The following is an 83,791-nucleotide window of genomic DNA, read 5'->3' on the forward strand; positions in this document are numbered from 1 at the left end:
CTTCATAGAAACTGGGCTTGTTAAACGCTTCAGATCTATATTTTTCATCAAGCTGCTCACTAATCCATAGTAGAATTGGATCTGAAATATTCCATTGTTCTTCAAAATAATATAGTACTAATAAAATTTGCTTTAATCTTTCCTCCTCAATGGAATCTTCAAATGTTATTTCGTCCATTTGTTAAGCCCACCTGTTAAGAGAGTCTGTCAAAGCACTTACCATTTGTCCTATACCAGAACCAGCAATAAATAATGGTGATAATTTCTCTAGTTTTTGAATTGCTAATTTAACGAATGTTTTTTTGGGTTGACCTTGTTGTGATTCTAATTTAACCTGATTTAATAAATCTGTTATTTCTTGTTTATCTTCTTCCAATATATCTTTTTCCTGTGAGAGCATAGAGAAAAATTGATCTGCAACTTGTGAGAATGATTCTGAGTTTACAGTCATATTTGCATTTAGAGTAGAATTGTCTTTTGAAATATTCACTTGCCCACCGTAGTTGTAAATTTGTTCATTATTTTTCATGGAGATACCCTGCTTTCTTCAATACATTTAAAATAGCGTTAACCACTTTTCCAATTATACAACTAAATCAAATTTTTGGACTATCAAAACATATTTTCCAAATGTGGAGGTGTGAAAGTTGAAAATTGGATTGATACAAATGGATGTTATCCAAGGTGAAACAAACCATAATGAACACCATGCACAGGCAATGATAGCAGAAGCTGCTAAAGCAGGAGCAGGTATAGTTGTTCTACCTGAAATGTGGAAGTCAGGTTATGATTTTGGTAATCTTGCCAAGCACATGGAGCCAGTTGATGGCAATACTGCTACTTTTTTAGCATCGCAAGCAAAACAGTATGGTGTTTTCCTTGTAGGTGGGTCGTTTACAATGCGAAATCAAGGGAAGGTTTACAATACATCTCTGACTTTCGATCCAAATGGTGAATTGATCAATCAATACTCCAAACTACATTTAATTGGTTTAATGCAAGAAGATAAGTACTTATCTGCTGGAGAACGTTACCAGACATTTTCTATAGGTGATGCTCTTGCTAGTGTCATTATTTGTTATGATCTTCGATTTCCAGAGTTGATACGCTCGTATGCGGTTGAAGGAGCGTCTATTTTGTTTGTCCCTGCTCAATGGCCTATTCAACGGGAAGCTCACTGGTTAGCATTGCTTCGTGCTAGAGCAATCGAGAACCAGATGTATGTAGTGGGAACGAATGTAGTTGGTGAAAACGAGAATGACAAATTTAATGGAAAGTCGATTATTTTTGATCCATGGGGGAATACGGTAACCGAAGCTGGAAATCAAGAGCAAATTTTATATGGTGAGATTGATGTAGAGCAAGTAGCTGAGATTCGTCGAGATATACCTGTTTTTCAAGATCGGGTTCCCCATCTTTACCGCGTGTCTCGATAATATGAATGATATATTTTTCTTTTTGAGAAGAACCTGCATGGTATAATGAAACAGGACAAAAGCAAACACAAAACCTTTGGCAACTGGTACATAGGTTTTGTGTTTTGTCAGGTTATATTGATGTTTGTTTTTGTAGCATTTTTTGGCAAGCATAGTCGAAAATAGTTTGTTTTTCTTCTGTAGATAGCTCAGCAGATGTATGGATAAGGACAGCGGGGTGGATGTAGATACTTTCGGCTTCTTGTTCGATTTGCTGGAGTACATTTTTTATGTTTTTTACAGGATCGTAAGAGGAACCGAGATAGAATAGTTCTGCGAGCTTTCGCATAAGTTCATTTTGAGATATTTGAGGGAATTGTAACTTGCCAGATGTGAGCACTATCTGTTTTTGATAGTTTTTCTTTTCATAAATGACGTTCCAATTCGGCCACATTTGTAGTATTTTTTGGTGCATGTCTTCCGAATGAAAATCATGAAAAAGTGACCAATAATGAATTGTTTTTTGATGAACATCAATATGAAAACCACTTTCTGGAAAAATAGCACTCCAATCCGCATAAACAAAATGTTCCAATGCTTCTTCGGTTTCTGCTACTTGTAAGAGGTGTTCTCCATGAATCAAGTAATAATTTACAAACTGAGTTAGAGGGAAAATGCGGGTTTCTCCGTCTTTGGTGATGATACTACCAGCCGATTCAATCTGAGATTTGTTCGTAGGGGCTTTTAAGGATAGAGGTTCTGTTTTTGCTGGGATGTTCGATTCAGATTCGAGAAGTGTTCGGGGAAATCCGACATAGTCAGCTATCTCTAGTATGCCATTGTAAGCCCAACGAACTTCCCAACCTTCCCATACTTCTTGGATTAAACTTAAGTAAGTGTCTAGCAATAACATATCTTGATCCAAAGATTCGCCACCAAAAAGCATCATAACTTTTTGCTGAGGGTCGACAAGTGCTCCTCCTTCTGCCCAGACATCATCTAACCAATGATCATTTTCTCGCCTTTCGTGCTCTCGAATATAACGAATAGCATAGTCAGGGCCCCAAAACATATCTACAGGTAAGGAAAGCGACCAATGACTATAGTATAGTTCGTAACTCGATTCTGTTACGATGATGAGATTGGCGCGATGACCCATATTATCACCATTTCTGTTGGTTTATTCTGTTTTATATGAGATTTCTATATAGAAGTATAGCAAAAGATAAAATAAAGAAAAGGAATAGAAAGGTATCATAGGTGAAAGTGATATTTTTCCATGAATGAGGTGTAAAAATGGAAGGGAAGGGTAATAAATACCGCTTAAATTTGATGAAATTTATTGGGGAACATCGGCAAATGATGATCCTCAGTATGTCAGTAATGTTGATTACCACGGGTCTTAGCGTTATAACACCTTGGTTGATGCAGTATTTGGTGGACAAAGCATTACCACAAAAAGATGTCAATTTGTTGGTGCTCTGTGTAGCAGGAATCGCGATTATTCCCATTATCAATATGCTTATCACTGCACTAGAAAATGTATATAAGAGTGATGTGCAAACAAGAATCACTGTGAAATTAAGGTTTCAATTGTTAGATAAATTATTAAAGCTTTCTCCAACGACATTAAGCAAGTATCAGCAAGGGGATATTACAGGTCGATTGGTGAGGACTTGCGATGATATATCTGGATTTGTTACAAAGCTTTTAAATGGATTTAACAACGTGATAACCTTTGTTTTTATTGGAATCGTTATGCTGACGATGAATTGGAAGTTATCAGGTATTGTTTTATTTTTTGCCCCCCTCATGGTTTATTTTTATTATCGTCGCATTCGCTTTTGGAGAACAACTTATAAAGATATTAGTCAGGCGCAAAAAGAATACGACGTTTTTATAACCGAAGTAGTTCCAGGTCTAAAGACGATCCAAACGTTTGGCCAAGAGCAACATGAGATTGCTAACGGCCAAGAACTAAATCGGAAATACCGTAATCTCCAAAATCAATTACAGAAACAGCGAAGTTTTCAAGGGCGTCTTTTTTGGGAATTGCAAGATTCGCTAAGTACCAGTTTGGTATATGCAGCAGGAATCTATTTTATTTTCCATCAGCAAATGACCATTGGACAATTACTCGCTTTTACTGTTTATGTACCGCGTTTTTATGGTGCGATTAATTCCTTATTTGTCCTATATATGGATCGTGATCAACTCAAACCGGAAATCGAACGTTATGAAGAGATGATGGATTTTCCTGATGAGAATGTGGATGAATCCAATGCGATCTCCATGAAAGAAGTAAAAGGGCAGATTGAATTTGAGCATGTTTCTTTTGGGTATTCGGATGAACGAGAAATTTTGCAAGATGTATCATTCGCAATTAAGCCTGGTGAATTTATTGGTATTGTTGGTGCTACAGGTGGAGGTAAATCTACGATCATTGATTTGTTATTGCGATTTGGGCAGCCTCGTACCGGTCAAATTTTATTAGATGGACAGCCACTAAACGCGTATCAATTAAAAGATTATCGAAAACAAATCGGACTTGTGCCGCAAGATATCTTTTTATGGAATCGTACGATTCGAGAAAATCTCCTGTATGTGAATCCTTCTGCTACAGAAGAAGAATTACGAAAAGCAGCCGACCAAGCACAAATGAAACAATTGATTGAAAACTTGCCAGAGGGATGGAATACGTTGATAGGGGACAGAGGTGTTCGTTTATCTGGCGGGGAAAAACAGCGGCTTGCGATTGCACGAACACTGCTTCGTAAACCATCTATTTTGTTGTTAGACGAGCCGACATCTGCATTAGATGCCAAAACAGAATTTTTGCTCCAAGCCTGTTTGGAAGAAGTATACCAAGAGAAGACGATTATTGTCGTTGCTCACCGACTAGCTACCATTCGTAATGCAGATCGTATTCTTGTTGTGAACCAAGGTCGGATTGAAGAATCAGGTTCTCATGAGGAGTTAATGGAGAAAAAAGGTTATTACTATGAGTTAGCAAAACAACAATATCAAGTATCTACTTTAGTAGGTTGAATATTAGTAGCAAAGCCACCTTTTGGATGGCTTTTTTGGTCTGGATTCCATAGTCTGATTTTTTCGAAACCTACTGGATTGGATCAGTTCAATACTTTTTGTCCCTTGTTCATGTCCCTCTTATTTTTAAATAAAGGAACTTATCATAGAAAAACAGCCCTGTTAAGAGGGCTGTTTTTCGCTTGTTTTATTTGAAACGGTGTCTAATTGTGAGGCAGGACCAAAAAATTCATAATGTATATTTTCTTGTTTTATCCCCATTTCCTTAAGAATTTGCTTGATGGAACGCATAAAGGGAATAGGCCCACAGAAATAAATCTCTGCTTCTTGTTTGGACAATATTTGGCTTAACCAAGGTAGATCAAGAAATCCTTCTTTGTCGAAGTTTCTTTGTTCCAGATCTGCTTTTGTCGGTTTTTCATAACAGGTATAAGAAGTGACGTGAGGATAATTTTTCGTTAATTTTTGTACATATTCCCGCATTGCATGGTATTCGCTATTCATCGTAGCATGAATGGTTGTAATCGATCGTTTCGTATTTTCTTCTATTAATGTGTTTAGCATACTCATTAATGGAGTAAATCCAACTCCACCACTTATAAATACAACAGGTGTATCTTTCGATTTATTAAGATAAAAATCACCAGCAGGGGCACTTATCATTACCTTGTCTCCTTCTTGCATTTGATGATGCAAGTAAGAAGATACATATCCTGCTGGATATGTGCCATGTGCATCTTCTCGTTTTACAGAGATACGATAATAATCTTCTCTTGGTGCATCTGATAAACTATATTGACGGATTTGTTCCACATTGAGCTCCTCAATAGGAACTTTTAAACTAATGTATTGTCCAGGTTTAAATGAAGCTAATGAATTTCCATCTGTTGGGTATAAGTAAAAAGAGGTAACTACTTTGCTTTCTGGAACCTTTCTCTTGATGACAAATTCTCTCCAACCTTCCCATCCTCCATTTTGGGTTTGAGCTTGTTGGTAAAGATTTTCTTCTTGAGAGATAAAAATAGAAGCTAAAACGCCATATGCATCTTCCCAAGCTTTCATAATCTCGTCTGATGCAAGATCGCCCAATACATCTTTTATTGCTATAAGTAAATATTTTCCTACTACAGGATAGTGCTCTGCTTTTACTCCGAGACTGCGATGTTTTTGAAAAACGCGCTGCAAGGCAGGTAATAAAGAAGGAAGTTGATCAATATGAGCAGCAGCTTGATAAACGGCATTTGCCAGTGCTCTCTGTTGTTCTTTCTTATGTTGATGTACGATATTAAAAATATGATATAGTTCTGGATGATCATGAAATAGGAGTTCATAAAATCGGCTCGTGATTTGTTCACCATATTGTTCTAAAACAGGTACAGTTGATTGAATGACCTTTATTGTTTTTTTGTCTAACATGAGGACTCCTCCTGATCGATTTGATAACTGTATAGTTGTTTCACTTGAAATACTACTCTTATTTAAAATAGCAGTCTGTGATTTTTATCACATAAAATATGTCGAGAAGGTGAACTATTCTTGTTGATAAATAAAGGGGAAACCCTCTTTTTACAGGGTGATATGGGTGATTTATATCATTTGAAAACCGGATTATTAAAAGTGATCCGCACCCAATCTAATGGAGATTGTGTGCTTCTGAACTTGCTAGTGCCAGGTGAAATATTCCCTCATCACTCCTTGATCAGCCCAAAAGAATACCATGGAACAGTCATAGCTCTATTACCTAGTGAAGTAGAGAGAATCCCTATTCATGACTGGTATCAGTCACTAATAGATAAACCAGAAAAAAACAAAGAAGTAGCAGCTATTCTACAAGATAATTTAAGAAAAATGCAGAAAAGAATTGAAATGACAACACTGCCTTCGAAAAAACGAATTCCATTTTTTCGTGATTGGATATCCATGTATGGTAAAAATTACGAAATGGAAGAAATTCTAACACAAGAAGAGATTGGACAATTTTTGGGTATGAGTAGAGAAACAGTAAATAGGCATATGCGTAGAGAATCGTAGAGAAAGGTGCAGAATGTATATTTCTATCCTGTTTTAGACTTGTTTAGGGATGACAGCATGGATTTCCTATGATATAGTGAATTTCTTTAAGATTGATCGTACGTTTGAAATCCGATGACTACCACAACCATGAACCTAATCAGGAATAATGGTTGTGTTTTTTGTGTTGTAGATGGAGTAAACCGCAAATGAAAGGATGGGGCTATTTGTGGAACCGATGCTATACGAAAGTGAAAAATTGAAAAGCATATTAGCAAAAATGGAAAACATTCGAGATGCACTTCTAAAAATACCTCGATACTATGGAAAAGATTTGGTTGAACAGTTATTGGATGATCAGCGGCAGCAACAGCTTAAAAACATTCAACTTGCTCATTTTGAACCGTATTTTGGACGTCTGGACTTTGAGGAACAAGGAGGGAAACCTATTACTCCTTTCTATATTGGCAAAGCGGGAATTCAAGATGAGGATACCAATGAATTGATCGTAATTGACTGGCGTGCCCCTGTTTCCAGTATGTTCTATTCTTTTACGGGGTCAGATGATTCGATCTCCTATCAGTCTCCAGATGGTGAAGTTACTGGCAAGATACACCTGAAACGAAATATAGCAATACGCAATCAAGTTTTACAACGCGTGGTAGATAGTTATGTTCGTGGTAATGAGAATATGGGGGTAACGGATGAATTTCTTCTGTATCGCCTGAGTGATAGTAAAGATAGTCGTTTACGGGATATCGTCTCTACGATTCAGCAAGAACAAGATTTGATTATCCGTGCAGATTATAATCAAGCACTTCTCATTCAGGGTGTGCCAGGTAGTGGAAAAACAACGGTTGCTCTTCACCGACTAGCATATTTGTTGTATCAATACCAAAATAAAATCAATCCAGAGAAAATCATCATTTTTGCACCAAATCGGATGTTTTTGGATTACATTTCGGATGTACTGCCAGAGCTAGGTGTAGGAGATATTCAGCAGACTACTTTTGAAGACTGGGCACTATCGCTATTAAAAGAGAATGTCCAGCTAAAAGATCGAAAACAGCAATTGGTGAAGTGGTTTGATCCAAAAAGTGATCATACTGTATCTAATCCAAAAGGGAACATTACGTTTTTAGAAGCAATAGAGGCAGCTTTGCGTACTTATGAGACGAATTTTTTTCCACATAAAGGTTTTACTGCATGGGAAAACAAGCATCTTACAGCTAAGGAAATTGCTCACTGGTTTCACCAAGAGTATAAGCATTATCCGCTGATGAAACGTAAAGAGCGGGTAATGGCGAGAATCAAGCGCTGGATCGAGACGGAACACAAAGATATTCGATCTCGTGATCCGAAAGGATTGTTGAAAAAACAGGCTAATAAACAATTTACAGCCTATAAAAAAACTTGGCCAAATGATTCTGAATTGGATTGGTATCGTTCTTTTACCCAAACGACAGATTTATTAGAAAAAGAGCAACAACTCAAAGGAAAAAATCGAGAAGTATCTTATGAAGATTTAGCTCCATTGGTCTATATCCATGATCGTTGGTATGGAATAGAGGGTTCCGAGAAATATGATCATGTTGTTATAGATGAAGCACAAGATTTTTCTCCTTTTCAAGTAGCAGTGCTGCAAAAACATTGCCCAAGCAGGTCGTTTACGATTTTGGGAGATATTCTACAAAACATTTACTCCTTCCAAGGGATTGGACATTGGGATGATTTTTCAGTTTTATTTGAGGAACAAAAACTACGTTTTCATCAATTGGAACAAAGTTATCGCTCGACGATGGAGATCATTCATTTTGCTAATGGTGTATTAGGCTCTTATGCGGACGAAGTGAAACCAGCAGTTCCCGTTTTTCGCAGTGGGGAACCTGTCCAACTCGTGAGGGTGGGAAAAGAGAGAAAGATCGAATGGATCAAAGAGAAAATAGAACAGTTACAAGCAGACGATATATCTACTATTGCAGTAGTTACAAGAGATGAGGACTCCTGTACTTATCTTTATGAATCACTTAGAATCGCTGGAATCAAAGTGAATCGAATTGAGTATGATCAAAAGGAGTATGTAGGTGGAATTTCTATCGTTCCGATTTATCTAACCAAAGGAATGGAGTTTGATGCGGTTTTTTTACTTGATGTAGAGGAACAGAACTATTTAGATGATCAACACCATGCAAAGTTACTATATGTTGGGTGTACACGTTCTCTTCATCAATTATTTCTCACTTATGAAGCGGAGCTATCTTCGTTGGTAAAGCGAGTACAACCTACTTTGTACGAAGCAAAAACATATACAAGATAAAGATAGACTTTATAGAAATGACTGCGCCCTAGAAAGGATTCCTCTCTAGGACGCAGTGATTCAGCGAGTGATCCACACATCTCGTTTACATGTGAGAAGTGCCCAAAGCCAAATCAACCCATTAATACCAACAAAACATGCAGATTTAAACGCAAAAGAGAGGGACACCATACCTCTGGATTTAGCAGCAAACCCCCATGTCATGGCTGTATCGATCAAGACCATGATTAGGAGTGGAAGTACATAAATCAATGTTAGAAAACCAGCCCCTGTGACCAAGTGCCAGACGCAACTTGTTGCTACGAAAAGCAGTAGCATAGGAGTGAAGAGTTCTACTGTCATATCGAACAGCAGATATCCCTTTTTTCTGCTAGACAAAAGACGGTAGTTTTTGAGCGTGTAAAGGCAGTCTGATCGGAGCCAGCGAACCTGTTGGATGATCAGATCCCGAAATGTTTCTGGAACTTCGGTATTCGCAATCGTCGGTACCATGATGGTATGATACCCATCCTTGAGAACTTCCCAAGTCAACGTATTTTCATCACCGGTTGCAGGACCTTGCAGATAGCGATCGTAGACCTTTTGGATCGTGGACCACTTCCACATGCCACAAGCACCATTGATGACCTTTACCATATCATGCTGACTCTCAGCCGCTTTACTCTTGAGGAAAGTCTGTCTGTATTCCTCACCCAGATATTTCGTGATCCAAGAAGCATGGAGGTTGGCTACGCCGAGTTGTGCAGAAACGGCACCTACATGGTCATCACTATGAGCATCAGCGAGTCGCTGTACCAAGAAAGGATCATCAAGGTAGGTGTCAGCGTCAAGAAAAAGAATGAGATCATCCTCTTTCCAATTCTGATGCTGTTCCAACGCGGTTTGCTGTGCTTTCTTTTTTCCATTGGTGCCAGCAACTCGTTTTTTCGGGATCAACTTCCAGTTGGGTCGATCTACGATTTTCTGGTAGTATTTTTCCTCGAGTTCTTCGAAGTTAGGTGACCCATCGTCTACCACATATACAGTCAATTTTCCTGCGTATACTTGGCTTACGATGGATTGCAGACACTTTAGATGAACTCTCTTGTAGCAGCAAACAATCACTACCACATTTTTCTTTGTCTTGTGAGAGTTCATCGTGGCAAGATTATCTAGCCACCTATTGGCGTAAGAAACGCGCAACAGACTTCTGACTGCTCTGGGCAACACATAGAGCAGGGAGATGATTATCCCTAGCGCATGTATTTCAAACACAAAAACCCCAAACTCTTCATCCCAAAACCGCATGGGATTATGTTGGAAATGGACAATATACTATATCATATGCAGGGGAGAAAAACCTACTGATAGGAAATTTTTCTTTCTATTTTTGAAATGAAATGGTTTGTGGGAATACGAGGGAAAAGTGTAGTGTAAGGAGGATATGGTGATCTGCGAGACTGATGACTCAACCCCGCAGACTTTCTCACCCACAAAACTATAAATGATGAAAAGTTATTTACCCCGTAAACAACTGAGTCCAATAATTTCCATAACTACCGCCCGATACATAGCCGACCCCGATTTTACTATAAGCTGGATTTAATATATTTTTTCGGTGTCCTTCGCTATTCATCCAGCCATTGACCACTGCCGATGCAGAAGGATAACCAGCAGCTAAATTTTCTCCCGCTGTTCGATAGGAAACCCCAAAATGTTTCAACATATCAAAAGGAGATCCATATGTAGGAGATTGGTGTGAAAAATAGTTTTTATCTTTCATATCTTGCGATTTGGTGCGTGCTATTTTACATAGTTTGTCATCTATTACCAGTGGTTGTAATCCTTTTTTGGAGCGTTCTATGTTGACCAATCGGACGACTTCTCGTTCCATTGCTAATATATCAGAGTTACTAGAGGCTGACTCAGAGGAATGGTTAGGTGCCGCAGGGCTTTGAGTTGGTTTTGATTCAATTGATTCTTCTTGTTTTTGCGCAATTGGTTTGGATTTCTGCGTTTGTTTACTAGTTGTATTCTTTTTAGAGGTATTTGAATTTTTTGTAGAAGGAGTAGTCTTTTTAGTAACCTTTACTTTTTTTGATAGATTGGTTACGGAGATCTTTGTAGTAATGGCTGTAACGGTAGCTTTTCTACCTTGAGTTGCTTCTGTCGCATGCTCTCCAGTTGGTTTCACAAAACCAAAAAGAAGAAGTGGGAGTATTACAAAATACACTATTCGCATGAAATCCCTCTTTTCGATATATAGTGTTTTCTATTATAAATGATTTTCTTTCATTTGAATTTGCTAATAATAGGAAAAAGTCTTTATGGATGGTACATAACAAAAAAAGAGCATATATATAATCGCTCTTTTTTATAAAAAAATATAGTTACCGTTTGATCTTATATAATAGAAAACTAAGTACAAGAGAAATAAGTGAAAATAATACTGACAAACTAGAAAAAGCTAATAAATAAGCGTTAAAATCTAAAAAATGCTTGATCATTTGATTTGTATCCACATTGACTAGACCAGCTACTAGATTATAGAGGATAAGAACATAAAAAATCGTTAATAGCCCCTGATACGAACTTTCTATGTCGGGTTTGCTAAGTGCAATATGGGACGAAATACTGATAGCTAGGATTACAAATATCCAAAAAGTAGGTTCAGCAAAGTTTCCCGATGTAAAAAGACTCTTGCTCATAGCAAGCACAGCTTCTGCAAGTGTTTGCAGCATATGCATATCTAACTTTTGCCCAGTAGAAGTACTTTGCTGAATTTGTGCTTGCAAAGTAGAAAAAGATTGAGGTACAAGCAAATACATTGCCAAAATAATGGAACCTATTCCACTAATAATCGGGCCAATTCCAATGAAGAAATTCCCGATTCGTTGGTAGAGGCTGTTTGGATTATATTGATGCTCTACATATCCCAAAACTCCATTTTTATCGTCTGTTTGCAAAAGCTTTACTGATTTAACCTTATGCCTCCAAATAATGCATTGGATCAAGTGTCCAATCTCGTGGATAGGAGTACCAATCCATGCAGTTATCAATATTCCTTTTTTCCCAAATGTACGAGTGAGGTAAATTTGGGATTGTTTTTCCATGATTCCCAATAACATTCCAATCACAATGATTATTCCAACCATGTAAACCAATTGGACCATACTGATAACAAAAGCATCCCAAATATATGTGATGAAAGCCATTTATAAAGGTGTCCTCTCTTGTTATTTGTAATAAACGTTGTTGAGTTGATTTTACCTCATTTGAAATGGACAATCGCGTCAACAACCCACCACCTACGCTGACGCTAAGAGGTGGGGGCTTGTATCTGTCCAGTCATGCGAGCGATTCTGAGAATCTCTGACCTTAGCGTGACGATACATCCGGGCAGGCTGACAGCTACCCATCCAACATCAGTCATGCTGATGTTGTCACTGCAACAAGGTACTCCATTCCCTTTCGATGCAGATTCATCGCTCCGATCCGATCATCATTGGAGATATACCCACAAGTTTTGCAGTGGAAGATATGTTTTTTCTTGTTTCTGTTCGCCTTTTCTGTGTGTCCACACTTTGGACAGGTCTGAGAGGTATAGGCAGGGTCCACAGCAATCACGGTAGATTGATTCCTTTTCGCTTTATACTCGATCATCTGGCGAAGTTGGTAGAACGCCCAACCCACGGTGTACCAGCGATCACGCTTACGAACCTTCTCTGTAGCAGATCGAATGCCCTCTAATTCTTCCAGCACGATCAAACTATTTTTACCTGCGTGCTCCACGAGTGCCTTAGAGACTTGATGATTGACATCTGTCATCCAACGGTTTTCTCGTGAGCCAATAGCCCTTAATCGTCTTCGCGCAGAAGGCGTTTGTTTTTGTTGAAGTGACTTTCTCACTCGTTTGTATTGTCCACGTTTGTCCTTTCTATGACGACCCTTAAAGAAAGTGGTCGTATCTTGGGAGTTAAAAGTAACAGCCAAGAAATTAAGACCTACGTCTACTCCGAGGATATTTTTCACTTCCTTCAGATCGGCATCAGGGATCTCTTTGGTCATGGGAATATGTAAGAAGTATTTCTGTTTCTTATATACTAGCTTAGCTGTTCCGAATCTCCATGTTCCGTCAAAAAAATGTTCCATTCCTTTCGTCTCGTAAGGGATTTGAACTCGACCTTCTAATGTATTAACAGAAAAGATTTTATTGGGTCGAATGGAATAATCTCGATTAAATACGAGATCGTATTCCGGTTTTTTAAACCGGACTAGTGACCAGTTATGATCGTTGGATTTAGCTGATTTGTATTTCGCAATGACAGCAATCGCAATACTTTGGGACATTTGAGAGCGAAGAGAATAGTGAGAGCGAAGCGTTTCGTATGTCATGTTGATCAGTTTGGCTCTCGTTAGAACTTTACTTTGATACACTTGTTCCGATACAAAGTTACATCCTACTTTGACAGCTTGTAATGTTTCTAACAAAAGTTTCTTTTGCTCCTCATTTGGAGAAATTTTCACTTTTGCTGTAATCGTCAGTTCCACTTTTTCACCTCCATTTCTTCAGTAATTTTCATTATATTATAGTTTTGATGAAATATACTGTCAATAATAATCTGAATATAAGAGGTATCAAGAAGACAGAGGAAAAGAGTGTTGCTTTGAGCATCCCATAAGGAGATACCGAACAATGCCACCATTCCTCCCCGACCTATAGAGGATCGGGGTATCCTGTCGGTCAAAGTGATGAAATTCAACCAAGTAGGATGGATGCAAAACAAAAGCCTAGATGATTCAAGTATGCTATACAAAAAAAGTCGACCGTATATTTTGGTCGACTTTTCATATGGCTATCGGATTCTAGTACAGTTTTTGATATACATAAGAATCTTTTAGCGCAGGAACCCTCTTATATTGTTCGATTTTCAATCCTGGAACTTCCCCTGTCTCCCGTTTCTTCATCTCGAATGTACCATCGATTTGATACCATTGATCTTTTTGAAATACTTTTGGTCGCTTTGTCTCCACAAAGAATCCGACGACTCCGGCATCAGCTACACAGCAAGCCATGGATAATCGGGCAATGACAAACTGATTCTCTTCAAAACCTTCTTCCCGATAAACAAAACCGACCATACGAACTTTCTTCCCTTTGAAATCTTCGGGGTACATTGCCAATACATTTGTAACGTCGATAAAGTTTTCCTTTGTCAAAATAATCGTAGGCAGTTTTTTAAATTCAGCGGCTTGTTTTTTATATGGAGCTTCCCAATCCTCTTCTTGCAATTGTGTAGCATCCATGTCTTTTTTTGTCTTTTTGTCTACCTGAGCAGGAGGGATATACGTATATACTTTTTGATCAGCTAAGTTGGCATCTGATGGTTTGCTTGGGAAAAGAACAAAGAAAAAAATAGGTAAACTGATCATAATATAACCCCAGATGCCAATGGGATGCATCGCTTTATGGCGTATATTTTTCATTTGAATGATCCCTAGTATGATGAGAGCTGCAAAACCAAAAATACTAAAATATTGGATACGTGGATGAATAAAGTAATTTAGTTGTCTTGATAGAATCAGATAAGTTAATAAGATGGCTAAGGAAAACAAGATACATACACGTAATATTGCTGCCATAAATAACTCCTTTCTTATAGAACCAAGGCAATCGAAACGATCGTCAATAAAGTTGTTGCTCCCCAAAAAAACCAAATGATTGAAGCTCGAAAACTACCAACCATCATTAATATGTTTTTTAAGTCCATCATCGGCCCATACACAAGAAAAGCAAAAAGCGGTGCTGTCCCGACTACATTTCGGAAGGAGGCAGCAATGAATGCATCAGATGAAGAGCAAATCGAGAGTCCAAATGCAAATGCCATCATCAATAGTATGGCAACCCATTCATGCGAAGAAAGGGATTGTATGATTGAAAATCCTATGAATGTTTGAAAGCAGGCCGCTAAAAAAGCCCCTAGCACAAAAAATTTGCCCATGTTGATAAATTCAAAAATTGAATGGTACAAAGCATGATTCGTTTTTTCTTTCCAACTAGGAGAATGATGATGATTTTCATCAGTACATTCGCAGCAGTTTGAGCTGGTGTGATTACTGGTGAGGACATTGTCATGTAAGATCTGGCTCTTTCGAAAGAAGAGATAAAATAAGATCCCCATGGTGATGGCAATGCCAGCTCCAAATAAGATGCGGGTACTTGTTATTTTCCAGTCACCGCCAAAGGCAAGATAGGTGGAAAGAATGGTTACTGGATTAATGATAGGAGCAGCTAATAAAAAAGTAAAAGCGGTGTAAACAGGTAACTTTTTTTCGATCAATCGTTTGGTGATTGGAACAATTCCACATTCACAAATCGGTAATGCAAACCCAAGTAAAATAGCGGCAGGAATGGACAGAATAGGATTACGCGGAACCCATTTCCAAATCCAATTTTCATTGATAAATGCGTGGATAAAACTAGAAATAAAAACACCAATTAAGATAAAAGGCAGTCCTTCTAAAAAAATACTTAGGAAAATGGTAGAAAGGATCTGCAGCTTTCCATTTTCTGTGAAAGTAAATAAAAATCGAAGGTCGAAATCGGACGACAAGTAAGTACTAGAATTAAAGAAAAGAAGAATACTCATAAAAACGAACAAAAGCAAAATCTCTACATAAAAACTTCTTAAAAAACGAAGCATGTTTTTCCTCCACTTATCTTTTGACCATAATCATGTTATTTGGTATAAGTTTTGAATCGTTCTCATCTTGTTACTTATTATATTCTTATATCGTAATTATTCTATTTTGTCTATAGAAAATTGGACATTTTTACATATTCGACATTCTATTTACTAATATTTGAAATAATAACTTTCTATCGTAACTCGCGTTATATATCGGATAAAATATATAATAATATATTATAAAGAAATAAAAATAGACAAAAAATATACACAACGCTATAATGAAAAAAAGAAATGTAAATAATAATAATTACGATTTGTAGAAAGGTGCGTTCCCATTTTGAAAAAATCGTTTCTATTTAGTTTTATTGTTACCCTTCTTATCGCTATGACAGGATGTTCTACTACAAACTCTGCACCATCCCATAAGTCAAATGTATCTAATTCGGAGAATCTAGTTGTATATGCTAGTTTTTATCCATTGGCTTTTTTTGCTCATGAAATAGGTGGCAACAAAGTAGAGGTGCATACAATTACACCAGTTGGGGCAGAGACTCATGATTATGAACCTACTCCAAAAGAAATGGTACAAATCAATCAGGCTGATTTGCTTATTTATAATGGAGCAGGTTTGGAAGGTTGGGTAGAAAAGATAAAAAATAATGTAGATCCACAAAAAACAGGTGTTATCGAAACAACAAAAAATCTTACTCTACATTCTAAGAAGCAAGAGAAGGAAAATCACCATGATCATGAAGAAGATCATACACATGAAACAGATCCTCATGTATGGTTGGATCCACTATTGGCAAAGAAACAAGCAGAAAATATAAAAAATGCCCTTGTTCAAAAAGATCCTTCTCATAAATCGATTTATGAAAACAATTTCGATCAATTAGCAAAACGATTTGATCAGTTGGACCAATCTTACAAAAAGGAGCTTTCTCAACTAAAGAAAAGAGATGTGATCACTTCGCATGCTGCTTATGGATACCTCACAACTAGATATGGACTCAATCAAGTCGCAATTTCTGGGCTTTCAGCAGATCAACAACCAAGTCCCAAAAAACTAAAAGAGATTATACAACTCGCTCGTCAAAAACATATTTCTTATATCTTTTTTGAAAAACTAGTACAACCGAAAGTAGCCTCTATTGTGACAGATGAAATTCACGCGGTACCGCTAGTTCTTGATCCACTCGAAGGATTGACACCTGAAGAGATAAAAAAGGGAGAAGATTACTTTACGATTTCGATGCGTAACCTGCAAAATTTAAAGACTGCTTTAAAATAGATGTTTCATTCACAAATAGAAAAGAGAACCCTCATTTGAAGATGGTTCTCTTTTCTATTCCTTTTCGGATACATATCCGTTTTTGAAATTTATTTTGATGGACTTTTTGCTATAGAAAAAGGAACCGATTTGTAGTAGATAATGGTTCATTTTCTATAGCAAAAAGGAGGATTAATCATCTTTTCGTATTTCAAATGTTTTCGTATAATGGAGTTAACAACAATCCTATGAGGGGTAGACATGTCTGGAATTCACTTCAACGGTCCGATCGAGATCGAGGGTCGCAATCGCGGCGAGATCCATGGCGAGGTCGTCATCGGTCGCCGGATCGACTATGGTGGCAAGATCCATGGCGAACCGATCGAGATCAAGGGTCCCAAGGATGACCAGATCCATGGCGAACCGATCGAGATCAAGGGTCTCAAGGATGACCAGATCCATGGCGAACTGATCGTTCTCGACCGCTGAGTCAAGTGATAAGGTCAATGGCGAATCCGTCGAGCGACGCGTTATCGATGACGACTACGCCACGGGCGCTTCTTCTACGATGGCGTTGTCATCAAGGAAGGACATTGCTTCTGGCGCTGGCGCCGATGCTGCTGAACGTTGCCGAGGACACCTATGACTGCCATGATGTAGTCGCTTGCATTGTTGTTGGGCTTCTTGACAGTTACACCGTCAAGTAAGTCCACAGAATATCAATTATCATAATATTAAAATAAATATAATTGTTGGGTTATAAGAAGTTCAAAAGTGTACATATACAAAAAAACGAATTTATTTATTTAATAAAAAAATAAGAAATAAGAAAAGAACTATTAAAATTAATAATTAGATTGATATATTAATTATTTATATTTAAAATATATATCAATTAACACTTTTCATTCTACTAACTGATAAAAAGGAGAGAGTGATTTGCGCCAACGTTTACTGATCTTCGTAACTTGTTTTGCATTGTTAGTAACAGGATTTCTATCAGGTCTATTTTTGAATCAAGAAGGAAATGCTGGATCTTATCTCAATCCCGAAAAGTCCCGGTTGGATTTGATTGTCAAACAAGGTAAAATTCGTGTCGGTACAACAGGAGACTATAAGCCATTTACCTACTGGAATCCTGAAACGAAGCAATACGAGGGTTATGATATTGATGCAGCAAAACAATTAGCCAAAGATTTAGGGGTGGAAGTAGAATTTGTAAAAACTACTTGGCCTACCCTAATGGCAGATTTAGAAAGTAATAAATTTGATATTGCCATGGGTGGAATAACAAGAACATTGGTACGCCAAAAAACCGCTCATCTCTCTGCTCCTTATATCAAAGATGGAAAATCCCCACTAATCCGTAAAGCAGATAAAGATCGATTCAAAAGTTTAGCAGATATTGATCAACCTGGTGTAAAAATCGGAGTTAATCCTGGTGGTACAAATGAAAAGTTTGTACGCGCGAATATCAAAAAAGCAGAGATTATACTTATTCAGAATAATTTAGAAATTCCTAAAAAGGTAGCCGCAGGTGAAGTAGATGTAATGATTACAGACTCTACGGAAGCTCGTTATTACGCAGCACAAGACGAGCGGTTACTTAGTATCATGACTGAGAACCCATTTGATCTACATGAAAAAGGATATTTGTTAAATCAAGGAGACCTAGATTTTCAAAACTGGATTGATTTCTGGATGGATGATATGAAATTGCATGGGAAGTTTCAAGAATTAGAGAAAAAGTGGATCTCTTAAAACATCTATCAACCAGCTGTAGAGGAAATAACTAAGAAAAAAAGAGTACTCCAATGCAACTAGGAGTACTCTTTTATTTGGAAATTGGAGTGATCTAATGAAATTTGATAAAGCTGATCAAATCCTTCCGTATAACAAGGACCTTCCCATCTTTTACTTGTACTTTTGATCGCGATAAGAGGAACCTGTTCGGACTTTTCTCTTGCTAGATTTCGTGTTACAGCTCCTTCAAAATCGGGTGAAAAGAAGTAACCGATCACTTGGAAATCATGTTGTTTTAATTTTGGTATGTATCTCATCCGATCTTCTTTAGTGGGATTGGTATTATCCACAACAAAAGGCTGTTTGGTTTGAAGACAGGCTTCGATGAGAAAGTTTTCTCGGTGCCTTGTTTTTAGCATATCGAGATTGATGCGGATATGGGTTCGGAAAAAATGTTCTTTGTAGAAGGTGGATTTTCCAGATCCTTGTATCCCCATGAAAATAATCCCTTGCATGTGAACACCTACTTATTGCTTGTGCGCAGATATTGTTCGATATAGTTGCGATCATCAGAGAATATAGGAATCTCTTTATCCACGATCCATCGATTCCTTTTCACATTATCTTTGAGATAAGATTGTTTTGTTATACATACTCCTCGTTTTTGCCATGTTGGTAGGTTATTCCAATCGATATTTTTTTCTACAACTAATTTTTCTTCCATTTCTTTTACGCTAAGTCGGTGCAATTGCTTTGCCGAAAAGTGACTTTGAGCAACCATCGATACGCTGTTTTTACTTGCATCCATTTGTCTCCATAAAAAATAATTTGCTACTTCTTCAGGAGGTAAAATCCATGCTCGACAATCAAAGATGGCAAGTTTTTGCTCTGGCAACTCTTTGTGGAATACTTCATTAAACTTAGCTGTTGTGAGTGAAGCAGCGACAGAAACTATTTTTTGTAAATTATTATCAAACCAAGCTTCTGTGGTTAGTTTGTCATTATTGGTGAGTAAAATGGACAGCTCGTCACTTTGATGGTAGATAAGCTTACATCCCATCAGTTCACTTGCTAGATATTTTGCAGTTTCCCAAAAAGCTTGTACAAGTCGTTCATCAAATGGTTTGTGAAGATTTCTAGTATAACTATGAAAATGACAACCGTCGATGCGCAACAAAACAGGTAAGCGTTTTGGCAAATAACTCCTGTATGCAAATTCATATGTCTTCATTCTAGTCCCAAACTCGTCGCTTTTTTTCATATCTTATTCACTTTCTGTATTTTTTAATTTATTAAAAATAGTATATTGGAAAACAAATTTAAATGAAACGATACATTATTTCTTTGATCAAAGTGATAAAAAAATGGAAATGATGACGATGGATGTATTTCCATTGTTAGAAAAGCTAGAAAGTCCTGATAGAGAAGTACAGTACGAATCTGGAGGTAGAGGAAGATGGGCTGGTCTTTTGAGATTGGACCTATCAAAGGTTCTCTTGTTTTTTCCTTCTGTTGAAAGAAAATTTTCACTGCACAATGGATAAGAGGTGGAATTATTCTCCTTGGCATATACTGCAATATTTACATTGATTTTCTTCCAGTAGTTCCTAATTTTAAACTTTTTTTTTATTTTGTTCGCTTTTCGTATACCTTTAGTGAGCTACCACTAATGCCGTATGCTTCTGATGTATGAGTCCAGTCATATTTTTCGTAATAACCTTCTAGATCAGTAGTTAAATAAAATTTTCTGTATCCTTTTTTGTAAGCCTCTTGTGTAGCATGTTCAAGAAGGTGGGAACCAATTTTTTTTCCTCTATGTTCTGGACTAACATATAAACAAGCAAGCCAAGGGAACAGATCTTGACGACTGTTGAGATCGTTTCTGATTAATGCATATGTACCAATGATTGTTTGGTTTAACAGGGCAATATAAAATCTAGGAATTTCTTCTGTAGTTTGGCACGAATGTAGCATACAATCTTGATAAAATTTGTAGTTTTGTTCGTTTCCCCATTGTTTCCAGAATGCATGAACAGCTTCGTTAAATAAATCTTTTCTTTGACTCAATTCCATTATCTCCAGCATTTTCTTCCTCCTTATCTTTGTCCTGTAATTTTTCAATTGTAATGTTCATCATCAATACCACCTGTTCAATTGATCTTGGATTAAAGTAGTGGTGTTCGTATATTCATTCTATAGATGTTGTCGAGGAGGGACAAGACCAGTTCAAATAACCTACAGTGGTATAGAGACAAGAAAATATTAGAATATATATTCGTAGAAAATGCTTCAAGCTGATAAAATACAATTGTTAGTTCTTATATCAGTGTAATAGAGGAGATAAAATATGAAGTTAGTATCGTGGAATGTAAATGGATTTCGTGCGGTATGCAATAAAGGGAATTTTCAAAATTATTTTCATGAGGTAGATGCAGATATTTTTTGTCTGCAAGAAACAAAACTCCAAGAGGGACAAATGGATTTTGATTTAGAAGGGTATCATTCATACTGGAATTTTGCAGAAAAGAAAGGATACTCTGGTACTGCTATTTTTACGAAAGAAGAGCCGATTGCAGTTACATATGGATTAGATATCGAAAAATATGACCAAGAAGGTAGAGTCATCACCATGGTATTTGAAAACTTTAATTTGGTAACGGTATATACGCCAAATTCCAAGCGAGTCTTGACGAGATTGGATTATCGCATGGAATGGGAAGATGCCTTTTTGGATTATATTAAAAGGCTAGATGTACATAAACCTGTGATCTTTTGTGGGGATCTCAATGTTGCCCATCAGGAAATTGATTTGAAAAATCCAAAGACCAATCGAAAAAGCGCAGGGTTTTCGGATCAAGAAAGAGAGAAGTTTAGTGCTCTGTTAGAGGAAGGATTTGTGGATACCTATCGTTATCTCTATCCTGATCAAGAAGATGCTTATTCTTGGTGGTCCTATCTAGGGAAGGCACGAGAGAAAAATTCAGGTTGGCGCCTTGATTATTTTGTTGTGTCCGAACGTCTCCAAAATCAAATCAAAGAAGCGAAAATCTCCAATCATATCATGGGATCTGATCATTGTCCGATTGAATTGGAGATAAATATTTGACACTCCACATGGCTGAAGCCATGGGATTCTTGGGACGGTAGTCTAATGACTACTTTTTTACCAAGCTAGCCCCGTGAGCCCTACGGTTGAAAAAAGTTTTTGTTGCTACGTCATAGATTAGACATACTGCTTGGTTTTCGCATTTCAGTCTAGCCATTTTTTGGTACGCATAGCATTTTACGTGCAAAACGATTGGTTTGCTGGGCCCTATATCCTATCCAGTTTTGAAAGAGCAACTAACGGATAGTTTAACAGGGGAATATACGTTTGTAAAGATGTTTTCTGAAAAATTTGTCAGACTTGTGGGAGGAAAAAACCTCCCTCGTCTAACGCTCGCTATCATCCCACGATTAAAACCGTGTTTTCCCACTCGCGAGACTATAATGAAGTACATTTTGATTCATTTTAGATAAAATCACATTCTTGGGAATGGTAGGATATGGGTAAATAATTGCCATTAGCAACAAATGTAGATGAGAAAAAAGAAGCTTAGCTTTGGGCCGATTGATCCAAATGATGGAGAAAGTAAACTAAAATCAAAGGGGGGTTTTATAGTGAATGATTCAAAAGGAATACATCCTTTATCTTTACTTTGTTATAATCAAATCAGGAACAAAAATAATTGGCGATTGGAGAGATGATGAGCACGAGCACGAGTCGTCCCTACTGGTGGATCAGCAAGTACACGCTGATTGCGCTTCACAATCTTGAGGCCGCATATCTTCAGCCGAAGCTTGCTCATTCGTTTCAGCAGGCGTTGCGAGAAGTCCAGGGCAAGCTTCACGTCCATGAGCGATCCGAGCACCTTCCGGGTCCGGATCAGATCGAGTTCTTCGATCGTCTTCGGAAGCTGGTAGAGGCTGCTGAAGCTGGCAATGTTCGTGCTGCACAGCATTGGATCAACGCACTTCGCCTCCGCTTCCAAGCGGATGCAATGATCAAGAACGTGCTGGACGAACGAGAAGCTTATAGTCGGCCTGTTGGTGAAGCGAAGCGGTTGGCGGACCTGATCTATCAGGAGTTTGGGACATCAGCAGAGCGTGTCGATCTCCTGGAAATTGCCGGAATCTTCGAGCGAAAGGCGACGGAGATTTCAAGCTGAACCTGAGGTTCGGCAATGTGGGGCGGTTTACTTCAAAAGAGTAGACCGCCCCGCGTGTGTTTCTTATCCTTTTTATTCTAATAGTTCATCGTAAAAACGGAATAATACTCATACACAAAAAAGAGGAATGGCGGTGAGTAAAACGAAAGAAAAAAACGAACACCGACTTTTTGTTGCGATCCGTCTGCCTCGGCATTTAAAAGCGCAACTAGGTCGATGGATCCAATTCAAACGGAGTAAATGGGCTTTCAAAAAATGGATACATCCACAAGATATTCATATCACCCTTCATTTTCTTGGGAGTACGTCAGAAGAGAAGCAGGAAGAGATCGTTTCTGTTTTGACAGAGCAATGTAAAAATCAAGATGTTTTTTCTTTGTCGTTAGAGGGGCTTGGCGTATTTGGCAGGGAGATTCAACCCAATATTTTGTGGGCGGGAGTTCGTGGCGAAAAGCAGAAGCTTCATCAACTTCAAGGTAAGGTGACTGCTTCACTAGAAACGGTTGGTTTCTCATTAGAAAGCCGTCCTTATCATCCGCATGTAACATTGGCACGAAAATATAAAGAAAATGGATTTATACTTCCGGTTGATGAGAATCCTTGGGAAGCGATGAATCATACATGGAGCGTAAAGGATATGGTGTTATATAAATCTATCCTAGGTAATGAACCGATGTATCATGAGGTTGCTGTTTTTCCATTTTTTAATGAAAAGCCCTGCTAAGTAAAGACAGGGCTTTTGTTTATACGACTTTTGCACTCTCATTGCTGTGGAGTACCTCTTGAAGGAAGGAACCTACTTGTTCTTCATATTGTTCTCTATTGCGCCTGTAGGCATCGCTATGTCCAGCTCCTTCCACAATCCAAAGTCGTTTCAAACCTTTTTGTTTTGCTTCATATAATTTCTGACTCATATAAGTGGGAATAAATCGATCGCGGTTGCCGTGTATAAATAAGATGGGAAGGTCACTTTGTGCTACTGCTGCGATCGGACGGACATCAGATAAGTTGAATCGAGCAAATAGTTTAACAAAAAAATTGATGGTATAGAAAAAAATAAAAGTTGGGGCTTTATAAAGATATTTGATTTGATATCGAATCAATTCACCTAGATCAGAATAAGGACAGTCTGCAATGACAAATTTGGCATGTTGGTTGATGTGCAAGTACTCTAATGCTGTACCTCCTCCTAAGGAGATGCCATGAAGACCGATAAGAGCATCTGCCCCTAATCGTTCTCGTATCCATTCTATCCAACTGTCTACATCGTATTTTTCATAATAGCCATAACTCGTATATTTTCCTTCACTTTCTCCATGTGCCCGTTGGTCTATTGCTAGTAGGTTGAAGCCTTGTTTGATATATAGGTCGGTAAATTGCATAGACATAGGGTAAGCCCTAGTGTAACCATGGAGTAAGATCATTACTTTTTTAGAGTGTGGATTGGTTTCAATATAGTAGCTGTGTAGTTTGAGTCCATCCTTATTGTTTATCACTATCTCTTCTTTGTGTAACTCATCAAATTTTGTACGTGTATATAGTCCCCTTTTTTCTACTACTTGAAAACATTCTTCTGTTGTTAGTTTCTTTTTTTGAGTGATATTTCGGTAGCCCCATACCGATATACTGTAAATGGACAAGGAGATAATCAAAAACAAGGTAACAAGTACCCACAACCAAACCATCTATTTGCCTCCCCTATATCAGAACATTCAAAACCGTATTAAAAAATGCTTTTATACTAATATTAAATATATAATTACAATAAATATCAAGGTTGAATTCGTTATAATTATAAAAAATTTAGGATAAGTCATTGTAAAGTGAATAATATGTATTTGTTGTTTCTTTACATTTCATGTTATCAACTTCTGGCGGATGATAATTGGTAAAAATTATATTAATTCCAAAATAATTGTATGGGCGATATTTTTTATTCTTTAATAGATATAAATAAATGTTTACATGATAGAAATGAATCGAGGATAAAGAAAAGGGAAGTTGCAAAAGCTGAAACAAATAAATAAAGACGCAAAGGAAAATGTGTATGAAGCGCTTTACGAATTTGTCACTAGCTGTTGCTCTGCTTTTTGTAGTCTGCGTGGGGAGTAAAACCCAAGTGAACGCTGAGATTCCAAAACGAGTAAGCATTATTATTGATGATATGGGGAATGGATTGAAAGGTACAGAAGAAATCTTTTCTATACATGCGCCGTTGACTGTAGCGATCATGCCTTTGCTGCGCACTTCAAAACAAGATGCACTTCGGGCGGAAAAAGCTGGTTTCGAAGTCCTGCTCCATTTGCCTATGGAGTTCTTTCATGGAAAAAAAGAGTGGTTGGGACCTGGAGCAATAACGACAGATATGTCAACAGAGGAGATTAAAAAACAAGTACGAATGGACCTCGACAGTGTACCGGGTGCAAAAGGAATAAACAACCATATGGGATCGAAAGCTACATCAGATGAAAAGGTAATGAGGGCAGTGATGGAGGTGGTAAAAGAGAGGCATCTTTTTTTTGTAGACAGTGCAACGAGTTCAGATTCCAAAGTTAGTAAAGTTGCGAAAGAAATGGGTGTACCGTTTACCAAACGAGATATTTTTCTAGACAACCAAAATAGCAGAAAAGCAATAGAAAGACAGTTAAATCGTTTGCTTAATGAAGGGATAGGGAAAGGAAAGAGTATAGGAATTGGTCATGTTGGTTTACAAGGGATGAATACTTCACAAGCGATTATTTCCTTTCTTCCAAAAATAAAAAAAGCAGGGGTAGAGGTTGTACCAGTATCAAGGATGGTTGTCAAAAAAGAAAAAAGAGATTAAAATCAAACCGATCTCTTTTGATGAGAAATTATTTGATTTTATTATTATTTTATTAGTGATAAAGTATCTAGTAACAGGTGAGATAATATTCGCGAAAATATTTTCTGCTTTTGATTATTTTTTAAAGCGCTTTCATTGGCTTGATTGGATCAATTAGAATGAGGGTCATACAAGAATGTATTAGTTTCCCAAAAGATTACAGTTTACAGAAGTATTATCTTTATTTTAAAATAACAACTAGGGTTTTAATATATTTATGAATGACCATTCATTCAGAATATTTTAGGGTTTAAGGCCATTTGGTCTAGACTATATATTCCAGCAGTATTAATTTCGAGGAGGATAAAGGATGAGCAGGAAAAAATGGTCTATTTTTACAGCCATTATTTTGGTTCTTAGTTTGGTTATATCCGCTTGTGGATTTGGCGGTGGTACAGAGGATGCTTCCAAAGATACATTGGTGCTAACGGATAAAAACGAACCACCGAACTTAGATAGTGCTAAGTCAACCGACCAAGTATCTTTTCAAATTTTGACCAATGCTCTAGAAGGATTAATGAGACTTGATAAAGATCAAAAACCAGTACCAGGAATCGCAGCAAGCTATGAATTGAGTGCAGATAAATTAACTTATACTTTTAAACTACGTGACGCAAAATGGAGCGATGGAAAAGCTGTTACTGCTCATGATTTTGAGTATGGTTGGAAACGTGCACTAGATCCAAAGACCGCTTCTGAGTACGCTTACATCCTTGAACCTGTTAAAAATGCAATGGAATATAATGCAGGTAAAGCAAAGCCAGAAGATGTTGGTATAAAAGCGCTAGATGAGAAAACACTTCAAGTTACATTAAAAGCGCCTTCACCCTATTTCTTGCAATTGACAGCATTTTCAACCTTTATGCCTCAACGTAAAGATATTGTAGAAAAGTTCGGCGCTAAATTTGCATTAGAAGCACAAAACATGGTATACAATGGTCCGTTTTCGATCGATAAGTGGGAGCACGGAGTAAGCATCCACATGGTCAAAAACGATAATTATTGGGATAACAAAAATGTAAAACTAACAAAAGCAGAAGTTAAGTTCTTAAAAGAAGAATCTACTAAAGTAAACTTATATAAAACAAACAAAATTGATTTCACAGAGATTACGAAGGATTTTGCAGATGCATTTAAATCCAGCTCAGAAAGATTTGTTTTAAAAGAATCTTCTGCTTGGTACTTAGAGTTTAACCAAAGAGAAGGTATCTTCAAAAACAAAAAACTTCGTCAGGCTATCGAATTGGCAATTGATAAGAAAACACTAACAGATCAAGTAATAAAAACTGGATCTGTTCCAGCAGGATCTCTTGTGCCACTTGATATTCAAGCCAACACGAATCAGAAATTCCGTGAGGTTTCAAAAGACGAAGTAAAATATGATCCTACTCAAGCGAAGAAACTTTGGCTAGATGGATTAAAAGAAGAGGGGATCAGCCCCTCTGAAAAGATTGATCTGCTTGGAGATGACACCACGAGTGCAAAAGACCAAATGCAGTTTATCGCAGATCAATTGCATAAAAATCTTGGTGTTCAAGTAACCGTTTCTCCAGTTACCTTTAAAGAACGCCTCCAACGTGGGAAAGATGGCAACTTCCAAATCCTCTTTTCTGGCTGGGGAGCAGACTACAATGATGCAATGTCTCACCTAGATATCTTTACCACCGGTCAAAGTTATAACCGTGGTAAATGGAGTAATACAGAGTATGATGCTTTGATTAAAAAATCGAAAGACAATCCAAACTTCGAAGAGCGTGTACAAGACCTAATCAAAGCTGAGAAGATTTTGATCGATGAACAAGGGATTGCTCCACTTTACTACCGTACTCGATTAAGCCTCTTAAAACCTTATGTGAAAGGCGCAATTTGGAACACAACTTGGGGCTTCTGGGACTTTAAAGATGCATATCTTGACGGTAAGTAAAAGCTGACCTAATAAGGTATATGTCATTAGGCATATACCTTATATTTTTATGACTGTGGGAGAGGAGTGATTTTTCTTGTTACGATATACATTAAAACGATTCGGTCTTATGCTTCTTACTCTGTTTATCATTGTTACAGTGACTTTTTTTCTTGTTCGAATGTTACCAGGTACACCTCTTGCGAATGAAGAAAAGTTGCCGGCAGAGATTCGAGAACAAATTTTGGAACAGTATGGGCTTAAGGAGCCTTTATCTATACAATACGTCAAATTTATGGGGAACTTAGTTCAAGGCGATCTGGGGATGTCCTTAAGTCAGAATGGACGATCCGTAAATGAATTGCTTAGCGATCGAATTGGCCCATCAGCATTTATTGGTTTCCAAGGGATTATCTTTGGTCTTGTTGTTGGGTTGTTGTTGGGAATTATCGCTGCATTAAGAAGAGGTACATGGATAGATAATGTAGCATCTGCGACAGCTGTGTTTGGGGTTTCCATTCCAAATTTTGTTCTTGCAGGCTTACTATCGTATTGGATTGGTGTTAAGTTTGAATTATTGCCTCCAGCGCTTTGGGGAGGATACGAATACACGATTTTGCCATCTTTAGCTTTATCTGTTTATGTTATTGCACAGGTTTCTCGATATATTCGTACAGAAATGGTAGAGGTACTAGAGCAAGACTATATTCGGACTGCAAAAGCGAAGGGATTATCTTGGAGTAAGATAATCACTGGCCATGCTTTGCGAAATGCAATGATACCAGCCGTTACCATATTGGGGCCGTTAACCGTCAATATTTTGACAGGTTCTCTCGTGGTGGAAAATATTTTTGGTATTCCTGGTATTGGAAATCTATTTGTAGACTCCATTATGGTGAATGATTATACAACTGTTTTAGGTACAACAATTTTCTACAGTGTATTGTTTTTATCCGTTACCTTTATTGTCGATGTATTATATGGCGTTATTGATCCCCGCATTCGGGTTTCAGGTGCAAAGGAGTGATTGGGATATGAATACACCAAAAAAATGGGAAAAAAACTGGTTTGAACCCCTTGCCCTTTCCGAAAAAAATAGCGAAGTCTTAGCGCCACAAAAGGGTTATTGGAAAGATGCTTGGATACGATTTAAAAGCAATAAGGGAGCCCTTATTGGGTTAATACTGATTGTCTTATTGTTGTTAATTGCTTTTATAGGGCCTTTATTTAATGAGCATAACTATCACTCTCAAAATTTAACGATAACGAACCAAGAGAGTTCAGGAGATCATTATTTGGGTACGGATAGTTTGGGTCGAGATCTGTGGCAACGAGTTTGGTATGGGGCCAAAGTTTCGTTATTAATTGCTTTCATTGCTGCTTTTCTTGATGTCGTTATTGGAGTTACATTTGGTGGGATTTCTGGTTATTTTGGAGGTCGAGTGGATGCGATCATGCAACGCATTTTAGAGATTATGTATTCGATTCCAAATTTAGTAATTATCATTTTGTTAATGATGTACTTAGAACCAGGGGTTCTTCCTATCGCTGTCGCTCTATCTTTTACAGGTTGGGTACCAATGGCAAGGATAGTAAGGGCACAGATTTTAAAATTAAAAACGCAAGAATACGTATTAGCAGCCCGTACAATGGGTGCTAGTCATTATCGTATACTCTTTAAACATTTGATTCCCAATGTTATGGGCCCAATTATTATTGCAGTGACATTTTCGATTCCATCTGCCATTTTCTTTGAAGCTTTTCTAAGTTTTATTGGACTTGGACTTCGCCCGCCATCAGCAAGTTTGGGGATTTTGGTGAGTGATGGATACCGAACGCTGCAACTGTTCCCGTTTCAATTGTTTTGGCCTGCTTTAGTGTTATGTATTATCATGTTGTCCTTTAACTTGATTGGAGATGGCATGAGAGATGCGCTAGATCCAAAAATGAAAAAGTAAGGAGGGAGTAAGGATGAAACCAATATTGGAAGTGTCTGACCTTCATGTTTCCTTTCGTTCTCAAGATACAGAAGTAAAAGCGATACGTGGTGTTGATTTTACAGTTGGAGAAGGGGAAGTAGTTGCATTTGTTGGGGAGTCAGGTAGCGGAAAGAGTGTTACCTTTCAAACAGTTATGCGTCTTATTCCACAACCGCCAGCAAAGATAGATAAAGGTAAAGTTCTTTATGGTGGCCGTGATTTAACAAAGTTATCAGAAATAGAGATGCAAAAAATTCGTGGAAAAGAAATTGCAATGATATTCCAAGATCCAATGACTTCTTTAAATCCAACCATTCGCATAGGGAATCAAATTTCAGAGAGTTTGATCAAGCACCAAAAGTTATCGGCTAAAGAAGCGAAGGAACGAGCAATTGAATTACTAAAAATTGTTGGTATTCCTAGCCCTTCTGAACGTGTAGAACAGTTTCCTCATCAATTTAGTGGTGGGATGCGACAACGAGCAATGATTGCAATGGCTCTTGCATGTTCACCTAAACTCTTGATCGCGGATGAGCCTACAACTGCTTTGGATGTTACGATTCAAGCGCAGATCATTGATCTGTTAAAAAATCTTCAAACCAAAACAGGATCTTCGATTGTATTTATTACCCACGATTTAGGAGTAGTGGCAGAAATTGCAGATCGAGTTGCTGTCATGTATGCGGGGAAAATAGTAGAGTCTGGGACATTGGATGAAATTTTCTACAATCCACAGCATCCGTATACGTGGGGATTACTGCAATCTATGCCAAAATTGGATCAGAATAGAGATCAAGAATTGGCTTCGATTCCTGGTTCATGCCCTAGTCTAGTAAATCCGCCTGCTGGTTGTCCGTTTACAGGTAGATGTCCGCATGCGATGAAAATTTGCCAAGAAGAAATGCCAGAAGTGACTAAATCGTCCAGTTCGCACCAAGTTGCTTGTTGGTTACAGCATCCAAATGCACCAGAAGTGAAAAGTCCGATAGAGCCTGAGAGGAGGTGGGTAGATTGACTGAGCCAATTTTAAAGGTAAAAGGGTTAGAAAAACATTTTCAATTGGATCGAAACAGAGTTTTAAAAGCGGTTGATGGTATTTCGTTTGAAGTGATGCCAGGAGAAACCTTTGGATTAGTGGGAGAATCCGGTTGTGGAAAATCTACCGCTGGGCGAACCATTATTAATCTTTATGATGCAACGAATGGGGAAGTTCTCTTTGAAGGCAAAAATATTCATAAGTTGCGAGGGAAAAATCAAAAGAAATTTCGCCGTGATATGCAAATGATTTTCCAAGATCCCTATGCATCTCTAAATCCTCGCAAAACAGTGATGGATATTATTGCAGAAGGACTGGATATTCATGAGCTTTCTAATGGTAAATCAAGACAAGAAATTGTCTGTGAATTGCTGGAGACGGTTGGATTAAACAAAAGTCATGCTACTCGTTACCCACACGAATTTAGCGGTGGTCAGAGACAAAGGATTGGAATCGCGCGAGCACTTGCGATGGAACCGAAGTTCATTATTGCCGATGAACCCATTTCAGCCCTTGACGTTTCTGTTCAAGCTCAAGTGGTCAATTTGATGAGAAAGTTGCAAAAAGAAAAAGGGTTAACCTATCTTTTTATTGCTCATGATCTTTCCATGGTTAAATATATCAGTGATCGAGTTGGTGTGATGTATTTGGGGAAAATGGCGGAATTAGCAGACAGTGATGCTCTGTATAGTGAGCCGCTTCATCCCTATACACAAGGGTTATTGTCTACTGCGCCGATCCCTGATCCGATACAGGCGAAAGAAAGAGAGAAGATCCGGATCAAAGGGGAAATCCCTTCTCCTTTAAATCCACCTAGTGGATGTCGTTTTCGGACACGTTGTCCACATGCCATGTCCGTTTGTGCACAAGTGGAACCGATTTGGCAAGAAGCAAAACCAAATCACTGGGTGGCATGCCACTTATATTCTAATTCAAATCCTCAGTAACTGAGGATTTTTTCTTGCATGTATGGTTTCTATTTGCGCTAAACTTGATATCATAGAGAAGGATTTGGATGGAAATCAAGTGAGAAGGCGATAAAGTTGCAATTTGTAGTGAATGCTTCCGAAAGTGGAAAAATGTTAAAGCAAATTTTACAAAATAGATTTCACTTTTCTCGAAGAATGTTTCGTCGATTGCGTGAAGAACAACGAGTTATGGTAAATCAAAATATTATTTACTATACCGCTAGATTGATAGAAGGAGATATAGTGGAAGTTTGTTTGGAGGAATCGTCAGAAGATACATGGATTGAACCTCAGTTCATCTCTTTTTCCGTTGTTTACGAGGATAGTGATTTATTAGTTGTCCATAAACCAGCAGGGATTGTTGTACATCCTACCATGGGATATAAAGATGGCACGCTAGCTAATGGGATAGCTTATTATGCCAAAAAAAGAGGGGAATCGTATCCTTTTCGTCCCGTAACGCGATTAGATAAAGATACCTCTGGTATGATGGTGATCGCAAAACATGCATATGCACATGCGATGTTGTCAAAACAAATGAAACAAAAACGTTACCAACGTAAATATATAGCTATTTGTTATGGCCATGTTGAACCACAGAAAGGGACAATTGATTTGCCCATTGCAATCTCCCCGACGAGTATCATTGAACGAGTAATCGATCCATTAAATGGGAAACAAGCAGTCACACATTATGAGACGGTCAAACAGCTAAAAGGTGCAACGGTGCTGAGTTTGACATTAGAAACAGGTCGAACTCATCAGATACGCCTTCACCTCGCTTCAATAGAACACCCTATAATGGGAGATACTTTGTATGGGAAAGTAGATCCAGATCCTTTGATCTCTAGACAAGCGCTACATGCCAAGGGAATTTCGATCTTTCATCCTACTCATAAGAAATGGATGACGTGGGATACTCCCCTTCCTGAAGATATGCAGCAATTGATGGATAGACTTACGTAAACAATTTTTTTGTAAAAGTTGACATTTGTGTTTGTAATGGAATGTTTTCTATTCTATAATTTTATTACTGTTTCGTATATAAATAGTTTTAAGGGGAGTATTATGGACAAACACCAGCCCATTCTGCCAGAAACTGTGAATGAAATTGAATTTTTCTTGCGTGAAATTAGCGTGATCATGAAACATAAAGGCCGTGATATTCTCGCAGATTTCCCAATTACCCCACCACAGTTTTCCGCTTTAATATGGCTCTATAAGGATGGAGATATGACTATAGGTGAACTAAGTCAAAAGATGTATATAGCTTGTAGCACCATGACAGATTTGATAGATCGTATGGAAAAGAATAATCTGGTAGCGCGAGTTCGGGATGATCGTGACCGTCGAGTGGTACGTATTCATATGTTGGAATACGGACAAGGTATCATCCAAGAAGTATTAGCTGCAAGGCGTGCTTACCTTAATCGGATACTTGAAAAGTTTACACAAGAGCAAGCCCAACAAACAGAACAAGTCCTGCAATTAATTTATAAACAAATGTTAACAACGAATTAGCTGAAGACCCCTTTGTCACTAAAGGGGTTGCTTTTTTATATAATAGTAATATCCTATTGTAGAAGTGGTACTGGTACTTGGAGGGAGCAAACGACATATATGAATAACCACGCAATTGGTGTTTTTGACTCAGGAGTAGGCGGAATAACAGTTGTTAAAGAAATGATGAGACAGCTTCCCCATGAGACGATTTATTACTTTGGTGATACAAAACGTTTACCTTATGGACCACGTACAACGGAAGAAGTCAAACAATTCACCTTAGAAGTCATTCAATTTCTTTTGCAATTTCCATTAAAAGCGATAGTCATTGCTTGCAATACGGCGACAGCGGCAGCTTTAAATGATGTGAGGGAACTCGTTTCTATCCCTGTTTTGGGTGTTATTGAACCAGGAGCAAGAGCCGCCATTAAGGGTACCATCAATGGTGAAGTTGGAATCATTGGTACAATCGGGACCATGAAAAGTGGAGCATATGAACGTACCCTTAGACGTATTCACCCAGAAATTATTACCCACTCTTTAGCATGTCCAAGTTTTGTTCCTTTGGTAGAAGACGGATTACGTCATTCTTCTTATGCAGATGAATTGGTTGCAGAAACTTTGCAACCTTTACAAGGATTGGGTATGGATACGTTGATTTTAGGATGTACTCATTATCCTTTGCTCGCTTCTTCTATTCAAAAAGCAATGGGTGAGCGTGTGAAGCTCATTAGTTCAGCAGAAGAGACCGCTTCTGAATTGAGTACCATTTTACAGTATCGCAGGATGCTTGCTACAAAACATCAAAAGCATCGTTTTTTTACTACAGGTGAAGTGGAGCAATTTTCAAAGTTGGCTGGAGACTGGCTTGGATTAAATATAGCGACAGAGCAAGTGACATTGAGTTATGCGAATAAAAGCTGAAAGCCTAAACCATGTTGAGAATTTGATCAACATGGTTTTTTTATGGAAAAAGTTGTCCTATTTTTCGCAAAGGACTCGTATACATGAGATAAATAACAAGTCCATGGGAGGACCATTATGCGAAACAAAGCAAGAGCTATGGTTTGTATGTTACTTTTTCCGGTTGCACTAACAGGTTGTTTTTCTGGTCCAAATGTAAAAGCTTCTAATCCAATTGATCCGCCTCAAGGTGATGCTCGTGTCGTACAAGCCCCTGCAACTTCGAAAAAGGAAGATAGAGGACATATAACGGAATTATATGTGATGAATCACGATGGTTACGTAATGCCCTTTTCCGCTAAACTGCAAGGTAAATCATTAGCGAAAAGCTCACTGGAGTGTCTGGTAGAAGGGTCTGTTGCAGCTAAAGTCCTTCCTAAAGGCACAAAGAGCGTGCTTCCAAAAGGTACAAAAGTATTAGGAGTAAAGATAAAAAAGGAAGTTGCTACTGTAAACTTTTCTCGTGAATTTCGAAATTATACTGCACAAAATGAGACGAAAATTTTAAATGCCATTACTTGGACCCTTACTGGATTTCGTAATATTAAATCGGTGAATATCCAAATGGAAGGAAAAGATCTAAGTGTAATGCCAAAAGGTAAGTCTGTCACCCAAGGTTTGACGCGGGCTGATGGAATCAACGTAGAAGTAGCTAATGGGGTCGATATTAGTGCAAGTATGCCTGTCACTCTCTATTTCATAAGTCAATCCGAAGATAATTCTATTCATTATGTTCCAGTCACTCGACTCGTAAACCGATCTACAAATGTGGGAGAAACAGTAGTAAAAGAATTAGTGAGAGGACCTTTGGAAAACAGTCATCTCATTGGACCACTCGATACAGCTACTACCATTAAAGAAGTGAAACTCAGCGGAAAACAAATAACTGCCAATTTCGGTAAAGAAATACTGCAATACAACGATCAAACTGCTGCTTCAAAAAGTGCACTTGATTCCATCGTTTTATCCTTAACCCAAAATATGAATGCGAACAAAGTGAAAATCATAGTAGATGGGAAGACAACAATTGGTGTGTTAAACAATCAAGGTAAAAATGTGGATCTGCCAGTAACTCGACCAAAACACATAAATCCGAGTGGATTGTAGATATCCGGTCAACATTACTTCTATTATCACATGATTTAAACCCGTGAATTTCTCACTTGTAAGATTATAAAGAGTAGAGGAAATGCAAAAACCTCTGCTTTTTTGTTATTATGGCTTTTTGTATGGGGTTACGAGTATAATTTGTTGGTTAATTTAAATATTAGAAGCTTCGTATGTTATACTGAGTTATCTACAATCTGGGGGGAAGACGCTTGCGAACGGACGGAAGAAAATATGACCAATTACGTAGAGTTGAGATCATTCGAGATTATATAAAACCAGCTGAGGGCTCCGTTCTTATATCGATAGGCGACACGCGAGTTATTTGTACAGCTACTGTAGAGGAAAAAGTTCCTCCTTTTTTACGCAACTCGGGCAAAGGTTGGATTACCGCAGAGTATTCGATGTTACCTCGTGCAACAGGAGTAAGAACAATAAGGGAATCGAGCAAGGGCAAAGTAACTGGTCGTACAATGGAAATTCAAAGACTAATCGGCAGAGCACTGCGTTCTGTTGTTGATCTAAAAGCATTAGGCGAGCGTACAATCTGGATTGATTGTGATGTTATTCAAGCAGATGGCGGTACAAGAACTACTTCCATTACAGGAGCTTTTGTTGCGATGGTAGATGCATTGATCCCTCTTTATCAAAAACAAGTTTTTAAGCGGTTTCCGGTCAAAGATTTTCTTTCTGCTACTAGTGTGGGAGTGGTAGGAGAGATGACCTGCTTGGATCTGTGTTATGAGGAAGACTCTTCTGCTGTAGTGGATATGAATGTAATCATGACAGGTAAAGGGAAATTTGTAGAAATACAAGGTACAGGGGAGGAAAACCCATTCTCACCTGAACAATTACAAGAAATGTTGATTCTCGCTAAAAAAGGGACAGGTGAATTGACTGTTATTCAAAAACAACTACTTGGAGAGAATGCAGACTTTATTGGAGGAAAAAATGGGTAAACAGACTTGGCCTTTTTCTTCTATTATTATTGCTACCGCAAACAAACACAAACATAAACAATTTGTCGATTTATTTTCTCCATTTGGTCTACAAGTGAAAGGATTACATGACTTAAATGGAGTACCAGAAATAATAGAAGATCAACCTACTTTTGAAGGGAACGCCGCGAAGAAGGCAGAAATTATTTCTGATTGGTTGGGTGGTCCCGTTATTTCAGATGATTCAGGAGTGGTAGTGCCTGATCTTGGTGGAGAACCGGGTGTATACTCTGCACGGTATGCCGGAGTAGATGCGACGGATGAAGCGAACAACGAAAAATTGTTACAGGAAATAAATCATTTGGAGTTGCACCATCCTCCTGCTTACTATGTCTGCGTAATGGCAGTTGCTATCCCTAATCAACCAACGCAGTTTTTCCGTGGAGAATGTCATGGGAAGATTATTACCACCCCTCTCGGGGAAAATGGATTTGGATATGATCCAATATTCTATCTCCCCAATGAAAAAATGACCATGGCACAGCTTCCAAGTGAACGAAAGTATGAAATCAGTCATCGGGCCATCGCAACTCAAAAACTAGTGAATTGGTTGAAGACGACTTATTCATTTTAGAGTATCTATTGTCCTTTGGGAAAGGTGTGTAAAAGGTGAAAGTACTTGTGACAAGTGATTCACATGGGAAAGCGTCTTTACTAGCAAAAATAGTAGAACAAGAAAAAGCTGATTATGTGATTCACTGTGGTGATTTTTGTACAGAAAAGAAGCAATTGCCTTCTGTTGCTATGACAGTTGTTAGAGGAAATTGTGACTTTGAAGAAGTTGCCAATGAGGCAGAGGTAAACCTTGCAGGCTATCGTTTTTATGTTACTCATGGTCACCGATACCAAGTGAAAAACAGTCTTTTACCCCTTTCGTTGCTAGCGCAGGAAAAAGAGGCAGATATTGTTTGTTTTGGACACTCTCATTTTCCGCTATGTGAGCAAGAAGGAAGAAAAGTATTTTTGAACCCAGGCAGTATTCAAAGTCCTCGTGGTTATACTGTACCTACATACGCAATTGTTCACTTGAATAAGGATCGTCATATCAAAGTGAATTATTTTGAACCAAATGGAAATGGAGTACCCAACCTTGGAGGCTCGTTTCTTTTATAGTGGATTAGCTCACAGCCCATTCTTATTTCATTTATTGACAATACACCTCCCAAGAAGGGAGGTTTTCATTTCTGTCTGAGGAATGCTGCTGAAAGAAGATTGCTCCGCACAAACTCCCAGCTTTGAACGGGCGTTCTCCTGATTCGCCTCCAGTAAAGGTTTTGGAGTTAGCGAAAACGGCTACTCCCACTGGGAAGTTCGAGTAGGGAGCGTAGGCCATGTTCCTTGCTTGCCTTGCATTTTCCAGCAGGTTTTGAAATTTTGGATTCATGGTATCTCTCTGTTTTTGGCACCAACCCATTGTTCGTGCTCTTATCGGTATAGGATGATTCTCAAATAAGTCATCAACATAATAGTCAAATTTTTTATTGACAAATAGGATCGATTGCGTTATCATAAATTTTGTTATGTCTCTGTAGCTCAGCTGGATAGAGCAACAGCCTTCAATTAGGAGCCTCTATGAGGAAACAGAAACTTATAGAGTGGATGACACTGTATCGGTGAAACCTTAACAGATAATGCTGATGGCAATACCGAGGAAACTTACGATCTCCTTATGAGGTGATGAATATGTATCATCATACAAAACATAAAGGAGATTTAGGGGTTTTAAAGGCTCAAGTCGATTCACTTGAGGGTAAAAGCCCCGAAAAATAATCAATTGGTAAATGTCAAATTTGCTGCTGATTATCGTGAGGTTCCGTAGAGACTATACGTGTCACACCTGAAATGGTGAAGATATAGTCCAGACCACAAACAATATCTTTGGTGATGAAAGTCATAGTGGTATGCTAAGCTGTGGGTCGGGGGTTCGAATCCCTCCGGGGACGCCAAATAAAAACCTTTCTCTTGAAAAAGAGAAAGGTTTTTTGCCATTGAGAAAGGATTTTTTAATTCTTCCTCTTTTGTTGAATGATAAAGATGAAAGACAAAGAAATTAGTTTTGGAGATTAGTACTAGCGAGTTAAACGATCCACTGACCAAAATAATGTATCTGAGTATGCATTTTTTGTCCGAAGTGAGACGAATTACTCTTGAATCTTTCCTATTTTTTTATATTTTTTGTAATAATGACTTAATGTTATCAATGGCCAGACATAAGGATAACTATGATAATAAACATAAAACTCTCCTGCTAACCCACTGCCAACAGGATACTTCCATTCCTCTCCACGTTCTTCTAATAATTGGAGCAAACGAGTTATTCCTGTTTCCATTTCTGCTGTTGGCGTATCATAAAAAGAAATCAGTGCGTCCAAAGCCCAAGCTGTTTGGACTGGGGTTGAAAAAGGTAGTTTGATATAGGTCATGCGTTGATCGCTATAACATGATTCTCCCCATCCACCATCTTTATGTTGAACAGATTTCAACCATTTGATTCCTTTTTTAATCGTTGGGTCTTCCCTCGGCACTTTTATTGCTGCTAATCCAGTAAGAGCTGCCCATGTACCATAGATATAAGAAACTCCCCATCTTCCAAACCAAGAGCCATCCTTCTTTTGGTTTTTTTCTAGCCATTTCCTTGCTTTATCAATGGAAGCTTGTTGATGGTTAAAAGTCGTGTATTTTCCCAAAAATTCTAATGACCTTCCAGTTAAATCTGCCATAGAAGGGTCTCCCCAAACTTTACTGCCTAAGTTAGGAAGGAAGGATTGCCAATCCTTTCCTGTATCTTTTTCAAATGCAGGCCAACCTCCATCTTTATTTTGCATGGATAATAACCAAGTGGCACCTCGATTCCAAGCCAATTGGACAGCTTTATCACGATAGAAAGGTGTTAGTACCCGCAATGCGACAGTTGTATCATCGATGTCTGGATTTATTGTATTTTGATCAGAAAACCCCCATCCACCAGGTGCAACACCTGGATTGTGAAGAGACCAATCTCCAAGTAAATATTGTTGTTTAGAAAGAAGATACTTTTTCCCGCTTTGTATGGTTGGATGATTTGGATCTATACCTGCTTCTAATAATGAATGAAGGGTTAAACCGCTGTCCCAAACATTAGAGTTGGACTCTTGTATGTGTCCTTCATTTTTTAGGTTGCATAAGTAATCTTGGAGCAAACAGCGATAAGCTTTTTCAATGATAGGATGATTTTTTTTGTAACCGAGAGCAAGTAAAGCGAAAATGAGAAGAAAAGTGGTGGTCATACAGTTATACAACGTTCCATCTGGTTCCATTCGATCGAGTAAAAATTTTTCTCCCCAACGAGTAGCCTGCTGACGAATATTTTTTAAGAGATGTTTGTGAGGAAGAAAAGGATATATCTTCTCTTTCAATCGATTTGAAACTCTCTTATGAGAAGAGCTTTGTGGCATCCATTTTAGAACTCTTTCATAGTTGGGTAACGTGATAACAAATTTCCGATCTTGAATTAACATAATTGGAGCTAAATGGGTACGAGCATAACCAACAAAATCAAAAAAATGGATGGGTCCCCACGTAGGAAGGAGAAAAAATTCAATGGGTAATTTGGATAAGTTATTCCATGGATAATGTCCAAATATTGCTAGTACAGTTCGAGTTAGAGGATTTGCTTGATCCAAACGATTCTGTGTAGAAAGATATTGTTTTGCTTTTTCAAGTTGGGGGGTGGCGTTGCATTTATCGCTATATAAAAGCGCTAAGGTAGCTTCTACTGTTGCAGAGGGATTCCCTTGTTTTTCATCCGGAAAGGAAGTCCATGTTCCCTGCTGTGTTTGTTTGGCGAGTATTCGGTCAATAAGCATTTGTTCTATGTGATCTGGTCTTTTCCCTAAAGCTTTCATCAACAGCAACATATATGCATCAGTCATGATTCCACTTTCAAAACAAAATGACCATTTACCATCTGGATCTTGTTTTTTAATTAATTCGCTTGATAGGTGATCCATCATCGTTTCTATCCGCTTCATGGAAGAAATATCTGCTACTAAAAACATAGAAAAACATCCCTATGCTAGAGTTTTCCTGCTTCTGCGTGTCCTGTCTCGCCACAAAACTCGCTACTACAGTTTGCTATAACACTCCACAGGCGTAAATTCCCGTGTAGCCCACGGTACAAATGCGTTCTCTCGTTAGGTGAGAAGAACATATTCTTTTGCTTGCATCAAATTAATTGCAGCATTGTGATCCCGATCGATGCTTCGTCCACAATGTTCACAGGAAAACACTCGTTCCGAGAGGGATAATTTCACTTTTTTTAAGCCGCAATGAGAACACAATTTACTAGAGGGATAGAACATTGTTACTTCCCTTCGTTCGATTCCCATTTTGCGACATGCATTTCCCAACTTTTGTTTGAAATCATAAAATCCCTGATCGGAAATCGACTTTGCTAGATGCCGATTTTTCTTCATTCCTTGGACATTGAGTTTCTCAATGGTGATAAATGCGGGCTTGGTTTTCGCTATCACACTCACCACCCATGCACGATGCATCTCTCATGCGAGCAAGTCGTAGATAAATCTTTTGGATTCGGAGGATGTTTTTTGCTATGCTGCTTCCGTTTTTTGTAGCAGGTTTTCCACCTCGCTTTTTTTGAAATTCGTACTGTCGAGATAACGCTCGCTACACTCGTCTCAAGCGTTTCTCTGTACGTTTGATGCCGGAAGTCTTATTGATGTTCCTGAAAACTTGCCCCTGACTGGTAATCGCAAAATCTTTGATTCCCAGATCGATTCCTACTCCATCTGAAACCCATTTCGCTTTCCCTTTTTTTGTTTTTTTCCCGTACAAGGAGGAAAATAGAACCGAAACATAGAAACGATTGGCTTTTTGTTCGATGGTACAACTAGAAGCCGATCCATGGATGGAGAGATAGCCTTTTTCTTTCAGTCGAACCCAACCCAAAGTGGGAAGTTTGATACGATAACGCTCTATTTCCAGATCCCTTGGATTGTTTTTTGGAAAGTAGAGTTTCACGGTTTGGGCATGTTTCTTTTTGAACCGTGGTTTTCCTGCTTTTTGCTGGAAGTAACGTTGAAAGGCTGTTTCTGCATTCACTAAGCTTTTCTTTCTCGCTTTGCTTCCACATTCTTTGATCCAAGGATAAATGAGAGACAGCACATGGTTCACTTTTTTATCAAATTGATTCGCCGAAAGGATTCGTTGTTTTTGTTGGAGCAATTCTAGATTATGCCCCACATATTGGTTGTACAAAAAACGACAAACTCCGATGGAGGATACGATTTTCTTGATTTGCTCGGAATTCGGATGTATTTCGGTTTTGTATGCAATCGTCATAGATTCACTGTTTTCGAACGTATATTCCGGACATATATGTTCGGGAGAATCCGCGAATATCCTTCTTCCTCTGATAAAAGAGTTAGAAAAAAGACATCTGTCTACTTATTTCTACTTTTATCTATATTTTCAGGAACAGTTGATACCTCCTTTGTTTTTTATAAAAAATATTCATACAGAAGGAGAATAAGTCGAAAATACCCCACATGCATGAAAGCAGATGGGGTCCATTATTGTAGCGTGTATTCGTTTTACCAACCAGAGGTGATGGAGGATGTTTGATCGTTCCAATTTGTACCGTTTGGCATGTTGTAGCTGGTTAAATTTCGAAACCAGTAATTACTTCCATTGTTTACAAGAGTGAGATAATACCCTTCGTAATGCCAATGTTGATAAAAAGTTACGGATGAAGAAGGATATACATCAACAGAAGAGATCCGATCATTCCAACTATCTCCGACATAGTAGTAATTACTGCCTACAGGCAAAGAGATGTATGCTCCTAAACCTCGACTATCGAAGGATGTATGTTCATAAAAATACGAAGAGGCTGCTGCTTTAACCACATTCGTATTTGGTTTTAGGTGTTGTTGTTTGTAAGCTTGATACTTTTGGAAAGTAGAAAATCCAAGAACCTGTTTACCATTGACAGCATTGCGGTATACGATAAATGCAACGATATTTTTATGTTTTGCTGGGTTATAGGTTTGACCATCTACTGTAGCTATTTTCAAGTTGCTGAATGGAGTTACAGGGCTTGCTGAGGCTTGTTGTGTGAGTAAACCTAAAGTTAAGGCAAAGAACAAAACAAACGCAAAAATGGGACAGACTCGGATAGAAAACTTTCTTGACATTCAAATCCCCCTTAGAAAACTTCATGACATGCAATTTTATTTATATTGGATATATTTGAAAATATTCATGTCATAAAAATGAAAAAGGAATCCCTAGTGTAGATCTTGGAAGGTGATTATTTATGTCCGGAATTTTTTAGCTATTCAAATTGGCTGTTCATACTTATTAGCATAAAGTTCAGTTCTATTCGAAATCTGGTCTTTATTGATGGAGTAAAACATGTTGGGATTATTTTGCCAGTTCTTTCTTGCCCTCTATCATATAATTGTCTATGACAATGTTAATTTCATATTTGACAGATACATTTGTAAATTGTTTATTCCAATCCTTTTTGAGAAAATTCCATTCTTGTGGATAATGAATGCGTAGTTGTTCTCCAAAACCAGCCACATCCACTTGATATTCCTTTTGTAGCTTGTTCATGGTTTGACGAATAAGTCGTTCTATTTCCTCCTTGATGGCGTTCTCTGATCTTTTTAGAAATTTATTGGAAAAGGCATTACCAGCCATCACCCAATCTTCATTTAGATTTCCAGTAGACTTGATATTTACATCAAAAGTAATCTGATTTCCATTTAGATGTGGGGTAATTGTGCTTGTTGCAGATGAAATATTATAAACGATGAGATTTTTTGTTTTTGGATCTTTCCCTTTCACTAGCCCTCCTTTTATGTTTCCTGTAATCCAGTTTAATCCTGTTGCTTCTTCTTCATTAAGAAAACCAATCAGTTTATTTGTTTCCCCTTTGAAGATGGCTCCACCATTAAATATAACTTTCTTATTTTTAGTATGGACACTTTGAATGATATAATTACTATGTTCATCCATTTTGCTTTCCGTTTTACCAAGAGTAAGAGTAGGTAACAGTTTAGCTGTTTTGTATTTATTATTCTCGATTCCAATCAGCTGAAGGGATGGAACATCACCAGATATTTTTAATGTGTCTGCTGCGGATCCATGAGCGATTAGTATAATGCAACTATCTCTCACTTCAGATGTACGGGAATGTTGGTTAAGTAATAGTTGTAAACTCATTTCGCGAGCCAGTTCTTCTCCTATGACGATTACTTTTAGATGTTGACCAAATGAAGGATGATCGTTTTCAGAAGAAAATCCCCGGACTATTTCTATGATCGAATCTCCTGTACCAGTCATATTTTCATATTTGTTTTGTGGTTGCCCGCCTTGATCTGACTGCCCGCTTTTCTGCTCGTGAGCAATATTTTGTGTGGTTAGTTTGATGATATTTTTTTTTCGGTATCCATCTTTTGAATCATCTGTTGAAGGAGCTTTATCAAGTGCGGTTCCTAAGTGAATATTTAACCTTTCTATATCTAGGCTATCCCAACAGCCTGTTAGAATCAGGAAAAAACAAATAATGAAGATACAAGGGATTTTACAGAAATTGTACATGTTGTTTCTCCTTACCCCACCAAGACTGATAAAAATCTATTCAATAAAACAAGTTCGAATAAGCGAAATTAAATTTACAAGCTTGTAAAAGATAGGTTGAACTTGCTTGATGCATCAACTTATTTCTTTTTTCCATCCAGCATATAATCTTTGACGGTAACGTTAATCTCATATTTGATAGGTATGTTTTTAAAACGTTTATTCCAATTTGGCTTGATTTGTTCCCATTCTTTTGGGTAGTGAATCCGTAGTTGTTCATCAAAACCAGCCACATCTACTTGATATTCTTTTTGAAGCTTATGAAGTGTTTGGTTAAGGAGTCGTTTTATTTCTTCTTTCATAGCGATTTCCACTCGTTGGAGAAATTTATTCGAAAAGGAATTTCCAGCAAGAACCCAATCTTCATTTAAGCGAACCGAGGATTCAATAGAGACATTAAAGGAGATATGATTTCCTTTGATATGAGGGATTACCTTGCTTTTTACGGACAATATATCCGAAACAATCATTTGATTCGTTTTTGGATCTTTCCCTTTAAGTGCTCCTCCATTTATGTTTCCAGTTATAAAGTTTAGTCCTACCACTTCTTCTTCACTAAGAAATCCAATTAGCTTATTTGTTTTTCCTTTGAAGACAGCCCCGCCTTTAAATTTTACTTTCCCGTTTTTGGTGCTCACACTTTGGATGATAAAATTATTTTTAGAAGCCATCAAGCTTCCCGCTTTGCCAATGGTGGTAGCAGGTAACAATCGGGCTGTTTTGTATTTATTTGTATCGATCCCAAATAGGATAAAAGCAGGAACATCACCCTTTATTTTCAAGGTGTTAGCAGCAGATCCATGGGCGATTAACAAGTTGCAACTATCTCTGACTTCAAAAGTTCGTAAATATAGGTTAAGCAAAAGCTGTAAATTCCTTTCTTTTGCTAAATTTTCGCCGATGACAAGAACTTTGAGATGGGCTCCATATGGGACATTATCTTGTTTTAACGAAAATTCACGAAATATTTCTACTATGGAATCCCCTGTACCAGATATATTTTCATATTTTTTTTGCTTGTCTCCTTCCTTTTGTTTGGAATCAATTTTCTGTACTGTTAGTTTTATGATATTTTGCTTGCGATATCCTTCATCAGAAGGTGTAGGAGGAGCTTTGTCAAGCGCTGCTCCAACTTCCATACCTAATTGCTCGATATCTTTACTATCCCAACAGCCAGTTAAAAGTAGGGATAAACATAAGATAAGAGAAATGTTACGAAACTGGAACATGCTTTTTTCTCCTTACTATCGCAATAATCAACAATATGGATGAAACAGCCACAATAATAGTTACCCCGCAATAACCAAGGAAATTTCCAAAATGAAATACATCATTAATATTTCTTGGAGCCATTGCGGTTAAATACATAATGGGTGCTAATCCAAAAATAAAGGGATTCATTTTTTTGTGAGTCAACTGAGCAAATCCCAAAGAAGCCATATAATAACCGGACACAAATGTAGTGAATATCTGTAATATCCAAACAGCAATCATGAAAGATTCAAATCGTTCAAATACAATCCCTGTCAATTCGAATTGCCGAAATAAACTGATAACAGGCCATGTTTTGGTTGTAACCCCTGCTACTCCTAAGCTTCCTACTGTAAAAATGAAAATGATTACATAAAAAGATAAAGGGATGGAAATGCCGATGGTGGCTGCTTTGATTGCTTTACGAGGCTCTCTCATAAAGGAACTGAGAACGAGTAATGACTCAATACCAGTCAATGATAAAGAGGTAGAATTCAAACCTTTGATAACAGGCCAGATTCCTAGTCCCAATACAGGACGTATATTATTTAATTCAAAAGTTTTTAGACTCAATAAGCTAACTAAAAGAAAAACAATAATCGTAGGAGGTAATAAAATCTCGAACAAACGAACAATCGAGTTAATTCCACTTATAATTAAATAGAGCCCTAAACAAATAAAGGGAACAATGGTAGCAATGAAAGGTGTTCGAGGTAACAAATACAATTTGGTTACCTCCGCCATTCCTCTGATTTCAAACCCAGTTAACAATATGAAATAAATAATCAATACATAACTGAGTGACTGACCAAGCCATTTGCCAAGAATCACTTGACTGAACTCAAAAACAGTTTGTTGAGGGAACCGCTGACAAAGTTTGACCAAAATGATACTAAAACCAATCAGTAGTAAGCCTGCGAGCAAAATGGATAACCAACCATCAGGAGTTTTTATAACTTCTGTAATCGCTCTTGGAAGTGTTAAGATGCCTAAGGAGGTCATATGAGAAGATATGGCTACAATTGTTTGTGATGTTGTAATAAAATCTTTTTGCTTTGTCAATGGATTTCATCCCATCTATTCATTGATCATCTTCTATGTTATCTAGTGTATGTAACATTTGAGGGCGTTTCTTTAAAGTTGACAATGGTACGCGAATGATAAAATCTTTCCAATCACCTAGACGATACGGCGTGGCAGGGGAGATGTAAGGGACACCAAAGCTTTTTAATTTACAAAGATGAATAGAGAGTAAGAGTGTGAAGAGGAGAACCCCATATAACCCCCATATAGCAGCACAAAACATGGATATAAAACGCAACATTCGAAGTGCAATCCCTGCTCCATATTGAGGTATCGCAAAAGAAGAGATGGCAGTGATTGCTACAATAATTACCATGATAGGACTAACAATACCAGCTTTTACAGCAGCCTCGCCAACTACTAATCCTCCAACTAACCCAACTGTTTGACCAACAGGCCTTGGCAATCGTAACCCAGCTTCCCGTAGTATTTCTATAGAAACTTCCATGATTAGTGCTTCGATAAAAGAAGGGAAGGGAACACCTTCTCTTGTAGCTGCAATGGAAATAGCTAGTTTTGTCGGAATTAATCCTTGATGAAAGGAAATAAAAGAGATATAGATAGATGGTAAAAAAATCGTAATGTAAGCAGAGATAAAACGAAGTATGCGAATAAGTGTCCCTGGAATCCAACGTTCATAGTAATCTTCTGGTGATTGGAGAAGCATGGGAAAAGTAACTGGGACAATTAAAGCAAATGGTGTGCCATCTAAAAGGATTGCTATCCTACCTTGTGATAAAGCACTAATAACACGGTCTGGACGTTCTGTACTTTGTATTTGTGGGAACGGAGAATAATGATTATCTTCGATTAATTGCTCAATATAGCCTGATTCAAGTACAATATCGATATCGATTTTCTCTATTCTTTTTTTTGTTATGGTAATTAAATCAGGGTTCGTAATACCATCAAGATAAAAAATCAATAATTTTTTTTTCGATTGTTTTCCTATTTCGTATTCATCTATTGTCAAAGCTGGATCAGGGAGTCCTCTCCTTATTAGTATTTTGTTATCTATTATATTTTCATTAAATCCTTCTCTAGGACCTCGTACTAATGCTTCCGTAATTGGTTCTTCGTTAGGTCGGGATTTTATGGACTTTGTTCCAAGAATAAAAACGGAGTTGCTTCCGTTAATGAATAAAATTGTTGAACCTGTCAATATGGCGTTAATGGTGTTCTCTAAGCTGCTTTCTTCTTTTATTTCACTGATAGATAAAATATTATTTTGAATCCATTGTATTAGATCTTGATTTGTAGGTAGATTTTCTTCTGTATAGCTCTTAGGTAACTCTTGCATCATTTGTTTTAATATCGTGTTTTGAATAAGGTCTTTGTCTATCATGCCATCAATGTAGACGATAGTTGCTTGTAATTTGGTAAAGCCTAATTCAAATGAACGAAAGATCACGTCCGAGTTGTGGCCAATAACTTGTTTCACTTGCTTCAGATTGGAAGTTATTTGGTCCGAAAAGTGACCTGATTTGTTGTTGTTTTTGCTATTATTCATTTTTTTAGCTGTTTTTTCCTTTGGTTTATCTGACTGCCACTTTTTATTCCTCATTTTCAGAGTGTCCCTTCATTGTGAGAAAAGTTAACTTGTTTCCTATGATTTTTTTTCCTTAGACTGCAAGAAATCAAATATTTTTTTTATCCCAAAAGGAATAATAAAAGTAACAAAGGCTCCTATCCAAACATCCATGTGGAACAGATTAGAAAAATAACTTTGGTACATTTTTTTTTCCTCTCATCTTGCATAAGTATGGAAAATGCTTTCGTTGTTAGTTTGTACAAAAAAAGCTGGAATGATGTAAAAATAAATATAAATGGCTTTTGTTATCCTATTCGATTAGGAAGATCAGCTTATCAGTAGATGTTTTTTATTACATCGAACAACAGTAAATGTCATAAATGACGCTTTTTAAAATATAAAATAGGTTGATTCAATAAATTGTTCCATCTTCTCACATCAGCCTATTTGTTGTAGAATAGGTGTTATCTGGCCATATACATATTGCTAAAAATGCCCAAATGATTAATTTAATTGCGCTTAAACAACAACGTGTTTATAATAAAGTGGTTGTAAGTGCTGATACGGCAAAGATTTTATGGACTTGTAGGAGGTTCTTTAGATGACAGCTAGTTTTGAAAAGAAAGATAATAACCAAGTGGTTTTAACTGTAGAAGCGGCAGAAGAACAAGTATCTGCGGCGCTTGACCAAGCATTTAAGAAAGTTGCTAAAAAAGTAAATGTACCTGGTTTCCGTAAAGGGAAAATCCCGCGTCAAATATTCGAAAAACGTTTTGGAGTTGAATCTTTGTACCAAGATGCATTAGATATTCTTTTGCCTAAAGCGTATGAAGATGCTATTAGCGAAACAGGAATTGAACCAGTGGATCGTCCAGAAGTAGACGTAGAGCAACTGGAAAAAGGAAAATCCCTTATATTCACTGCTACTGTAACAGTAAAACCTGAAGTTACGCTAGGTGAGTACAAAGGTGTAGAGATTGAAGAAAAAGATTTCTCTGTAACGGAAGAAGCTGTAAATGAAGAACTTTTAAAGATGCAAAAGCAACAAGGAACTTTAGAACCAGTTGAATCTGGGACTATCGAAAACGGTGATAACGTTGTAATTGACTTTGAAGGTTTTGTAGATGGTGTAGCTTTTGAAGGCGGTAAGGGAGATAATTATTCGTTGGAAATCGGTTCAAACACCTTTATTCCAGGTTTTGAAGAACAACTTATTGGAATGGAGCTAGGAGAGGAAAGAGATGTAGATGTTACTTTCCCTGAAGACTACCGGGCAACGGACCTAGCTGGTAAACCTGCAACATTCCGAGTGAAATTGCATGAAATCAAGCGACTAAGCCTACCTGAACTTGATGATGAGTTTGCTCAAGATGTTAGCGAAGAGGAAACTTTAGCTGATCTAAAAAAAGATTTGGAGCATAAACTAGAAGAGCGACTCAAAAAAGAAGAAGAAGATTATATTCGCAATCAAGTTGTTGAAGTTGCAGCAAAGAATGCTCAAGTAGATATTCCAGAGGCAATGATCAACCATGAAGTGGATCACATGTTTGGCCATTTTGTACAAAATTTGAGCTATCAAGGTTTGAGCATTGAGTTGTATACACAGCTAACTGGTCAATCTGAAAGTGATATCAAAGCACAAATGAAAGAAGATGCAAGTAAAAAAGTACGTGCTGATCTTGTAATTGAGGCAATTACTATTGCAGAAAACGTAGAAGTTACAGAAGAAGAAGTAGAAGCAGAAATCGTGCAAACAGCAGAAGAAATGAAACGTGACGTGGAAGAAGTAAAAGATCTTATCAAAAAGCAAGGTAACATTGAATCCTTACGTGATTCTCTAAAGCGGAAGAAAACTATCGATCTACTTGTATTGAACCGTAAAAATACGGCATAATGGAATAAGGAGATTGTTCAGTTCAAGGCACGTTCTCACGTGCCTTGTTCTGTAGCATTGTCGTATTTCTTAAAAATGAGGTGTTAATCTGTGCCCTTGGTCCCAATGGTGGTAGAACAGTCCAACCGTGGTGAACGAGCTTATGACATCTATTCCCGGTTGCTCAAAGACAGGATTATTTTTATTGGTAGTCCTATTGATGACGACATAGCTAACTTAGTAGTGGCGCAATTATTGTTTCTTGCAGCGGAAGATCCAGAAAAAGATATTCACATGTACATAAACTCTCCTGGCGGAAGTGTAACCGCAGGGATGGCAATTTTTGATACCATGCAGTTTATTGGACCAGCAGTATCTACGATGTGTATTGGTCTTGCGGCTAGTATGGGAGCATTTTTACTCGCGGCTGGTGAAAAAGGGAAACGATTTGCATTGCCTAATAGTGAGATCATGATCCATCAGCCGCTTGGTGGTGCGAGAGGACAGGCGTCAGACATCAAGATTCATGCAGATTGGATTTTACGTACAAAAGACCAACTAAATCGTATTTTAGCAGAACGTACAGGACAATCGCTTGAACAGATTGCCAAAGACACAGATCGTGATAATTTTATGAGTGCCGAAGAAGCGAAAAAATATGGACTAGTAGATGACGTACTAGTACGTATCTAACATCGAAAGGGGTGAAAGATCTTGTTCAAGTTTAATGAAGAAAAAGGTCAATTAAAGTGCTCTTTTTGTGGGAAGTCCCAAGATCAAGTACGTAAATTAGTTGCTGGACCTGGCGTTTACATTTGTGATGAGTGTATCGAACTATGCAATGAGATTGTGGAAGAAGAATTGGGCAGTGAAGAAGAATTAGATCTTAAAAATTTACCTAAACCACAAGAGATTAGAGATATTCTTGATCAGTATGTAATCGGTCAAGATTTAGCGAAAAAATCGCTCTCTGTTGCTGTATATAATCACTACAAGCGAGTTAATTCTACACCAAAAACAGATGATGTTGAGTTGTCCAAAAGTAATATTTTGTTACTAGGTCCAACTGGTAGTGGGAAAACTTTGTTGGCTCAAACGATGGCTCGTATTTTAAATGTACCATTTGCGATCGCTGATGCTACCTCACTCACGGAAGCAGGATATGTAGGGGAAGATGTGGAGAATATTCTCCTTAAATTGATCCAAGCTGCTGACTTCGATGTCGAAAAAGCAGAACGTGGAATTATTTACATTGATGAGATCGATAAAGTAGCTAGAAAATCAGAGAATCCTTCGATTACACGTGATGTTTCTGGTGAAGGTGTTCAACAAGCACTGCTCAAAATTTTAGAAGGTACGGTTGCTAGTGTGCCACCACAAGGTGGACGTAAGCATCCACATCAAGAATTTATCCAGATCGATACCAGCAATATTTTGTTTATTTGTGGTGGCGCATTTGATGGATTGGAAACATTGATCAAACGCCGTAACGGTAAAAAAGTGATCGGGTTTGGATCGGATATGCAAAATGTAACGATGAAGCCCGGTGAATATCTCAAATTGGTTCTACCAGAAGATCTTTTGAAATTTGGGTTGATTCCTGAGTTTGTAGGTCGTCTTCCCGTGGTATCTACATTGGAACCACTAGATGAAAATGCCTTGATCCAGATCTTGACAGAACCAAAGAACGCACTAGTCAAGCAGTATACCAAATTGCTTGAGATGGATAGTGTCGAGCTGCAATTTGAAGAAGAAGCACTTGAAGCAATTGCAGCTGAAGCTATCAAACGAAAAACCGGAGCTCGAGGGCTGCGTTCGATTATTGAGTCTATTATGCTCGATGTCATGTTCGATTTACCTTCTCGTGATGATGTAACGAAATGTTCTATTACGAAAGATGCAGTGGTTAACAAAGAATCACCAAAATTGACAACACGTGAAGGTCGAGTAGTCAATAATAAAAAAGAAGAATCAGCTTAAGTCTAAAGACCCTTTCAGGGTCTCTTTTTTTATTTTTTCTTCGGATTTTTTTGACTTTAAGGTGATAGAAGATTACAATAAAGCCCAGTATAAGAGGAGTTGAGCCTAGAATGGATAAGCAGAGAATGGCAGAGATAAGGTTACAAATTGATCTTTTGGATGAACAAATAGTCAAACTTTTAGCTAAAAGAAGGTTATTCGTAGGAGAAGCTGCAAAATATAAGCAAAATAAAGCAGAAGTTTCGGCTCCAGATAGAGTAGAAGAAGTAATCTATAGGGTGAAGAAGCTAGCAGAGGAATATGGCATAGAAGCTTTCATTGTAGAGAAAGTATATCAAACCATGATAAATTGTTTTATTCAGAAAGAAGGGGAAATTCATCAATCCATTTTTTTAGGAGCAAATGAGAAAAGTTCCGATATTGGTTAAATCTAACAAAAAAAGATGTTTTTCAAGGAAAAATAGCTAATTTCAGGAAATATGAAAATATTAATGTCAGATCTGATTTGCGAGTGAAATAGAAGGGTATTCGCCAGTATATAGCTAAAATTTGTACGATGTATATAGGATGTTGTCCGATTTTTGTGTCCAATTTGTGTATGATGTGCTAAAATGAAATAGCTATTTACAGACAAGTACAAATAGCAGTTCTACCTATTATCGGGTGAACTGTTTTTTAATGGTATTAGAGGCATAGAAGTAACAGCATAGAGAAAGGCGTGAAAATAGTTGTTAAAATTAGTGGTGGTCGACCGAAAGGGTTATATGAATTTCGTAGAAAATCACCCATTACGTAATTTTTTTCAGTATCCTTCGTGGTCTGATTTAAAAGCTGAATGGAAGTGGTCAAGCGAGTTTTTGGGTTGGATGAACAATGAAGGTAAAATGGTTGGCGGAACCAATGTATTATATCGTAAAGTACCTGGCTTAAATAAATTTTTAGCATACATACCACGTGGTCCCTTAATTGATTGGTTCTCAACCGAATACAGCTTGAAAGACTGGTTTCATATTTTGTTTCGTCATTTAAAACAACGAAATGTTTTCAGTGTTAAAATCGATCCCCCCCTCGTTAGAAAAAAATGGTCTAGTGATAGTATTACCAATGGCATGCTTCAATTTCAGACACATGGTCTAAAGAATAAACAAATAACAGATCTTCCGCCTAATCAAGTGTATCGAGAAGTAGAATTTATCCAACAAGAACTATCTGAAATGGGTTGGCGCCAAAAGATAGCATCGGATAGTTTTGATACTGTTCAACCAAACTTTGTGTACCGCCTGGACTTGGCTAATAAAGGTTTGGATCAAGTGTTTGCATCTTTTCATCCCATCTGGCAAAAGAAGATCAATCAAGCAGAATGGGAAGGGGTGGAGGTTAGTGTAGGGAGTTTGCAGGATATTCATGAATTTCATGCTCTTCTGGCACAAGAAGCAAAACAAGAACAAAAAGAGTCAAGGGATATTGAGTATTTTCAAAAAATGGTAGATAAACTCTCCCAAGAAGATCCTACACGTATTCGAATTTATTATGCACGCCAAAATGATCAATTGGTAAGCGCTTCTTTAGCCATTCGAGTAAATGGTCAAGTTTGGGATTTATATAGTGCTCAACTGCGTAAAACAGACCATGCTGCAAGTTACTTGCTTCGGTGGAAGATGATTCAAGATGCACATGCAAAAGGAGATCATACTTTTGATTTTCGCGGTGTGAGTATCTCATTAGATGAAAAACATCATCAGTTTGAACTACTGAAATTCAAAGTGGGTTTCGCTGGAGATGTTTGTGAACTTATAGGTGAGTGGGATTATCCTGTTATACCCATGTTGCATTGGGCATTTGATATGTATATGAAAAAACGTTAAGGCTTTAATTAACAATCCTATGTTTAGAGGAAATATTCTTCCCCTTTTCGGTGATACTAAAAAGGTAGATGGACTTTTAGGGGAAAGGATGTCCTATATGAACTGGACTACCATAGTTATGATTTTACAAGTATTTTTTTCGATTGTGATTGGATTGTATTTTTTTAATCTCTTAAAAACACAACAATCTAGCAAAAGTGCAGTTGACAAAGAATCAAAAAAAGAAGTGGAAAAGCTGACGAAAATGCGTAATATTTCGTTGACAGAACCGCTCGCTGAGAAAACAAGGCCTATTGCCTTGACGGATATAGTAGGACAAGAGGAAGGGATTCGTGCATTAAAAGCTGCCCTTTGTGGTCCTAATCCTCAACATGTTATTATTTATGGACCGCCTGGTGTCGGTAAAACTGCTGCTGCGCGAGTTATTTTGGCGGAAGCGAAAAAGAATGCCTATTCTCCTTTTAATGATCATTCACGATTCGTAGAGCTGGATGCTACAACTGCCAGATTTGATGAACGAGGAATTGCAGATCCTTTGATTGGTTCTGTGCATGATCCTATTTATCAAGGTGCTGGAGCGATGGGAATGGCTGGAATTCCTCAACCTAAACCAGGTGCAGTTACCAAGGCTCATGGTGGTATCTTATTTATTGATGAAATTGGCGAACTGCATTCCATCCAGATGAATAAGCTTTTAAAAGTATTAGAGGATCGCAAGGTGTTTTTGGAAAGTGCTTATTACAGTAGCGAAGATAAAAACACACCTCACCATATTCATGATATTTTTCAAAATGGTCTGCCGGCTGACTTTCGGTTGATAGGAGCAACTACTCGTACTCCAGATGAAATTCCAGCAGCTATTCGATCAAGATGTATGGAGATTTACTTTCGTCCACTTTTAGCGAGTGAAATACGCCAAGTAGCAGAACAAGCATTACAACGAATTTCATTTGCTTATGCTCCTGATGCTATAACTGTTTTAGAGCGTTATGCCAGTAGTGGTCGTGATGCAGTGAATATGGTGCAAACAGCAGTTGGTTTGGCAATGACAGATGGACGCAATCGAGTAGAATGCTCTGATTTAGAATGGGTAGTACATGTTAGCCAATTGAGCCCGCGTCCTGATCTGAAAATGCCAGTAACAGCTCATGTGGGACTTGCTACTGGGCTTGGGGTTTATGGTCATCACATGGGTATGATTCTCGAAGTCGAAGTAACAGCAACCAAAGCAAAAGGTAATGGTTCGATTCAAATAACAGGTGTAGTAGATGAAGAAGAACTTGGCAGTAATCGCAGAACGTTAAGGCGTAAAAGTATGGCTCGTGGATCAATTGAAAACGTGATTACCGTTTTGCGAAAAACAGATATTGATCCAGAAGCTTATCATTTACATGTCAATTTCCCAGGTGGAATACCGCTAGATGGTCCCTCAGCAGGTATCACGATTGCAACAGCGATTTATTCCGCAATTAAGGGGATACCTGTAGATAATTCCTTAGCTATGACTGGAGAATTAAGCATTCATGGAAATGTAAAACCAGTAGGTGGAGTTATCGCCAAAGTAGATGCTGCAAGGCAAGCTGGTGCAAAGCGTGTTTTTATTCCTTATGATAACATGCAGTCACTCTTTAAAGAGTTGAAAGACATAGAGGTTATACCTGTAAAAAGATTAGAGCAAGTGATTGATCTGGCTTTTGCATCTTCGAAAGAAGAAGCCGTAGATGTCACTTCTATAGGGAATGCATGGGCAACGGATGGAATCGTTCCTTCGATGGAATCATCATTTGATTGGACAAACAAAAACGAATAAGATAAAATTTTTCAAGATAAAGCTGGCAGCATGGAGGTGCAGAAATGGCTCAACAAGAACATGAAAAGACCTATCCACTTCTCCCATTACGTGGACTTTTGGTTTTTCCCAGTATGGTACTCCACCTAGATGTAGGTAGAGAAAAGTCAATTAAAGCGCTGGACCAAGCTATGGTAGAGGAGAACCACATCTTGTTAGTAACCCAGCAAGATGCCCAGATAGAAGAGCCAGGTCAAGAAGATTTGTTTGCTGTCGGGACAATTGCAAAAGTAAGACAGATGTTAAAATTGCCTAATGGCACTGTACGAGTCTTAGTAGAAGGATTAACAAGAGCTTCTATTCAGTCTCTATACAATAACGAATCTTTTCACGAAGCAAGTGTGGTAGAACTCTCTGATGAAGTAGAAGTAGATCAGGATATGGAAGCTTTGATGCGTTCTGTTCTTGATCACTTTGACCAGTATTTGCGTTATTCGAAAAAACTTTCCGCAGATACTTATCAAACAGTCGAAGAAATTGAAGAACCTGGAAGATTAGCAGATACGATTGCTTCTCATCTTCCACTTAAATTGACAGATAAGCAAGCGATTTTAGAATTACCAACAGTGAAAGAACGTTTGGAGAAATTGCTTAGTCTGCTTCACAATGAAAAGGAAATCTTGCAACTTGAACGTAAAATACATGCACAAGTAAAGAAACAAATGGAACAAGCGCAAAAAGAATACTATCTGCGTGAACAAATGAAAGCTATTCAGAAAGAATTAGGTGACCGAGAAGGTCGTACTGGAGAAATAGAAGAATTAAGAGAACAACTATCCAAATTGATGGCACCAGATACAGTAAAGGAAAAACTAGAGAAAGAGATTGATCGTTTAGAAAAAACTCCTACCACCTCAGCAGAGGGGGGTGTAATTCGTAACTATATTGATTGGTTATTGGATTTACCTTGGGAGTACCAGACAGAAGATCGACTTGATATTAATGAAGCAGAAAAGATATTAGATGAGGATCATTTTGGTTTGGAAAAACCGAAAGAGAGAATATTGGAATATTTAGCTGTTCAGCAAATGGTGAAAAAGCTAAAAGGTCCGATTCTTTGTTTGGTAGGTCCGCCAGGAGTTGGGAAAACCTCTTTGGCTAAATCTATTGCTCGTTCTCTTAACAGGGAATTTGTCCGTATTTCTTTAGGTGGTGTCCATGATGAAGCTGAGATTCGTGGGCATCGACGTACCTATATTGGCTCTTTACCTGGAAGAATTATTCAAGGAATGAAAACGGCAGGTTCTGCTAATCCTGTATTTTTATTAGATGAAATTGATAAAATGTCAAATGACTTCCGTGGAGATCCTGCTTCTGCATTACTAGAGGTGTTGGACCCCAACCAGAATTCAACCTATAGTGACCACTATATTGAAATGCCTTATGATTTATCCAAAGTCATGTTTATTACTACAGCAAATACGATGTATAGCATTCCTCGTCCTTTGTTAGATCGTATGGAAGTGATCAATCTTTCTGGGTATACTGAATTGGAGAAAGAGATGATCGCCAAAAAGTATCTTGTTTCGAAACAGTTAGAAGAACATGGTTTAACAGAAGAAATGCTGTCCATTCAAGACGATGCAATTGTTGGTATCATTCGATACTATACTCGCGAAGCTGGTGTGCGTAGTTTAGAGCGTGTTATAGGGACTTTGTGCCGCAAAGCTGCAAAGGATATCGTGGCTGGGAAAACGAGTCAAATTGTAGTAGATGAAGAAAAGTTAAAAGATATGCTAGGTCCACATAAATTCCGCTATGGTCGCAAGGAATCAAGAGATCAAGTGGGATTAGCGACTGGTTTAGCATGGACAGAAGTTGGCGGGGTTACCCTTTCTATTGAAGTTACTTTGCTACCTGGTAAAGGAAAGCTAACATTGACAGGGCAGCTAGGGGATGTCATGAAAGAATCAGCACAAGCTGCATTTAGTTATATACGTTCTCGTGCAAAGGAGCTGGATATTCCAGAAAACTTCCACGAAGAAAACGATATTCATATTCATATACCAGAAGGTGCGATTCCAAAAGATGGCCCTTCGGCTGGGATCACGATGGCAACTGCGCTAGTTTCTGCTCTTACAAACACCCCTGTTTCTAGTAAAGTAGCCATGACAGGTGAAATTACATTGCGTGGGCGGGTACTACCTATTGGTGGTCTCAAAGAGAAGTCTTTGGCAGCGCATCGAGCAGGAATTGAACATGTTATTTTCCCAGAGGAAAATCAAAAAGATTTAGTGGATATTCCAGAGAGTGTACAAAAAGAGCTTGTATTTACTCCAGTTTCTCATTTAGATGAAGTATTAAAGATTGCGCTAACGAGGGAATCCGATGAAAATCACACAGGTTGAATTTATGACCAGTGCAGTAGTACCAGATCAATATCCAACGGAGAATCGGCCGGAGATTGCACTCTCTGGCCGTTCCAATGTTGGGAAGTCATCCTTGATCAACTGCTTGGTCAATCGAAAAAATATAGCTAGAACTAGTTCCAGACCAGGGAAAACGCAAACGATTAACTTTTTTCTAGTAAATGAAGATATCGTATTTGCTGATGTTCCTGGGTACGGTTTTGCCAAAGTATCGAAAAAGATACGTGAATCATGGGGAAAGATGATGGATGCCTATTTTACGACTCGAGAAAATCTCGTCAGTGTAGTCCAGATTGTAGATTTGCGCCATCCCCCTTCAAAAGATGATCAAAATATGTATCAGTTTCTAAAGGATTATCGGATCCCAGTGATTGTAGCCGCTACCAAAGCGGATAAATTGCCACGTAGCAAGTGGCATAAGCATTTAAAACAAGTAAAAGAAGTCTTGCAAATGGATTCGTCAGATACTTTAATCCTCTTTTCATCTGAGACTAGAATGGGTAAAGATGAACTATTAGCCGAAATACAAAAGCGAATAGTTGGATCATCAGAAGAATAACATTAAATATTTGTAGGAGAAGGCTGGGGAAACCATGAGCAGAAAAAAATGTGTAGCAATTGTTTTTGGTGGTAAATCAGGTGAGCATGATGTGAGTTTGTTATCTGCTTCTTCTGTTATTCAAGCAATAGATCAAACCAAATACACCCCACTGCCTGTAGGAATTAGCCAGACAGGCGAATGGCTTACTGGAGAAGAGGCATTTCGCTATCTAAGTGAACATTTAGATTCTTCCTTTACAGAACGGTTAAAACAAGATATTCCAGTAGTAGAAGATTATCGAGGCTCCATGTTTCCTTCTGCCGTTTTCGCATCTGTTGATGTAGTTTTTCCTGTTCTCCATGGCACATATGGAGAAGATGGAACCATACAAGGTATGCTAGAGATGCTAAACATGCCGTATGTTGGTGCAGGTGTACTTGCGTCCTCTGTCGGAATGGATAAAGCAGTGAGCAAAATTTTGTTCCAAGATGCTGGTCTTCCTCAAGCGAAGTATCTGGTTTTTCCTTATTTGGAAACATCCCAAACGATTATTCAACAAGTTGAAAATCAATTAGGCTATCCTTGTTTTGTCAAACCAGCCAATCTTGGGTCTAGCGTAGGGATATCCAAAGCCGAAGATAGGAGTACATTGGAAAAAGCGATTGCTGTTGCGCGTGAGTATGATCGGAAAATCGTGATTGAAGAATTTGTTCCAGCCCGAGAGATAGAGGTGGCAGTACTTGGTAACGAAAGCCCGAAAGCATCCAATCCTGGGGAAATAATTTCATCCAATGACTACTATGATTATGAAGCTAAATACATAAGCGGCACTTCAAAGATGCAAATCCCAGCTGTTTTACCTGAGGATACTTTGGAGCAAATTCGTCAAATGGCTATTACTGCCTATCTAGCAATAGATGGTAGTGGTTTAGCACGTGTTGATTTTTTTGTACATCGTGACAATGGTGAGATTTATATTAATGAGATTAATACCATGCCTGGATTTACTGCTTTTAGTATGTATCCAAAAATGTGGGAGCAGGCTGGACTATCTTATACGGATCTCATTTCCGAATTGATCCAGTTAGGGGAACAACGATATCAATTAAAAGCATCATTGAATACACATAGATAATCATTGCGGTATTTATTTTGTTTTATGTTGGTTTCCGGATGGAAACCTTTTTTTGTAGAATAAAATGGATGTGTATTATGTCCAAAACAAGAGAATGAAAACAAAGGAGTTTCATGATGTCTAAGCAACCAGTTGTACAGTTAGAGGGAATCAGCAAATCAATAGGAAATAAGACGATAATTGATCAATTATCTTTTGAATTATACTCTGGGGAAGTAGTAGGTTTTTTGGGACCGAATGGAGCAGGAAAAACTACAACAATTAGGATGATAGTAGGCTTAATGGCACCAACATCAGGAAGAATTTTAATTCAAGGTGTAGATATAGAACAAGATTTTGAATCGGCAATCCAGCATATAGGAGCAATAGTCGAAAATCCAGAATTATATAAATATATGTCTGGTTACAAAAATTTGGTTCACTATGCAAGAATGGTGGAGGGTGTTACAGAAGAAAGAATTAACGAAGTAGTAGAGTTGGTAGGATTAACAAATCGGATCGAGCAAAAAGTAAAAACGTATTCCCTTGGGATGCGTCAGCGTCTCGGACTAGCACAAGCACTTTTGCATCAACCTCGATTGCTTATCTTGGATGAACCGACCAATGGACTGGATCCAGCAGGTATTCGTGAATTTCGTGATTATTTGCGTCATGTAGCAGAGAAAGAAGATGTTTGTGTACTTGTTTCAAGCCATCTTTTATCTGAAATTGAACTGATGTGTGATCGAACGCTGATCATTCAATCTGGAAAATTAATTGGTCAAAAACAGATTCAACTGGAAGAAGAGTCAAAAACAGAGCAACAGCTTGTTCAGTTTGAAGTCTCTCCGGTTGAAAAAGCAATTGGTTTATTACCTTCACCATACAATACGAATCACCAACCTACTACTGATGGATTTGTCATTGAAATGGAACGGGATGCTATACCGAAACTGGTACAAAAGTTAGTAGAAAAAGAGATTGAGATTTTCGGCGTAGAAACAAGAGTAAAATCGTTGGAAGAAGAATTTTTAGAGATTACAGGAGGTAGATCTGTTGATTAAATTTATCCGTCTTATACAAAATGAAAACATGAAAATCTTCAGTCAAACTAGTAATTGGATCATGTTTGGGTTCTTTTTGCTTGCCATTTTATTTAATGTTGCCATGACNCCATCAGATATACAAAATGTATCGATAGAAGATCAATTCTCGTATTATTTATCTACTTCGGATACGCCTTTGCTCGTCATCACTACCTTTTCTATTATTTGGGCAGCAGGAATCATGGCAGCAGAGTTTTCCTCTGGAACGATCAAATTGTTGCTGATCCGTCCCGTGACACGTGCGAAAATCTTATGGGCTAAATACACTTTGGTCGTGCTATATGCATTGGTTTTAACCATTATTTACTTTCTCCTTACGGTATTATTTGGATACATCCTTTATCCAGATGCATCCTTCCCAAATGAAGGGATAGCTGTATTAGCCAAAAAGTCCGGACTGTCTTTGCTTGAATCCCTCTTTATGATAACGCTGACCTATTTTATAGCAGTTATCTCTTATAATCGTTCTTTGGCTTTGGGGTTATCTTTGTTTCTATATCTCATGAGTTCTGTCTTTACTTTTATGCTTCAAACCAAGCCTTGGTCCAAATTTATCTTTATTACACAATTGAATCTCACAAAATACGCTTCGTTTGATGGCGGTATATCTGCTATGAACACCTTATCGTTTGCTTTATGTGTGTTAGGTATATATCTTCTATTGTTTATCGTCGCCACATGGATTACCTTCTCAAGCAGGGATGTAGCTAGTTAATATGTAACCAAACGAAAGTCCCAATGAAATTTCATTGGGACTTTCGTTTATTGCTCAGTTAAAATTACAGGTCCATCTTTGGTGATAGCAATGGTATGCTCATACTGTGCGGATAAGCTATCATCCACTGTCACTGCTGTCCATCCATCACTTAAAACACGAACATGATGTTTGCCAAGATTGAGCATTGGTTCAATCGTGAAAACCATGCCTTCTGTGATGAGTGCTCCCAAATGAGGAGGTCCATAGTGTGGTACTTCAGGCGGTTCATGCATTTTCTTACCAATACCATGACCAATAAAGGGGCGAACCACAGAAAGTCCGTTGGACTCAGCAAATGATTGGATAGCATGTGAGATATCCCCAATGCGGTTTCCGATTTGTGCTTGTTCAATTCCTCTATATAAGGATTCTTTGGTAAGCCGCAACAGACGATCTGCTTCGGGACTAATCTCTCCCACGGCATAGCTCCAAGCAGAATCTGCTAACCAGCCATCTACATTGACGACCATGTCGATCGTGACAATATCCCCATTTTGCAGCGTCTCTTTCCGTGGAAACCCATGACATACTTCGTGATTGATAGAGGCACAAGTTGAGTAAGGAAAGCCTAAGTATCCTTTTTGCTCAGGAGTAGCACCATGTTGCTCTAAGTAATCTTCTACAAACTGATCAATTTCCCATGTTGTAATGCCAGGGACTAGGCGCTTGGCAATTTCGCGATGGCAGGAAGCAAGCACTTTCCCCGCTTTTTTCATTTTTTGTATTTCTCTTGTAGACTTAATCCCCATTATACTCCTCCTATTTTCTTACAATAAAAATGGCTCCAAGACCTACAATGAAAATGGGCCAATAAACGTTTGTGAAGGTAGCAATTGGAGCTAAGTAAGAAATTTCTTTTAAACCAGGCCAAGCAAATACACCGCTCAATAACAAAACAATACCTATCACTAAGGTTATGTTATTCTGATTTAGGATATATTGTAACATCAATGTTGCGCCAATCATAATGACAATAATACTCCAGTGTTTGGGCCAAGATGCGACATATTGAAATCCCCAAACCGTTATCCCGATCGTTGCAAAAATGCCTCCAAGTAAGGTAAGGTGACTTTGTTTTTGTAAAAAAGAAAAGAAAATGAGAAAAATACCCACAACAAATAATAAAAAAGACCAGCTGAGGAATGAAGTTAACTTCGCCCAGTCAGCCTCTACAATTAATAGGATGGCACCCATTATGACCAGAAAAAAACCAATCACACGGTTTTGCATAATTCTGTCGCTCCTCATTTGAAAACAATTATGAAAGTTCCTTTCTTTCATCATAACATACATGCTTCAAGAGGTGTTCACACTTGTGTCTGGAGATTGTCTAATACTGTGCTATAATGGTGAATGGTTTTATGTGCGGTTTTTATGTTAATCCATAGAAATTGAGGTGAGAAAAGATGCATACCCTTGTTGTTGGTCTTAGTCATCAAACTGCGCCGGTTGAACTTCGCGAGAAATTTTCTTTTGATCCAGATCGAATAATGATGCCTTTGCGGGCTTTGCGAGATACAAAGAGTATGTTGGAGTGTGTGATTGTAAGTACATGTAATCGGACTGAGCTATACATCGTTGCTGACCAGCTTCATACTGGGGAGTATTATGCCAAGGCTTTTCTCGAGGGTTGGTTTCGTGTAGCACGAGAGGAATTTGTTCCTCATTTATATGTAAAAACAAACAAAGACGCTGTAGAGCATCTGTTTCGTGTTGTTTGTGGTTTAGAGTCTTTGGTCATTGGCGAAACGCAGATATTAGGGCAAGTGAAACAGGCTTTTCAAGTAGCCTTGCAAGCTGGAACAACTGGCACTCTCTTTAATCATTTATTTAAACAAGCAATTTCTTTAGGAAAGAAAGTACACACACAGACAGAAATCGGACAAAATGCAGTTTCTGTTAGTTATGCAGCAGTAGAATTAGGAAAAAAACTATTTACTTCATTTGCCAAGAAAACCGTACTTTTAGTTGGTGCTGGTAAGATGAGCGAATTAACTGCTAAACATTTTCAAGCTTCTGGTGTAAAAGAAGTACTTGTTGCCAATCGTACATTTTCTAAAGCTGAGGAATTAGCAGCTATTTTTCAAGGAACAGCCTATCGATGGGAGCATTTGACAAAGGCTCTCTTAGAGGCAGACGTAGTAGTGAGTTCTACTGGAGCAAAACAATTTGTTATCACTCATGACATGGTGAAGAATGTTCTTTTAGAACGGAAAAAAGCCTTGTTTTTTATTGATATTGCGGTGCCCCGAGATATAGATCCTTCCATTAATGAACTAGATAATGCATTTCTTTACAATATGGATGACTTAGAAGAAATGGTAGCTTCTAATATTCATTTGCGTGAGCAAGAGGCAGAACGTGTAGAGGTATGGATCAAAGAAGAACAAACCGCATTTCGCGAGTGGCTTGATACACTTGGTGTTGTACCTGTAATTACTGCACTTCGTAATAAATCATTGCAGATTCAAGCAGATGCAATGACTAAAATGGAACGAAAACTGCCTGATCTTACAGAGCAACAAAGACGTGTCATTAATAAACAGACAAAAAGCATAGTGAATCAAATGATGCATGACCCGATCATGAGGATGAAAGAATTAGCTAGTACAGAGGAAAAAGAAGCAGCTTTGCGTTTATTTAAACACTTATTTGCACTTGAACTAGATGATGCACAAGCAGATCAACCGCAAGAGAAAATGATGCCATCAGGTCTGCCACTTCCGACAAACTAGGGGACATGTTATGTTTACAGAGCGATGGGTTTTTGATTTTGTCCTTTATGCATATGTGTTAAGTTTACTTTTTTCTTATGCAACCCTGCTCCGTCCAAACCGAGAAGCAAGGATCTTATCAAGCTCCTTGCTTATTGTCGTATGGTTCATTATGACAACGGATATCATAATGCGATTGATGGATAAACAGCACATATATGGACAAATAGAACCACTGCTGTTGTACACATGGGCTTTAATTAGTATCACCTTATGCGTTTCGCTCTTTTTTCAACTGGATTTATTTGTTTTTTGTGCGAGTTTAATTGGTATTACGGCTTTAGCTATCCACCTGTTTGTGTCAAGAAATGTAGCATTGAATGCTCCGCCGGGAGTAATTTCTGAATTGGTATTTATACACATTACCCTTGCTGTATCTGCCTATGCAACTTTTTCTTTGGCTAGTATCTGTGCTATGTTATACCTATTAAGTAGACGACAATTAAAACGAAAAAAATGGAATTTACTCTTGCGTCGATTACCAAGCCTAGACCAACTGGAGCAATTTATGCTGGGCTTTGTAGGGATAGGAGTCTTGCTTTTATTTATATCCATCATCTTAGGCACCATTTGGGCATATCAAGTTTATGGACAACTTTATTGGACAGATATAAAAGTTGTTGGATCTTTTCTTTTATTTCTTATTTATGTGGTTCTTTTTGGTGCAGCTTGGACAAGATGGATAGCAACACAAAAAGTTGCATGGTGTCTTCTCGTTTCCATGCTTTTCGTAATAACCAACTATTTCTTATCTAAAGTTCATTTTTCCTTTCATCACTGGATTTCCTAAAAAGAAGGGGTACTTATGGCACATTCTTACCCAATGATGGTTAATCTTCATAAACGTAATGTATTAGTGGTAGGCGGAGGAAAAGTAGCAGAACGAAAAGTTCTTTCTTTACTCTCAACAGGAGCTAAAATAAACATCGTAAGTCCCACGATTACAGATGGAATTCGCCTTTATGCCAAACAAAGACGAATTCATTTGCAGTTACGTGATTATCAATCGATAGATGGAGAAGGATGTTTTTTGGTTATTGCAGCTACGAATCAACCCTTCGTTAATTTGCAGGTTTATGAAGATGCATTGAAACGCAATCAATGGGTTAATGTTGTCGATCAACCATCCCTATGTAATTTCACTGTGCCTTCCGTGTTCAAACGAGGAAAACTGATGATTACTGTATCCACAGAAGGGGCAAGCCCTTCTTTGTCCAAACAAATAAGGCGTGAATTGGAGTCTCGATATGGGGACGAATATGAGTTGTTATTGGAAATCACACAAGAGCTGAGATCACGACTTCAATGGGAGATTCCCGATCCAAAAATACGCTATCATCTCATGAAAGAGTTGGTAGACGAACATTGGATTGAAATATGTCGTCTACGACCTCAAACAGCAAGAATAGAGATGACAAATTGGCTGGAAGAGCAAATGAAAATGAGAGGAGGAGTAACAAAATGCGAGAGTTAGTAATCGGAACGAGAAAAAGCCATTTAGCGATGACCCAATCCAACTGGGTACGATCTCAATTACTGGAACACCACCCATATTTATCTATTGAACTAGAGAAGATCATAACCAAAGGGGATAAAGTACTTGACGTCACCCTCTCTAAAGTCGGAGGGAAAGGGTTGTTTGTAAAAGAAATCGAACAAGCACTTTTAGACGAGCAAATTGATTTAGCTGTACATAGTTTAAAAGATATGCCTGCCGAGTTACCAACCGGTTTGATCATCGGATGTGTTCCCATAAGGGAAGATGTTCGAGACTGTTTTTTATCACGTGATGGACTTACGCTAGAAGAATTGCCAACAGGTTCTGTTGTTGGTACAAGTAGTCTTCGTCGTCAAGCGCAAATTTTAGCGATACGCCCAGACTTGGTAGTCGAGCCAATTCGTGGAAACATCGATACTCGTATTGCCAAATTACGTGATGGTAAATTTGATGCAATCATTCTTGCTGTCTCAGGCTTAAAACGATTAAATTTATGCGATGAGATAAGCGAATATTTGTCTACTGCTTCGATGCTACCTGCGGTAGGACAAGGAGCTTTGGCAATTGAGTGTCGGGAAGAAGATCATGAAATTCGAAAACTATTAAGTGCGATACATGACCATGCGACAGGTAATGCTGTGAGAGCGGAACGTGCTTTCTTACAAGCAATAGAAGGAAGTTGTCATTTACCAGTAGCTGGCTTCGGAGTTTGGGAAAATAATAAGGTTCAATTGACAGGATTGGTCGCATCTCCTACTGGGAAGTCTGTCATCAAAGGAATAGAGATAGGAACGGATCCAGTGGCAGTTGGAAAGAAATTAGCACAAAAGCTAATGGAACAAGGTGCGAAAGAGATACTGGCAATGGTATAGAGGAGTGCTTAATGATGAGTGCGATGGTTTATCTGGTAGGTGCAGGTCCAGGGGACCCAAATCTAATCACAGTAAAAGGCAGAGATGCCATAAAAAAAGCAGATGTGATCGTGTATGACCGATTGGCTAGCCCACAACTTTTGCAAAATGCTCGTGCAGATGCAGAGCGTATCTATGTGGGGAAATTGCCTGATCGTCATACATTGACCCAAGATGAGATCAATGAACTGTTAGTAGAAAAAGCAAAAGCAGGCAATATTGTAACGCGTTTAAAGGGTGGGGACCCTTTTATTTTTGGTCGAGGCGGAGAAGAAGCAGAGAGATTAGTAGATGAGGGTATTCCATTTGAGGTGGTTCCTGGTATCACTTCAGCAATTGCAGTACCAGCATATGCTGGTATTCCAGTTACCCATCGTGATTTTAATTCCTCGTTCTCGATTGTTACAGGACATGAACGCCCTGAGAAGACAGAGTCCTCCATTAACTGGGAAAAACTAGCTACTGCAACCGAAACGCTTATTTTTTTGATGGGAGTTTCCAATTTATCGTTTATTGTGAAACAACTCACGAAATTTGGTCGCGATGAACAAACTCCTATTGCGCTCATTCGTTGGGGAACAAGAATAGAGCAAGAGACATTGGTAGGTACACTTTCGGATATCGTTGAAAAAGTAGAAGAGGTTAATTTCAGTTCTCCTGCCATTATTATTGTTGGGGAAGTAGTCAAACTGAGAGAAAAACTGTCTTGGTTTGAGAAGAAACCATTGTTTGGAAAACGTATCTTGGTAACGCGTGCTAGAAGTCAAAGTAGTGAATTGACGACACTTATTGACTCACTAGGTGGAGAGTCAATTGAATTTCCCGTTATTCGCCTCGTCGAACCTAGACACGGAGATGTATTTGATGAAGCACTAAGCAAAATTGCGGATTATCATTGGGTTATTTTCACAAGTGTAAACGGCGTGAAGTTTTTCTTTGATCGTATTCGTAAGCAAAAAATAGATATTCGGCAGATGGCAAATGCCCGCCTAGCAGCCATCGGTCCCAAAACTGCTGCTGCATTAGAAGAAAAAGGTCTGTTGGTAGAGGCATTGCCAGAAGAGTATAAAGCAGAAGCATTAGTCGAACATCTTCGTCCTCTTATGAAGGAAAACGAGAAAGTATTGCTGCCACGAGCAGATATTGCTCGAGATGTATTGACAGTGGAACTCAGGGAAATGGGTTGTGAAGTTACCGAAGTAGACGCTTATGATACGAAGATCGATGCTACAAATGCGCAAGGTATCGTGAAAATGTTGAAACAGCAACAAATTAATGTGATTACCTTTACGAGCTCTTCGACCGTGCGAAATTTCATACATGCTCTACGATTAGCTACTACAGATATCGAAACCGTAATGCAACACACTCAAATCGCCTGTATTGGTCCGATTACTGCCAAAACAGCAGAAGATTTGGGCTTAAAGGTGGATGTTGTGGCTAGAGAATATACCATTGATGGATTAGTCAAAGCGATACAGACATTATAATGGGGGAGGACTTCCAATGCAGTTTCATCGCCATCGTCGCCTACGGCGCAACCAAGCAATTCGCAGCATGCTGAAAGAGAATCATGTGCATGTGGAAGATTTTATTTATCCGATTTTTGTCGTAGAAGGGGAAAACAAAAAAGAAGAAATCGCTTCTATGCCAGGTGTATATCATTTTTCTTTGGATCGTCTGAATGAAGAAGTGGATGAATTGGTTTCGCTAGGGATCGTATCAATCATGATCTTTGGTGTTCCTCATGACAAAGATGAGTGTGGCTCTTCTGCTGATGATGCACATGGTATTGTGCAAAAAGCTATTTCTCAAGTGAAAGAAAATTTTCCGTCTCTATACGTCATGGCAGATACTTGTCTGTGTCAATACACTTCTCATGGACACTGTGGAGTAGTGGAAGATGGAGAAATCATCAATGATGCTTCTCTTGAACGTTTGGCTGCAACTGCTGTTTCACAAGCAAAAGCAGGAGCAGATATGATCGCCCCGTCCAACATGATGGATGGATTTGTCGCTGCGATTCGCAAAGGTCTAGATGAAGCGGGTTTTGAAGATGTTCCTATTCTTTCTTATGCAGTGAAATATGCTTCCGGATTTTATGGTCCATTTCGCGATGCAGTACACAGTACTCCTCAGTTCGGTGATCGTCGAACCTATCAAATGGATCCAGCGAATGCGAGAGAAGCTTTGCGAGAAGCCGCGTCTGATATTGCAGAAGGTGCAGATCTGTTGATGGTAAAACCGGGACTAGCTTATCTTGATATCATTCATCGGGTATACCAAGAATTTAATTTACCGGTAGTAGCCTATAATGTTAGTGGCGAATATGCCATGGTCAAAGCCGCAGCTATAAACGGATGGATCGATGAAAAAAAAGTAGTTTTGGAGACACTGACTAGTTTTAAACGTGCTGGAGCAGAACTAATTCTTACATACCACGCTAAAGATTTCGCCAAATGGCTCAAAGAAGGGAGTATTTAAACATGGATCAGATCGATCAAGAGTTATTGAATATACTCCAAGCAGGATTGGAACTCGTTCCTCAACCTTTTCAAGTGATAGCAGAGAAACTAGGAATCGAAGAAGCAGAAGTACTAGAAAGAACTCAAAAATTAAAAGGGGACTCTATCCGTCAGTTATCCGCAATTTTTGATACACGGACCCTTGGTTATAAATCCAGTCTCGTTGCTGCAAAAATTCCAGAGGAACGTCTGGATCAAGCAGCACAAATCATTAATCAACATCCAGGTGTAACACACAATTATAAACGAAATCACGATTTTAACCTTTGGTTTACAATCGCGGTGCCCCCAAACAGCAAGTTAGGATTAGAAAAGACGGTTGACTTACTTGGAAAACTTGCTGAAGTAGATGTGATTCGTCTAATGCCTACATTGAAACTCTATAAAATTGGCGTGCAGCTCGATATGACTGGTAAAGAGGATGCTACCAAAGCAAAAGCGAAACCACAATATACAGAAGCAGATCGTCAAAATGCAGTCAAAGAGATCACGGACTTTGATATTGCTGTGATTCGCCAATTGCAAAAAGATTTGCCGATCGTTTCTCGTCCTTTTGATGGATGGGCTGAGGAACTTGGAGTTTCAGCAGAGGAGTTGCTCACAGCAGGAAAGAAGATGATCGAACGAAAACAAATGCGTAGATTTTCTGCGGTTCTTAACCATAGAAAAGCAGGTTTCCGCTTTAATGGTATGGGGGTTTGGGCAGTTCCAGAAGATAAAACAGATGAAGTAGGTTATGAGATGGCAGCTTTTAAAGCAGTAAGCCATTGCTATTTACGTCCAACCTACCCGGATTGGCCTTATACCATATTTACCATGGTTCATGGTCGTACGCATGAAGAGTGTGAAGAAATTTTACAGGCAATCGAAGAGGAAACAGGTATCAAAGAAAGAGCAACTTTGTATTCTACCAAAGAATATAAGAAAACAAGAGTTTCCTACTTTACTCCAGAAATGGAAGTATGGGAAGGAAAGATTATCGAAGAAGGTTTGCATGTTTAATACTATCAACCACCTTTTCTATTGAAGTAGAAGGTGGTTTTTTATGTTTTACATCGACTATCAGTTATCTTTTGAAAACTTGTCATCCATCATTTGTTCAAATGAATGTTACAAGGGAGAGCGTAAAATAGAAGTAGTATCTAGGGGGGAAAGTGCCTAAAACGGGCGGCGGACTTCACCCTCCACATGGTGTGTGGTGGTGAAGTCCGTCGTGGCGTCCGCTACTGGAGCGTCTTGCCGGGGGTGTCCCCGTCACGCTCGGTGCCGGCTGCCTTCGGGTTCATGAGCTCCTTGAGCTCCTCGATCTCCCTTGCGAGGTGATCGATCTCCTCTCCGTGGCGATTGATCTTCTCCCGCTCGTTCACGCTCCTGCAGCGGCGCTCCGTCTTGAAGGCGTTGAACGCAGCCTGCTGGGCGTCGAGCAGCTGCTCCAGGAGGTCGTTATGCCGCTCCATGAAGCGTTCCACCGTCTGCTGGTTGCGGTCCTGTCGCTTCTCCTTGGACTTCGACCTCTCGCGGCACATCACCACGATCGCGGCGATGGCCGCGAGTCCGATGATCGCCAGCATGAAGTTGGTCGAGCCGTCGAGGAACGCTTCGACGCGGACGTGGGGGTTGTCGTCGTAACCCATGGGTGAGACCTTTCTCTCGGAATTCAGTGAACCTTGTATTTATATTATAACGGATAAGTTTCGGAAAAGTCCATTCAAAACAGAAAATACAGTTAACGAATTGTCATACTTTAGATGTGGAGAGATGGGGGCTTTTTTTCTTTTTTAAAACACTACTTAGGTTAACAAATGAAACTTTGTCCCTTTAACTCTTGTTTCATTTGAATGAACATTCGCGTGCCTAACAAGAAGACAAATTTGCTTATTACTTTTAAATACATTGGTTGATGAAAATAAAGATGATTCGGCTAATCTCATACATGCTATTGAAGATGAAAACAGGTATCTCAGAAAGAGCTACTCTTCTACTTTCTAAAAGAGTTAAGAAAATAAGATTGTCCTACTTCACTCTAGAAATGAAAGTATAGGAAGGATAGATTATGGAATGAGGTTTGCGTGTGTAACCATAAGTAGCCACCGAGAAGGTGGTTTTTTTGAAGGATAGAATAGCTATTTTTCCTTTCAAAGGATTATTTTGTTATTTATTCGATGGAATTGGCTTTCGTACAAAAAAACGAAAAAAAATTAACATAAAAAATTCTTTTATATTTCATTCATTGCAAAATTATATTAAAATATGCCTAGTTGGATAAAATTATAGTAATGGAGGAGTTTATTTGGAGCGCAATGCATTTAATCCTTATCCATGGTATAAAAAATTGTCTGAAAGAAATCCAGTGGTTTACGATGAAAACTTCATGCAATTTTATGGTACAAAAGGCGGATGGCATGTCCTTCGTTATGATGATGTACAAACGATTTTGAGCGATTATGAGACCTTTTCTTCTCAGGTTATGCCTCAAATAGACGAAAATCCATTAACCAGAGGAATTCAATCCAGTGATCCTCCTTTCCACCGTCAACTCCGTATGTTAGTAGCGAAAGCGTTTACACCAAAAGCCATTAACGATATGAAACCTTGGATTGAACAAATTACAAATGAATTAATCGATAAAATCATTGATCGCGGGGAAATGGATGTAACGAGTGATATAGCCATTCCAGTTCCTATTCAAGTGATAGCAAAAATGATAGGCGTCCCATTTGAGGATCAAGCAAAATTCAAAGAATGGTCCGTGACGATATTAAAGCAACCTACTGATGAAGAGGGAGTCGCCGTATTCCTTCAATGTCAAAAGGAAATGGGTGCGTATTTCTTTCATCTCATTGAACAACGCAAACAACAACCCAAAGATGATTTAGTAACACATCTGATTCAAGCAGAGGTGGATGGGCAAAAACTATCTGCCAACGATTTATTAGCTTTTCTTATGACTTTGCTGGTTGCAGGGAATGAAACAACCACCAACTTTATCAATAATGCCATTTTGACCTTTATGGAATTCCCAGAAGTTCAAGAACATCTTACCTCTCATCCGGAAGATATTCCAAAGGCTTTGGAAGAAGTTTTGCGATACCGGTCACCAGTACAATATGTAAACCGAGTCGCAGCGAAAGATGTCATCCTAAGAGGTCAGCAGATCAAAAAAGGAGATCATATTAATCTCTGGATTGGAGCAGCGAACCGAGATGAGTCCGTATTTCCAAATGCAGATCAGTTTGATTTTAACCGAACCAACTTGAAGCATATCGCATTTGGACACGGTATTCATTTTTGTATAGGTGCTCCATTAGCCCGTTTGCAAGCAAGCATTGCTCTAAAAATTATGTTGGAGCGAATGGGGCAATTCAAACTAAAGGATAATAAAGAACCAGTTATGAATCCTACCGTTGTCGTCTACTCTATCAAAGAACTACCTGTTACTTTCCAAAAGAGGAAGTAAAACAATCTTCATAGCATAGAAAAACCCTGAGTTCTCGACTTGAAATTATGGAGTCCTCGGGGTTTTTCGTTTTTTATCCGATTAATGTATTAGTTCAAAAAACCTAGCCAATCCAAATGACGCGATTCAGATGAACGGACATAATGCCGCCATTCCTCCTGACTATCCTTACAGAGAACGACACCTCCAAACTGTCCTTCTTCCGACACTCCGCCATAGACCTCTCGCCGTGTACATTTTTGACACATTTCTGTAATGGGGAGCTGAAGCGCTTCCTTCAATTCAGGATACAACATGTATTGTACAGACTCAAAACTGCGTTCCATTTCTGCCGGAGAGTTGGAGGCTGCATCGTTGCGGTACCAAAGCTTGACATGGTTTCGAGCAGCTCGAACAACCGCACTCGTCTCTGGTTTACCAATAGTAAGCCCATCTTCTACAAAACGATAGCGACGCATGGACATGTGAATGAGTGGGAGGTTCTTGAGTAGATTAATTGCAGATCTTCCTTGAACCGTCTTGCACCACATCGTCTCTAGTGCCCAAAGCGTGGAGCGCGCAGTCTGGTAGACTTCCTGACGAAATTCTAAATCTTGTCCGCAATAAGCATATAGGTTGGATACTTCCGCCTCAGCCCTATGCTTATAGAAAGCAACGGCATCATACAGTGTAATTCCGATCTCTGCCATTGCCTGATATTCCATTTCTGTAAAGTCTGGGTCTAAATCATTACAAGCTACGGCTGCAGCGATAAATAGTCTAACTTGGGCATCACAATCACGAAGCCTGTAATATCTAGAAGGAGAGGAGGCAATGGCCTCTATATACTTTTTGCAGAGATCAGATTGATGATCACGTGTCTTTTCCGCCATAAAAAGTAGACACGACGCATACTCTTGTAACATTGCCTCATATACGGAAGTTCCGGCGAATAACGTATCTAGTAACTCGCGAACGGGATAACCTAGTACATATTCACCAGGAGTAAGAAGTCGATCGATGTCTACCAGCTTTCCCCTATACTCTGCAACAGTTGTCAGCGCTGTCAGGCGAACAAATGCGATGTACTTTTCCCAGTTTGTAAACTCAGGGACACCGCAACGAACATATTCCCAAGCAGTAGCTAAAATTTCAACTCGTTCCTTCTCTGTGAGGCCGCAATTCATTAGGTCGTTTTCAATCTCTTTTGGATAGTGGAGTTGATCTTGATCAGAGATGCGTGCAGTTATACTTTTCTGTTCATTATTGAGATCAAAGTTCATTCGTTATCCCCTATTCTTGTTGTAGTGAATGGAATGAAATACTGTATAGATAATTATAAACGATTATAATTGTAAATCTAAATAAAATAATATTATTTTTTAAAATGATGATAGTTAAATCATAAATAAATAAAAATGATTCTCGCGAATAGGCAATAAAGCGACTGGAAGGGTATGCCAAAGACTAAGGTATCCATCCACGCTTTGATGTGATGCAACATGATACAATTGTTTCATCCTATATGGAATGTGAGAGGAAAGTCATCAAAGATGGTTTGCATGTGCAATAGAAACCTTTTATATCAAAAGGTTTCTATTGCAAGAATTTAACAGCAATAAAGTAGAAATATACTCATTTTTTTGATAAAATAATATTGTTCGATGAAGATTGGAGACTGTGATGCAGAAGCGAAGGATCAGTGTTGCCATCGAGGGATTCGTTCTCGATAAGTGCAAGTTCACTGGAGTGGGCGATCAGATGATCGTCACCTTCCGAAAGGACAAGATCGGACGTGACAGTCAGGCTCGATCAACGAACCGCTCGAAGAAGAGCGGGCGTTGATTGGCTAATTCTGCATTGCCGGGTTTGTGTGAACTTTCCATGCAAATCCGGTCGGAGAAAATATGAGTTCTTTTAAATAAATTATAGAACAGCAAAAAATCCGCATGTAGAGAGGAAGAAATATTCCATCTGTCATGCGGACTTATTTATGTGAAATGTTGACGTTTTTTATAAATGTGCTAAAACGGCGGCGGACTGCGACCTCCCACTTGTGTGGAGAGATCACAGCCCGCTCTGGCGCCCGAGTTGACTAGCACGTCTCGTCGGCGGATGCCTCCGTCTCGGAGGTGTCCACGCCGTGACCCGTGGCCTTGTCGTTCGCCGTCTTCTGGTTCTTCTGGTACTCGGTCTTCACCAGAAGCATCGGCAGGTAACCGAAGTGAGTGTCGACCCGACCCATGAGCCTGTGGACGAGCACCTGCAGATAGGCGATCTCGCGGAAGTTCAAGGTGGACCACACCTCGCGCGTGAAGAGCCGCTTGTCGTGGTCGTCGATCCCCTTCTCGAGGTCCTTGATCCTGTTCCTGTGGGAGTTGATCTCCCACAGGAAGGAGCCCTTCTCGCCGGAGATGGTCCTCTTCCACAGGTAGTCGATCGACGTCTTGTCCTGTCGACGCTTCGAGATCACCCACGCGGCCAGGCCGGCCAGCAGGAGGATGAGCACGATGCCGACGATGCCGTACGTGCTGACACGGTCGTTGATCTCGGCGATGCAGTCCGCCGGGATGTACGGGTTCCCGTCGACGTAGACGTCTGCGTTGGTACCGGTGCAGTTCATGAGAAGACCTCATTCAGTCGAATCCAGCAGTGTTATAAATATAATAGCACTGCTGGATAAAAAAGTCGAAAGAAAAAATGCAAATAAATTGAACATTATTTCATTTTAATTTTTTAATACTTATTTTATAAGGCTGAAATGGAATGGTGGGTTTGTAATGAACCCAAATAATAAAATGAAGTTTTCGCCAAGAAGCAAAAGGAAACAAGTTTTGATGTATATTACAAACTCTTGATATACAATCTTTCTCTAGATTTTCCTATACAAATCAAAAAAAAGATCTATGCCATTGCATCAGATCTTTTTTTTATATTCGTTATTTGGGAGAGGTATGTTTCTAAAGAAATTCAATTGGTATAGGTCATACATAATTAAGTAAGAGCAAAATTGGTACTTTAAAAATTGTACTTATTGATTACTCATCTATAAGTATTTTCTTCTTGTTCCAATGTCACCCACTTCATCCCGATTATCAAGTTCCACTGAGCATCTGGTATTTCCAGATGGTCTTTATCATGTAAAGTTAGGGTAGTTTTAATTTCGTCCTCTTTTCCTTCTAACACTTTCTTAACCCAATCAGGTTCAAGTAACAGTTCACGTCCGATAGCTACCAGAGAAACGCCTGTCTCCAATGCTCTTAAGGCATCTTCAGGATTGTATACTCCTTCTACTCCAATAAGTGGCATATGCTGTCCAACTCGTTCTTGAATGATTTCCAAGCGTGATCTTTTATCTTCTAAACCATTGCGAGGTGGAGTCCAAAAATGATTCAAAGAAACATGAAGGTAGTCGAGTTGTTTGGTGGCTAGTACATCAATAAATGCAAGGGAATTAGCCATAGTAATGCCAGGTGTTGTTGTTTCTTCCGGTGAAAGTCGATAACCTACAAGAAAAGGTTTCTTAGCATGTGCTTCGACTGTTTGTTTTACTTCGTCGAGGATTGCTAATCCAAACCTCATTCTATTTTCTAATGTTCCTCCCCATTCATCAGTGCGCTTATTCGCATGTGGAGAGAAAAATTGTTGGATAAGGCCGCCGTTTGCTCCGTGTATCTCTACGCCATCAAATCCAGCTTCGATCGCTCGTCTAGCTGCTTGGCCAAATGCATGGATAACTTCTTTTATTTCCTTTTGGGTAAGTTCGCGAGGTACAGGAGCACCCTCTCTTTCCTCAGGAATGTTACTTGCACTTATCACTTCTCCGTCTTCAATAGCCGTATTTTGTCGACCTCCATGAAAGATTTGAAGAATAGCTTTTGCTCCTTTGTCCTTAATAACAGTAGAGAGTTTTTGTAAACTTGGAATCAGTTCATCTCTGTCCACTGCTGGTCTGTTAGGTAATCCGCCATTTTTCATCACATAGGTTCCAGCAGTGATAACGGCACTTACCCCACCAGCTCGACGAGCATAGTATTGTAATTCTTTTTCTGAAATAGACCCATCTGTATTGGAACCCAGGTGTGTCATTGGAGCCATGATGATTCTATTGAATAGATTATTATCAAATTAACATTTAAAACAATGGATAACATGCGTAATGACATTCATGGTGTCTTCTAATGATTTTGTTTGATTGGATTGTTGAGCAATCCACAGGGCGGATTCATTTAAGGAGCCAGAGAGAAAATGAGTTAAAGCTTCCACTGACAATGGTTGCATATTTCCTTGTTGTTCGATTAATTGTAGTTGTTCTTTCAATAGACGCATCGAGTTTTGTTCATCCATGGCACGCCATACTTCCCATCCAAAGACAGCCGGACCATCAATGAGCATAATCCGTTTGTTTCGTTCTTCGATTGCAGCACATACAAACCCGCGGCAGCCAAGTAAAAGTTGTTCCCATACATCATCCGATTTTGCAGCTTCTGATTGTACTCTTTCTGCTATTTCTTGTTGGACGGTTTCCAACACTGCCCGGAAAAGCCCTTGCTTGTTAGCAAAATGATGATACAATGCACCACGAGTTACTCCAGCCTCGCGAACTACATCTTCCAAATTTACTTTCGAGTAGCCTTTGTTTGTGAATTGATTTCGAGCTAACTCAAGGAGTCTCTCAATTGTGAGAGCCGTATCTTCTTTATTTTTTCTCATCAGACCACAAATCCTCGTTATATTGGTTTGCAAAATCTGCGGAGGGAGGGATGATCTTTATGACATCAATCAAGACCCCATTTGGATCACTCGTAATAAAATGACGCTGCCCAAAATCTTCATCACGAATGTCCAAGTGTAAAGGTAAGTTGTCTTTGCCGATTAATTGTTTATATTCAACATCTACATCCTTTACTTCAAAGTTGAGGATTAATCCTCCCTGTATGGGGCGTTGAAAAGAGTCAGGTACTGTTGAGTGTGAAGCATCTAGTATCGCTAATTCATATGATCCGTTTTTCAAACTCACATACCAATCATCCTCAAAAACTTTTTCAAATCCAAAGTACTGTGTATAAAATTCAGTAGTAGTTGTTACGTTTTGGGTCATAATGACTGGGTAAAAACTGTTCATTAACATAGTGATCTCCCCTTTTTTATTCTGTACTCAGATTAACATACATACAGAATGTATGTAAATAACATTCTTTAAAAATCATTTTTTAGCATGGCGATTGGGAGAAAGAAATAAGCTTATTGGTCAGCTTGCAGTTTGTACATGATTTTTTATGGTATATAGGAAAAAGATCAATAATCTCTCTTTTCATTTTCCAAACACAACATGATACAATTGTTTCATCATGTATGGATTGTGAGAGGAAGTGTCGATTTGGCTAGACAGTATGAAAAGTCAAAAGTAGAATTTGAAAAAGTATTACCCCTTATCCCTGGTGGAGTGAACTCTCCTGTTCGGGCGTTTCGTTCTGTGATGGAACATCCGATTTTTGCCGAGAGTGGACAGGGGTCAAAGTTAACTGATATTGATGGAAATACATACATAGACTATATCTGTTCATGGGGACCGCTTATTCTAGGCCATTCTCACCCGAATGTAGTTCGTGCATTGCAAGAAGCAGTGGTGAAAGGAACAAGTTTTGGCGTACCTACTGTGTTAGAAACGGAAATGGCAGAGCTTGTGAAAGAGAGAATCCCATCCGTAGAAGTAGTTCGTATGGTGAATTCCGGGACAGAAGCGACAATGAGTGCTCTTCGCTTAGCACGAGCTTATACAGGAAGAAAGAAAATCCTAAAATTTGAAGGCAGTTATCATGGTCATTCTGACAGCTTGTTGATTAAAGCTGGTTCAGGTGTTGCTACACTAGGTTTACCAGATAGCCCAGGTGTTTTAGAACACACTGCACAGCATACACTAACGGTTGCTTATAACGATTTGGCTAGTGTTCAACATGTCTGCGAACAAATGGGAGAAGATATTGCAGCAATCATTGTGGAGCCAATTGCGGGAAATATGGGTGTCGTGCCACCTCAGCCCGGATTTTTAGAAGGTCTTCGCAGTCTAACCGAACAATATGGGATTGTGCTTATTTTTGATGAAGTAATGACTGGTTTTCGCGTAGATTATCATTCTGCTCAAGGTAGATATGATATTATTCCTGATCTAACAACAATGGGTAAAGTGATAGGAGGGGGACTGCCTGTTGGTGCTTATGGTGGGAAAAGAGAACTAATGCAAATGATCGCTCCTGCTGGTACCGTGTATCAGGCAGGTACACTCTCTGGAAATCCGCTTGCGATGGCTGGTGGTATTGCTACATTGCGAGAACTATCCCCAGAATCCTATGTACAGTTAGAACAAAAGGGAGAACGATTGGAACAGGGACTAAGAAAAAATGCGGCAGAAGCAGGAGTCCCGCATTATATCAATCGTGTTGGTTCCATGGTGTGCCTCTTCTTTACCGATGCAGAAGTGATAAGTTATGACCAAGCAAAAACAGCAGATACAGATCTTTTCGCCAAGTATTATCGAAATATGTTAGCTGAGGGAATTTTGCTGCCTCCTTCGCAGTTTGAAGGTATGTTTGTTTCTTTAGCTCACAGCGAAGAAGATATAGAACGAACACTTGAGGCAAATCGGAAGGCTTTAACTAATTTGTAAACATAGGAAGCGGCTGTTATTTACGAAAACAGCCGCTTCATTTTTTTTTGTTCTCTATGGAATATGAAAATAAACAGAACCACGACTTGATTAACAGAAGAGGAAAAATGGGTGAGCGATTCTTATAATCGGTATAAGGGGAAGGAATTTCATGATTTTCTTCAGCTTTTGGATGATCATTTAAAATAATCTCTTTGTGAAAACGTTTAAAAAGAAGATTACAACAAAAAAGGGTTGATTGCATTGTTTTTATCGAGCGAGAGGAAGTTACCGGAGATTCTAATCGATTTTGAAAGGCTTATGGATGAATGTGCAATGACACATAGTGATTTTCTGTCATTTAAAGTTGAATTGTAAGGAGTTCTTCTCTTGTAGGAAGATGCTTGATTGACTCTTTCACGCCCTGTACTTCTTCTAAGAGTAATCGCATCATCTGTTTTAAATTATCGTTTTCGTTCATCCGTATCACCTCTGATGAGTCTATTATACAAGTATTCGGACTCATCAAGGGATTTCCCTTTATCCAATAAAAAAGCCCCTCATTGGAGCTGGTTTCTAGTCTGTTGGATCGCCATAGTTTGGCTTTGGTAGCATTGGAAGGCCAGTTACAGGTCAGTAGCTACGATAACCAGGACGGCCGCAAGGTCTGGACTACAGAGGTTGTAGCAGATACCGTGCGTTTCTTGGATTCGAAGAAGAAGGAGTAGGAGGATTTGCCGTTTTGAAAATGGGAGGGTAACTCCTCCCTAATCTTTCTTAGATTGCAAAGCCTTAAGAATCTCAGTAAGTAATTCTTTCTGGCGATCTTGTCCGGTTTTCAATCCTTCGAGATTTCTATTAATGCTGTTTAGGGCATTTAACAAATTTCTTAATTCATGGTAGTAGAGGTTGCTCATGTAATCAACCTTTCATTGTTGAGTATCTATCTCTCAGTAATTCTACCACAAAATGGGAGGTTACCCCTCCCGAATTACATAGAAATTTACTCATGGAGTTGAGGGTTGTCTGTTCTTCCTACTAGATAATCTATCGACACATGAAAATGATCGGCTAATTTGATTAGATCACGATAATCCATACCACGTTCATCAGCTTCAACATACTGAATAGCCCTAGTAGATTTGAAACCTAAAAGAGAAGAAACATCTTTTTGAGTAAGGGAATTTTTTTTCCGTAATTCTTTTATTCTTTGTCCCAAAGTCGCCATATTTAACACCCCAAAACATTGACACGAACAAATTGTTCGTAAAAGGTGGTGAAAGAAATGACAAAATTAAAAGCTGTTCGTTTATCTAAAGGATTGACGCAAACGGCTGTAGCAAAGGCATTAGGAGTTTCAGCAAGGATGTACCAATACCTTGAAGCCTCTGAACGTCAGCCGAGTTGGAAAGTGGCAAACAAGTTGGAAGACTTGTTCCAGATTCCAGCACACGAACTCCTAGAAAAGGAGGCAGTTTAGATCAAACGAGATAAAAACAAGTTACCTACCATCAATAACAAAGTAGTGAGTTTACCAAAAGAACCAGCAATGAAAGAGGTTCGATTCAAAGGTGAAGATTTCACAGGAAATATCCTCTCCTCCAGTGAGAAGAAGGTCTGCACAGCTCGTGGGGGTTTTCTATTATCGAAACACGGTCATTTGATCGTGTTTTTTGTTGTTATCGATTATACAGGTGTATAGGTGGCAATAACGCTATTTTAAATATTAGATACCTATATATTATTCTTTACCTTTTGTCAATTTAAATCTAATATATAAGTATATATCTCCACTGGGGAGATTTTGTTTGACTGGAGTATTCATGATTCCCAAGAAGTCTCTCGGCCTTGGCTCGGTTGCGCTGGTCGCCGTTCTCGTCACCACAGGCTGCTCGCTGTCCACCTATGGTCCTGTTCCACCGGAGCAGGGACAGGGTGTGATCGCCGCCTGGGACAACAAGGCGGCGACCGTCAAGTGCTCGAAGGACGAGTACGCGGTCTTCTCGGACAAGGAACGCGACAAGGACCAGGAGTGCAGCAGTCCTCCCTGGACGAATAGGGAGCAGAAGCCGGTGTACGACCTGGACCTCGTCAAGAAGTACCCGTGCAATGACTCCAAGAAATTCCTGGCGTACGTCGAGGGTCGCAGTGATCTTGTCTTCTGCTTCCGCTACAAGTACAGCAACCAGGAGCCGGACCCGAAGAAGTTCAAGTAAGCGGGTACGTTGAAGGGTTCTTGAGAATAACCAGTCATAGTGGTGGGTAGTAATTCTTTTAGACTTCAGTCTATAGAGAATCGCTACCCACCGCGTACTTTTCCTTGATTAGTCTATTTTATATGAAAAATAACTTGCGAAATACGAAATCAAAAAAGGGAAGCATGGCGCAAATGTTGTCATGCTTATTTTGGTTCTCAGCACGGATTGTGTGAGAGGAAAAGGTGTACCAAGAATATACTAAGCAGTTGATTTATCCATGTTATGATGGTATCAAGCAAGTTTTATACTTAACATCAAACCCCGACGAGCGGAAGACAACAACAACCACACTCCTCCAGTGAAAATGAGGTCTGCACAGCTCGTGGGGGTTTTCTATTATCAAAAACACGGTCATGCAAAAGAAAAAGGTGCTAAAACGGGTGACTGCTTCTTCCACATGCATGTGAAAGAAGCAGTCTGTCGATGTTGGGGGCTAATTAAGAACTGTAGCGACCCCTATCAGCGATGGCAGTCGCAGCAGTTCTCCTTCGGATCGATACCGTGATCACACGGTGCCATTTTTGCCTCCCTCCAAAGATCATACGCCACAAGGCGTAAATTGAATACTTTCATTTTGATTATATCAAAAAAGTTTGAAAATAATATAATAAGTATTTTTGCTGATACCTCGAAATTCTCTATTTGCCAAATGAATTCCATTATAGGGATCTAGAAGCCCGAATTTCAAAAAATATATCTCGTTAATACGATCATCATTATTTTTATTTTTGTTCGTCTCAGAGGGGAATAGAGGCCTATTTTACATACAGGGAGTTGATCGAATGGTTCCAATTCTCAGAGAAGGCGACACAATTAAATTGAAAGATGGTCGGCGTGGAGTGGTATTCTACATCAATCGTAGGATTAAGCATTATCAGGTGATGTGTAGGGATGATTATCATGAGTTTGTGCCATTATTTGATTAAATAAAGAAAACCGCCAATAGGTCGGCGATTGTTTTTATGGTTATGATTTCAAGGATCAGAAATACATTACTTACTCTACGGGGATTTGGGCAGTGTTTATAGGCCCAGTGACAGGATTGCTGTTCTAGTCCGTCAGATGATTCCAGTACATGGTTTTGGTCCTACCATTTCGACTAGAAAAATTCCTAAAAAAGGATATTTGTGAATTGTCATGCTTTACCTTTGACAAAGGATATCTCACAGGATTACGTTGTAGTCAATGAGTGATAAAGGGGTTAAATCGTATGGGGAAATGTACTTCTAAATTGATCACCATTCTTCAAGCTGTATTCCGGAAATTGTTAGTTTCGTTTATTATTGCTATATGTGTTACTACTGCTATATATGTTTTTTCTAATTATTTTGTTGATGATTATCTATACATGTACACTTATTTTATCTTTATTTTAGGTGGGAGTACTTCGCTACTCTCTGATTTGATTACTTGGAAACTTCCTTTACGACGAAAAAGAACCGTTGCAGCTATGATCCATATAGCACCTATGTTTTTATGTGGATCATATTATGCATTTGCGGATGAGTTTGAGCAATTTGACATGGGTCCATTGTTTTTTATTTGCTTAATAATTGCTCTCGTCTTTTGGATAATGGATGAGTTGATTCGGTTTTATCAAAAAAATTGCGATATGTGTCTCAAACGAGTATATAACAACATTAATTTAAAGAAGGCGACATGAATTGGTTTTTAAGCGAATTTATCAAGTCTTCTATTACAAAAAACGACCTAATAGTCGAAAAGCAATGCTAGATAAGTTAAACCAGCTCTAATGAAGGGCTGGTTGTTCGTTTTACATATTATGTAAACTATCTGACGGACTAGAGCAGCAACCCTGTCACTACCCCTATATGGCCGTTTTCGGAGTTACCTCGGACGACCTTCAATATTTTTTATATTATAAATATTAATACTTTTGTATCATTTTTCATGTATAATGAAATGGTAATCACCACATGTGAAATGAGGGATGTTGATGATGCAAGTTCGGAAAATAGGATTCATCACCTGTAGTTTTGCCGGAGCTCTGCTCCTTCTAGACCTCCTTAAAGGCTTACCACTCGTGGGTGGTCTTCTTGGAAGTCTTTGACTCTAACAGAGCTACGGCAACCAAAACGACTTTCAAACGCCACATCTGAAAATATTTCCATATAAAAACACATAACCCTTCACGCACCTACAAGGCCCAGTGACAGGTGAAGTAGAACAAGTAATATAGAGGTACCCCTTGATATATAAAGGGGTACCTCCAACATTTTGTGAAAATCCTACGCTAAGCAGAACCAGCATCCGAACGACGAACCCTAATTTGCCCAACAAATGGAAATAATCCTGCGGACTAGAGCGGCAACCCTGTCATAAGAAAAACGCTTGATCCATGATAGATAGGATCAAGCGTTTTCTATTGGAGTTACTTTATGATATTAACGGAGGAGACAACATCATTCCATGAGCCTTTACCCAGCTTCTTTTTGGTGAAGTTAGGATATTTACCAGGTTTCAATAACCAATGCTTTCCTTTGTAATTGATATGCTCATATAATACAACTCCATCACCCTTTGAAACTTTAGCAGATGAAGCGATGTCATTCCAATTGTTATTTACTAACGTTTTGTCATCGGAGCAGAATTTTATGGAGCGGCCTTTGTAGTTAATGTGCTCATAGAGAGTAACACAAGAAGTTTTCTTTTTGTGAGCTGCAAATGTGGAAGCTGGTAATAACGCAGCACATGCACAAACCGCTAAATCACAGCAATACTCTTTTTCAATCAAACAACTCCAATTACAATATT

At 38.7% G+C, this 83,791-nt stretch carries 78 protein-coding genes and 1 pseudogene (1 of these 79 cut by a window edge); 47 read left to right on the top strand and 32 right to left on the bottom strand.

From position 1 onward, the window contains the following. Both A3GQ_RS0122370 and A3GQ_RS0122375 read right to left on the bottom strand, forming a co-directional pair. Window positions 1–178, bottom strand: partial view of a hypothetical protein gene (locus A3GQ_RS0122370; RefSeq protein WP_028778898.1) — the start only. The gene continues 1,127 nt to the left of window position 1, outside the view; 178 of the gene's 1,305 nt are visible here — the first part of the coding sequence; its start codon is at window positions 176–178; its stop codon lies off the left edge, out of view. Between the two features lie 3 nt (window positions 179–181). Beyond that, window positions 182–529 (bottom strand): hypothetical protein, encoded by a 348-nt coding sequence (locus A3GQ_RS0122375; protein WP_028778899.1) that lies wholly within the window; start codon window positions 527–529, stop codon window positions 182–184. A gap of 118 nt (window positions 530–647) precedes the next feature. On the opposite strand from A3GQ_RS0122375, the gene A3GQ_RS0122380 reads away from it, so the two are divergent. After that, window positions 648–1,436: a carbon-nitrogen family hydrolase gene (locus A3GQ_RS0122380; RefSeq protein WP_028778900.1), complete on the top strand. Its 789-nt coding sequence runs from the start codon at window positions 648–650 to the stop codon at window positions 1,434–1,436. Between the two features lie 112 nt (window positions 1,437–1,548). Here A3GQ_RS0122380 and A3GQ_RS0122385 read toward each other — a convergent pair whose 3' ends face one another. Further along, the gene (locus tag A3GQ_RS0122385) at window positions 1,549–2,574 is read right to left on the bottom strand and encodes a hypothetical protein (RefSeq protein WP_028778901.1); all 1,026 of its coding nucleotides are present in this window, start codon (window positions 2,572–2,574) and stop codon (window positions 1,549–1,551) included. Window positions 2,575–2,711: 137 nt separating this feature from the next. Between A3GQ_RS0122385 and A3GQ_RS0122390 the strand changes: the two genes are divergently transcribed. Beyond that, a complete protein-coding gene (locus A3GQ_RS0122390; RefSeq protein ID WP_028778902.1) occupies window positions 2,712–4,463 on the top strand; it encodes an ABC transporter ATP-binding protein in 1,752 nt (583 codons plus the stop codon). Window positions 4,464–4,625: 162 nt separating this feature from the next. On the opposite strand, the gene hmpA is transcribed toward A3GQ_RS0122390, so the two are convergent. After that, complete coding sequence (hmpA, locus tag A3GQ_RS0122395) at window positions 4,626–5,879, bottom strand: NO-inducible flavohemoprotein (RefSeq protein ID WP_028778903.1); 1,254 nt, start codon at window positions 5,877–5,879, stop codon at window positions 4,626–4,628. Window positions 5,880–5,999: 120 nt separating this feature from the next. Between hmpA and A3GQ_RS0122400 the strand changes: the two genes are divergently transcribed. Together A3GQ_RS0122400 and A3GQ_RS0122405 are read left to right on the top strand one after the other, a co-directional pair. Further along, the gene (locus tag A3GQ_RS0122400; RefSeq protein WP_028778904.1) at window positions 6,000–6,494 is read left to right on the top strand and encodes a Crp/Fnr family transcriptional regulator; all 495 of its coding nucleotides are present in this window, start codon (window positions 6,000–6,002) and stop codon (window positions 6,492–6,494) included. Window positions 6,495–6,711: 217 nt separating this feature from the next. Beyond that, complete coding sequence (locus tag A3GQ_RS0122405; protein WP_037465988.1) at window positions 6,712–8,790, top strand: HelD family protein; 2,079 nt, start codon at window positions 6,712–6,714, stop codon at window positions 8,788–8,790. A 60-nt stretch (window positions 8,791–8,850) separates the two neighbouring features. Here the strand turns inward: A3GQ_RS0122405 and A3GQ_RS0122410 are convergent, their stop codons facing one another. The 6 genes from A3GQ_RS0122410 to A3GQ_RS0122440 all read right to left on the bottom strand — a co-directional run bounded on the left by A3GQ_RS0122410 (window position 8,851) and on the right by A3GQ_RS0122440 (window position 15,473). Further along, window positions 8,851–10,044 (bottom strand): glycosyltransferase family 2 protein, encoded by a 1,194-nt coding sequence (locus tag A3GQ_RS0122410; protein WP_169818331.1) that lies wholly within the window; start codon window positions 10,042–10,044, stop codon window positions 8,851–8,853. Window positions 10,045–10,288: 244 nt separating this feature from the next. Next, window positions 10,289–11,011 carry a CAP domain-containing protein gene (locus A3GQ_RS25410; RefSeq protein WP_051272283.1) on the bottom strand — a complete coding sequence of 241 codons (723 nt, stop codon included), beginning with the start codon at window positions 11,009–11,011 and terminating at the stop codon, window positions 10,289–10,291. A gap of 148 nt (window positions 11,012–11,159) precedes the next feature. Continuing rightward, a complete protein-coding gene (locus A3GQ_RS0122420) occupies window positions 11,160–11,984 on the bottom strand; it encodes a hypothetical protein (RefSeq protein WP_028778907.1) in 825 nt (274 codons plus the stop codon). Window positions 11,985–12,198: 214 nt separating this feature from the next. Then, window positions 12,199–13,320: an RNA-guided endonuclease InsQ/TnpB family protein gene (locus A3GQ_RS0122425; protein ID WP_028778908.1), complete on the bottom strand. Its 1,122-nt coding sequence runs from the start codon at window positions 13,318–13,320 to the stop codon at window positions 12,199–12,201. Between the two features lie 315 nt (window positions 13,321–13,635). Then, window positions 13,636–14,412, bottom strand: a complete 777-nt coding sequence (locus A3GQ_RS0122435) for a TIGR03943 family putative permease subunit (protein WP_028778909.1) — start codon at window positions 14,410–14,412, stop codon at window positions 13,636–13,638. Between the two features lie 14 nt (window positions 14,413–14,426). Continuing rightward, window positions 14,427–15,473, bottom strand: a complete 1,047-nt coding sequence (locus A3GQ_RS0122440; RefSeq protein WP_028778910.1) for a permease — start codon at window positions 15,471–15,473, stop codon at window positions 14,427–14,429. Window positions 15,474–15,798: 325 nt separating this feature from the next. Here A3GQ_RS0122440 and A3GQ_RS0122445 point away from each other — a divergent pair, with 325 nt between their 5' ends. The 3 genes from A3GQ_RS0122445 (at window position 15,799) to A3GQ_RS0122455 (ending at window position 18,492) form a co-directional block, all read left to right on the top strand. Further along, window positions 15,799–16,752: a metal ABC transporter substrate-binding protein gene (locus tag A3GQ_RS0122445; protein ID WP_051272286.1), complete on the top strand. Its 954-nt coding sequence runs from the start codon at window positions 15,799–15,801 to the stop codon at window positions 16,750–16,752. Window positions 16,753–16,992: 240 nt separating this feature from the next. Further along, complete coding sequence (locus A3GQ_RS0122450) at window positions 16,993–17,220, top strand: hypothetical protein (protein ID WP_028778912.1); 228 nt, start codon at window positions 16,993–16,995, stop codon at window positions 17,218–17,220. A gap of 450 nt (window positions 17,221–17,670) precedes the next feature. Then, complete coding sequence (locus A3GQ_RS0122455) at window positions 17,671–18,492, top strand: transporter substrate-binding domain-containing protein (RefSeq protein ID WP_028778913.1); 822 nt, start codon at window positions 17,671–17,673, stop codon at window positions 18,490–18,492. Window positions 18,493–18,551: 59 nt separating this feature from the next. On the opposite strand, the gene A3GQ_RS0122460 is transcribed toward A3GQ_RS0122455, so the two are convergent. From A3GQ_RS0122460 to A3GQ_RS0122475, 3 genes are all read right to left on the bottom strand, one after another. After that, complete coding sequence (locus tag A3GQ_RS0122460; protein ID WP_028778914.1) at window positions 18,552–18,989, bottom strand: AAA family ATPase; 438 nt, start codon at window positions 18,987–18,989, stop codon at window positions 18,552–18,554. An 8-nt stretch (window positions 18,990–18,997) separates the two neighbouring features. Continuing rightward, complete coding sequence (locus tag A3GQ_RS0122465) at window positions 18,998–19,735, bottom strand: tRNA(His) guanylyltransferase Thg1 family protein (RefSeq protein WP_028778915.1); 738 nt, start codon at window positions 19,733–19,735, stop codon at window positions 18,998–19,000. A 365-nt stretch (window positions 19,736–20,100) separates the two neighbouring features. Further along, entirely contained in the window at window positions 20,101–20,556 is a 456-nt protein-coding gene (locus A3GQ_RS0122475) for a GNAT family N-acetyltransferase (protein WP_028778917.1), read from the bottom strand. Between the two features lie 265 nt (window positions 20,557–20,821). Between A3GQ_RS0122475 and xth the strand changes: the two genes are divergently transcribed. The 3 genes from xth to thpR all read left to right on the top strand — a co-directional run bounded on the left by xth (window position 20,822) and on the right by thpR (window position 23,406). Next, the gene (xth, locus tag A3GQ_RS0122480; protein ID WP_028778918.1) at window positions 20,822–21,580 is read left to right on the top strand and encodes an exodeoxyribonuclease III; all 759 of its coding nucleotides are present in this window, start codon (window positions 20,822–20,824) and stop codon (window positions 21,578–21,580) included. Between the two features lie 622 nt (window positions 21,581–22,202). Further along, window positions 22,203–22,682 carry a hypothetical protein gene (locus A3GQ_RS0122490; protein ID WP_169818332.1) on the top strand — a complete coding sequence of 160 codons (480 nt, stop codon included), beginning with the start codon at window positions 22,203–22,205 and terminating at the stop codon, window positions 22,680–22,682. Window positions 22,683–22,815: 133 nt separating this feature from the next. After that, a complete protein-coding gene (gene thpR, locus A3GQ_RS0122495) occupies window positions 22,816–23,406 on the top strand; it encodes an RNA 2',3'-cyclic phosphodiesterase (RefSeq protein WP_028778920.1) in 591 nt (196 codons plus the stop codon). 19 nt (window positions 23,407–23,425) lie between these two features. Here the strand turns inward: thpR and A3GQ_RS25415 are convergent, their stop codons facing one another. Continuing rightward, on the bottom strand, window positions 23,426–24,367 hold the full coding sequence (locus tag A3GQ_RS25415) for an alpha/beta hydrolase (RefSeq protein WP_037465924.1): 942 nt from the start codon (window positions 24,365–24,367) through the stop codon (window positions 23,426–23,428). Window positions 24,368–24,729: 362 nt separating this feature from the next. On the opposite strand from A3GQ_RS25415, the gene A3GQ_RS0122505 reads away from it, so the two are divergent. From A3GQ_RS0122505 to A3GQ_RS0122570, 13 genes are all read left to right on the top strand, one after another. Continuing rightward, entirely contained in the window at window positions 24,730–25,506 is a 777-nt protein-coding gene (locus A3GQ_RS0122505; RefSeq protein ID WP_037465925.1) for a divergent polysaccharide deacetylase family protein, read from the top strand. 349 nt (window positions 25,507–25,855) lie between these two features. Next, window positions 25,856–27,469, top strand: coding sequence for a peptide ABC transporter substrate-binding protein (locus tag A3GQ_RS0122515; RefSeq protein WP_028778923.1), 1,614 nt, complete (start codon window positions 25,856–25,858; stop codon window positions 27,467–27,469). Window positions 27,470–27,545: 76 nt separating this feature from the next. Beyond that, window positions 27,546–28,475 carry an ABC transporter permease gene (locus A3GQ_RS0122520; RefSeq protein WP_028778924.1) on the top strand — a complete coding sequence of 310 codons (930 nt, stop codon included), beginning with the start codon at window positions 27,546–27,548 and terminating at the stop codon, window positions 28,473–28,475. A gap of 7 nt (window positions 28,476–28,482) precedes the next feature. Then, entirely contained in the window at window positions 28,483–29,406 is a 924-nt protein-coding gene (locus tag A3GQ_RS0122525; RefSeq protein WP_028778925.1) for an ABC transporter permease, read from the top strand. Between the two features lie 13 nt (window positions 29,407–29,419). Then, window positions 29,420–30,442 (top strand): ABC transporter ATP-binding protein, encoded by a 1,023-nt coding sequence (locus A3GQ_RS0122530; RefSeq protein ID WP_028778926.1) that lies wholly within the window; start codon window positions 29,420–29,422, stop codon window positions 30,440–30,442. Beyond that, window positions 30,439–31,410 carry an ABC transporter ATP-binding protein gene (locus A3GQ_RS0122535; protein WP_028778927.1) on the top strand — a complete coding sequence of 324 codons (972 nt, stop codon included), beginning with the start codon at window positions 30,439–30,441 and terminating at the stop codon, window positions 31,408–31,410. Before A3GQ_RS0122530 ends, A3GQ_RS0122535 begins: the two co-directional genes overlap by 4 nt. Before the next feature lie 96 nt (window positions 31,411–31,506). Further along, window positions 31,507–32,397 carry an RluA family pseudouridine synthase gene (locus A3GQ_RS0122540; protein WP_051272289.1) on the top strand — a complete coding sequence of 297 codons (891 nt, stop codon included), beginning with the start codon at window positions 31,507–31,509 and terminating at the stop codon, window positions 32,395–32,397. A 102-nt stretch (window positions 32,398–32,499) separates the two neighbouring features. Continuing rightward, complete coding sequence (locus A3GQ_RS0122545; protein WP_037465927.1) at window positions 32,500–32,952, top strand: MarR family winged helix-turn-helix transcriptional regulator; 453 nt, start codon at window positions 32,500–32,502, stop codon at window positions 32,950–32,952. Window positions 32,953–33,051: 99 nt separating this feature from the next. Next, window positions 33,052–33,858, top strand: a complete 807-nt coding sequence (gene racE / locus A3GQ_RS0122550) for a glutamate racemase (RefSeq protein ID WP_028778930.1) — start codon at window positions 33,052–33,054, stop codon at window positions 33,856–33,858. 117 nt (window positions 33,859–33,975) lie between these two features. Continuing rightward, window positions 33,976–35,004 (top strand): GerMN domain-containing protein, encoded by a 1,029-nt coding sequence (locus tag A3GQ_RS0122555; RefSeq protein ID WP_051272291.1) that lies wholly within the window; start codon window positions 33,976–33,978, stop codon window positions 35,002–35,004. A gap of 212 nt (window positions 35,005–35,216) precedes the next feature. Continuing rightward, entirely contained in the window at window positions 35,217–35,963 is a 747-nt protein-coding gene (gene rph / locus A3GQ_RS0122560; protein WP_028778932.1) for a ribonuclease PH, read from the top strand. Further along, window positions 35,956–36,576 (top strand): XTP/dITP diphosphatase, encoded by a 621-nt coding sequence (locus A3GQ_RS0122565; RefSeq protein ID WP_028778933.1) that lies wholly within the window; start codon window positions 35,956–35,958, stop codon window positions 36,574–36,576. Before rph ends, A3GQ_RS0122565 begins: the two co-directional genes overlap by 8 nt. Window positions 36,577–36,611: 35 nt before the next feature. Beyond that, on the top strand, window positions 36,612–37,115 hold the full coding sequence (locus tag A3GQ_RS0122570; RefSeq protein ID WP_028778934.1) for a metallophosphoesterase family protein: 504 nt from the start codon (window positions 36,612–36,614) through the stop codon (window positions 37,113–37,115). 1,028 nt (window positions 37,116–38,143) lie between these two features. Here the strand turns inward: A3GQ_RS0122570 and A3GQ_RS0122585 are convergent. The 8 genes from A3GQ_RS0122585 to A3GQ_RS0122615 form a co-directional block, all read right to left on the bottom strand. Continuing rightward, on the bottom strand, window positions 38,144–40,039 hold the full coding sequence (locus A3GQ_RS0122585) for a prenyltransferase/squalene oxidase repeat-containing protein (protein ID WP_051272294.1): 1,896 nt from the start codon (window positions 40,037–40,039) through the stop codon (window positions 38,144–38,146). A gap of 135 nt (window positions 40,040–40,174) precedes the next feature. Then, window positions 40,175–40,513 carry an RNA-guided endonuclease InsQ/TnpB family protein gene (locus A3GQ_RS28160; RefSeq protein ID WP_245596884.1) on the bottom strand — a complete coding sequence of 113 codons (339 nt, stop codon included), beginning with the start codon at window positions 40,511–40,513 and terminating at the stop codon, window positions 40,175–40,177. Window positions 40,514–40,667: 154 nt separating this feature from the next. Continuing rightward, window positions 40,668–41,342 carry an RNA-guided endonuclease InsQ/TnpB family protein gene (locus A3GQ_RS28165; RefSeq protein WP_245596886.1) on the bottom strand — a complete coding sequence of 225 codons (675 nt, stop codon included), beginning with the start codon at window positions 41,340–41,342 and terminating at the stop codon, window positions 40,668–40,670. Window positions 41,343–41,593: 251 nt separating this feature from the next. After that, window positions 41,594–42,196, bottom strand: a complete 603-nt coding sequence (locus A3GQ_RS0122595; protein ID WP_028778937.1) for a beta/gamma crystallin domain-containing protein — start codon at window positions 42,194–42,196, stop codon at window positions 41,594–41,596. 229 nt (window positions 42,197–42,425) lie between these two features. Next, on the bottom strand, window positions 42,426–43,610 hold the full coding sequence (locus A3GQ_RS0122600; RefSeq protein WP_051272297.1) for a Ger(x)C family spore germination protein: 1,185 nt from the start codon (window positions 43,608–43,610) through the stop codon (window positions 42,426–42,428). 119 nt (window positions 43,611–43,729) lie between these two features. Further along, window positions 43,730–44,878 (bottom strand): Ger(x)C family spore germination protein, encoded by a 1,149-nt coding sequence (locus A3GQ_RS0122605; protein ID WP_037465929.1) that lies wholly within the window; start codon window positions 44,876–44,878, stop codon window positions 43,730–43,732. Continuing rightward, a complete protein-coding gene (locus tag A3GQ_RS0122610) occupies window positions 44,862–45,962 on the bottom strand; it encodes a GerAB/ArcD/ProY family transporter (RefSeq protein ID WP_028778940.1) in 1,101 nt (366 codons plus the stop codon). Before A3GQ_RS0122610 ends, A3GQ_RS0122605 begins: the two co-directional genes overlap by 17 nt. A gap of 19 nt (window positions 45,963–45,981) precedes the next feature. After that, window positions 45,982–47,547: a spore germination protein gene (locus A3GQ_RS0122615; RefSeq protein WP_028778941.1), complete on the bottom strand. Its 1,566-nt coding sequence runs from the start codon at window positions 47,545–47,547 to the stop codon at window positions 45,982–45,984. 568 nt (window positions 47,548–48,115) lie between these two features. Between A3GQ_RS0122615 and tig the strand changes: the two genes are divergently transcribed. The 11 genes from tig to A3GQ_RS0122675 all read left to right on the top strand — a co-directional run bounded on the left by tig (window position 48,116) and on the right by A3GQ_RS0122675 (window position 60,926). Further along, entirely contained in the window at window positions 48,116–49,408 is a 1,293-nt protein-coding gene (gene tig, locus A3GQ_RS0122625) for a trigger factor (protein ID WP_028778942.1), read from the top strand. Window positions 49,409–49,498: 90 nt separating this feature from the next. After that, window positions 49,499–50,080 carry an ATP-dependent Clp endopeptidase proteolytic subunit ClpP gene (gene clpP, locus A3GQ_RS0122630; RefSeq protein ID WP_028778943.1) on the top strand — a complete coding sequence of 194 codons (582 nt, stop codon included), beginning with the start codon at window positions 49,499–49,501 and terminating at the stop codon, window positions 50,078–50,080. A gap of 21 nt (window positions 50,081–50,101) precedes the next feature. Then, the gene (gene clpX / locus A3GQ_RS0122635; protein ID WP_028778944.1) at window positions 50,102–51,367 is read left to right on the top strand and encodes an ATP-dependent protease ATP-binding subunit ClpX; all 1,266 of its coding nucleotides are present in this window, start codon (window positions 50,102–50,104) and stop codon (window positions 51,365–51,367) included. 110 nt (window positions 51,368–51,477) lie between these two features. Beyond that, window positions 51,478–51,795, top strand: coding sequence for a chorismate mutase (locus A3GQ_RS25425; RefSeq protein WP_037465933.1), 318 nt, complete (start codon window positions 51,478–51,480; stop codon window positions 51,793–51,795). Window positions 51,796–52,095: 300 nt separating this feature from the next. Next, window positions 52,096–53,232, top strand: coding sequence for a lipid II:glycine glycyltransferase FemX (locus A3GQ_RS0122645; RefSeq protein ID WP_028778945.1), 1,137 nt, complete (start codon window positions 52,096–52,098; stop codon window positions 53,230–53,232). 97 nt (window positions 53,233–53,329) lie between these two features. Continuing rightward, window positions 53,330–55,042, top strand: a complete 1,713-nt coding sequence (lonB, locus tag A3GQ_RS25430) for an ATP-dependent protease LonB (RefSeq protein WP_083964372.1) — start codon at window positions 53,330–53,332, stop codon at window positions 55,040–55,042. A gap of 44 nt (window positions 55,043–55,086) precedes the next feature. Further along, complete coding sequence (gene lon / locus A3GQ_RS0122655) at window positions 55,087–57,429, top strand: endopeptidase La (protein WP_028778946.1); 2,343 nt, start codon at window positions 55,087–55,089, stop codon at window positions 57,427–57,429. After that, window positions 57,410–58,009 carry a ribosome biogenesis GTP-binding protein YihA/YsxC gene (gene yihA, locus A3GQ_RS0122660; RefSeq protein ID WP_028778947.1) on the top strand — a complete coding sequence of 200 codons (600 nt, stop codon included), beginning with the start codon at window positions 57,410–57,412 and terminating at the stop codon, window positions 58,007–58,009. The genes lon and yihA overlap by 20 nt, the downstream gene beginning before the upstream one ends. Before the next feature lie 34 nt (window positions 58,010–58,043). Further along, window positions 58,044–59,126: a D-alanine--D-alanine ligase family protein gene (locus A3GQ_RS0122665; protein ID WP_028778948.1), complete on the top strand. Its 1,083-nt coding sequence runs from the start codon at window positions 58,044–58,046 to the stop codon at window positions 59,124–59,126. Between the two features lie 116 nt (window positions 59,127–59,242). Next, entirely contained in the window at window positions 59,243–60,169 is a 927-nt protein-coding gene (locus A3GQ_RS0122670) for an ABC transporter ATP-binding protein (RefSeq protein ID WP_028778949.1), read from the top strand. Further along, on the top strand, window positions 60,162–60,926 hold the full coding sequence (locus tag A3GQ_RS0122675) for an ABC transporter permease (protein ID WP_028778950.1): 765 nt from the start codon (window positions 60,162–60,164) through the stop codon (window positions 60,924–60,926). The genes A3GQ_RS0122670 and A3GQ_RS0122675 overlap by 8 nt, the downstream gene beginning before the upstream one ends. Window positions 60,927–60,973: 47 nt before the next feature. Here the strand turns inward: A3GQ_RS0122675 and map are convergent, their stop codons facing one another. Then, window positions 60,974–61,720: a type I methionyl aminopeptidase gene (gene map / locus A3GQ_RS0122680; protein ID WP_028778951.1), complete on the bottom strand. Its 747-nt coding sequence runs from the start codon at window positions 61,718–61,720 to the stop codon at window positions 60,974–60,976. 7 nt (window positions 61,721–61,727) lie between these two features. Then, window positions 61,728–62,198: a hypothetical protein gene (locus A3GQ_RS0122685; protein WP_028778952.1), complete on the bottom strand. Its 471-nt coding sequence runs from the start codon at window positions 62,196–62,198 to the stop codon at window positions 61,728–61,730. 176 nt (window positions 62,199–62,374) lie between these two features. Between A3GQ_RS0122685 and hemA the strand changes: the two genes are divergently transcribed. From hemA to ahbA, 7 genes are read left to right on the top strand one after another with little or no spacing between them, the layout of a single operon-like run. Beyond that, the gene (gene hemA, locus A3GQ_RS25435) at window positions 62,375–63,703 is read left to right on the top strand and encodes a glutamyl-tRNA reductase (protein ID WP_051272303.1); all 1,329 of its coding nucleotides are present in this window, start codon (window positions 62,375–62,377) and stop codon (window positions 63,701–63,703) included. 10 nt (window positions 63,704–63,713) lie between these two features. Beyond that, complete coding sequence (locus A3GQ_RS0122695; protein ID WP_028778953.1) at window positions 63,714–64,532, top strand: cytochrome C assembly family protein; 819 nt, start codon at window positions 63,714–63,716, stop codon at window positions 64,530–64,532. Window positions 64,533–64,547: 15 nt separating this feature from the next. Further along, entirely contained in the window at window positions 64,548–65,216 is a 669-nt protein-coding gene (locus A3GQ_RS0122700; protein ID WP_028778954.1) for a precorrin-2 dehydrogenase/sirohydrochlorin ferrochelatase family protein, read from the top strand. Beyond that, entirely contained in the window at window positions 65,204–66,112 is a 909-nt protein-coding gene (gene hemC / locus A3GQ_RS0122705; protein WP_028778955.1) for a hydroxymethylbilane synthase, read from the top strand. The genes A3GQ_RS0122700 and hemC overlap by 13 nt, the downstream gene beginning before the upstream one ends. An 11-nt stretch (window positions 66,113–66,123) precedes the next feature. After that, window positions 66,124–67,641 (top strand): uroporphyrinogen-III C-methyltransferase, encoded by a 1,518-nt coding sequence (gene cobA / locus A3GQ_RS0122710; protein ID WP_028778956.1) that lies wholly within the window; start codon window positions 66,124–66,126, stop codon window positions 67,639–67,641. A 16-nt stretch (window positions 67,642–67,657) separates the two neighbouring features. Then, window positions 67,658–68,635, top strand: a complete 978-nt coding sequence (gene hemB / locus A3GQ_RS0122715; RefSeq protein WP_028778957.1) for a porphobilinogen synthase — start codon at window positions 67,658–67,660, stop codon at window positions 68,633–68,635. Between the two features lie 2 nt (window positions 68,636–68,637). Further along, entirely contained in the window at window positions 68,638–69,678 is a 1,041-nt protein-coding gene (ahbA, locus tag A3GQ_RS0122720) for a siroheme decarboxylase subunit alpha (protein ID WP_028778958.1), read from the top strand. A gap of 221 nt (window positions 69,679–69,899) precedes the next feature. On the opposite strand, the gene A3GQ_RS27595 is transcribed toward ahbA, so the two are convergent. Then, a complete protein-coding gene (locus A3GQ_RS27595) occupies window positions 69,900–70,310 on the bottom strand; it encodes a hypothetical protein (RefSeq protein ID WP_156877912.1) in 411 nt (136 codons plus the stop codon). A gap of 656 nt (window positions 70,311–70,966) precedes the next feature. Between A3GQ_RS27595 and A3GQ_RS0122740 the strand changes: the two genes are divergently transcribed. Beyond that, on the top strand, window positions 70,967–72,133 hold the full coding sequence (locus A3GQ_RS0122740; protein ID WP_028778961.1) for a cytochrome P450: 1,167 nt from the start codon (window positions 70,967–70,969) through the stop codon (window positions 72,131–72,133). A gap of 89 nt (window positions 72,134–72,222) precedes the next feature. Here the strand turns inward: A3GQ_RS0122740 and A3GQ_RS0122745 are convergent, their stop codons facing one another. The 5 genes and pseudogenes from A3GQ_RS0122745 to A3GQ_RS0122770 form a co-directional block, all read right to left on the bottom strand. Further along, window positions 72,223–73,395 (bottom strand): hypothetical protein, encoded by a 1,173-nt coding sequence (locus A3GQ_RS0122745; RefSeq protein WP_051272304.1) that lies wholly within the window; start codon window positions 73,393–73,395, stop codon window positions 72,223–72,225. An 812-nt stretch (window positions 73,396–74,207) separates the two neighbouring features. Next, window positions 74,208–74,735, bottom strand: a complete 528-nt coding sequence (locus A3GQ_RS27600) for a hypothetical protein (RefSeq protein ID WP_156877913.1) — start codon at window positions 74,733–74,735, stop codon at window positions 74,208–74,210. A 419-nt stretch (window positions 74,736–75,154) separates the two neighbouring features. Beyond that, a pseudogene (locus A3GQ_RS25440) lies at window positions 75,155–76,228 on the bottom strand (NADH-dependent flavin oxidoreductase); the annotation flags it as partial. A 12-nt stretch (window positions 76,229–76,240) separates the two neighbouring features. Continuing rightward, complete coding sequence (locus A3GQ_RS0122765) at window positions 76,241–76,825, bottom strand: TetR/AcrR family transcriptional regulator (protein ID WP_028778964.1); 585 nt, start codon at window positions 76,823–76,825, stop codon at window positions 76,241–76,243. Beyond that, complete coding sequence (locus A3GQ_RS0122770) at window positions 76,812–77,243, bottom strand: VOC family protein (RefSeq protein ID WP_028778965.1); 432 nt, start codon at window positions 77,241–77,243, stop codon at window positions 76,812–76,814. The genes A3GQ_RS0122765 and A3GQ_RS0122770 overlap by 14 nt, the downstream gene beginning before the upstream one ends. A gap of 201 nt (window positions 77,244–77,444) precedes the next feature. Here A3GQ_RS0122770 and hemL point away from each other — a divergent pair, with 201 nt between their 5' ends. Beyond that, window positions 77,445–78,779: a glutamate-1-semialdehyde 2,1-aminomutase gene (gene hemL, locus A3GQ_RS0122775; protein WP_083964374.1), complete on the top strand. Its 1,335-nt coding sequence runs from the start codon at window positions 77,445–77,447 to the stop codon at window positions 78,777–78,779. Window positions 78,780–79,761: 982 nt separating this feature from the next. Here hemL and A3GQ_RS0122795 read toward each other — a convergent pair. Further along, window positions 79,762–79,986, bottom strand: coding sequence for a helix-turn-helix domain-containing protein (locus A3GQ_RS0122795; RefSeq protein WP_028778967.1), 225 nt, complete (start codon window positions 79,984–79,986; stop codon window positions 79,762–79,764). Window positions 79,987–80,043: 57 nt separating this feature from the next. Here A3GQ_RS0122795 and A3GQ_RS0122800 point away from each other — a divergent pair, with 57 nt between their 5' ends. From A3GQ_RS0122800 to A3GQ_RS0122820, 4 genes are all read left to right on the top strand, one after another. Continuing rightward, window positions 80,044–80,238: a helix-turn-helix transcriptional regulator gene (locus A3GQ_RS0122800; protein ID WP_028778968.1), complete on the top strand. Its 195-nt coding sequence runs from the start codon at window positions 80,044–80,046 to the stop codon at window positions 80,236–80,238. Window positions 80,239–80,581: 343 nt separating this feature from the next. Further along, on the top strand, window positions 80,582–80,974 hold the full coding sequence (locus A3GQ_RS0122810; RefSeq protein ID WP_156877915.1) for a hypothetical protein: 393 nt from the start codon (window positions 80,582–80,584) through the stop codon (window positions 80,972–80,974). Window positions 80,975–81,798: 824 nt separating this feature from the next. After that, window positions 81,799–81,942 (top strand): hypothetical protein, encoded by a 144-nt coding sequence (locus A3GQ_RS27610; protein WP_156877916.1) that lies wholly within the window; start codon window positions 81,799–81,801, stop codon window positions 81,940–81,942. Between the two features lie 284 nt (window positions 81,943–82,226). Next, on the top strand, window positions 82,227–82,679 hold the full coding sequence (locus A3GQ_RS0122820; protein WP_028778970.1) for a hypothetical protein: 453 nt from the start codon (window positions 82,227–82,229) through the stop codon (window positions 82,677–82,679). Window positions 82,680–83,408: 729 nt separating this feature from the next. Here A3GQ_RS0122820 and A3GQ_RS0122830 read toward each other — a convergent pair. Continuing rightward, window positions 83,409–83,791 (bottom strand): beta/gamma crystallin family protein (locus tag A3GQ_RS0122830; protein ID WP_156877917.1); only part of this gene is annotated, 383 nt, incomplete at its 5' end.

The sequence above is a fragment of the Shimazuella kribbensis DSM 45090 genome (genome assembly GCF_000428065.1).
GTDB classification, from domain to species: Bacteria; Bacillota; Bacilli; order Thermoactinomycetales; family Thermoactinomycetaceae; genus Shimazuella; species Shimazuella kribbensis.

Coding starts and splice junctions, on each gene's coding strand:
- A3GQ_RS0122375 (WP_028778899.1), bottom strand. CDS start 529: ATGAAAAATAATGAACAAATTTACAACTACGGTGGGCAAGTGAATATT.
- A3GQ_RS0122385 (WP_028778901.1), bottom strand. CDS start 2,574: ATGGGTCATCGCGCCAATCTCATCATCGTAACAGAATCGAGTTACGAA.
- A3GQ_RS0122390 (WP_028778902.1), top strand. CDS start 2,712: ATGGAAGGGAAGGGTAATAAATACCGCTTAAATTTGATGAAATTTATT.
- hmpA (WP_028778903.1), bottom strand. CDS start 5,879: ATGTTAGACAAAAAAACAATAAAGGTCATTCAATCAACTGTACCTGTT.
- A3GQ_RS0122405 (WP_037465988.1), top strand. CDS start 6,712: ATGCTATACGAAAGTGAAAAATTGAAAAGCATATTAGCAAAAATGGAA.
- A3GQ_RS25410 (WP_051272283.1), bottom strand. CDS start 11,011: ATGCGAATAGTGTATTTTGTAATACTCCCACTTCTTCTTTTTGGTTTT.
- A3GQ_RS0122420 (WP_028778907.1), bottom strand. CDS start 11,984: ATGGCTTTCATCACATATATTTGGGATGCTTTTGTTATCAGTATGGTC.
- A3GQ_RS0122435 (WP_028778909.1), bottom strand. CDS start 14,412: ATGGCAGCAATATTACGTGTATGTATCTTGTTTTCCTTAGCCATCTTA.
- A3GQ_RS0122440 (WP_028778910.1), bottom strand. CDS start 15,473: ATGCTTCGTTTTTTAAGAAGTTTTTATGTAGAGATTTTGCTTTTGTTC.
- A3GQ_RS0122450 (WP_028778912.1), top strand. CDS start 16,993: ATGTCTGGAATTCACTTCAACGGTCCGATCGAGATCGAGGGTCGCAAT.
- A3GQ_RS0122460 (WP_028778914.1), bottom strand. CDS start 18,989: ATGCAAGGGATTATTTTCATGGGGATACAAGGATCTGGAAAATCCACC.
- A3GQ_RS0122465 (WP_028778915.1), bottom strand. CDS start 19,735: ATGAAAAAAAGCGACGAGTTTGGGACTAGAATGAAGACATATGAATTT.
- xth (WP_028778918.1), top strand. CDS start 20,822: ATGAAGTTAGTATCGTGGAATGTAAATGGATTTCGTGCGGTATGCAAT.
- A3GQ_RS25415 (WP_037465924.1), bottom strand. CDS start 24,367: ATGGTTTGGTTGTGGGTACTTGTTACCTTGTTTTTGATTATCTCCTTG.
- A3GQ_RS0122505 (WP_037465925.1), top strand. CDS start 24,730: ATGAAGCGCTTTACGAATTTGTCACTAGCTGTTGCTCTGCTTTTTGTA.
- A3GQ_RS0122515 (WP_028778923.1), top strand. CDS start 25,856: ATGAGCAGGAAAAAATGGTCTATTTTTACAGCCATTATTTTGGTTCTT.
- A3GQ_RS0122525 (WP_028778925.1), top strand. CDS start 28,483: ATGAATACACCAAAAAAATGGGAAAAAAACTGGTTTGAACCCCTTGCC.
- A3GQ_RS0122530 (WP_028778926.1), top strand. CDS start 29,420: ATGAAACCAATATTGGAAGTGTCTGACCTTCATGTTTCCTTTCGTTCT.
- A3GQ_RS0122545 (WP_037465927.1), top strand. CDS start 32,500: ATGGACAAACACCAGCCCATTCTGCCAGAAACTGTGAATGAAATTGAA.
- racE (WP_028778930.1), top strand. CDS start 33,052: ATGAATAACCACGCAATTGGTGTTTTTGACTCAGGAGTAGGCGGAATA.
- A3GQ_RS0122555 (WP_051272291.1), top strand. CDS start 33,976: ATGCGAAACAAAGCAAGAGCTATGGTTTGTATGTTACTTTTTCCGGTT.
- A3GQ_RS0122565 (WP_028778933.1), top strand. CDS start 35,956: ATGGGTAAACAGACTTGGCCTTTTTCTTCTATTATTATTGCTACCGCA.
- A3GQ_RS0122585 (WP_051272294.1), bottom strand. CDS start 40,039: ATGTTTTTAGTAGCAGATATTTCTTCCATGAAGCGGATAGAAACGATG.
- A3GQ_RS28165 (WP_245596886.1), bottom strand. CDS start 41,342: ATGACGATTGCATACAAAACCGAAATACATCCGAATTCCGAGCAAATC.
- A3GQ_RS0122595 (WP_028778937.1), bottom strand. CDS start 42,196: ATGTCAAGAAAGTTTTCTATCCGAGTCTGTCCCATTTTTGCGTTTGTT.
- A3GQ_RS0122600 (WP_051272297.1), bottom strand. CDS start 43,610: ATGTACAATTTCTGTAAAATCCCTTGTATCTTCATTATTTGTTTTTTC.
- A3GQ_RS0122605 (WP_037465929.1), bottom strand. CDS start 44,878: ATGTTCCAGTTTCGTAACATTTCTCTTATCTTATGTTTATCCCTACTT.
- A3GQ_RS0122615 (WP_028778941.1), bottom strand. CDS start 47,547: ATGAGGAATAAAAAGTGGCAGTCAGATAAACCAAAGGAAAAAACAGCT.
- tig (WP_028778942.1), top strand. CDS start 48,116: ATGACAGCTAGTTTTGAAAAGAAAGATAATAACCAAGTGGTTTTAACT.
- A3GQ_RS25425 (WP_037465933.1), top strand. CDS start 51,478: ATGGATAAGCAGAGAATGGCAGAGATAAGGTTACAAATTGATCTTTTG.
- lonB (WP_083964372.1), top strand. CDS start 53,330: ATGAACTGGACTACCATAGTTATGATTTTACAAGTATTTTTTTCGATT.
- lon (WP_028778946.1), top strand. CDS start 55,087: ATGGCTCAACAAGAACATGAAAAGACCTATCCACTTCTCCCATTACGT.
- yihA (WP_028778947.1), top strand. CDS start 57,410: ATGAAAATCACACAGGTTGAATTTATGACCAGTGCAGTAGTACCAGAT.
- A3GQ_RS0122665 (WP_028778948.1), top strand. CDS start 58,044: ATGAGCAGAAAAAAATGTGTAGCAATTGTTTTTGGTGGTAAATCAGGT.
- A3GQ_RS0122670 (WP_028778949.1), top strand. CDS start 59,243: ATGTCTAAGCAACCAGTTGTACAGTTAGAGGGAATCAGCAAATCAATA.
- A3GQ_RS0122685 (WP_028778952.1), bottom strand. CDS start 62,198: ATGCAAAACCGTGTGATTGGTTTTTTTCTGGTCATAATGGGTGCCATC.
- hemA (WP_051272303.1), top strand. CDS start 62,375: ATGCATACCCTTGTTGTTGGTCTTAGTCATCAAACTGCGCCGGTTGAA.
- A3GQ_RS0122695 (WP_028778953.1), top strand. CDS start 63,714: ATGTTTACAGAGCGATGGGTTTTTGATTTTGTCCTTTATGCATATGTG.
- A3GQ_RS0122700 (WP_028778954.1), top strand. CDS start 64,548: ATGGCACATTCTTACCCAATGATGGTTAATCTTCATAAACGTAATGTA.
- hemC (WP_028778955.1), top strand. CDS start 65,204: ATGCGAGAGTTAGTAATCGGAACGAGAAAAAGCCATTTAGCGATGACC.
- cobA (WP_028778956.1), top strand. CDS start 66,124: ATGATGAGTGCGATGGTTTATCTGGTAGGTGCAGGTCCAGGGGACCCA.
- hemB (WP_028778957.1), top strand. CDS start 67,658: ATGCAGTTTCATCGCCATCGTCGCCTACGGCGCAACCAAGCAATTCGC.
- ahbA (WP_028778958.1), top strand. CDS start 68,638: ATGGATCAGATCGATCAAGAGTTATTGAATATACTCCAAGCAGGATTG.
- A3GQ_RS27595 (WP_156877912.1), bottom strand. CDS start 70,310: ATGGGTTACGACGACAACCCCCACGTCCGCGTCGAAGCGTTCCTCGAC.
- A3GQ_RS0122745 (WP_051272304.1), bottom strand. CDS start 73,395: ATGAACTTTGATCTCAATAATGAACAGAAAAGTATAACTGCACGCATC.
- A3GQ_RS27600 (WP_156877913.1), bottom strand. CDS start 74,735: ATGAACTGCACCGGTACCAACGCAGACGTCTACGTCGACGGGAACCCG.
- A3GQ_RS0122765 (WP_028778964.1), bottom strand. CDS start 76,825: ATGAGAAAAAATAAAGAAGATACGGCTCTCACAATTGAGAGACTCCTT.
- A3GQ_RS0122770 (WP_028778965.1), bottom strand. CDS start 77,243: ATGTTAATGAACAGTTTTTACCCAGTCATTATGACCCAAAACGTAACA.
- hemL (WP_083964374.1), top strand. CDS start 77,445: ATGATACAATTGTTTCATCATGTATGGATTGTGAGAGGAAGTGTCGAT.
- A3GQ_RS0122795 (WP_028778967.1), bottom strand. CDS start 79,986: ATGGCGACTTTGGGACAAAGAATAAAAGAATTACGGAAAAAAAATTCC.
- A3GQ_RS0122800 (WP_028778968.1), top strand. CDS start 80,044: ATGACAAAATTAAAAGCTGTTCGTTTATCTAAAGGATTGACGCAAACG.
- A3GQ_RS0122810 (WP_156877915.1), top strand. CDS start 80,582: ATGATTCCCAAGAAGTCTCTCGGCCTTGGCTCGGTTGCGCTGGTCGCC.
- A3GQ_RS27610 (WP_156877916.1), top strand. CDS start 81,799: ATGGTTCCAATTCTCAGAGAAGGCGACACAATTAAATTGAAAGATGGT.
- A3GQ_RS0122820 (WP_028778970.1), top strand. CDS start 82,227: ATGGGGAAATGTACTTCTAAATTGATCACCATTCTTCAAGCTGTATTC.